Raw genomic sequence first — 113,913 nt, forward strand, 5'->3', positions numbered from 1 at the left:
GCTTCTCACGGGAGCGGAACAGCCAGGCGGAATAAGCCCGGCCGTTCACAGCGTCCTCGCTGTATTTTTCTTCAAAGGAACCTCAACCCGATCGGAACCGATCAGGTCGGGGTATCAACATATCTGGCGTTGACTTTTGGCACGCTGTTGAGTTCTCAAGGAACGGACGCTTCCTTTGTACTCACCCGAGAGACTCTCTCAGGCTTTCCTCCGGGCGCTTCCCTTCGGTCTTGCGTTTCCGACTCTATCAGATCCTTTTCCGATCCGATTTCCTCGGTGCTTTCCAGGTTCCCGCTTCCGCGTTTCCCTTTCCGGCGGTTCCGACTTTATCAGAGGTTCTCGGCCGGTCTGACCGGCGTCGTGTTTCCGATTCATCGGGGGCTTCTTCGTATTCTCAGGAATCGAGAAGCAGCTAGATACTCACCGTACCTGCGGGGCCGAGCCCATCTCCAGGCAACTGTTCGAATCTACCTCCCCGCGCCATCCGTGTCAACGGCTCTTGCGGGGCGAAGAGGAGATTAGCAGTTGACGGGGTGTGGATGCACATCAGGCGGCGGTCGGCACGGTGGCGCTGCGTTCGGCGGCCTCGACGTCGCCGGTCTCTCCCGCGCGGGCGGCGCGTCCGCCCAGGACGTAGACGTAGACGAGGAAGGCCAGTTCGGCGAGGACGCCGATGGTGATGCGGGCCCAGGTGGGCAGGCCGGAGGGGGTCACGAAGCCTTCGATGGCGCCGGAGACGAAGAGGACCAGGGCGAGGCCGATGGCCATGCCGATGGCCGCGCGGCCCTCCTCGGCCAGTGCCGTACGGCGGGTGCGCGGGCCGGGGTCGACGAGGGTCCAGCCGAGGCGCAGGCCCGTGCCGGCGGCGACGAAGACGGCGGTCAGTTCGAGCAGACCGTGCGGGAGGACCAGGCCGAGGAAGGTGTCCAGGCGGCCGGCGGAGGACATCAGACCGAAGCCGACGCCCAGGTTGAGCATGTTCTGGAAGAGGACCCAGATGACCGGCAGGCCCAGGAAGACGCCCAGGATGAGGCAGAGGGCGGCGGCCCAGGCGTTGTTCGTCCAGACCTGGGCGGCGAAGGAGGCCGCGGGGTGGGTGGAGTAGTAGGACTCGTACTGGCCGCCCGGACGGGTCAGTTCGCGCAGTTCGGCGGGGGCCGCGATGGTGGACTGCACCTCCGGGTGGGTGCCGATCCACCAGCCCAGGAGGGCGGCGACCGCCGCGGACAGGAGTGCGGTGGGGACCCACCAGTGGCGTGCCTTGTAGACGGCGGCGGGAAAGCCGTGGGCGAGGAAGCGCGTGACGTCCCGCCATGTGGCGCGCCGGGTGCCCGTCACCGCGCCACGAGCGCGTGCCACCAGTTGGCTGAGGCGGCCGGTCAACTGGGGGTCGGGGGCGCTGGACTGGATCAGGGAGAGATGGGTGGCCGTGCGCTGGTAGAGGGTGACGAGTTCGTCGGTCTCGGCGCCGGTGAGGTGGCGCTGGCGCCGGAGCAGGGCGTCGAGGCGGTCCCATTCCGCGCGGTGGGCGGAGACGAAGACGTCGAGGTCCATCGGTGTGCCTGCTCCTCAACTGTCGTCGGCGGCTCGTCGTGGATCAGCTTGTCGCACTGCGGCGCGATGCGTCCTCAGCTTGGCAGACTGGCCGTGTCGGGGGCAGGTCAGGGGAAGGGACGGCAGGCGTGAGTGAGCTGGTGACGGGCGAGGCGGTGGCGCTGGAGCTGCGCCCCGCGAGACTGCCCAGCAGGGCGCTGGCCGTGCTGCTGGACCTGGCGGTGGCCTTCGCCGTCTATGTGGCGGTGACCATCGGGCTGGTCGCCGCCACCGCGTCGCTGGACGAGGCGGCGCAGACGGCGCTGTCCATCGCCGCGTTCGTCCTGCTGCTGGTGGGCGGGCCGATCGGGGTCGAGACGCTGAGCCATGGGCGGTCGCTCGGCAAGATGGCGTGCGGGCTGCGGGTCGTCCGGGACGACGGCGGGCCGATCCGCTTCCGGCACGCGCTGGTGCGGGGTCTCATCGGGGTGATCGAGATCCTGCTGACGTTCGGCGTGGTCGCCTGTATCGCGTCGCTGGTGTCGGCGCGGGGGCGGCGGATCGGCGATGTGTTCGCGGGGACGCTGGTGGTGCGGGAGCGGGTGCCCGTGGCGCCCGGTGGGTACGTGCCGCCGCCTCCGCCGTGGCTGGCGGGGCGGTTCGCGGGGCTGGACCTGTCGGGCGTTCCGGATGGCCTGTGGCTTGCCGTCCGGCAGTACCTGACGCGGATGGGGCAGTTGGACCCGCAGGTCAACTGGGGCATGGCGGAGCGGCTCGCCGGTGATCTGGCGGCTCGGACGGGGGCGCCGGTGCCGCCGGGTGTGCCGCCGGCGATGTATCTGGCGGCGGTGGTGCAGGAGCGGCAGGCGCGGGAGGCCCGGCGGGCTTTCGCGGGCGGTGAGCCGCCCGCGGCCCGGTTGCCGGGCGGCGGGTACGCGGCGCCCGCTTCGTGGTCGCCGGTGGCGCCGGTGGCGCCGCCGCCCGCCCCGGCGGGGGCGGGGCCGGGAGCGCCGCCGCCTCCGTCGCCGCCCGCCTTCACACCGCCGGTGTCCTCGCCGCAGCCCTCGGCGCCGCGGGACGCACCGGCCGAGCGTCCGTCCGGTACGGGATTCGTGCCGCCGGCGTGAGGCGGCGGGCCGTGGCCGGGGGCGGTCGTCAGGGGAACGCGGACGGGGGTGAGTCGAGGTCTTCGAGTTCGACGCCGGGGGCCGCGAGGACCACGTCCCCGGTGATGTGCACGGCGTGCTGTTCGCCCGTGTCCAGGGCCGTGACCTGGTACTCCTCCACGGTGAGGGGGCCGTTGTCAGTGGGGTGTGCTTCTCTTTTCAGCAAGGCCCAGGACTGGTCCACGGTGCGGGGGGCGAGGACCGGGTCCGTGAGGGCGACGAGGCGTACGCGGGTCGCTGATCCGGAGGGGGTGAGGCGCAGGAGACGGGCGGTGGCGACGAGGAAGGCCGGGGAGGTGCCGGTGAAGGCGTGGGCGCGCACATTGCCTTCGGTGGCGTGGGCCCCGGTGGGGTCGGTGCGGACCCAGGTGACGCCGTCGAGGGCGGCGCCGCGTACCTGCCAGTCGCCGGCGTGGAGTTCGAGGCGGATGGGGCGGCCGAGTTCGTCGAGGGCGAGGTCGACGGAGCCGCTGTGGTCCCCGGTGGGCGTGACCCGGCGGGAGACGTAGCGCCAGCCGGAGGGGCCGGGGGCGCACTGGAAGTGTTCTTCGGCGAGGGGGGTGTGATCGTGCGGATCGTGGAGCGAATAGCGGCCGCGGGGCATGGGGGTCCTGGGTCGTGACGGGCTGGTCCGGCGCTGCCGGTCCACCAACGGGGCAGGCCCCCGGCACGGGGGTGCGGGGGCCTGCCTCGGAGGACCTGCCACCGTGGACCGCGTCCGTGCACGGACGCGGTCCCGGCGAGCTGCGGGCCGGACTCAGTAGCGGTAGTGGTCCGGCTTGAACGGGCCCTCGACCTTCACGCCGATGTACTCGGCCTGCTCCGGGCGCAGCGTCGTCAGCTTGACGCCGAGGGCGTCGAGGTGGAGACGGGCGACCCTCTCGTCGAGGTGCTTGGGCAGCACATAGACGCCGACCGGGTACTCGTCGGGCTTGGTGAACAGCTCGATCTGGGCCAGGGTCTGGTCCGCGAAGGAGTTGGACATCACGAACGACGGGTGACCGGTGGCGTTGCCCAGGTTCAGCAGGCGGCCCTCGGACAGCACGATGATCTTCTTGCCGTCGGGGAAGGTCCAGGTGTGGACCTGCGGCTTGACCTCGTCCTTGACGATGCCGGGGATCTTGGCCAGGCCGGCCATGTCGATCTCGTTGTCGAAGTGGCCGATGTTCCCGACGATGGCCTGGTGCTTCATCCTGGCCATGTCCGAGGCCATGATGATGTCCTTGTTGCCGGTCGTGGTGATGAAGATGTCGGCCGTCTCGACGACCTCGTCGAGGGTGGTGACCTGGTAGCCGTCCATCGCGGCCTGAAGGGCGCAGATCGGGTCGATCTCGGTGACGATGACGCGGGCGCCCTGTCCGCGCAGGGACTCCGCGCAGCCCTTGCCCACGTCGCCGTAGCCGCAGACGACCGCGGTCTTGCCGCCGATGAGGACGTCGGTGGCGCGGTTGATGCCGTCGATCAGGGAGTGGCGGCAGCCGTACTTGTTGTCGAACTTCGACTTGGTGACGGCGTCGTTGACGTTGATCGCCGGGAACAGGAGGGTGCCGTCGCGCTGCATCTCGTACAGGCGGTGGACGCCGGTCGTGGTCTCCTCGGTGACGCCGCGGATCTCGGACGCGAGCTGCGTCCACTTCTGCGAGCCCTCGGTGATGGTGCGGTTGAGGAGTTCGAGGATGACGCGGTGCTCGTCGGACTCGGCGGTGTCGGGCGAGGGGACCTTGCCGTCCTTCTCGTACTCGACGCCCTTGTGGACGAGGAGGGTGGCGTCACCGCCGTCGTCGAGGATCATGTTCGGGCCGCCGGTGGGGCTGTCCGGCCAGGTCAGGGCCTGCTCGGTGCACCACCAGTACTCCTGGAGCGTCTCGCCCTTCCAGGCGAAGACGGGGACGCCCTGGGGGTTGTCCGGGGTGCCGTTCGGGCCGACGGCGATGGCGGCCGCGGCGTGGTCCTGGGTGGAGAAGATGTTGCAGGAGGCCCAGCGGACCCGGGCGCCGAGGGCGACCAGGGTCTCGATGAGGACGGCGGTCTGCACGGTCATGTGCAGGGAGCCGGTGACGCGGGCGCCGGCGAGCGGCTGGGCCTCGGCGTACTCCTTGCGGATCGCCATGAGGCCGGGCATCTCGTGCTCGGCGAGGGTGATCTCCTTGCGGCCGAACTCGGCCAGGGAGAGGTCGGCGACCTTGAAGTCCTGCCGGTTGTCGACAGTCGTCATTACGAGCTGCTCCTCGGGTTGGGTCGAGGGTGGGTACGGCTGACCTGCGCGGCGGCGGACACAGGGGTGCCCAAGGAGGACACAGGCATGCCCGCGTACGCGCAGCGCAGTCCGTCGGAGGCCCTCTCTCCCTCGGCCGGCCCGTGTCGGGGCCGCCCGACCGCCATCAGCAGCGACGTCTGGCTCCGTCCCAAGCTACACCGGTGGGCGCCGCCGACCCCAGTCGGTCTCCGAACACTTCCGGCCGATCACGAACGGTGAGGGGCGGGCGCCGGGGTCAGTGGACGGCGGGGCCGCCGGGGGTGGCCTCGCGGTCGGGGCCCTTGGCGGCCTCGGTCTCGCTGTAGATGTCGGGCTCCAGGTAGATGACGCGGGCGATCGGGACGGCGTCGCGGATGCGGGCCTCGGCGGCGTCGATGGCGGAGGCGATCTCGGTGGCCGTGCCGTCGTGCCGGACGGCGATCTTGGCGGCGACGAGGAGTTCCTCGGGGCCGAGGTGGAGGGTGCGCATGTGGATGACGCCGGTGACGGTGTCGCCGGCGACGAGCGCCGCCTCGATCTTCTCGGCCGCCTCGGTGCCGGCGGACTCGCCCAGCAGCAGGGACTTGGTCTCGGCGGCCAGGACCAGGGCGATCAGGATGAGCAGGACGCCGATGCAGAGGGTGCCGATGCCGTCCCAGACGCCGTCGCCGGTGAGCAGGGCGAGGCCGACGCCGCCGAGGGCGAGGACCAGGCCGATCAGGGCGCCGAAGTCCTCCAGGAGGACGACGGGCAGTTCGGGGGCCTTGGCGTGGCGGATGAACTGCGTCCAGGACTTGCTGCCGCGCGAGGCGTTGGACTCCTTGATGGCGGTCCGGAAGGAGAAGCCCTCGGCGATGATCGCGAAGACCAGGACGCCGACGGGCCAGTACCAGTGCTCCAGTTCGTGCGGGTGCTTGATCTTCTCGTAGCCCTCGTACAGGGCGAACATGCCGCCGACGGAGAAGAGCACGATGGAGACGAGGAAGGCGTAGACGTAGCGCTCGCGGCCGTAGCCGAAGGGGTGCTGGGGGGTGGCGGCGCGCTGGGCGCGCTTGCCGCCGAGCAGCAGCAGGCCCTGGTTGCCGGAGTCGGCGAGCGAGTGGACGGACTCGGCGAGCATCGACGACGAACCGCTGAAGAGGAACGCCACGAATTTCGATGCCGCGATCGCCAGGTTGGCGGCCAGTGCCGCCACGATCGCCTTGGTACCGCCTGAGGCGCTCATGTGTCGCGTGGTCCCTTCGCCGTCGACTGCCTGCGTACGCGGGGACGGGACCGGCCGGTGACCGGCTTTGCCCGTCCTTTGCGGTGGGCCATTGTTGCAGTCCGGCCCGCGACGTGTGCGGGCCGGTCCGTCGTGTCCGCGTCAGACGCGGACGGTGGCCCGGAAGACCGTACCGGTTCCCGTTACTTCGGCTTTCTCACCGGCCGGTACGAAGACGGAGGCGCCCGGGGTGAGTTCCTCGGCGCTCGCGCGGACGGTGCCCGCCGTGCAGAGGAGGATCTGCGGGGTGGGGAGGGTGAGGTCGCGGGGGGCGGTGCCGGCGGGGAGGACGTACCGGGAGAGGCGGAACTCGTCGCTGGGGGTCTCGTAGACCTCTTCGCCGTCGGGGGACGCCTCCGGGCGCAGGACGCCGGGGTCGGCGGCCTCGAAGTGGACGATCCGCAGGAGTTCGGGGACGTCGACGTGCTTGGGGGTCAGGCCGCAGCGCAGGACGTTGTCGGAGTTGGCCATGATCTCGACGCCGAGGCCGCTGAGGTAGGCGTGCGGGATGCCGGCGCCGAGGTAGAGGGCCTCGCCGGGCTGGAGCCGGACGTGGTTGAGGAGCATCGCGGCGAGGACGCCGGGGTCGCCCGGGTAGTGGTGGGCGATGTCGGCGTACGGGGCGTGGACGCCGCCGAGGCGCCGGCAGGCGGCCGCGGCCTCGGTGACCGTGCGGGACATCTCCTCGGGGTCGGCGGTGAGGATCGCGGTGAGCACCTCGCGCAGGGCGGCGTCCTCGGGCCGGGCGTGCAGCAGGTCGACGTACGGCTTGAGGGAGGCGACGCCGAGGGCGTCCAGGAGGCCGGCCGCCTCGGCGGGGGCGCGGAAGCCGCACAGGCCGTCGAACTCGGTGAGGGCGCAGATCAGTTCGGGTTTGTGGTTGGCGTCCTTGTAGTTGCGGTGCGGGGCGTCGGCGGGGATGCCGCGGGCCTCCTCGTCGGCGTAGCCGCGGCGGGCCTGGTCCAGGTCGGGGTGGACCTGGAGGGAGAGCGGGGCGCCGGCGGCGAGGAGTTTGAGGAGGAAGGGCAGCCGGGGGCCGAACCTGGCGACCGTGGCCGCGCCGAGTTCGCGTTCGGGGCCGGCGTCGATGACCTCGGCGAGGGTGCCCCGGCGGGTGCGGGAGGGGGCGCCGGGGTGGGCGCCCATCCACATCTCCGCCTGGGGTTCGCCGGTTGGTTCGGTGCCGAGCAGCTCGGGGATCGCGGTGGTGGAACCCCAGGCGTAGGGGCGGACGGTGTTGTCGAGGCGGTCCATTGCTTCTCGTGGGCTCTCTCTGCCGGTTCTGCGGTGCGTTACGCGACTGCGGTGCGCGTGGTACGAGGTCAGGCGCCGGAAGCGAGCGCCAGGTAAACGGCGGCGAAATCCGTGATGGCGATCAGTTCGGCGAGGGTCTCCAGCTCGCCGCCCGACCCGGGTTCCAGTTCGCTGATCGGCGTGTCGTGGCTGAGGGCCAGGTCGCGGGCGGCGGGGGCGGCGGAGACGCCGCCGATCGGCCGGTCGCGCAGCAGCACCACGCGTGCGTGCAGGGCGGGCGGTTCCTCGACGCGGTCGCGGAAGAAGTCGTCGGGGTCGGCGCCGGCGGCCAGCGGGCCGGCCAGCAGGGCGCTGTGCGCGGCGAGCGCCTCGGGCAGTTCGGCGACGACCGCGGGGGTGCCGGAGAGTTCGGCGAGCGCGGCGGCGAAGCGGCGGCCGGCGGGGCCCGCGGAGGTGCCCTCGGTCCAGACGAGGGGGAGGGCGTCGGCCAGTTCGGCCGCGAGGGTCTTGGCCGGGTTGCTGTACGTCGCGATGGCGGGGCCGCAGCGCTCGGCGACCTGGTCGAGTCGGTCGGCGACCTTCTCCAGGGCGTCCGGCGGCGCGGAGAGCAGGCCGGTGCGGTCCAGGAGGGCGAGCAGCGGGGTGAGCAGGGCCCACAGGACGCCGGGGGCCGCGCCGGCGAGGGGTTCCTGGTGGTCGTAGGAGGTGGTCGCCATCGGGAGGAACAGGCCGACGGAGCCGTTCACCGTCTCGCTCAGCGGGGAGCGGGCGGGGGCGACGGCGACGACCGCGCAGCCGCGCCGGTAGGCGGTCTCGGCGAGCAGGGAGAGGCCGGGTTCGGTGCCGTCGGGGGTGGCGATGAGCAGCAGGTCGACGGAGCCGGTCCAGCCGGGCAGTTCCCAGCGCAGGGCGCCGGAGGCGGGGGCGACGCCGCTGGGGGCGAGGCGGGCGACGGGGCTGCCGGCGCCGGCGAGGGTGCCGAGCAGGTCGGCGGCGTGGGTGGCGGCGGCGCCGGGGCCGGCGATCAGAACGGCGCGGGGGCGGCCGTCCGGTTTCAGGGCGGCGACGCCTGCCTCGGCGGCCTGCCGGGCAGCGGTGCGTACGCGGGCGCCGGCTTCCGCGGCGCCGCGGAGCAGACCGCGGTGGTCGGCGTCGGCCAGCCTCTCCGGGCTGTCGAGCAGCGATTCGTCGAGCATGGCGGCAGTCTCCGATCGCCGGGGGCGTCAGGGTGCGGGGCCGGGGCGGCTACTCCGGGCGGCGGGCCTCGTCCACGAGGAGGACGGGGATGTCGTCGCGGACCGGGTAGGCGAGGCCGCAGTCCTGGCCGGTGCAGATCAGCTCGGCCTCCCGCTCCTGGAGGGGTGAGTGGCAGGCGGGGCAGGCGAGGATCTCCAGGAGGCCGGCTTCGAGCGGCATGGCGGGTCCCTTCGGGGTGCTGGGGCTTGTGCGGATGTGCTGGTCAGGGTACCGCTGGTGGGGGGCGGGGGGTCCGGGTGTCTCCTGTGGTTCCTCTCCGGGGCCTCTGCCCCGCGAAGTCCGGCGCCATGCCCGCGGATCGCTTGCGCGGTGAGCCGGGAGGGCGGGGGTCCGCCGACCGCCCGCGCGGTGGGCCGAGGAGTCCGCGGCACGCCACCGGCCGGGAAGGTCCTGGCCCGCCGACGACCCACGCGACGGACCGGATGGTCCCAGCCCGCCGACGACCACGCCACGGACCGGGAGGCCCTGACCCGCCAACGACCCACGCGACGGACCGGATGGTCCCAGCCCGCCGACGACCACACCGCGGACCGGAAAACCCTGACCCGCCGACGACCCACTCGACGGACCGGAAGACCCTGACCCACCGACGACCACGCCACGGACCGGAAGACCCTAGCCCGCCGACCGCTCACGCCACGGATCAGGGAGCCCCGCTCACCCCCGGATGATCGCCAGCGCCTCGTCCCGTACCCGGGTCATCGTCGCCTCGTCGCGGGCCTCCGTGTTCAGGCGGAGCAGCGGTTCGGTGTTGGACGGGCGGACGTTGAACCACCAGTCGGCGGCGGTCACGGTGAGACCGTCGAGGTCGTCGAGGGTGATGCCGTCGCGGCCCTCGTAGGCGGCCCTGATCGCGGCGAGGCGGGCGGTCTGGTCGTCGACCGTGGAGTTGATCTCGCCGGAGCCGGCGTAGCGGTCGTACTCGGCGACCAGCGCGGACAGGGGGCGCTCCTGGCCGCCGAGGGCGGCGAGGACGTGCAGGGCGGCGAGCATGCCCGTGTCGGCGTTCCAGAAGTCGCGGAAGTAGTAGTGGGCAGAGTGCTCGCCGCCGAAGATCGCGCCGGTGCGGGCCATCTCGGCCTTGATGAAGGAGTGGCCCACGCGGGTGCGGACCGGGGTGCCGCCGTGCTCGCGGACGACCTCGGGGACGGACCAGGAGGTGATCAGGTTGTGGATGACGGTGCCCTTGCCGCCGTGCCGGGCCAGTTCGCGGGCGGCGACCAGGGCGGTGATCGCCGACGGGGGCACCGGGTCGCCGTTCTCGTCGACGACGAAGCAGCGGTCGGCGTCGCCGTCGAAGGCGAGGCCGAGGTCGGCGTCCTCCTCGCGGACGCGCTTCTGGAGGTCGACGAGGTTGGCCGGGTCCAGGGGGTTGGCCTCGTGGTTGGGGAAGGTGCCGTCCAGTTCGAAGTACATCGGCACCAGGTCCAGGGGGAGGTCCGCGAGGACGGAGGGGACGGTGTGGCCGCCCATGCCGTTGCCCGCGTCGACGACGACCCGCAGCGGGCGGATGGCCGTGAGGTCGACCAGGCCGCGCAGGTGGGCCGCGTAGTCGGCGAGGGTGTCGCGGCGGGTGACGGTGCCCGCGCGTGCGGCCGGCGCGGGGGCGCCGGTGCGGCTCCAGCCCTCCACCAGCTCGCGGATCTCGGTGAGGCCGGTGTCCTGGCCGACCGGGGCGGCGCCCGCGCGGCACAGCTTGATGCCGTTGTACCGGGCCGGGTTGTGCGAGGCGGTGAACATGGCGCCCGGCAGGTCCAGCGCGCCCGAGGCGTAGTAGAGCTGGTCGGTGGAGCACAGGCCGATCTCGGTCACGTCGGCGCCCAGGGCCGCCGCCCCGCGTGCGAAGGCGCCGGAGAGTCCGGGGGACGAGGGGCGCATGTCGTGCCCGGTGACGATGGCGCTCGCGCCGGTCATCCGGACGAAGGCCGCGCCGAACAGCTCGGCGAGCGGCTCGTCCCACTGGTCCGGGACCACTCCGCGTACGTCGTACGCCTTGACGATCTGCGACAGATCAGCAGCCACGGGCCAACCTTCCTCAAAGTCCTGTCGGTGCCCACAAACTACCCGGACCCGCTGACAACCCGGTGGTCAAGGCCGCATCGGGTCGAGGACCGACGAGGACGGCGAGGACCGGCCGACCACGACGAGGCGCGTCGCCAGCGGCGGACCGGCGCTCCGGGGCGGCACCTGGCGCGGCAGGCCGCTCCCGGCGGCCCCCGCGCTCATGGACGTACCGGCGGAAGAACCCCGCTCCGGCGGACGTCAGTTGTCGGGCGACCGCAGGACCCGCAGATGGCCGCGGCGCGCGACCTCCATCGGGTCGGCGGACCGTGCCCCGCCGCCCGCCTCGGCGGCGCGTTCCTGGGGCCGGGCCGCCTCGCGCACCGCGTTGGCCAGCGCTTCCAGGTCGTCGCCGCTGGGGCGGGCCGGGGCGGAGCCGTCGAGGAGCCGGACGACCTCCCAGCCGCGCGGGGCGGTGAGGCGCTCGGAGTGCTCGGCGCACAGGTCGTAGCAGTGGGGTTCGGCGTAGGTGGCGAGCGGGCCGAGGACCGCGGTCGAGTCGGCGTAGACGTACGTCAGCGTCGCTACGGCGGGACGGCCGCAAGCGGTGCGCGAACAGCGACGTACAGGGCTCACGACGTTGGACGGTACCGCACTCTTGAGCGGGCCGCGACGACTCTCCCCCAGGTCACTCCGCCGTGTCGTGGTGTGAAACACCCCACAGACCCCTCTCGGCGCACCTCGCTGACCTGCGCGGACACCGGTTTCCGGGGTGCCGCGCGGTCCCTGAAGCGGTCATGATCCGGCATGAACCCCACCATTTGTCTGGAGACCGGCGGTCCGGGAGAGATACGGAATCGAGCCCAACCTTGGCTGGAATGGTCATCCTTCGACACCCGGCCGGGCTCGCGGCCGTGTCACCCGTTCTGTGCGGCGGAGCCCGCCGCGCGGTCCCGGCGGGGACTACCCTTCAGCAGTGATGGACAAGCCCGTGACGCCCCGTGCCGCCGACCCCGGCCCCCGCCGCCGTGACCGCCACGGCCGGGGCATGCGCGGCCCGATCGCACCCCCGCAGGTACCGCTCGCCGCCAGCCGTGCCGAGGTCTTCGCGGACCTGGTGCAGGACTCCGTGGAGCAACTGGAGCGGCGGTGGCCGCAGCTCGCCGACATCGATTTCCTCGTCCTGGAGGTGCCCCGCCTGGACGGCGCCGGCGACCCCTGGGACGACGAGGCGGTCCCGCTCGGCGGCACGGTGCCCTCGCGGGACGGCCGCCGGGCGCGCGTGGTGGTGTACCGGCGGCCGGTCGAGATCCGCACCAAGGGGCGCGACGAACGGGCCGCCCTGGTGCACGAGGTCGTGGTCGAGCAGGTCGCCGACCTGCTGGGGCTGACGCCGGAGACCGTCGACCCGCGCTACGGCGAGGACTGAACCGGCGCCTCACTCCTGGAGGACCGACAGGTCCTCCTCCGCCTTCGGCACCGCCACCGTGCCCCGGTCGTCGGGCAGGGTCTGCACGGTGAACGCCGGGACGCCGTCCTTGGCCGCCCGCAGCGTCCGGGCCGCGTAGACCGGGCCGCCGGAGACCGGCTCGACGGTCAGCGCGTACGTGCCCTTCAGGCCGTCGGGGACGGGGGCCTCGACGGCCTGGGTGGTGCCCGCCTTGACGGTGTACGTCTTCGAGGCCGCGGCGCCGCCCTCGCTGCCCGCCGACGCGGTGACCTTGACCTGGGCGGCGCCCTGGGGGGCGGTCAGGGACAGGGTGGTGTCCTTGGCGGTCCGGTTGCCGGCCGCCGTCGCACGCGTGCCGACCGGGGCGGTGGCGGGGATGAACGCCATCTCCTGGTCGGTGTCCTTGCCGCGCACCACGCGGAGCGCGGCGACGACCGGCACGGACCGGCCGGTCGGGGTCAGCAGCAGCGAACCGGCGGCGCCCCGGGTGATGTCGGCGAGGTCGACGGCCGTGGTCATGCCCGCCTTCACGTGCACCGTCTCGTGCCCGGCGGGGGTGATCGTCCCGGTCGGCGAGGTGAGCCGCACCTTCAGGTCGGCGTCCGTGTCACCGGGCGTGAACAGCACCAGCCGTACGGCCAGGGCGTCCTCGGGGATGCCCGGCAGGACCAGGCCGTCCGCCGGGTCGGCGGACGCGGCGAGCCAGTCGCCGCCGATCTTGTCGTCCAGGGCCTGTACGGCGGCGCCGACCCGGCCGCTGCGCACGGTGACGTGGACGGTGAGGTCGTCCTCCTCGGTGTCGCCGAGGGTGGACAGCAGGAGGGCCTCGCTGGTGTGCGGCTTGACGGTGACGCCCTCCCCCGCCGTCGACTTCCAGGCGCCGTCCTTGCCGTACAGCTCGACGTCGACCACGGCGGCGGAGTCGTCGGGGTTGGTCAGGTGCACGTAGTCGGTGCGGTCGGCGGCCGTGCTGGCGCCGGGGAACCAGAACTCCGTGTCGGGTGCCGTGCAGGTGACGCCCGCCAGTCCGCGTCCGGTGCCGGCGGCGACCTCGGTGGTCTCCTGCACGGTCCAGCCCGGTGCGAAGGCGCCCTCCGCCGTGCCGGCCAGCGCGGGCGCGTCCCCGCCGGAGCTGTCGCCGGTGGCGGGCCTGCCGGGCGCCTCGGGCTCCACCACCGGCTTGCCGGCCTTCTTCGCGGTCTGCTGCCCGGCCGGGACGAGCCGTGCCTGCCCGCCGCTTACGGCGCCCTTGGTGACGGGCGTGAACGAGGTGTACTCGGTCTCGGCGAGGTCGGAGGTGCTCGGCGCCGGGCAGAGCAGGCTGGTGCGCTCCACGGGCAGCTCGGCGGCACGTCCGCCGGTGCCGGCGCCGGTGGCGTCCGGTGAGGACACCACCGCGAACCCGGTGACGGCGGCGAGCGCGGCCACGCCGGCGAAGAGGGACAGGGTGGTGCGGTTCACTGCTGGCTCCCGTCGGGACGCTCGCTGCCGGTGCCGTGGGGGTGGTCCGGGTCGTACGGGGCGTCGTACGCCCCCTGGCCGTACGCCTGGTCATAGCCCTGGCCGTACGCCTGGCCGTAGCCCTGGCCGTACGCCTGGGCGCCGGTGTGGCCCTGGCCGTCGTAGGCGTACGGGTCGTACTGGCCGCCCTGGTACGGGTCGTCCGGGTACGGCCCGCCTTCGTAGCCGCCCGGCGTCGCGTACTGCCGCGGGTCGCCGTAGGCGTCGTAGGCGTCCTGCTGACGCTCGGCCGGGGCCCAGTCGTCGTAGGACTGCTGGCCCGGGAGGGCGACCGGGGTCTCCCCGGGCATCGGGATCTGCTCGGGCGCCGGGGGCCGCGACTCCTCGCCGGAGTCCGGGACTTCCGCCTCGGCCTCGGCCTGGGCGCGCAGCCGGCGGGCCCGGCGGCCCTCCCCGGCGACGGGCTCCGCCGGGACGGCGGGCTCCTCGGGAAGGTCGTCGTCGACGTCGCGGCGGCGGCCGGGCAGCGCCAGGACGACGAGGACGACGGCGAGCAGGCCCTGGGCCCACAGCCAGGCGGTGCGGGTGAACGGCTCGTCGTAGGTGACGTCGAGCCGCCCGCCGGCGGCGGGCAGTTCGAAGCCCTGGGCCCAGCCGTCCACCGTGGTGCGGGTGAGCGGCTCGCCGTCCAGGGTGGCGGTCCAGCCCGGGTCGGCGGTGTCGGCGAGGCGCAGCACCCGGCCGTCGGGTCCGGACGGGACGGTGGTGTGGATCTCGACGGGCCCGGCGGCGACCGGCCGGGGCGCGCCGGACCCGGCGACGACGCTCGCGCGGGCGACCTCCTGGTCGACCCGCCACAGGCCGCTGCCGTCCTGCTGGCTGAGGCGGCTCAGTCCGGGCGTGGCGTCCAGGACCCGGGTGATCTCCCGGGGGGCGCCCCGGTGCACCAGGACGTAGCGCACGGCGAAGGCGCCGAGCTGGTCGGCCTGGTCGGCGCCGGACCCGGCGACGAGGTTGGCGACGACCTTGTCCAGCTTGCCGTCGGCGCCGTCGGCGGCGGCCGTCTCCGCGTCGCCGAGGCGGCCGCCGGAGCCGCGGACCAGCAGGTAGCGGACGTGGGCGGCGGAGTCGCCGGCGAGGACGAGGGTGCGGGCCTGGTCACGGCCGCCGCTCTCCTCGGCGACGAAGGCGGGCACCTGCACCGGGTCGCGCCGCTCCAGCGGGCCGTCGGCGCCGCCGATCATCCAGCTCACGGCGGCCACCAGCGGCCCGACGGCGGCGGCGAGGGCGATCAGCGCGGCGACCGGCTGGCGCCAGCCGAAGCTCTGTTCGGCCACGCGCGCGCGTGCCCCGTCGGCGCCGAGCGCGGCGGCGGCCAGCAGGGCGATGCCGTAGACGAGGGTGGCGGGGCCGGCCCAGGCGGAGCGGTTGGACAGGACGGCGAAGACGAGGCCCAGCAGGGCGACCGTCCAGGCCGTCCGGATCGCCAGGTGGCGTTCCGAGCGCAGCAGGGCGGCGAGCGCGGCCAGGACGAGGCCGATGAGCAGCAGTCCGCCGGCCGCGCCGGGGCCGCCGGGGCTGGCGCCGAGCAGGTCCAGGGGGGAGGCGGCGGAGGCGCCGTAGTCCAGGCCGGCCTCCTGGAAGAAGCCGGACGGCAGCAGCGTCAGCGACCAGGGGGCGAGCAGCAGCATCGGAGTGCCGAGCTGGGCCAGGAAACGCAGGCCGTAGGCGGCCAGGTCCCCGCGGCGCACGGCCAGCACGCCGAGGCCGAGGAGCAGGGCGAGCGGCCAGACCACCGGCGTGAAGGCGGTGGCGACGGTCAGCAGCAGGGCGTACGCCCAGGTGGCCCGCCAACTGCCGCGGGCACCGGACGGGTGGGTCAGGCCGGCCGCGGCGGCGCCCGCGCGGGCGAGCAGCGGCAGCAGGACGGCGAGGACGGCGGTGCCGATCCGGCCGCCGGCCAGGGCGCCGGTCGCGGCGGGCAGGAAGGCGTAGGCGACGGCCGCCCAGGCGCGCAGCAGCCGGGACGGGACGAGCGGGCGGGAGGCGAAGTACGCGGTGAGGCCGGCCAGCGGTACGGAGCCGACCAGCAGGACGGTGACGGCGAGGCCGGACGAGCCGAGCAGCACGGAGGCGAGCACGGCGAGGATCGCCAGGTAGGGCGGGGCGGAGCCGGTGCCGCCGGCGCCGACCGCGTGCCAGGTGTCCGTGTACCGCGACCACAGCGCCCCGGCGCCGTCCGGGGCGGGCAGCAGCGCGCCGCCGGCCAGGGCGCCGGGGCCGAACAGGGCGCGGCAGGCGGTCAGCGAGACCAGCAGCAGCACCAGGAAGAGCACCGGGCCGGGCTTGCGGGCGATGCGCTTGAGGCGGGCGAACTGCTCGATCTCCAGGAACTCGGCGTCGTCGCCGCCGGGACCGGACTCCACGGCGCCGCCGTGCCGGCCGGCGCCCGAGGCGGTCTCGGCGTCGGAGCTGCCCAGCAGGCTGCCCGCGGCCTGCTCGACGGTGGCGCGCAGGGTGGCGCCGGGCGGTGGGAACAGGGCGCGCAGTTCGCCCTTGTCGATCTCCGGGCGGCCTCTGACGCGCCGTGCGGCGAGGATCTTCTCGGGGCGCAGCACCACGCCGAGCAGGCCGCGGATCTCGTCGACGGCCTGTCCGGGGACCTTGCCGACGAGGTAGGCGAGGGTGCGCAGCACGGTGCCGAGCAGGATGCGGAACAGCACCCAGGGCAGCGCGGCGGTGCGGGTGTTGGCCAGGAGGGTATGGACGGCGCCGGCCTTGTCGACGCGGTGCGGGGAGGCGGTGGTGCGGCCGGCGCAGTCGACGGCGCGGCGCTCGCGCGAGGCGGCCTCGGCGTGCCGGAGGACGGCCTCGGGGGCGACCAGGACGCGGTGTCCGGCCGCGTGGGCGCGCCAGCACAGGTCGATGTCGTCGCGCATCAGGGGCAGTCGGCGGTCGAAGCCGCCGAGCCGCTCGAAGACGTCGCGGCGGACGAGCATGCCGGCGGTGGACACCGCCAGCACGGAGCGGACGTGGTCGTGCTGGCCCTGGTCCTGTTCGCGGCGGTCCAGGCCGGTCCAGCGGCGGCCGGAGTGGGCGATGGAGACGCCGACCTCCAGCAGTTGCCGGCGGTCGTACCAGCCGCGGAGCTTGGGGCCGACGACGGCGACGTCCTCGCGGCCGAGTCCGTACTCGGTGTCGACGACGCGCAGCAACTGGGCGAGGGCGTCGGGCTCGGGGGCGCAGTCGTCGTGCAGCAGCCACAGCCACTGCACGGGTTCGCCGTGCGGCAGCTCGGGCAGGTCGTAGGCGTCGTCGCGCCAGGTGCGCGTGACGGGGTCCCAGCCGCTGGGCCGCCTCAGGTACGGCAGGTCGTCGGGGGTGAGGACGGGCGCGGTGCGGGCGGCCTCCTCGACGGCCTGGCCGAAGCCGGTGCGCCGGGCGAGGTGCAGCACCCGGTCGTCGCCGAGGGCCTCGGTGACCAGTCGGGCGGAGTCGTCGGCGCTGCCGGTGTCGGCGGCGACGGCGTACTGCACGGGGCGTTCCTGGCCGAGCAGTCCGGCGAGCGCTTCGGGGAGCCAGCGGGCGCCGTCGTGGGAGACGAGGACCGCGGTCACCACATGACGCGGGAACTCTGGTGCGGCAGCGCTGTCGTGATGGGCTGCCGGGTGGCTGTGCACGGACATCGAGGTACGGGCCCCGGTTCGGTGGACTGCGGTGGACGCCGGTGCCGGTGAGGGCGGCGGGGCGTCTCGGACGAGCGACCACACTATCGGCTGGGCACAGATGCGGCCCGCCGCCTGTGGACAACCCACCTGCGCCGGGCCGTTCGTGACCCCTTGCCCGTATGTACGCGCGGATGCGGCCGTCGTACGGGGGGAAGCCGGCGCCCCGTCAGACGGCGGCCTTCTTCAGGCGGCGGCGCTCCCGCTCGGACAGGCCGCCCCAGATGCCGAAGCGCTCGTCGTTGGCGAGGGCGTACTCGAGGCACTCGGAGCGGACCTCGCAGGCGAGGCAGACCTTCTTGGCCTCCCGGGTGGAGCCGCCCTTCTCGGGGAAGAAGGACTCGGGGTCGGTCTGGGCGCACAGTGCGCGCTCCTGCCAGCCGAGCTCCTCGTCCGCGTCGTCGACCAGCAGTTGCTGCACCGTCTCGGTCATGTGCGCCCCTCGTCTGTCTCGCGTCCCCGTGATGCGGCCGTTACCGATTCCGGCTGAACGACACGAGTGAAATTACAAGTGTGCGGCTCCGGGCGAGTCAAGCCGAGATCTGCTATTGGCCCCCTCATTCACCCTGCGGAACCAACCCCAAGCGGAAAGTGTTCAAATCGTCCTAAACGTTGACACACCGAAGAGGCCCGCGCGGAGTCCCCGCCGCGCACGAGGCTGCACACGGAAGGACGCCGCGAGGTTCGATCTCGTTCCGGCACACTCGCCGAAGCGGCCCTGATCACATTCGGATCACGGGATCGCAACGACGTTTGTGCACCCGGCTTGTGCCGCATGTGTCCCCGAACCCCACTGAGCAAACCTTTCACCTTTGAGGTGAACCGGAAGAGGTGAAGCATGTCCCACATTTCGGGCGTCGAGTTGACAGTGCAGGTGTGAACCGCTGTCCTAGTGGGCATGCTCGCGAACTCGGCACTCACCTCGACCCGCACCGCCGGGTCCCACGGTGCTGCCCGCGCTCGCTGTAGCTGTCGCTGTTCCGGCTGTTGAGCCACGCCCGCTCCGGCCGCCTCCCGGGTCCACCCGACCCGGCCGCTCCTTCCTCCCGCCCCACCAGGGCGCCGCCGTCCTCCCGCACTCTTCCGCCGAGGAACCACCGCACCCCATGAACAGCGACAGCGACCTGCAGATCGCCGGCGACATCCTCGAAGTCCCCCACCTCCTCCAGCCCCCGCGCGAGCACCCGGCCACCGTCGCCGAGTTCGCCGGGCTGGCCCGCTCCATCGCCGCCGACCGGACGCGCTGGGAGCCCCTCGTCCGCTACGACGCCGTCTCCCGCTGGTACCACAAGCTGCGCACCGGGCCCGGCTACGAGGTGTGGCTGCTGTCCTGGGTGCCCGGCCAGGGCAGCGGACGCCACGACCACGGCCCGTCCTCCGGGGTGCTGACCGTCCTGGACGGCACCCTGACCGAGCGCACCGCACGCGGCACGCACGCGTGGGGGCCCGGTTCCCAGCGGGTGTTCGCCCCGGGCTACGTGCACGAGGTGATCAACGACACGCTGGAGCCGGCGGTCAGCCTGCACGTGTACTACCCGGGCCTGACCGAGATGCCGATGCACACCGCCGCCCGGTGCACGGCCGTGACGACCGGCTGACGCACCGACGACGGGCCGGCGCACCGACGACCGGTTGACGCACCGACGACTGGCTGACGCACTGTCGGACCCGCCTGCAAGACTGGGGCCATGCGCATTGTGGTTCTGGCAGGCGGCATCGGCGGTGCCCGGTTCCTGCGCGGTCTGAAGCAGGCCGCGCCGGACGCGGAGATCACGGTCATCGGCAACACCGGGGACGACATCCACCTCTTCGGGCTGAAGGTCTGCCCGGACCTCGACACGGTGATGTACACCCTCGGCGGCGGCATCAACGAGGAGCAGGGCTGGGGACGGACCGACGAGACCTTCCACCTCAAGGAGGAACTCGCGGCGTACGGCGTCGGACCCGAGTGGTTCGGGCTCGGCGACCGGGACTTCGCCACCCACATCGTGCGGACGCAGATGATCGCGGCCGGTTATCCGCTCAGCGCGGTGACCGAGGCGCTCTGCGACCGCTGGCAGCCCGGGGTCCGGCTCGTCCCGATGACCGACGACCGCGTGGAGACGCACGTGGCCGTGGAGATCGACGGCGAGCGCAAGGCGATCCATTTCCAGGAGTACTGGGTGCGGCTGCGCGCCTCGGTGCCCGCCCAGGCCGTCGTGCCGGTCGGCGCCGAGCAGGCCAAGCCGGCGCCCGGCGTCCTGGAGGCCATCGCCGAGGCGGACGTCATCCTGTTCCCGCCGTCCAACCCGGTCGTCTCGGTCGGCACCATCCTGGCCGTGCCCGGCATCCGCGAGGCGATCGCCGACGCCGGGGTGCCGGTGGTCGGCCTCTCCCCCATCGTCGGGGACGCGCCGGTGCGCGGGATGGCCGACAAGGTGCTCGCCGCGGTCGGCGTGGAGTCCACCGCGGCGGCGGTCGCCGAGCACTACGGCTCGGGGCTGCTCGACGGCTGGCTGGTCGACACCGTCGACGCGGACTCCGTCACGCGCGTGAAGGCGGCCGGCATCCTCTGCAAGGCCGTCCCCCTGATGATGACCGACGTCGACGCCGCCGCGCGGATGGCCAGGGAGGCGCTGGCGCTGGCCGAGGAGGTGCGGAGCGCGTGAGCGGGGACGGATACCGCGTTTGGGCCGTGCCCGGACTGCCGGAGGTGCAGCACGGCGACGACCTCGCCAAGCTGATCGCCGCCGCCGAGCCGGGGCTGGCCGACGGGGACGTGCTCCTGGTCACCTCCAAGATCGTGTCCAAGGCCGAGGGCCGGGTGGTGCGGGCCGCCGACCGGGAGGCCGCGATCGACGCGGAGACGGTACGGGTGGTCGCCCGGCGCGGTGCGCTCCGCATCGTCGAGAACCGCCAGGGCCTGGTCATGGCCGCGGCGGGCGTCGACGCCTCCAACACGCCCGCCGGTACGGTCCTGCTCCTGCCCGAGGACCCGGACGCCTCCGCGCGGGGCATCCGGGACGGGCTGCGCGACGTGCTCGGCGTCCGGGTCGGCGTGGTCGTCACCGACACCTCCGGCCGGCCCTGGCGCTCCGGCCTCACCGACGTGGCGATCGGCGCGGCCGGCGTCCGTGTCCTGGACGACCTGCGCGGCGGCACGGACGCGTACGGCAATCCGCTCAGCGCCACCGTCGTCGCCACCGCGGACGAGCTGGCCGCCGCGGGCGACCTGGTCAAGGGCAAGGCCGCCGGGCTGCCGGTCGCCGTGGTGCGCGGACTGCCGCACGTGGTCGCCGAGGACGACGGCGAGGGTGCCCGGTCCCTGGTGCGCGGCGCCCGCGACGACATGTTCCGCCTCGGCACCTCCGAAGCGGTACGGCAGGCGGTGACCCAGCGGCGTACCGTACGGGCGTTCACGGACGAGCCGGTCGACCCGGGCGCGGTCCGCCGGGCGGTGGCCGCGGCGGTCACGGCGCCGGCCCCGCACCACACCACGCCGTGGCGGTTCGTACTGCTGGAGTCGCCCGAGGCGCGCACCCGGTTGCTGGACGCGATGCGGGACGCGTGGATCGCCGATCTGCGGCGGGACGGCAGGTCCGAGGAGGTTATCGCCAAGCGGGTCCGGCGCGGGGACGTACTGCGCGAGGCGCCGTATCTCGTGGTGCCCTGCCTGGTCATGGACGGCTCGCACACCTACGGCGACGCCCGGCGGGACGGGGCCGAGCGGGAGATGTTCGTGGTCGCCGCCGGGGCGGGCGTGCAGAACCTGCTCGTCGCGCTGGCCGGGGAGCGGCTGGGGTCGGCGTGGGTGTCCTCGACGATGTTCTGCCGGGACGTGGTCCGGGAGGTGCTGGGGCTGCCGGCCGGGTGGGACCCGATGGGAGCGGTCGCGGTCGGGCATCCGGCCGAGGAGCCCCGGCCACGGCCCGAGCGGGACGCGGAGGGCTTCATCGAGGTGCGGTGAGGGGCGCCGGGCCGCGGTGACGGGGGTCGGGTGACGGGTGCCGGCGAGGCTCTACCCTCGTAGAGACCTCTTCTCTCCCTACCGTCCCAGGGGCTTCTCTCGTGGCAGGACGTTTCGCACCGCGGCCCACGCGCCCGGCGGCGCTCCCGGGCGTGCCGCGGCCGCGCCGGGCCGCCGTGCCCGGGAAGGTCCGCACCTGGGTGCCGGACGGGCCGCTCGACCTGGGACTGGTGCTGGGGCCGCTGCGGCGGGGGCCCGGCGACCCCACGTTCCGGGCGCTGCCGGACGGGTCGGTGTGGCGGGCCAGCCTCACGCCGCTCGGGCCCGGGACGCTGCGGGTCGCCGCCCGCGGTGGCGAGGTGCGGGGCGAGGCGTGGGGGCCGGGGGCGGAGTGGCTGCTGGAGTGGCTGCCGCGGTTGCTCGGCGCCGACGACGATCCGTCCGCGTTCGTGCCGCGGCACCGGCTGCTGGCGGTGACGGCGCACCGGCGGCCGGGGCTGCGACTGGGGCGGACCGGGCTGGTGCTGGAGTCGTTGATCCCGTCGATCCTGGAGCAGAAGGTCACGACGGTCGAGGCGTACCAGGCGTGGCGGACGCTGGTGCGGAAGTTCGGGGAGCCGGCGCCGGGGCCGGTGCCGGGGTCGGTGTCCGGGGGGATGTGGGTGATGCCGTCGGCTCGGACGTGGGCGCTGATCCCGTCCTGGGAGTGGCATCGGGCCGGGGTCGACGACAAGCGGGCGTCCACGGTGCTGCGGGCCGTGCGGGTCGCCGCGCGGATGGAGGAGGCGGCCGCGATGGACCCCGTCGCCGCGCGGGCACGGCTGGAGGTCGTGCCGGGGGTGGGGCCGTGGACGTCGACGGAGGTCGTGCAGCGCAGTCACGGGGCGGCGGACGAGGTGACCGTGGGGGACCTGCATCTGCCGGGGATCGTGGGGTTCGCGCTGGCGGGGGACCGGGGGGCGGACGACGCGGAGATGCTGCGGCTGCTGGAGCCGTATGCGGGGCAGCGGCATCGGGCGGCGCGGTTGGTGCTGATCAGTGGGCGGGGGCCGGAGAGGCGGGGGCCTCGGATGACTCGGGGGGATATCGGGCGGTTGTGACGTCGGGGTACGTCGGTGTCTGACGTGGTCCGGCGTTGCGGCGCGGGGTCGGGTGCGCGGCCCGGTGTTTCACGTGGTCCGGCGTTGCGGCGCGGGGTCGGGTGCGCGGCCCGGCGTTGCGGGGTGCCGCCCGCGCCCACCCGTGCCGCCCCAGGCGGCACGACTGCCCGCGGGGTGGGCGGGTGCGGCGCCCGCGGGGTGGGCGGGTGCGGCGCCCGCGGGGTGGGCGGGTGCGACTCTGCCCTGCGGGCTGGGCGGGCGGGGGCTGCCCCGCGGGCTGGGCGAGTGTGGCTCCTGCCCCGCGGGCTGGGCGGGTGTGGCTGGCCCGTGGGACGGCGGGCTGGGTGGGGTGGTTTGGGTTGTTGTCGGGGCCGGCCGAACTGGGCTTCGGCCGGTCCGTGGGGGCGGGTGGGGTGGTTCAGCGGCCCTGGTAGCGGGCCGCGGTGGTGCGGGCCGTGCCGAGTTTGGCGTAGAGCTTCTTGCCCGGACAGTCCGTGGCGAAGCCGTCGCGGTGACCGGAGATGACGTTCAGTCGTACGTTCCTGCCCTTTCGGTAGAGGTTGCCGCCGCCGGACTTCAGGTACGTCTTGCCGCGCGGGTTCACGCCGTAGAGGCCGAGCTTCCAGGCGGTCAGCCGGGCGATGGCCTTCACCGCGGCGGAGGTCGGCTGCTTCGAGGTGTAGGTGCCGAGGACTGCGACGCCCATGCTGTTGGAGTTGAAGCCGAGGGTGTGGGCGCCGAGGACCGCCCGCTTCACGCCGCCGGCGCGGCCCTCGTAGATCTTTCCGCACTTGTCGATGAGGAAGTTGTAGCCGATGTCCCGCCAGCCCAGGCTCCGGACGTGGTAGCGGTAGATGCCGCGGATCACCGAAGGGGCCTGTGAGCAGCGGTAGTTGTTGCCGGTGGCGGAGTGGTGCACGAAGGCCGCCTTGACCTTCGTGGTGTACCGGAAACCCCTTTCGCGCAGGCTCTCGTCCGCGCCCCAGCCGCTGCGCGTGACGATGCCGGGCCGGGGCCCGGCGTACGGCTTGGCCCGCCGCTCGGCGGGGACCGACTCGGGGACCTCGGCGGCGCGGGTGGTGAGGCCGGGGTCGACGAGTTCGAGGCGCAGCCCGCCGGGGAGGGGGACGGACCTCGGGGCGGCGGTGGCGCCGGCGGACTCCGCGCGGACGCGGGCCTCCACGCCGTCGCAGTCGCCGACCCACAGGGGGGCGGTGGCGCCACGGACCCGGCCGGAGGCGCGTTCGGCGGTGCCCGGGTCGGCGCCGTGCTCGGCGTTGTGGGTCTCCAGGTCCTGCCAGGCGGACCAGGTGCCGGTCCCGGTGCTGCGGGTGCGGACCTGGACGCGGCCGTGGAGTTCGGTGTCCGGGTCGTCCCAGACGACGCCGACCAGGGAGAACCGGTGTACGTCGCGGCGGGTGACGCCCTGTTCGGCGGGGCCGGACGGGCCCGGGGTGGCGACCCGGTCGCGGGCGAGGGGGCGCAGGCGGAGGGACTGGGTGCTGCCGGGGGTGGACGCCTCGGAGGAGGCGGCCGGGTCGCGGGCGGCGAGTGTCGTGGGGGCGGCGGTCGCGGGGGCGGCGAGGGGGAGGGCGAGAGTGGCCGCACAGGTGATGCCGATCGAGGTCGCAAGGTATCCATGCATGCCCCTGATCCTGGACATGAACGTATAAGCCTGTCTATTTGGAACTTTGGTGCCCGCAGGGCAGGTTGGTCCGATCCGGTGGTGTCGCGGTGGCCGGGAAAGGGGTCGTCCGCTCGGTGCGCGGGGACTCGGCGGCGTACGCTTTCGCGGGTGAACGCGACCGATCGCACCCCTGCCGACCTGCTGAGTTCCGCGCTCGCCGCGGACCCGGGACGCCCCCTGGTGACCTTCTACGACGACGCCACGGGCGAACGGGTCGAACTGTCCGTGGCCACCTTCGCCAATTGGGTGGCCAAGACGGCGAACCTGCTCCAGGACGAGTTGTCCGTGGAACCCGGCGACCGGGTGGCGCTGCTGCTGCCCGCGCACTGGCAGACCGCGGTGTGGCTGCTGGCGTGCGCGTCGGTGGGCGCCGTCGCCGACATGGGCGGTGACGCGGCGGCGGCGAACGTGGCCGTGAGCGGACCGGCGGCCGAGTCGCTGGCGGCGGCGCGGGCGTGCTCCGGGGCGCGGGTGGCGCTGGCGCTGCGGCCGCTCGGGGGACGGTTCCCGCAGGTGCCGGAGGGGTTCGTCGACTACGCGGTGGAGGTGCCGGGGCAGGGCGACCGGTTCGTGCCGTACGCGCCGGTGGACCCGGAGGGGGTCGCGCTGATCGTGGCGGGGCGGGAGTTCAGCGGCGCGGAGGTGGTGGAGCGGGCCCGTGCGGAGGCGGCGGAGCTGGGGCTCACCGGGCCGGGGGCGCGGGTGCTGTCCGGGTTGCCGTACGACACGTGGGAGGGGCTGAGCGCGGGGCTGTACGGGCCGCTGGCCAGCGGGGGGTCGGTGGTGCTGTGCCGGAACCTGGAGCTGCTGGGGGCGGACGCGGTGGATCGGCGGATCGAGGCGGAACGGGTGTCGGTGGTGGCCGGGGGGCGGTGACCTTCCGCGCCACCCGCCTCCATCCGCGCCACCCACACCACCCGACTCCATCCGTGCCATCCGCCTCCACCCACACCACCCGCCTCCACCCGCGCCACCCACACCACCCGCCTCCACCCGCGCCACCCACACCGCCCACCTCCACCCGCGCCACCCGCCTCCACCTACACCCCCACCTCCACCCACACCTCCACCCACACCACCCCCGCCGCCCCCTCTGTCCCCGTCACGCTCCCGTCCGCACCCCCCGTTCGGCCCACCCCCGCTGCCCCCGCCCCCGCTTCGGGTCATGGTCGTAGGGAGGAGGAGGTGGGTGCCGCGGGTGGACGTCGGTGGGGAGAGGTGAGCGGTGCCGGGAAGGGTGTGCTCGGGCCCGGGGCGGGGGCGTCCGCGACCGGGCGCGGGACGGCCCGGCGCCGGCGTCGGCGGTGGGTGCGGGGGGCCGCGCTGGCGGTGGCCGTCGGCGTGGTGGGCGCCGCGGGCATCGGGTGGACGGTCTACACGAAGCTGAACGGCAACATCACGCCCGACGAGGCGGCGGCGGCCGAACTCGCCCGGTACGACAAGGAGCGCCCCACCGCGCTGGTCCGGGGCGCGCAGAACATCCTGGTGATCGGCTCGGACTCGCGGTCCGGCGCGGACAACGCCCGTTACGGCCGGGACCCGGGGACCGAGCGGTCGGACACCGCGATCCTGCTGCACCTGTCGGCGGGCCGGCACCGGGCCACCGCCGTGTCGCTGCCCCGGGACCTGATGGTGGACGTGCCCGGCTGCCGCCGGCCGGACGGGTCGCGGTCGGACCCGGCGTTCACCATGTTCAACTACGCCTTCGAGGTGGGCGGTTCGGCCTGTTCCATCCGTACCGTCGAGAAGCTGACCGGCATCCGGGTCGACCATCATGTGGTCGTCGACTTCCACGGGTTCAAGCGGGTCGTGGACGCCGTCGACGGCGTGGAGGTGTGCCTGCGCCGGCCGGTCGCCGACAAGGCGGCCAGGCTGCGGCTGCCCGCGGGCCGGGTGACCCTGCACGGGGAACAGGCGCTCGGTTATGTACGCGCCCGCAAGTCGCTCGGGGACGGCAGCGACACCGAGCGGATGGAACGGCAGCAGCAGTTCCTGGGGGCGCTCGTCAACAAGGTGCGGAGCAATGACGTCCTGCTGAATCCGGTGAAGCTGTATCCCGTTCTGAACGCGGCCACGTCCTCCCTCACCACCGATCCGGGCCTGGCGAGCCTGCGTGATCTGTACGCACTCGTACGCGGGCTGCGCGGCATTCCCACCGAACACGTGCAATTCCTGACCGTGCCCCGGGAAGCTTGGCCGGAGAACCCGAATCGGGACCAGCTCGTGGAACCGGCGGCCGAAAAACTGTTCACCGCGCTGCGGACGGACGAGCCGGTGACGGTCGCGCGGGCCCCGGGACGGCCCGGCGGCGTTTCCGGCGGCCACGCCGATGACCACACCGGCGGCACCGCGGGCGACCGCAACGGCGACTACACGGTGTACGGAAAGGGCAACGCATTGTCCGGGAAAAGGCATGCCGGAGATCCCGCGGACAGGCATTCCCCGGAGCCGACGTTCCCCGGGAAGACGGCAGCCGAGCGCACGTGCGAGTAAAGCGGGTTCCAAGGGCACGCACAGAAACCCACAGAAACAAGACCTTGTTCGGAAGAATGGGTGGATTGCCCGGTTGTAAGATTCGTGGAATACGTCACCGGCGTCGCCGGACGTCCGACTGGGCCGTTAGTGTGAGCGATCCGGTGTGCCAGGCCAATGAGTTCCGCTCGGGGGCCGCGCACCGAAGGACCGAGACCCGAGCGCCTTCGGAGGGGGAGGCGCCGCGTGGCCCCGACGGAGGATCTGGACAACCGTGGACGCGCAAGGCCGTGGGCGGGCGGACAACATCGACCCCGCAGACCAGTGGGTGCTGAATCCGCGCACCGGCGAATACGAACTGCGACTGCCCACCTCCGCACCGCAATCGGCGGTTCCCGGACCTCGCAGACCGGACCCGGACGACACCGGTGAGGGCGGCGGCCGGGCGGCGGCCCGCGGACGCGGCACCGCGCCCGCCCCCGAGCGCGAGGTCCCGGCGCCGCGCAGGCGCCGGTCGGCGCCGGAGGAACCGCCGCCGGGCAGGCGCCGCCGCGGCGGCCCGGCCCCCGAGGAGCCGGCGCCGGGCCGCCGCGGACGCCGGCCGAAGAAGAAGTCCAGGACCAAGAAGATCGTGGTGTGGACCGGCGGCTCGATGGCCTTCGTGGTGCTGGCCACCGCCGGTGCCGCGTACCTGTACCTGGAACACCTGAACGACAACATCACGTCCGTCTCCGACGACGGCGCGAGCACCGGTGGCTTCAGCAAGGACAAGGCCATCAACATCCTGCTGATCGGCACCGACAAGCGCACCGGCGCGGGCAACGAGGGCTACGGCGACCAGGGCAGCGAGGGCCACGCCGACACCACGATCCTGCTGCACGTCTCCAAGGACCGCACCAACGCCACCGCGCTGAGCATCCCCCGCGACCTCATCGTCGACGTCCCCGACTGCCCGACCACGCAGGAGGACGGCTCGCAGAAGGTCATCCCGGGCTCCACCGACGTACGGTTCAACACCAGCCTCGGGCAGGACGGCCGGACGCCGAGCTGCACCGTGCGGACCGTCACCGAGTTGACCGGCATCCAGCCGGACAACTTCATGGTCGCCGACTTCAACGCGGTCAAGACGCTGACCACGGCCGTCGACGGCGTCGACGTGTGCCTGGCCAAGGACATCGACGACCCGGACTCGCACCTGAAGCTGAGCAAGGGCATGCAGCACATCTCGGGCGAGACGGCGCTGGCGTTCGTCCGGACCCGGCACTCGGTGGGCACCGGCGGCGACCTGAGCCGGATCGAGCTGCAGCAGCAGTTCCTCAGCGCGCTGATGCGCAAGCTGAAGTCGAACGACACCCTGGCCAGCCCGTCGAAGATGCTGAAGCTGGCCGAGGCGGGCACCAAGGCGCTCACCGTCGACTCCCAGCTCGACAGCATCGGCAAGCTGAAGGACCTGGGTCTGGAGCTGGGCAAGCTCAACACCAAGAACCTGACGTTCACCAAGGTGCCGGTGAAGGACAACCCGGCCGAGACGGTGAAGGCGACGGTCGTGCTGGACGAGGCGTCGGCCCCCCAGGTCTTCGACATGATCAAGAACGATGTCTCGTTCACCGAGGTCAAGCAGCAGAAGAAGAAGGAGAAGGCCGCCGTCGCCGCCCGGCTGAAGGGCCCCAAGGCCGACGCCTCCGAGGTACGGGTCCGGGTGCTCAACGGCGGCGCCGCGAACGGCAGCGCCCAACGCGAGCTGAACTGGCTCCAGTTGGAGGCCGGTGTCACCAAGTCCGAGAACGGCGGCGACGCCCCGGAGGAGGTGAGCCGGACGACGCTGGAGTACGGCCCCGACCAGGCCGACCAGGCCCGCCGTCTCGCCGACCTGCTGGGCCTGTCCGGCTCGGCGATGAAACCCGGCGAGAGCGTCACCAACGCCCAGGGCCTGCCCACCATGACGCTGACCCTCGGCAAGGACTTCAAGGGCGCCGGCGTGAAGCTCAACGCCTCGTCCGGCAAGGCCCCGGACGGCGTGGAGACCTCCACCGCCGACAAGGTCAAGTGCGCCCAGTGACCGGCGCGGCGGGGGAATCGAGCGGGTAGGTGCCGTCGCCGGGCCGGGGATCGCCGCACTCCGGCCCGCGATGCCGGACCATGCGGATAGTGTGAGCGCTCGAGTGGGTCCCGGCCGCGTGGCCCTGACGGAGGATTCGGACAACCGTGGACACGCAGGGCCGTGGGCGGGCCGACGACGTCGATCCCGCAGACCAGTGGATGCTGAACCCGCGCACCGGCGCGTACGAACACCGGCCGCCGCCCCCGGCGGCCCGGCCGGCCGTGCCCTCCCCCCGGGCGCCCGCCCCCGGCCGTACGGTCCCGCCGCCGCGCGGCGACCGGCCGGCGCGGCGGGGTCGGAAGGGGACGCCCCGGGCGCGCGGGGTCCTGCTGTGGACCGGCGGCACCATGGCGCTGGTGCTGGCCGCCGCCGGCACGGCGGGCTACCTCTACATCGAGCACCTGGAGGGCAACGTCACCACGACGGACGTCGGTGACGCGGGCTCCGGCACCTTCGCCAAGGACGAGTCCTTCGACATCCTCCTCATCGGCACCGACAAGCGCACCGGCGCCGGCAACGAGGGCTACGGCGACCGGGGCAGCGCGGGCCACGCGGACACCAACATCCTGCTGCACGTCTCCGAGGACCGCACCAACGCCACCGCGCTGAGCATCCCCCGCGACCTGATCGTCGACATCCCCGACTGCCCGACGAAGCAGGCGGACGGCACCGTGAAGGTCGTCCCGGGCCTGCGGGGCGTCCGCTTCAACCGCAGTCTCGGAGAGGGCGGCCGGGACCCGGGCTGCGCGATGCGCACGGTGAAGGAGAACACCGGCATCTCCGTCGACCACTTCATGATGGCCGACTTCAACGCGGTGAAGACTTTGACCACGGCCGTCGACGGCGTGCGGGTGTGCGTGGCGCACGCGGTCGACGACAAGGAGTCCAAGCTGGTGCTGCCCGCCGGCGAGTCGTGGGTCGAGGGCGAGAAGGCGCTCGCCTTCCTCCGCACCCGGCACAGCTTCGGCAACAGGGGCGACCTGGACCGCATCGGGGCGCAGCAGCAGTTCCTGGGCTCGCTGATGCGCAAGATGGCCTCCGGCGACACCCTCACCAGCCCGGCCAAGCTGATGCGGCTCGCCGAGGCCGCCACACGGGCGCTCACCGTCGACTCGGCCATCGGCCGGGTGGGCACGCTCAAGGACATCGCCCTGGAGCTGAAGAAGGTCCCGACGAAGAACATCGCCTTCGCCACCGTCCCGGTCCGTGACAACCCGGCCGAGACCGTCAAGGCGACGGTGGTCCTCGACGAGGCCCAGGCACCCCGGGTCTTCGCCATGGTGCGCGACGACGTCTCCCTCACCGAGGTCGAGCGGGCCGAGAAGCGGGCGAAGGCCGCGGTCGCCGACCGGCTGAAGGGCCCCCGGGCCGACGCCTCCGAGGTGCGCGTCCGGGTGCTCAACGGCGGTGCCCCCGACGGCAGCGCGCGGGCCCAGGTCGACTGGCTGCGGGCCGGGGCGGGCGTGCCGGACGCCGAGAACGGGGGCGACGCCGCCGCCGTACAGGCCCGCACGACGCTGGAGTACGCGCCGGAGCAGGCCGCTCAGGCCCGCGCGCTGGCCGCCCTGCTGGGGCTGGCCGGGAGCGCGCTGACACCGGGCGGGAGCGTGACCGACGCGCGGGGGGCGCCGGCGATGACGCTGACCCTGGGCAAGGACTTCAGGGGCGCGGGCGTCGCACTCGACGCCGCGCCCGCCAGGACACCGGACGTGCGCAGGTCCACGGCCGACAAGGTTCAGTGCGCCAGTTGAGGCCGTGACGCAACCTCACGGGCCCGTCGCATGTCTCCAGGACGTACGGCGGGTCCGTGCCGTGGGGCGCGGGGGTCACAAAAGGGGCGGGGAAGGACAAGGCAGTTGACGCGGAACAGTGTGCGGGAGGCCGCGCCCGCGGGCGAGAGCGAGGCCGCGGACGACGGGAGCGGCGAGGGCCGGGACGACGTCCGCCGGGCGCCGCGCAGGCACCGGGTGCTGCGCTGGTCGGCGACGGTCCTGGCGGTGCTGATACTCGGCTCGGCGACCACCGGTTACCTCTATTACCGGCACCTCAACGACAACATCGAGCAGGACCATCTGAACCTCGGCGAGAAGAAGGTCGCCGAGCCCACGCCGAACGCGGCGGGCCAGACCCCGCTGAACATCCTGCTCATCGGCTCCGACGCGCGGGACACCAAGGAGAACCAGAAGCTGGGCGGCGCCCGCGAGACGTTCGGCGCGACACCGCTGGCCGATGTGCAGATGATGGTGCACCTGTCCGCCGACCGCACCAACATGTCCGTGGTCAGCATGCCCCGGGACACCCTGCTGAAGATCCCGAAGTGCACCGACCCGGACGACGGCGAGGTCTACCCGGCGAGCGACGGCCGGACGATGACCAACCAGAGCCTCGGACACGGCGGTCCGGGCTGCACGGTCGCCACCTGGGAGCAGCTCACCGGCATCCACATCGACCACTTCATGATGGTCGACTTCGCGGGGGTCGTGTCGATGGCGGACGCCGTCGGCGGCGTCCCGGTCTGCGTCGACGCCAACATCCACTCCCGGGACAGCCAGGGCCACGGCTCCGGTCTGAAGCTGAGGAAGGGCACTCACTCGATCAAGGGCGAGCAGGCGTTGCAGTGGCTGCGCACCCGGTACGGCTTCGAGGACGGCAGCGACCTCGCGCGGGCCAAGGCCCAGCACATGTACATGTCGTCCCTGATCCGGGTGCTGCGCGAGAACGCCACCCTGAGCAACCCGAACAAGCTGCGCAACCTCGCCGAGAAGGCCACCGCGGCGATCACCGTCGACCCGGGCCTGGACACGGTGAAGAAGCTGTACGACCTCAGCAACCAACTGCGCGACGTCAAGCCGGAGCGCATCACCATGACGACGATGCCCAACCGGTACGTGGGCGCGCGGGTGGAGCCCACCGAGGACGCCGAGCAGCTCTTCCGGCTGGTCCGCGAGGACATCGCCCTGGACGGCAAGGACGCCAAGAAGGTCCGGGCCGAGGCGCTGCTCTCCGACGACCCGGCGGCCGCCGACGCCGACATCGCGGTCCAGGTCCTGAACGGCACCCGTACCGACACGCGGGCGGCGGCGCGCGGCCGGGCCGGCACCGTCGCCGGGCTGCTGGCGGAGAAGGGCTTCGACCGGGCGGTCGCCGACCAGGGCCCGTCCCTGAGCGAGAAGACGACCGTCGTCCGCTTCCCGAGCGCCGACCTGGAGGGCGACGCGCAGGCCGTCGCCCAGGCGCTCGGCATCCCGCTGGGCGCGGTGCACAAGTCCACCGAGGTCTCCGGTGTCACGCTGGTCGTCGGCGCGGACTGGCGCGAGGGCACGGCGTACAAGGCGCCGGTGACGGACGACACCACCCCCGACAGCGCCGAGGCGCTCAACGGCGCGGACGAGAAGGCGTGCATGCACGTGAACCCCGGCTTCACCTGGTGAGGCGCGAGCGGGCCCGCTCCGCCGGGAGGGGGCCCGTGGGGCGGTCGCGGGTTCAGCCCACGCCGGGGTCGGCGGCCGCGGGCAGCACCGCCGGCCGGCGGCTGGCGATCACCTTGCGGGCCAGGGACTTCGGGCTGGTCAGAAAGCCCCAGCCCCAGGACATGTGCATGGTCGCCAGCGCCACCGGGACGCGCAGCCTGGCCCGCGGGCCCAGCCCCCGTCCGGCGGGCAGCGAGCCCAGCGTGATCGCCGCGAGGTAGCCGCCGGGCACGACGAAGCCCCACGGGGTGAGCAGCGCGCCGACGACGACGCCGGCGGCGATCGCGCAGAGAGCGACCGGCGGGGCGAGATAGCGCGGGTTGATCGAGCCGGCGTGGTAACGGGCGACGACGTGCCGCCAGCGGCCGTAGTCCTTGTACTGCCTGGCCAGCGCCCCGACGCTCGGCCGGGGCCGGTAGGACACCTTCAGCTCGGGCGAGAACCAGATCAGCCCGCCGGCCTCGCGGATGCGGAAGTTCAGCTCCCAGTCCTGGGCGCGGATGAACTCCTCGTTGTACCCGCCCTGCCGCTCCAGCGCCTCGCGGCGGAACACCCCGAGGTAGACGGTCTCGGCGGGGCCGGCCTGGCCGCCGGTGTGGAAGGCGGCGTTGCCGACGCCGATCTTCGAGGTCATGGCGGCGGCGACCGCGCGCTCCCAGTCGTTCTCGCCCTCGGCGTGCATGATGCCGCCGACGTTCTGCGCGCCGGTCTCCGCCAGCAGCCGTACCGCCGTGGCGATATAGCCGGGGGAGAGCATCCCGTGGCCGTCGACGCGGACCACCACCGGATGCCGGGACGCCTTGATCGCCGCGTTCAGCGCGGCGGGCGTGCGGCCGGTGGGGTTGGGCACGGTGTGCACCCGGGGGTCCTCGCGGACCAGTTCGGCGGCGATCTCGTCCGTGCGGTCCGTGGACGGACCCAGGGCGATCACGACCTCCAGCTCCCCGGGGTACTCCTGGGCGAGGATGGCGCGGACGGCGCCGCGCAGATGCCGCTCCTCGTTCAGAACGGGCATGATCACGGAAACGGCGGGGGGCCGCACGTCGGACTTGGCGTTCATCGGTGCTCACGTTACCGCGAACGGGGGACACCGATGCGCGCCGCGGGGTCCGCTGCGCCGGGCCGCAGATCGTATGGGCCTACGGTGCTCACGATCCCCCGTCCGTACGCCCCGGGCCAGTCCCCGCGGAGGTGTCCCCCTTGACCGTGCCGCCCCGCTCCCCCTCCCTCCGGGTCCCGGCCGCGCCCGCCCGGGGCGGGCCGCCCCCGCAGCGGCGGCGGCCCCGGCCCGCCCCCGGGCCGCCGAAGCGGCCGCGCTGGGCCCTGCGGGCGGTGACCGGGCTGTCGGTGGTGGTGCTCGCCTCCGCCGGGATCGGCCACGCGGTGCTCTCCGGCCTGGACGCGGACCTCACCCGCGTCGACGCCTTCAAGGACATGAAGAACCGTCCGCGGGGCGGCCACGGCATGAACGTCCTGCTGGTCGGCACCGACGGCCGGGACCGGATCTCCCCCGCCGAGCGGCGCCGGTTCAAGCTGGGCGGGGAGCCCTGCCACTGCACCGACACGATGATGATCGTGCACATCTCGGCGGACCGGGAGCGGGCCAGCGTGGTCAGCCTGCCCCGCGACTCCTACGCCGTGACCCCGGCGCACACCGACCGGACCACCGGCAAGCGGCACCACGGGCACCCGCTGAAGCTGAACGCGGCGTACGCCGAGGGCGGCCCGCAGCTCACCATCCGCACCGTGGAGAGCATGACCCGGGTGAAGATCGACCACTATCTGGAGGTCGACTTCACCAGCTTCATGCGCACGGTGGACGTCCTCGGCGGGGTGGAGATCTGCACCTCCCAGCGGCTCAAGGACCGCTACACCGGCCTCGACCTGCCGCCCGGCACCCACCGGCTGACCGGCGGCCGGGCCCTGCAGTACGTCCGCTCCCGCCATCTGGACGGCGCCTCCGACCTCAGCCGGATGCGACGGCAGCAGCGGTTCATGGCGGCCACCATCGACCGGGCGACCTCCTCCGGCATCCTGCTGAACCCGATGAAGTTCCGGGACGTCATCCGGGCGGTGCTGGGCTCGGTCCGCGCCGACAAGGGCTTCGGCACCGACGAACTGCTGGCGCTCGGCCGCGCGATGCGGAACTTCTCGCCCTCGTCCTCGGAGTTCACCACCGTCCCGATCGGCACGATGGGGTACGCCGTGAAGGACGTCGGCTCCACCCTGAAATGGGACCCGGTCGCCGCCCGCCGCCTGTTCACCGCCCTGCGCGAGGACAGGCCGCTGGCCGTGAACGGGCCCCGGCGGCCCGCTCCGGCCGCCCGCGTCCCGGTGGACCCGCGGGAGATCCGCGTCCAGGTCGAGAACGGCACCCGTACGCCCGGTCTGGGCAGGCGCGTCGACCGGGCGCTGGCGGCCGCCGGGTTCCGTACCACCGGTACGCCGGTCGACACGGCGGCCCCGGCCGCGCGGCGGACCGTCATCGCCTACGACCCGCGCTGGGACCGCTCCGCGAAGTCCCTGGCCGCCGCCCTGCCCGGCAGCGAACTGCGGGCGGTCAGGGGCCAGGGCGCCACCCTCAAGGTCGTCGTGGGCACCGGCTTCCGGGGCGTCCGGGCGGTGCGGCCCGAGGAGCCCGGCCGGGAGCCGGGCTCGGTGGTCCGCGGCGACGAGGTGGTGTGCGGCGAGCCCTGAGGGGTCACTTCGCGGAGACGGTGACCTTCTCGTCGTTCTTCAGCTCGTCCACCAGCGTCTTGACCTTGGCGCTGTCCCACTGGAGGTTGCCGTTGCCGGTGTTGCCGGCGATCGGCATGTTCATCGAGGTGCCGTCGCCGCCGCTGACGCCCTTCATCGCCCAGAACATGCTCGCCAGGTCGAACAGGCCCATGTCCTTGTCGACGATCAGCGAGTCCAGGCCGGCGCCCATGGTCGGGTACAGCCGGAACGGGTTGAGCACGGTGGACGGCGTGGCGACCTGGCCGGCCAGGGCCGACAGGAACTTCTGCTGGTTCTTGGTGCGGTCCAGGTCGGAGCCGGCCAGCGCGTACCGGGTGCGGACGAAGGCGAGGGCCTCCTCGCCGCTCAGGGTCTGCTTGCCCTTCTTGAAGTCGGCGCCCGACTTGGTGTCCTTGATGTCCTGCGGGATGTCCATCTCGACGCCGCCGACGGCGTCCACGATGCTGGCGAAGCCGGCGAAGCCGATCTCGACGTAGTGGTCGATGCGCAGCCCGGTGTTGTGCTCGACGGTGCGCACCAGCAGCTCGGGGCCGTCCTCCGCGTACGCGGCGTTGAGCTTCACGTGCCGGCCGGTGCCCTGGTAGGTCTTGCCGGACTCGGAGCCGACGAAGGTCGGGATCTCCACGTCCGAGTCACGCGGCAGGGAGACCAGCGTGGCGCCGTTGTCCCCGGTGTGCAGGATCATCATCGAGTCGGTGCGCTTGCCCTCGGCGGAGCCGGTGTGCAGGTCCTTCTTCTCCTCGTCGGACATGCCCTCGCGGCTGTCGGAGCCGACGATCAGGTAGTTGGTGCCCTCGCCCGCCTCCGGCCGTTCGATGACCTTGGAGAGGTCGACCTCGCGGTTCAGCTTGGAGTCGGCCCAGAAGTAGGTGCCGATCACCGTGACGACCAGCACGGACACCACGGTGATCGCGGTCCACTTGATCCGGCGGCCCCAGTTCGGCGCGGGCCGCGGGCCGCGGGGCCCCGCCGGGCCGCCGCCGCCGGGGGTGCCGTAGACCTGCCCGGTGTTGTAGCCGCTGTCGTAGCCGTCCTGGCCGCCGCCGTCCACGTACGACGGCTGCTGCGGGACCCCGCCGCCGTACGGCGGTGCCGCCTGTCCCGGGCCGGGCGGCGGCGTCGGGCCGCGCCGGACCTGACGCATCACGCGGGCGCTCTCGGGCCGCGCGCTCGCGCTGCCGTGTCCGTAACCGCCGGCGCGGCTGTCGCCGGACCTTGCCTCGGGCCAATCGCTCATGGGCTCCAGTGTGCAGGTCGCGGCTGTGCACCGTACAAGGGTCGTCGGAAAATCAGGGCACCGCTGTAGCGAAGCTGACACAAATCACACCGTTGTTCGCCGCCGCATAAGGTGGAGGTCATGACAGACCAGCCCGCTACCGATGAGTCGGGAACCCCGGAGATCCCGGGCAAGCCGACCTCGGCCTCCCGTACCACCCTCAGCCACATCATGACCCACAACGACACCAATCTGCTGGGCACGGTGCACGGCGGGGTGATCATGAAGCTGGTGGACGACGCGGCGGGAGCCGTCGCCGGACGGCACTCCGGAGGGCCCGCCGTGACCGCCTCCATGGACGAGATGGCGTTCCTCGAACCCGTCCGCGTCGGCGACCTCGTCCATGTGAAGGCCCAGGTCAACTGGACCGGCCGGACCTCCATGGAGGTCGGCGTCCGGGTCCTGGCCGAGCGCTGGAACGAGTCGGCGCCGCCCACCCAGGTCGGCTCGGCCTACCTGGTGTTCGCCGCGGTCGACGCCGACGGCAAGCCGCGCCGGGTGCCGCCGGTCCTGCCCGAGACCGAGCGGGACAAGCGGCGCTGGCAGGAGGCCCAGATCCGCCGCACCCACCGGCTGGCCCGCCGCCGCGCCATCATGGAACTGCGCGAACAGCGAGCGGCGGACGGCATCGAGGACTGACCCCCACCGGCCCAGGCCCCTGTCAGGGCCCAGGGGCCGGCCGCGGCCCCGTCAGGGCAGGTTCCTCGCCATCACGATCCGCTGGACCTGGTTCGTGCCCTCGTAGATCTGGGTGCTTTACCGGTCACACGGCTCTGACCTGTATAAACAGCCCTCTCAGAGGAGGGCTCCTCCGCATTTCCCATTGATCGTCAACAGTCCGCGCAGGTCACCCCAGCCGCCTCGAAGCCGAGCCTGAGAGGGCAACAGACGAGCAGGCTCGGAGGGCGTCACGCGGTTTCCCGTTCCGTCAACCGTGATCGCTTGACCCGCATGCCCGGCCCTCGGGAGCATCGACCCAGACGCGAGGCACCGGCAGCGGCATGGGAGGGGAACCCAGACCATGAAGGTCACCAAGCTGGTCAGCACGTGCGACATCACGGACTGTCCGACGATCTACGCGACGGATCGTGGCACGTTCCTGGTGCAGGGCGGGACGCCGACCGACCACGGACTTCAGATTCCCGCTCACGAAACCCTGGTCGAGATTCCGGTGGAACTGCTCCAGAAGGCCGTCCGTGACAACCTCATCTAAAACCCTCGGCGACCTCTTCGACTCGTTCGAGCGTGAGGCTTTCCGCCTGGAGACCCTGGACGACTACAGCAAGTCCGGGAACGTCGACGCCTATCACGCCTACCTGGCCGGAGAGCCGCAGCCGGAAGACTACAACGCCGGGTGGGTAGAGGAACTGCGCTCGCACACCGAAACCGGAAAACGGGTCTATAGGGTGCACATTCTGTCGCGCCCACTCACGGACTATCTTCGCTTCGAACTCGGGTGGGGTTACCGGAAGAACATGACCGGGGGCGAAGAGTTCTTCGTCCTCGACATCACCGACAAACCGAATCCCCTGCCCGGCGTTCCGGACTTCTGGTGCTTCGACTCGGAGTCCGTGGCCGTGATGGACTACGACGGGACGGGAAAGTATCTGGGGTCGGAGGTTCTGAAGTCGGAGCGGGTGGCCGAGTTCACCACTTACCGTGACACGGCGCTCGTCCACGCGGAGCCGTTCACCGAATGGTGGGCCAAGTACGGGGCGTGAACAGGGCACAGTTGGGGGCGGCGCTGCGGGCACTGCGCCAGGCATCCGGGAAGGAGGCCAAAGCAGTCGCCCGTGGCGCGCTCATGTCTCCGTCCAAGCTCTCCAAGATCGAGAACGCGAAGCTGGCACCCAGCGTCACGGACGTAGAGCGCATCCTGCTCGCCATCGGCGTATCCGCCGAGATCAAGGCCGAGTACACCGAAGCTGCTCGAACGGCCGGCACGGAGACGACTGAATGGCGGCTGTTGAAGCGGGTCGGAGTCCACAAGGGCCAGCAGGAGGTCAGGGCCCTTGAAGCCCAGATGTCAGTGCTGCGGATGTTCCAACCGGCTCTGATTCCAGGTCTGCTCCAGACTCCTGAGTACATTCGGGCCGTCCTGCAACGCCACAACCTCAACGAGGACACCCTCAACCGCACGATCAACGGCCGGTTGGACCGTCAAGCGATCCTCTACGACAGTACGAAATCCCTGCGGTTCATCATCACGGAACCCGTACTGCGGTGGCGACTCGTCCCGCCGTCCATGATGGCTGCCCAGCTCGACCGGATCGTTTCCATGTCGCGCCTGCCGCACATCGACATCCGAGTAGTGCCGTTGAGTATTCAGCAGCACGACATCGCGAATCACTCGTTCGCAATCCGCGACAACCGCATGGTTACCGTCGAAACGGTGCATGCCGAAGTGCTCGTCACCGACCCACGAGACGTAGAAATCTACGCAGAGAAATTCCACGGGTTCGAACGGGTCGCGCTATCCGGTGACACCATGAAGAGCCTGATCGAGGGTCTCCGCGACGACTTTTTGCGGGAACAAGAAACAGGCTAGAGACGCGCCCGTGGCCTCGCCGAAGATGACGCCGTGGAGAGCGAAGAGAGAACTTCCGGCCCAGAGTCGACCGCATCGGCAATCAGCCTGGGGGACCACAGCGGTGTTTCGGACGGCAACGTGAGGCTCCGCCGCCACCAAGCGCAGGCGCACGAGTGACGCGCAGGGGAGCGGCGCAGCGGCTGTTCACTGACCGACCGCTGATGACGATGCGCGTTTCCCGTGACTCGGGGCGAACGTGGGGGCCCGAGCGGGCAGTGTCGGCGAGCGACGATCTGGCACCTCTGATGACTTCAGCGTGGCCGCCGTGCAAGTGCGCGCGGTGCGCCGAGTCCGGCAAGCGTTCCGGCCGCTGAAGCGCGGCTCCCCCCCTTTGACTCCCGCCCGTTCGGGCGGCGACGGCCAGCCATGGCCGTGACCAGTTGGCAGGAAGGTGCAGTGATGCAGAACGGAACCGACCTGTACGCGCTCGACATCGGCGGGACCTCGTTCGCCCAGGCGTGCGGCGGCCCCTGCACAGAGGGGTGCGTGACCCTGGCCCGGATCGGCGACGGCCTCTGGGCCCTCGGTGACAGCAAGCGGCCGGAGGCGCAGCCGCTGCGGTTCACCACGGAGGAGCTGGACGCGGCCGGTATCGACCCGGCGCGCTTCGGCCTGAAGGTCTGAGCCTCCCCCTCCCGCCAGTCGGGCCGGGTCCATCCATCCCCCGTCCCTGGGTTCGGCCCGGCTGGCACCTCTCGAACGGGAGCGACTCGTGCACCACCACGGCTATGTCTGGTCCGGTCCGAAAGAGCGCTTCGATCAGGAAGCACTACGACGGCCCCCACATCCTGAGCCGCCCCCTGCCGGAAGCAGGCCGGAACTGATCCAGCGGTACCGCGAGGTAGCCGCAGAGTTCCCCACTTCCGATCTGCCGCCACTGCAAACGGCGTACTGGCTGATCAAGCCCCGTTCGTTGGTTCGTGGCACGTGGGAGGAGGCGAAGGCGGCCGCGTCATGGCTCGGTGAGCGGCTGGCCGAGCACGCTCCTCGGTTCGCGTCAAACAGCGACCGGGCCCCTGCGCGCCTGGCATGGCTGGTGAACGCTGCGGCCGAGCAACTGCACTCCGGTACTGATGTGTCGTACGGCTTCTACCTGGAGCGTCCCTCGTATCTGTCCCTGGCAGTGGTGACGTGCTCTCCGAATCGCGCGAACGCTGAACTGGCCTGCCCAGTCGCGTAGCCAAAGGAGCAAAGAAGCCCCGGCCACAGAAGGCCGGGGCTCACTCGGTGATCAGGGCAGTGATCGGAAGGGGCTGGAGTCTGCGAGCGGTTCCGACCGCTTCGGTTCCGGCGCACGCTCGGGGGCCTGGTCGGGTGGCGGGCGGTAAGCGCTTTGGCCGTTGGCCTTGCTTGTTGCCACGTACACCGCCCCCGGCGTCATGCCGGGGGCTGTGTTGTTTGTGCAGGTCAGTGGCGGTTTTCAGCCCGGCATCTGCCCAGGATTCCCCCAGTATGACGACGCCCAGGAACGGCCCTGCTAGGGCAGGTTCCTCGCCATCACGATCCGCTGGACCTGGTTCGTGCCCTCGTAGATCTGGGTGATCTTGGCGTCGCGCATCATGCGCTCCACCGGGTAGTCGCGGGTGTAGCCGTAGCCGCCGAGCAACTGGACGGCGTCCGTGGTGACCTCCATGGCGATGTCGGAGGCGAAGCACTTGGCGGCGGCGCCCTGGTAGGTGAGGTCGGCGTCGCCGCGTTCGGAGGCGGCGGCGGCCTGGTAGGTGAGGGCGCGGGCGGCGGAGACCTTCATCGCCATGTCGGCGAGCATGAACTGGATGCCCTGGAAGTCGGCGATCGCCTTGCCGAACTGCCGGCGCTCCCGGACGTAGCCCTTGGCGTAGTCCAGGGCGCCCTGGGCGATGCCGAGGGCCTGGGCGGCGATGGTGATGCGGGTGTGGTCCAGCGTCTTCATCGCGGTGGCGAAGCCGGTGCCCTCCTCGCCGATCATGCGGTCGGCGGGGATGCGGACGTCGTCGAGGTAGACCTCGCGGGTCGGGGAGCCCTTGATGCCGAGCTTCTTCTCCGGGGCGCCGAAGGAGACGCCCTCGTCGGACTTCTCGACGACGAAGGCGGAGATGCCCTTGGAGCGCTTGGCCGGGTCGGTGACGGCCATGACGGTGTAGTACTCCGAGACGCCCGCGTTGGTGATCCAGCGCTTGACGCCGTTGAGGACGTAGTGGTCGCCGTCGCGGACCGCCCTGGTCTTCATGCCGCCCGCGTCGGAGCCCGCGTCGGGCTCGGAGAGGCAGTACGAGAACATCGCGTCGCCCTTGGCGAGCGGGGCCAGGTACTTCTTCTTCAGCTCCGCCGAGCCGGAGAGGATCACCGGCAGGGAGCCCAGCTTGTTCACCGCCGGTATCAGGGAGGAGGACGCGCAGACGCGGGCCACCTCCTCTATGACGATCACCGTGGCGAGGGCGTCCGCGCCCGCGCCGCCGTAGGACTCGGGGACGTGCACCGCGTGCAGGTCGTTGGCGGTGAGGGCGTCCAGCGCCTCCTGCGGGAAGCGGGCCTCCTCGTCCACCGCGGCGGCGTGCGGCGCGATCTTCGCCTCGGCCAGCGAGCGGACGGCGTCACGGAGCATGTCGTGCTCCTCGGACGGGCGGTACAGGTCGAAGTCAGCCGATCCGGCCAAGGTCTCTCACGCTCCAAAACGCTGGGATGCGAATGCTAACTACTGTTAAGTAACCCAAATTTTAGGTGCGCTCCGGGCCGATGAACAGGTGAGCTTGACGACAGCTCGAACAAGGCCCCGGATATGCTCGGGCGGCACTACCGCCGTACACCTCTGGAGCACCCATGGCCCTCAAGATCACCGTGATCGGCACCGGCTATCTCGGCGCGACCCATGCGGCGGCCATGGCGGAGCTGGGGTTCGAGGTACTGGGCCTGGACGTGGCGCAGGAGAAGATCGACACGCTCCGGCGCGGCGAGGTCCCGATGTACGAACCGGGCCTGGCCGAGCTGCTGCGCCGGCACGTCGCCGGGATCGAGGGGTCCAGCGGGCGGTTGCGCTTCACCACCGACTTCGCGGAGGCCGGGGCCTTCGGCGACGTGCACTTCCTCTGTGTGAACACCCCGCAGAAGCACGGGGAGTACGCGTGCGACATGTCGTACGTGGACTCCGCGCTGGCCTCGCTCGCCCCGCACCTGACCGGGCCCGCCCTGGTGGTCGGCAAGTCGACCGTGCCCGTGGGGTCCGCCGACCGGCTGGCCGGTTACCTCGCGGCGCACGCCCCGGCCGGCCCGGACGTGGAGCTGGCGTGGAACCCGGAGTTCCTGCGGGAGGGCTTCGCCGTCGAGGACACGCTGCACCCGGACCGGATCGTGGTCGGGGTGCGCAGCGAGCGGGCGGAGAAGGTGCTGCGGGAGATCTACGCGACGCCGGTCTCGGAGGGCTCGCCGTTCGTGGTGACCGACTTCCCGACCGCCGAGCTGGTGAAGACGGCCGCGAACTCCTTCCTCGCCACGAAGATCTCCTTCATCAACGCGATGGCGGAGGTGTGCGAGGCCGCGGGCGGCGACGTGGCCAAGCTGGCGGAGGCGATCGGGTACGACGACCGGATCGGACGGAAGTTCCTGCGCGCGGGCATCGGCTTCGGCGGCGGCTGCCTGCCCAAGGACATCCGGGCGTTCATGGCGCGTGCGGGCGAGCTGGGCGCGGACCAGGCGCTGACCTTCCTGCGGGAGATCGACTCGATCAACATGCGCCAGCGCGGCCAGATGGTGGAGCTGGCGCGCGAGGCGCTGGGCGGCGGGCCGTTCCTCGGCAAGCGGGTCGCGGTGCTCGGCGCGACCTTCAAGCCCGACTCCGACGACGTACGGGACTCCCCCGCGCTGAACGTCGCCGGGCAGATCCACCTCCAGGGCGGCCAGGTCACGGTGTACGACCCCAAAGGCATGGAGAACGCGCGGCGGCTGTTCCCGACGCTCGGGTACGCCGGCTCGGCGCTGGAGGCGGTGCGGGGCGCGGACGTGGTGCTGCATCTGACGGAGTGGCGGGAGTTCCGCGAGGTGGACCCGGAGGAACTGGGCCGGGTGGCCACCGCCCGCACCATCCTCGACGGCCGCAACGCCCTGGACCCGGACCTGTGGCGCCGGGCCGGCTGGACGTACCGGGCGATGGGCCGGCCCACGGCCTGAGCGGGGGCGGACGGGTACGGCGGCTCGGGCCGGCACGGGTACGGGGGCGCCCCGGGCGCGGGCTTTACGGCGGCCGAGCCGGCGGCCTGGGCGTGCACCGGTACGGGGGCGCCCCGGGCGCGGGCTTCGGTGCGGCGGCCGGGCGCGGGCACGGGTACGGGGGCGCCCCGGGCGCGGGCTTCGGTGCGGCGGCCGGGCGCGGGCACGGGTGACGCCGGTTCGGCCGAGGCTCAGTCGGCCGAACCGGCGTCGGCCTGCATTCTGCCGCAACCCGGCCGTGCCCGGCGGGTGAACGGGCCCACGCGTCAGCTCTCCTTGGCCCGATAGCGGCGCATCTTGGCGCGCGCCCCGCAGACCTGCATCGAGCACCAGCGCCGGCGTCCGGCCGGGCTGCGGTCGTAGTACGCCCAGAGGCAGTCCCCGGCCTCGCACGCCTTCAGCCGCATCCAGGTGTCCGCGACCAGGGCTTCGGCGACGGCGGCGGCGATCCGGGCGGTGAGGGAACCGGCGCGGGCCGGGGCGAGCGCGGCGGAGCCGTCGGCCGGGTCGACCGTGACCACCAGGGGGGCGGGTGCGAGCAGCTCGCCGAGCGGGGTCACCGCGCGGTGCGGCGGGTGGCCGGCGTGGGCGAGCAGCACGGCGCGGAGCGACTCGCGCAGCTCGCGGGCGGCCGGGAGGCCGTCCTCGGTGAGCTGGAACCGGGCCCGGCCCTGCGGGGTGTCCAGCGCGTCGGCGCCGGACTCGACGTCGAGCGTGTTCACCAGGGCCTCCACCAGCGCCAGGCTCCCCGGTGCGGACGGTCGCTCACTCATGCTTGCGACGTTACCTCCCGTACGGGAGCATGGAGTAACCGTTACCGGTTACCCGGCAGATACAGGTAACCGCAAGGCTTCGAGGAGGAAGTCATGGCTGTCGCCGAACTGGGCGTCGTCGTCCTGGACTGTCCCGACCCCCGCGCGCTCGCCGGTTTCTACGCCGAGGTGCTCGGCGGTTCCGTGGAGGGCGAGGGCGACTGGGTCGACCTGAAGCTGCCGGACGGCCGGGCGCTGGCCTTCCAGGCCGCCCCCGGGTTCGTACCGCCGCGCTGGCCCTCGCCCGAGCACTCGCAGCAGTTCCACCTCGACCTCGACGTGCCCGACCTGGACGCGGCCGAGAAGTCCGTGCTGGCGCTGGGCGCCACGCCGCTTGACGCGGAGGACCGCACGCGGGGCTTCCGGGTTTACGCCGACCCGGCCGGGCACCCCTTCTGTCTCTGCGCCGCCTGATCCGGAGGTTTGCCCATGGCGACCGTCGCACGTTTCCGTTCCGTCGTCCTCGACTGCCCCGAACCCCTCGAACTGGCCCGCTTCTACGCGGGGATCGCGGGCGGCACACCCACCCAGGAGGACCCCGACTGGGTGGTGCTCCAGGTGCCCGGCGGGCCCCGGCTGGCCTTCCAGCGGGCGCCCGGCCTGACCCCGCCCGAGTGGCCGCGCTCGGACCGCAACGCCCAGCAGTTCCACCTGGACTTCGACGCCGGGTCGACCTGGGAGCAGCTCGACGCGGCCCAGGAGAAGGTGCTGGCGCTCGGGGCCCGGGTGCTGGACGCGGAGGACCGGGAGAAGAAGGACTTCGTGGTGTACGCCGACCCGGCCGGGCATCCGTTCTGCCTGTGCCGGATCGAGCAGGGCTAGCGGGCACCGCCCCGGCCGGTGCCTCGCCGCCCCGGCCGGTGACCGTGCCGTCCCGGCCGGTGCCGCGCTGCTCTGGCTGGCGCCTCGTCGCCCCGGCCGGTGCCGCGCTGCTCCGGGCGGTGGCCGCGCCGCTCAGCCGTCCAGGTCGGCGATGGTCGCCGTGGACGGCTGCCGGCGCAGCCGGGCGGCGCGTGCGGTGAACGCCGCGCCGCGCAGCACCCGCTGGACGTTGCCCCAGGTCAGCAGGGCGACATCGGCCTCTTCCCAACCGCGCCGGAGCAGCTCGGCGATGAGCCGGGGGTAGCCGGAGGCGTCGTTCAGCTCCGACGGGTGCGCGGCGCCGGAGTCGTAGGTGCCGGACAGGCCGACGGAGCGCGGGCCGGCCGCCTCCCGCACGTGGTCGAGGTGGTCGGCGACGTCCCGGACGGTCGGCCCGGTCTGCTCGGCGGTCAGCGGCACCATGCACACCCCGCCGGCCGCGCCCAGCTCGGCCAGCAGGTCGTCGGGCAGGTTGGCGGGGTGCGGGCGCAGGGCGCGGGCCGCGGAGCGGGTGCACAGCGCGGGCGCCTTGGAGACGGCGAAGGTGCGCCGGATGGTCCCCGGCGAGGCCCCGGAGAGGTCGGCGATCATCCCGAGCCGGTTCATCTCCCGGACGACCTCCTCGCCGAACCGGGTCAGTCCCGCCTCGCCCGCCCAGCTCACGCCGGTCAGCGTGAGCACCCGCAGGCCCAGGGCGTACAGGGAGCGCAGGATGCCGAGGCGGTCGCCGACGGCAGGGGCACCGGCGGGGCCGGGCAGCACGGCGGTACGGCCGCAGTTGCGGGCGTCGATGACCTCCCCGGCGTCGTACGCCAGGCGCAGGCCGTCGGGGTGGGCGCGGACCACCTGCCGGACCAGGTCGAGCTGGTCCAGGGTGGCGCCGACCGCCCGGTCGCCGTCGAAGCCCTCGGGCAGGTGCAGCGAGGAGAACAGCGCGCCGACCCGCCCCTCCCGCAGCCGGGGGATGTCGGTGTCCACCTCGGTCTCGCCCAGTTCCAGGTCGTACCAGGGCAGATGTTTCAGCACCCAGGGCAGTCCGCTGTAGCCGTCGGCGACCGGGTGCGCGTCCAGCACGGCGCGGGCCCGCTTCAGCGGGGCGTCGTCCGGGTCGGAGACGGGCGTGTAGGGCTCGGGCGGCAGCGGTTCGGCGGGGAACGGCATCGGCAGGTCGTCCAGCTCGCCGGCCTCGGTGTGCGGGTGCAGGTCGTCCTGGAGGTCTGCCATGGCGGGCTCCGTACGGTCGTCGTGCAGTACCGTCACCGTCGCACGGAGCGGGCACCGCTTCCTGGTGGGCGGTGCGTTCGGGGGTACGCCGTCAGCGGCCGCGGGCCGCGTCGATCACCTCGTCCAGGGTCTCCCGGGAACGCAGCAGGTCGGCGATGGTGCGGTCGATGCGCGCCCGTTCGGCGGCGAGGTCCTCGACCAGCCTGGGGGTGGCGACGGCGGAGGGGCCGCCGTCGGCGTCCCGCATGCAGGGCAGCAGCCGGGCGATCCTGCCGCTGCCCAGCCCGGCGGCGAACAGCTCCTGGATGCGGACCACCCGGTCGACGGCGGCCTCCGGGTACTCCCGGTGCCCGCCGGGCGTACGCTCGGCCGCGAGCAGCCCCTGCTTCTCGTAGTAGCGCAGCGACCGCTCGCTCACGCCGGTGCGCCGGGCCAGTTCACCGATCCGCACGATGCCCCCTCAGCTCGTCTGGACGGACTTGATTCTGACATTGGTGTCAGGTTTTAGCGTACCGGCATGACGCACACGACAGCCCTCTTCGAGTCCGCTTCCCTCGGTCCCCTCACCCTCCCCAACCGCCTGCTGATGGCGCCGCTGACCCGCAACCGCGCCGAGGCCGACGGCACCCCGACCCCGCTGATGGCCGAGTATTACGCCCAGCGCGCCTCGGCCGGGCTGATCATCGCCGAGGCGTCCACGCCCAACGCGACCGGGCAGACGTACCCGAACATCACCGCGATCCACCGCGACCGGCATGTGGCGGGCTGGCGGCGGGTGACCGAGGCGGTGCGGGCGGCCGGCGGCGGCGGGATGTTCCTCCAGCTCCAGCACGGCGGGCGGGTCGGGCATCCGGCGACCAGCGGGCTGACGCCGGTCGCGCCCTCGCCCGTGCCGCTCCCCGAGACGATCTTCACGCCGGACGGGCACCGGCCGTCCGTGGTGCCGCGCGGGATGACGGCCGAGGACATCGCCGCCACCGTCGCCGACTTCGCGCGGGCCGCCCGCAACGCGCGGGCCGCCGGATTCGAGGGCGTGGAGGTGCACTCGGCCAACGGCCATCTGCTCCACCAGTTCCTGGCCCGCAACACCAACCACCGCACCGACGGCTACGGCGGCTCCGTCGACCGGCGCATCCGCTTCACCGCGGAGGTCACCGAGGCGGTGGCCGCCGCGATCGGGCCGGAGCGGGTGGGGCTGCGGGTCTCCCCCGGCAACACCGTCAACGGCATCGCGGAGGGCGAGACGGAGGAGATCTACCCGGCGCTCGTCGAGCGGCTCGGCGGCCTGGGCCTGGCGTATCTGCACCTCGTCCACGCCGACCCCGCCGCACCGGTCTACCGGCGGGTCCGCGCGGGCTGGCCGGGGGCGCTGGTCGCCAATCCGGTGCTCACCGAGCTGACCACCGAGGAGGTGCACCGCGAGTCCGGGAGGCTGCTGGACGCCGGGGCCGACCTGATCGCGCTCGGCCGGCCGTTCCTCGCCAACCCGGATCTGGTCGCCCGGCTGCGCGCCGACGCGCCGCTGAACCCGGTGCGGGACCGGTACTTCATGTACGTGGGCGGGGCGGCCGGCTACACCGACTACCCCACCCTCGACGAGGCGGCGGCTCAGCCGTCCAGCGACTCGATCGTCGCGTTGGACGGTGCCCGCGTCGCCTGAAGGTCCCGAGCCACGTCCTCGGCCGCGCTCAGCACCCGTACCGCGTTCCGCCAGGTCAGCTTGGCCAGGTCGGTGCGGGACCAGCCCCGGTCGAGCAGCTCGGCGATCAGGTTCGGGTAGCCGGAGACGTCGCCCAGGCCGTCCGGGGTGAAGGCGGTGCCGTCGTAGTCGCCGCCGATGCCGAGGTGGTCGACGCCCGCGACCTCGCGCATGTGGTCGAGGTGGTCGGCGACCGTGGCCGCCGTGGCGACCGGACGCGGGAACCGCTCCTCGAAGGCGCGGTGCGCCTTCATCGCCTCGGGGCCGCTGTCCAGGTGGTGGAAGCCGAGCGACCGCAGGTTCTCGTCGGCGGCGGCCGTCCAGTCCACGGCCGCCTGGAGCACGAACTTCGGTACGAACGTCACCATCGCCACGCCGCCGTTGGCGGGCAGTCGCTCCAGCACGTCGTCGGGGATGTTGCGCGGGTGGTCGCAGACCGCGCGGGCGGAGGAGTGCGAGAAGATCACCGGCGCGGCGGAGGTGTCCAGCGCGTCCCGCATGGTCGTCGCCGCCACATGGCTGAGGTCGACCAGCATGCCCTCGCGGTTCATCTCCCGCACGACCTCCCGGCCGAACGCCGACAGCCCGCCGACGGCGGGCTCGTCGGTCGCCGAGTCCGCCCACGCCACGTTGTCGTTGTGGGTGAGCGTCAGGTAGCGCACGCCCAGCGCGTACAGCGCGCGGAGGGTGGCGAGGGAGTTGTCGATGGAGTGGCCGCCCTCGGCGCCCATCAGCGACGCGATCCGGCCCTCGGCCCGCGCGGCCTCCATGTCGGCGGCGCTCAGCGCGGCCCGCAGCTCCTCGGGGTGGCGGCCGATGAGCTGCCGTACGCAGTCGATCTGCTCCAGCGTCGCCGTGACCGCGCCGGGCAGGTCGGAGCGGACGTACACCGACCAGTACTGCGCTCCGACCCCGCCGGCCCGCAGCCGGGGCAGGTCGGTGTGCAGGTGGGCGCTCTGGTCGGCCGCGATGTCCCGGGCGTCGAGGTCGTAGCGGACCTGCTCGCGCAGGGCCCACGGCAGGTCGTTGTGCCCGTCCACGACGGGGAAGTCGGCCAGCAGCTCGCGGGCCAGGTCGAGTGAGGTCATGGCCTGCTACTTCCCGAAACCGAAGGACGCCGACCCCTCGACCTTGGCGCGCAGCCGCTTGCCCTTCTCGGTGGCCTGGTCGTTGAGGTCCTGCTGGAACTCGCGCATCCGGGCGAGCAGCTCCTCGTCGTGGGCGGCGAGGATGCGGGCGGCGAGGAGACCGGCGTTGCGGGCGCCGCCGACGGAGACGGTGGCCACGGGGACGCCGGCCGGCATCTGCACGATCGACAGCAGGGAGTCCATGCCGTCGAGGTACTTCAGCGGCACGGGCACGCCGATGACCGGCAGCGGGGTGACGGAGGCGAGCATGCCGGGCAGGTGGGCGGCGCCGCCGGCCCCGGCGATGATCGCCTTCAGCCCGCGGTCGGCGGCCTGCTCGCCGTACGTGACCATCTCGCGCGGCATCCGGTGCGCGGAGACGACGTCGACCTCGTAGGCGATCTCGAACTCGTCCAGCGCCTTGGCGGCGGCCTCCATCACGGGCCAGTCGGAGTCCGATCCCATGACGATGCCAACAACGGGGCTCATTCGGTGATGGTCCCTCTCAGATAGCCGGCAGCGTGACGGGCGCGCTCCAGCACGTCGTCGAGGTCGTCGCCGTAGGTGTTGACGTGACCCACCTTGCGGCCGGGCTTGACGTCCTTGCCATACATGTGGATCTTGAGCTGCGGGTCGCGGGCCATGCAGTGCAGGTACGCGGAGTACATGTCGGGGTAGTCGCCGCCGAGGACGTTGACCATCACCGTCCACTTCGCCCGCGGGCGGGGGTCGCCGAGGGGCAGGTCGAGGACCGCGCGGACGTGGTTGGCGAACTGCGAGGTGATCGCGCCGTCCATCGACCAGTGGCCGGAATTGTGCGGGCGCATCGCCAGCTCGTTGACGAGGACGCGTCCGTCGCGGGTCTGGAACAGCTCGACGGCGAGGTGGCCGACGACGCCCAGTTCCCTGGCGATGTTCAGCGCCATCTCCTCGGCCCGCAGGGCGAGGTCCTCCGCCAGGCCGGGGGCGGGCGCGATCACGGTGTCGCAGACCCCGTTCACCTGCCGCGACTCGACCACCGGGTAGGCGACGGCCTGGCCGTGCGGGGACCGTACGACGTTGGCGGCCAGCTCGCGGACGAAGTCGACCTTCTCCTCGGCGAGCACGGGCACCCCGGCGCGGAACGGCTCGGCGGCCTCCTCGGCGGAGCCGACCACCCACACGCCCTTGCCGTCGTACCCGCCCCGGACGGTCTTCAGGACGACGGGGAAGCCGTCGCCCTCCGCCGCGAACGCGGCCACGTCGGCCGGGTCGCGCACGATGCGGTGCCGCGGGCAGGGCACGCCGATCGCGGTGAGTCTCGCCCGCATCACGCCCTTGTCCTGGGCGTGCACCAGCGCGTCGGGGCCCGGCCGGACGGGGATGCCGTCCGCCTCCAGGGCCCTGAGGTGCTCGGTGGGCACGTGCTCGTGATCGAAGGTGATCACGTCACAGCCACGGGCGAACTCGCGCAGCGTGTCCAGGTCGCGGTAGTCGCCGACGACGACATCGCCGACGACCTGCGCCGCGGAATCCTGCGGAGTGTCACTGAGAAGCTTGAACCTGATGCCCAACGGGATGCCCGCCTCGTGCGTCATACGCGCGAGCTGGCCCCCGCCGACCATGCCGACTACCGGAAACGTCACGCCCCTAGCGTATCGGCCGGGCCGGGGCACCTCTGTTCCCGGCCGTTCCCCCGCCGTTTCCGGCACCGGGATCGTCCGTCCACAGGAAGATCGCGGGCCCGGGTGGTTAGCATGACTGGGTTGACCCAACCTACGGACGGGGGCCAGTACGACCATGGGACGTGGTTCCCCGGCGCACCGAAAGGCGCCCCCTTCCCTGCGCGAGGCGCTGCGGCAGCGATTCCAGGGGGTCGCCCGCGAGATCCTCAAGTTCGGCGCGGTCGGCGGAGCGGGGGTCCTGGTCAACCTGCTCGTCTTCAACCTGGTGCGGCACACCACCGACCTCCAGGTGGTGCGGGCCGGCATCGTCGCGACCATCGCCGCGATCGTCTTCAACTACATCGGCTTCCGCTACTTCACGTACCGGGACCGCGACAAGAGCGGCCGTACGAAGGAGATGACGCTCTTCCTGCTGTTCAGCGCGGTCGGGCTGGTCATCGAGAACGGGCTGCTGTACCTGGCGACGTACGGCTTCGGCTGGGACAGCCCGCTGCAGAGCAACATCTTCAAGTTCGTCGGCATCGGCGTCGCGACGCTGTTCCGCTTCTGGTCGTACCGGACCTGGGTCTTCCGCGCGCTGCCGGCCCGGGAGACGGTCGCCCGCGCCGAGTCCTTCCTGGAGCACGAGCTGCCCACGGCGGCCCCGGCACCGGGCGCCGGCCGGGTCGGCGCGGGCCGCCGGCACTGAGCCTTTCTCCGGGCGGTTACCGGACCGTCCGGTCCGGTTCCTCCGGGGTCTTCTTCGGCGGCTGGGTGCGGGAGAGGAACAGGCCGAAGACCGGCGGCTTGGACTGGAGCAGCTCCAGCCGCCCGCCGTCCGCCTCGGCGAGGTCACGGGCGACGGCCAGCCCGATGCCCGTGGAGTTGCGTCCGCTGATCGTCCGCTCGAAGATCCGCGCGCCGAGGTCGGCGGGGACGCCGGGCCCCTCGTCGGTCACCTCGACCACCGCCTGGTTGCCGGTGACCCGGGTGCGCAGCGCCACCGTGCCGCCGCCGTGCATCAGGGAGTTCTCGATCAGCGCCGCCAGCACCTGGGCGACCGCGCCGGGCGTGCCGACGGCCGTCAGGTGCCGCTTGCCCGAGGAGACGATCGCGCGGCCGACACCGCGGTAGGCGGGGCGCCACTCGGCGATCTGCTGCTGGATGACGTCGTCCAGCTCGAAGGTGACGGCGGAGCCGCTGCGCGGGTCGCGGGAGTTGGTCAGCAGCCGCTCCACGACGTCCGTCAGCCGCTCCACCTGGGCCAGCGCGATCGTCGCCTCCTCCTTCACCGTCTCCGGGTCGTCGGTGAGGGTGATCTCCTCCAGGCGCATCGACAGCGCGGTCAGCGGCGTACGCAACTGGTGGGAGGCGTCGGCGGCCAGCCTGCGTTCGGCGGTGAGCATCCGGGCGATGCGCTCGGCGGAGGCGTCCAGCACATCGGCGACCCGGTCCAGCTCGGGGACGCCGTACCGCTTGTGGCGGGGGCGCGGGTCGCCGGAGCCCAGGCGCTCGGCGGTCTCGGCGAGGTCGGTGAGCGGGGAGGCGAGGCGGCTGGCCTGGCGGACGGCGAGCAGCACGGCGGCGACCACCGCGAGCAGCGCGACCAGCCCGATGATCAGCAGGGTGCGGCCGACCTCGCGGGTCACCGAGGAGCGGGGCTCCTCGACGACGACCGTCTCGCCCTCCTCGCCGGTGGCCTCGCCCCGGGTGACCTCGCCGCCCGGCTCGGTGCCGACGTGGATGACCGGCTTGCCGGGGACGCGGATCTCGGCGTAGCGGTCGCCCTCGACCTGGCGGCGCAGCACCTCGGCGTCGACGCTGCCGGTGCCCAGCAGCCTGCTGTCCACGATGCTGGCCAGCCTGGCCGCCTCCAGGTCCACGCGCTCCTGGGCGGTGCTGCTGATGGTCCGGGTCTCCACGATGACGAGGGAGACGCCGAAGACGGCGATCACGACGAGCACCACGGCGAGCGTGGACTGGATCAGTCGGCGGCGCATGTCCTCTTACCCGGAGCCCTGGTGCGCGGGCTCAGTTCTTCTCGAAGCGGAAGCCCACGCCCCGCACGGTGGCGATGTAGCGCGGATTGGCCGCGTCGTCCCCCAGCTTCTTGCGCAGCCAGGAGATGTGCATGTCGAGGGTCTTGGTCGAGGACCACCAGGTGGTGTCCCAGACCTCGCGCATGAGCTGGTCGCGGGTGACCACCCGGCCGGCGTCGCGGACCAGCACCCGCAGCAGGTCGAACTCCTTCGCGGTGAGCTGCAGCTCCTCCTCGCCCATCCAGGCCCGGTGCGACTCGACGTCGATGCGCACGCCGTGCGTGGCGGGGGGCTGCTGGGGCTCGGCCGAACCGCGCCGCAGCAGGGCCCGGACCCGGGCGAGCAGCTCGGCCAGCCGGAACGGCTTGGTGACGTAGTCGTCGGCGCCCGCGTCCAGGCCGACGACGGTGTCCACCTCGTCGGCGCGGGCGGTCAGGATGAGGATCGGCACGGCGTGGCCCTCGGAGCGGAGCCGGCGCGCGACCTCCAGGCCGTCCATGCCGGGCAGGCCGAGGTCCAGCACGACCAGGTCCACGCCGCCCTGCATCCCGGCGTCGAGCGCCGTGGGTCCGTCCTCACGCACCTCGACCTCGTACCCTTCCCGGCGCAGTGCGCGGGCCAGCGGCTCCGAGATGGACGCGTCGTCCTCGGCGAGCAGTACACGGGTCATGGACCGATGGTAGTCCGCCCGGGGCAACGCCCGAGGTGGGATCGGTGCGGGATCGGTGCGAGCAGCTCTTACCTGCGGACATGCCGGACACTCCCCCCTCCCCGGAGGGCGGGGGGCGATCTCGCGGAAGACTTCGGAAGGTACGATTCCGGTTCCGCTACTCCCTGTGATCCGCGTCTCAAGTCCTTCCATACCGGACGGTGTCCTGCCGTATGGTGAATCAACGCCTGTAGCACCACGGGGACCTTTGGCGGCTGTTGACGCTGAAGGTCTCTTTTGTGTGCGGGCTGGCACGCTCGCCAGCCTTCAAAGGAATGACCTGTGGCCGGGCCTCGCAGCGCGAAGACGCGCACCGAGGCGTGGATCCCGGTGGTCACCGTCCTCCGTCCCGCGATCCGGGGCGGACTCCCCGTAGGCGTGGGGTGGACGGTGCGGACCGCCGGTGCCGGCCTGCCCCCCACCGGGCGCGCATCGCCTCCGTGAGCGCGTCCCGACCAGCAAGGAACGACCATGGCGTCCAGCCTGACGAAGGACTCGGTCACCCCGGGCATCCCCGGTTCCGAGAAGACCTTCTTCGGCCACCCCCGGGGTCTGGCCACCCTCTTCATGACCGAGATGTGGGAGCGTTTCTCCTACTACGGCATGAGGGCTCTGCTCCCGCTGTACCTCGTGGCCCCCGGCGGTCTCGGTCTGAGCGCCGGCACCGCCACCGCGATCTACTCGGTGTATCTCTCGCTGGTGTACCTGCTCACGATGCCGGGCGGCTGGTTCGGCGACCGCGTGTGGGGCCCCCGCAAGACCGTGGGCATCGCGGGCGGCGTCATCATGCTCGGCCACCTGACGCTGGCGCTGCCCTCCTCGGGCACGTTCTACGCCGGTCTCGGACTGGTCGCCATCGGCTCCGGCCTGCTGAAGGCCAACATATCCACGATGGTCGGCCAGCTCTACGACGGCCCGGACGACCCGCGCCGCGACGGCGGCTTCACCGTCTTCTACATGGGCATCAACCTCGGTGCCTTCGTCGCGCCGCTGACCATCGGCACCATCGGCGAGAACGTCAACTGGCACCTGGGCTTCGCGCTGGCCGCGGTCGGCATGGCGGTGGGCGTGGCGCAGTTCCTGATCGGCAGCCGCCACCTGGCCGCGCACTCCAGCGTCGTGCCCAAGCCGCTGTCGGCGGCCGAGAAGTCCTCGACGCTGCGCAAGGCCGCGTTCTGGGCCGTCGTCGCGGTCGTCTTCTACGCGATCGTCGGCTTCTCCGGCCACTACACGCTGAACTGGGTCCTGGTCCCGCTGACCCTGCTGGGCGTGATCATCCCGATCATGGTGCTGACCCGGATCAAGCGGGACCGGTCGCTGGACCGCGCCGAGCAGTCGAAGATGTCCGCGTACATCTGGTTCTTCGTCGCCGCGGCCGTGTTCTGGATGATCTACGACCAGGGCGGCTCGACCCTGTCGATCTTCGCCGACTCCTCGGCCGAGAACACCGTCGCGGGCTGGGAGTTCCCGGTCTCCTGGTACCAGTCGGTCAACCCGGTCATCATCATGGCGCTGGCCCCGGTCTTCGCCTCGCTGTGGCTGGCGCTCGCCCGGCGCGGCAAGGAGCCGAGCACGATCGTGAAGTTCTCGTTCGGCCTGGTGCTGGTCGGCGCGTCCTTCTTCCTCTTCCTCGCCCCGCTGTCCATCGCGGACGGCGGACACAAGGCGGCGGCGCTCTGGCTGGTGGCGATCTACTTCGTCCAGACCTGCGGTGAGCTGCTGCTCTCGCCGGTCGGCCTGTCGGTCACCACGAAGATGGCGCCGGTGAAGTACGCCTCCCAGATGATGGGCGTGTGGTTCCTCGCCGTCACCGCCGGCGACGCCACGACCGGCCTGCTCTCCATCGCGGGGGTCGACCTCAACAAGACGGGCATCGTCGCGCTGGAGGCCACGCTCGCCGTGATCGCGGGTGTCGCGGTGTGGATGTACCGCAAGCGCGTCAAGGCCCTGATGGGCGACGTCCGCTGACCCACCTCGTACGAAGGGCCACCACACCTGCCGGGTGCGGTGGCCCTTCGGGGTTTTCGGGGGGTGGAGGGCTGGGATTTTCGGGGGGTGGGGGTTGCGGGGGGTGGGGGTTTTCGGGCGCTTGGCGGGCTCGGGCTCTGGGGTCGCCTCGGGGTTGTGGAGGCGACTCGGGGTTCTCGGGCCGCCTCGGGGTTGTGGAGGCGGCTCGGGGTTCTCGGGATCTCGGGCTTCTGGAGGCGCTTCCGGGGGCCCTAGGGGGACCGGAGGGGTTGCCAGGTAGCCCTGAGGAGGTCCGAAGAGGCCAGGCAGCCCTTGAGGGGGCCCGGGAGGGTTCGCCGAGGCCCGGAAGGGCCGGGAGACCTGAGAGGCCCAGGAGGGGTCTCCGGCACCCGGAGGGGCCGGGAGACCGGGGGGCGCGGGGGGGGCTTAAGCGGTCCCAGGGGCCCTTGAGAGGGGGCCCGAGGGGGCCGAAAGGCCCGGCGGGCCTGAGGCGGTCCGACGGGTTCGAGGGGCCCGATGGGTCGGAAAGGGGCCCGGCGTGGGCCGAGCGGGCCCGGCGTGGGCCGAGCGGGCCCGGCGTGGGTCGAGCGGGCCCGGCGTGGGCCGAGCGGGCCCGACGGGCCCGGCAAGGGCCCGGCGGGCTGAGGGGACCCCATGTGCCCGGAGGGCAAGGGCACCGGTTACGCGGGCGCGCCCAGTTCCGCCCAGACCGTCTTGCCCGTGACCCCGGGAGCGCGTACGACGCCCCAGTCCAGGCAGAGGCGCTGGACGATGAACATGCCGTGGCCGCCGGGGCGCCCGGCACGGTGCGGGGTGCGGGGGGCCGGCTGGCCCGAGCCGCGGTCGGTGATCTCCAGGCGGATCACCTTCCGGTCGCAACTGATGTGCAGTTCCTCCGGGCCGTCCGCGTGCAGACAGGCGTTGGTGACCAGCTCGGAGACGACCAGCAGGACGTCCTCCGCGGCGGCCCGCTGGTCGGCCGACGCGGCGGGCAGCCAGCCCCACGCGTACAGCGCCTCGCGGGTGAAGTCACGGGCCAGCGGTACGACACCGCTGGCATCGTCGAAGCTCAGCGTGCGGACCTGGCGGCCGGTGGAGGCCGCCGGCGCGGCCACGCCCGTACCGGACTCCCCGGTCCCGCTTTCGCCCCCCGTGGGCTCTCCTCCGGTCACGGGCGCTCCCCCTTGTGACGCCCCGGAAGCGCCGCTGGGCTCCGGACCGCGGTCGCCCGGCGGATAGGGCCGGGTGGTGCTCATCAGCGCTTCACCTCACCGATTCACCAATTCACGTATCAATTCGTACAGGTCGGTCGAAAAACTCGGTCACGCCATACGGCGATGTGTCCGCCCCCGATGTCCCCGTCCGGGAGCCGACATGTTCAGGATGTCTCCTGCCCGACCCGACCGACGGAACACCCCTGTATTCGGCAAGAAACACAGGACGGGGGAAAACCACCGGTCACAGCGGGCACGGCGCGAGGGTGGTCGGGCCCCCGCGGCCGGCTCAGCCGGACTCGTCCGCCAGCGCGGCCGAGAGGGTGTCGTGCACGGTGAAGACGGCGTCCGCCCCCGTGATCTCGAACACCCGCGCGACAACAGGCTGCATCCCCACCAGATGGACGCCACCGCCCGCGGCCTCGGCCTTCAGCCGGGCCCCGAGCAGGACGTTCAACCCCGTGGAGTCACAGAACTCCAGGCGGGAGCAGTCGACGACCAGCCGGTTGTATCCCTTGGCGAGACAGTCCTCCAGTGGCTCGCGCAACAGCTCGGCGGTGTGGTGATCCAACTCACCCGCCGGGGTCACGACGGCACTGAGGCCCTCTTCCCGCACCTCCACCAGAAGCCGGCCAGACTGTGCGCTGCCGACCGTCCCGCGGTCCATGCCGTCTCTCTCTCCCGACGTCGAGGTGTTGCTGACGCCCTCGAACACTACGCCTTCCCTTCCGCCTTCGACACCCGACCATCCGCACACAAACGGACATAACCGCACATAACCCACTTGCGGTCGGCTCGGTAAAGCCGGTAGGGCTAGTAGGAACACGTAACCGACACGGCCGGCTTTGGAGGCGCCGCACACCGTAGTGCACGTAACTGGCTTCGGCAGCCGTATGCCGAGAACGATGGAGGACATCATGTCACCCCGGCTCGACGCATCGCCTACCCACCGAGCGACGTCGACACCCCCTCCGGAACATCTGGGTCCCATCGAGCTTCCCGACGCGGGCGCCGGACCCGGCACCGCACTCGCCGGGCTTCCCGACATCCCCGCCCATGACCAGGTCGCTCCGGCGGACGCCCGGGTTCTCTCCAAGACCCTCTTCAAGCGCCTGGAGTCGCTGGAGGAAGGCACCCACGACTACGCGTACGTCCGCAACACGCTCGTCGAACTCAACCTGGCGCTCGTCAAGTTCGCCGCCTCCCGCTTCCGCTCCCGCAGCGAGCCGATGGAGGACATCGTCCAGGTCGGCACGATCGGCCTGATCAAGGCGATCGACCGCTTCGAGCTCTCGCGCGGCGTGGAGTTCCCCACCTTCGCGATGCCGACCATCATCGGCGAGATCAAGCGCTTCTTCCGCGACACCTCCTGGTCCGTGCGGGTCCCGCGGCGCCTCCAGGAACTCCGCCTGGACCTGGCCAAGGCCGGCGACGAACTGGCCCAGCGGCTCGACCGCGCGCCGACGGTGGCCGAACTCGCCGAACGGCTGGGCATCTCCAACGAGGAGGTCGTCGAGGGCATGGCGGCGTCCAACGCGTACACCGCCGCCTCGCTGGACGCCCAGCCCGAGGAGGACGACGCGGAGGGCACCCTCGCGGACCGCATCGGCTACGAGGACCACGGGCTGGAGGGCATCGAGTACGTCGAGTCGCTCAAGCCGCTGATCGCCGGGCTGGCGCCGCGCGACCGCCGCATCCTCTCGCTGCGCTTCGTGGCCGGCCTGACCCAGTCGGAGATCGGCGAGGAACTGGGCATCTCCCAGATGCACGTCTCCCGTCTGCTCTCCCGCACCCTGGTCAAGCTGCGCAAGGGACTGACCGTCGAGGAGTGATCACACGGCGCGTACGCCCCGCCGCCACACCCCCGCGACCAGCGGCACGCCCGGCCGGTAGGCCAGGTGCACATGGCTCGGGGCGTCGAGGAGGGTCAGGTCGGCGTACGCGCCCGGCGTGAGACGCCCGATGTCGGCGCGGCGCAGTGCCGCCGCGCCGCCCGCCGTGGCCGCCCACACCGCCTCGTCCGGCGTCATCCCCATGTCCCGTACCGCCAGCGCGATACAGAACGGGACGGAGGAGGTGTACGACGAGCCGGGGTTGCAGTCCGTGGAGAGCGCGACCGTGACCCCGGCGTCGAGCAGCCTGCGCGCGTCGGGCCACTCGGCGCGCGTGGAGAACTCCGCGCCCGGCAGCAGGGTGGCGACCGTGCGGCTGCCCGCGAGGGCGTCCACGTCCGCGTCGGTGAGGTGGGTGCAGTGGTCGGCGCTGGCCGCGTCGACCTCGACGGCGAGCTGGACGCCGGGGCCGTAGGAGAGCTGGTTGGCGTGGACCCGCGGGTGCAGGCCCCTGGCCCGGCCCGCGGTGAGGATCGCGCGGGCCTGGTCGCCGTCGAAGGCGCCCCGCTCGCAGAACACGTCGATCCACCGGGCGTACGGGGCACAGGCGTCCAGCATCTCCCCGGTGACCAGGGCGACGTACCCGGCCGGGTCGTCGGCGTGCTCGGGGGCGACGATGTGCGCGCCGAGATAGGTGACCTCGTCGGTGTGCCGGGCGGCCAGGCGCAGGGCGCGGGCCTCGTCGGCGGTGGTCAGGCCGTAGCCGGACTTCGTCTCCAGGGTCGTGGTGCCCTGCCGCAGGGCCTCGGCGAGATGGCGGGCGAGGTTGGCCTCCAGTTCCGCGTCGGAGGCGGCGCGGGTGGCGGCGACCGTGGTGCGGATGCCGCCCGCGCCGTACGGGCGGCCGGACATCCGGGCGTTGAACTCCTCGGTGCGGTCGCCCGCGAAGACCAGGTGGGAGTGGGAGTCCACGAAGCCCGGGAGCGCCGCCCTGCCGCCGGCGTCGACCCGGTTGTCAGTGGCGGGTGCTTTGCTTGATTCACCGGTCCACGCGACACGGTCGCCGTCGATGACGACGGCCGCGTCGCGGATCAGTCCGAGTGGGGAGCCGTCGCCGAGGGAGGGGTCGTTGGTGATCAGCGTGGCGATGTCGGTGATGACGGTACTGCTGCTCATGGCGTCCTCGTGGATCGTCAGGCGCGAAGGGCTCCGACGGCCCTCGCGAGGGCCCCGGGCACGTCCGGCAGGAGGGTGTGGGCGCCGTCGCGGACCACGTGCCGCCCCGCGACGACCGTGTGCCGTACGTCCGCGGCCGTCGCCGCGAATACGGCCGTCTCGGCGCCCAGCCTGGGCAGCGGCCCGGCCGTCCTGACCGAGTCCAGGGCGACGGTCGTGAGGTCGGCGCGGGCCCCGGCCTCGATGGCGCCGGCGTCGTCCCAGCCGAGGGCCGCGTGGCCGTCGGCGGTGGCGGCGCGCAGCAGGGCGCCGGCCGTCCAGTGGCCGCGGGTGCGGGTGCGCAGCCGCTCGTCCAGTTCCATGGCACGGGCCTCTTCGAACAGGTCGATCACGGCGTGGCTGTCGCTGCCGAGGCTGAGCGGCGAGCCGGCCCGCTGGAGGGCCTTGGCGGGGCCGATGCCGTCCGCGAGGTCCCGTTCGGTCGTCGGGCACACGCAGGCGCCGGTGCCGCTGCCGCCGATCAGGGCGATGTCGGCGTCGGTGAGGTGGGTGCCGTGCACGGCGGTGGTGCGCGGCCCGAGGACGCCGTGGTCGGCGAGGAGCCGGGCCGGGGTGCGGCCGTGGGCCTCGCGGCAGGCGTCGTTCTCGGCGGTCTGCTCGGACAGGTGGACGTGCAGCGGCGCCCGCCGCCGCTCCGCCCACCGGGCGACGGTCGCCAACTGGTCGGCGGGCACGGCCCGCACCGAGTGCACGGCGGCCCCGATCCGCACGTGGTCCCGTTCCTTGAGAAGTGAACAGCGTTCGGCCCAGTTCTCCGCCGTCCCGTCCGAGAAGCGGAGCTGGTGGCCGTCGGGCCGCCGTCCGAAGCCGGCGGACAGGTAGCAGGTGTCCAGGAGGGTGATCCGGATGCCGGCGTCGGCGGCGGCCTCGATCAGGGCCTCGCCCATGGCGTTGGGGTCGGCGTAGGGGGTGCCGCCGGGGGCGTGGTGGACGTAGTGGAACTCGCCGACGGCGGTGATGCCGGCGAGGGCCATCTCGGCGTACACCGCGCGGGCCAGTTGGTGGTAGGTCTCCGGGGTGAGCCGGTCGGCGACGGAGTACATGACCTCGCGCCAGGTCCAGAAGGTGCCGGAGCCGACCTGGACGGTCGCGCGCAGGGCGCGGTGGAAGGCGTGGCTGTGGGCGTTGGCCAGGCCGGGCAGGGTCAGGCCGCGCAGGATCTCGGCGCCGGGCGGCGGGGCGGGGGTCTCCTGGTGGACGGCGGTGATCCGGCCGCCGGCCACGTCGACGGCGACGCCCGGTTCGGCATGGGTGCCGAGCCAGGCGTGCTCCAGCCAGTACGTCCGCGAAGTGGCAGTCACGGGCAGGCGAGTCCTTCCAGTACGTCGGCGAGGGCGAGCACCCCGGCCACGCAGTCGTCTTCGGTGGCGGACTCGGCCGGGGAGTGCGAGACGCCGGTGGGGTTGCGCACGAACAGCATGGCGGTCGGGACGCGTGCGGAGAGGATTCCGGCGTCGTGTCCGGCGCCGGTGCCGAGGACGGGCACGGTGAGCGCGGGGTCCTTCTCCTTGCCGAGGAGGCGGGCGAGTTCGTCGCGCAGGGCGTGGTCGAACTCGACGACGGGGGTGAAGGACTCGCGGGTCACGTCGAGGCCGACGCCGTGCGCCTGGGCACCGGCGCGGGCGGCCCGCTCGACGCCGGTGACCACGGCGTCCAGGCGGTGCTGGTCGGCGGCCCGGGAGTCGAGCCAGCCACGGACCAGGGAGGGCACGGCGTTGACGCCGTTCGGCTCCACGGTGATCTTGCCGAAGGTGGCCACGGCACCGGCGCGTTCCGCCTCCCGGCGGGCGGCCAGGACGGTCTCGGCGTACGGCAGCATCGGGTCGTGCCGGTCGGCCAGGCGGGTGGTGCCGGCGTGGTTGGCCTCGCCGCGGAAGTCGAACCGCCAGCGGCCGTGCGGCCAGATGGCGGAGGCGATGCCGACCGGGTCGCCGGTGCGGTCCAGGGCACGGCCCTGTTCGACGTGGAGTTCCACGAAGGCGCCGATGCGGTCGAGGCGCTCCGGGTCGGCTCCGATGGCCTCGGGGTCGTGTCCGGCGGCCGCCATGGCGCGCGGGAGGGTGACGCCGTCGCCGTCGGTGAGGCGGTGGGCCTGCTCGGCGGTGAGCTGTCCGGCGGTCAGCCGGGAGCCGACGCAGGCGAGGCCGAAGCGGGCGCCCTCCTCGTCGCCGAAGTTGACGATGCCGACCGGTCTGGCGAACCGCGCCCCCCTGCGGCGCAGTTCGTCCAGGGCGGCGAAGGCGGACACCACGCCGAGGGGGCCGTCGAAGGCGCCGCCGTCGGGTACGGAGTCCAGGTGGGAGCCGGTGACCACGGCGTCCCCGGCGGCCGGGTCGCCGAGCCAGGCCCACTGGTTGCCGTTGCGGTCCACCTCGTAGGCCAGGTCCCGGGCGCGGGCCTGCTGTTCGAACCAGGCCCGGCAGTCGGCGTCGGCGCCGGTCCAGGCGAAGCGCCGGTAGCCGCCGGAGGCGGCGTCGCGGCCGATCGGCAGCAGCTCCGCCCACATGCTGTGGAAACTCACCGCTCGTCACCTTCGCGCATCGGCACCCGCACGTTCCGTTCGTCCGCCACCGACTCCGCGATGTCGTACCCGGCGTCGACGTGCCGGATGACGCCCATGCCGGGGTCGTTGGTGAGCACCCGGCGGATCTTCTCCCCGGCGAGCGGGGTGCCGTCGGCGACCGTGACCTGCCCGGCGTGGATCGAGCGGCCCATGCCGACGCCGCCGCCGTGGTGCAGCGAGACCCAGGAGGCGCCGGAGGCGACGTTGACCATGGCGTTGAGCAGCGGCCAGTCGGCGATGGCGTCGGAGCCGTCGCGCATCGCCTCGGTCTCGCGGTACGGGGAGGCGACGGAGCCGCAGTCGAGGTGGTCGCGGCCGATGACGACCGGCGCGGCCAGCTCCCCGGCGGCGACCATGTCGTTGAACCGCTCGCCGGCCCGGTCCCGCTCGCCGTAGCCGAGCCAGCAGATGCGGGCGGGCAGGCCCTGGAAGTGCACGCGTTCGCCGGCCATTTTGATCCAGCGGGCGAGGGACTCGTTCTCGGGGAAGAGGTCGAGGACCGCCTTGTCGGTCCTGGCGATGTCGGCGGGGTCGCCGGACAGGGCGGCCCAGCGGAAGGGGCCCTTGCCCTCGCAGAACAGGGGGCGGATGTAGGCGGGGACGAAGCCGGGGAAGGCGAACGCCCGGTCGTATCCGGCGAGCTGGGCCTCGCCCCGGATGGAGTTGCCGTAGTCGAAGACCTCGGCGCCGGCGTCCTGGAAGCCGACCATGGCCTCGACGTGCCGGGCCATGGACTCGCGGGCGCGGGTGGTGAAGCCGGCCGGGTCCTCGGCGGCGGCGTCGGCCATGTCCTCGAAGGCGATGCCGGCGGGCAGGTAGGCCAGGGGGTCGTGGGCCGAGGTCTGGTCGGTGACGATGTCGACGGGGGCGCCCATGGCGAGCAGCTCCGGGACGACGTCGGCGGCGTTGCCGAGGACGCCGATGGAGAGCGGGCGGCGGGCGTCCCGGGCCTCGACGGCCAGCCGGAGGGCGTGGTCGAGGGAGTCGGCGCGCACGTCGAGGTAGCGGTGCTCGATACGGCGGTCGATGGCGCGGGGGTCGCAGTCGACGCAGATCGCGACGCCGTCGTTCATGGTGACGGCCAGGGGCTGGGCGCCGCCCATGCCGCCGAGGCCGGCGGTGAGGGTGATGGTCCCGGCCAGCGTGCCGCCGAACTTCTTCGCGGCGACGGCGGCGAAGGTCTCGTAGGTGCCCTGGAGGATGCCCTGGGTGCCGATGTAGATCCAGGAACCGGCGGTCATCTGCCCGTACATGGTCAGGCCGAGCGCCTCCAGGCGGCGGAACTCCTCCCAGTTCGCCCAGTCGCCGACGAGGTTGGAGTTGGCGATCAGGACGCGCGGGGCCCACTCGTGGGTCCGCATCACGCCGACCGGGCGGCCGGACTGCACGAGCATCGTCTCGTCCTGCTTGAGACCGCGCAGGGTGCGCACCATGGCGTCGAAGGAGCGCCAGTCGCGGGCGGCCTTGCCGGTGCCGCCGTAGACGACGAGCTTGTCGGGGTGTTCGGCGACCTCCGGGTCGAGGTTGTTCTGGAGCATCCGCAGGGCGGCCTCCTGCTGCCAGCCGAGGGCGGTTCGCTCCGTGCCGCGCGGCGCTCGGACGGGACGGGGTCCGGACACGGACATGGGGTGCCTCCTGGTGGCTCGCTCCAGTGCGCTGTTGATTCCGTTATTCACATCCTGGCCTCGTGAATAGTGCTAGTCAATACGGCCGGGTGCCGGCGGGGGCGCGGTACGGGTGTTTGGCTGGGCGGCATGGGTGCGGACATCGACGGAACGGGGGCGGGGATGAGCGGCGAGGACCTGGCCGGCGGCGACGCGGCGCGGGTGGCCCGGCGGGACGAGGCGGTGCGCGCCGCCGTACGGCAGGGCCTGCTCGGGCCCGGTACGCCGCTGGTGGGGCTGCTGGACGTGCGGGGGGTGCGGGAGTCGGCGGCGGCGCTGCGGGCGGCGTTCGAGGCGGCGGTGGCTCCGGGGACGCCGGTGCTGCACGCGTTCGCGGTGAAGGCGACGCCGCTGGTGCCGGTGCTGCGGCTGCTGTGCGCGGAGGGGCTGGGCGCGGAGGTGGCGAGCCCGGGGGAACTGGCGCTGGCGCGGGCGGCGGGCGTGCCGCCGGACCGGACGGTGCTGGACTCCCCCGCCAAGACGGTGGCCGAGCTGCGCGAGGCGCTGGCGCTGGGCATCGCCGTCAACGCGGACAACCCGCGGGAGCTGGCCCGCCTGGACGCGCTGCTGGCCGGGGGGCCGTCCGCCTCGCCGCTCGGGCTCCGGGTGAACCCGCAGATCGGGGGCGGTTCCATCGAGGCGCTGTCGACGGCGACGGCGACCTCGAAATTCGGGGTGGCGCTGCGGGACGAGGGGGCGCGGGAGTGGGTGGTGCGGGCGTATCTGGACCGGCCCTGGCTGACCCGGCTGCACGCCCACACCGGGTCGCAGGGCATCCCGCTGCCGCTGCTGGCCCGGGGCGTGGCGGAGACCTACGCGCTCGCCGAGGAGATCAACGGGCGGGCCGGGCGGCGGCAGATCGACACGCTCGACATCGGCGGCGGGCTGCCGGTGGACTTCGCCTCGGACGTGACGGCGCCGACGTACGGGGAGTATGTGCGGGTGCTGCGGGAGGCGGTGCCGGGGCTGTTCGGCGGGGGGTACGGGCTGGTGACCGAGTTCGGGCGGTCGCTGCTGGCCCGGCACGGGACGCTGGTGGCGCGCGTGGAGTACGCCAAGAGCGCGGGTGGGCGGCGGGTGGCGGTGACGCACGCGGGCGTGCAGGTCGCCACGCGGACGGTGTACGCGCCGCAGGCGTGGCCGCTGCGGGTGCTCGCGTACGACGGGGAGGGGCGGCCGAAGGAGGGGCCGGCGGTGGTGCAGGACGTGGCCGGGCCGGCGTGTTTCGCGGGGGATCTGCTGGCGGAGGGGCGGGAGCTGCCGCTGCTGGAGGAGGGGGATGTGGTGGCGGTGCCGGACACGGGCGCGTATTACTTCGCGCTCCATTACGGGTACAACTCGCTGGCGCGGCCCGGGGTGTACGGGTTCTTCACGGGGGCGGCGACGGGTGGGGCCGGTGGGGAGGGCGGGACAGGTGAGGCTGATGGGGTGCGGTTCGTGGTGGTGCGGGAGGGGCAGTCGGTGGAGGAGATCGTGCGGGAGGGGGGAGGGGCGTGGGGGGACGCGCTGACGGGTGGGGAGTGGGGGGAGCGGCGGTAGGGGTGCGGGATCGGGCGCGGGTGCGTCGTGGTTGGTCGCGCAGTTCCCCGCGCCCCTTTGGCCGCTCCGGTCGTCGTGTTCGTGCGGGTGCGTCGTGGCTGGTCGCGCAGTTCCCCGCGCCCCTGGGGAGTTGTCCGGCCGGTGGTCGAGTTGTGCCGTCGGCGGGGGGGAGTGTCCGGCCGGTGGTCGAGTTGTGCCGTCGGCCGGGGGAGTGTCCGGTGGGGGGTCAGACCAGGGCCGGGGTTTTGCGCCTTGTGCCGCCGGGGGCCGCGTCGCCCGCTGCTACGCCTGTGGTGCGGTAGCCCTTGACCTTCTTGCCGGTGGGGCGGCCGGCGGTGGGGGTGAGCCAGTCGACGCGGACCCACAGCAGGGCGTCCAGGGCGCGTTCGCGGCGGCCGATCCAGGCGGCCTTCACCCAGAGGCCGGCCCCGCAGCCCGCCAGCGCCATGCCCCCGGCGGCGGGGACCGCGAAGGCGCTGCCGACGGCGGCGAGGAAGGCGAGCAGCAGCCACCAGCGGTGGCCCCGGCGCCAGTTGCGGGTGGTGATCGCCCGGTCCTGGAGTACGTCGTGCTTGCCGGCGCGGGCCGCCGCGCGGGACAGCACGTCGTACCGGCGGCGCCGCGCGCACGCCACGACGGCCGCCGCGATCAGGAACAGCGCCGCACCGGCCAGGACGCCGATGCGCCGCCCGGCCGGTCCCGGCACCAGTACGCCGATGCCCGCCGCGATCACGCCCAGCCACCACAGGGGGGCCGCGCCCGCCCGTACGACGACGGCCACCCGAGCCAGCCCCAGTCCTCCGCGTGCCACGTCCAGCCTCCCGTCCAGTCAGTCCTGCGAAGCGTCCGAAGGGTGTGTCAGAGGCGGCAGACTAGCGGCAGAAAGTGAGACGAGAATGAGAACGGCCCCCGCCGTCCGGGCCCCGGCGCTCACTCCACGAAGAGGCCCCGCGCGGTGGCCCGCGCGTCGAACTCCTCCAGCCGTGCCTGGGCCTCCGGCAGGCCGTCGCACATCGCCTCCAGCAGCACCCGGCCGAGCAGCATCGGCGCGCACGCCGTGTCGAAGGCGAGGCCGGTGCCGACGGCGGCGGGCAGCAGCAGGTCGGACACCTTGGCGACCGGCGCGAAGGCGGAGTCGGCGACGGTGACCACGGTGAGCCCGGCCTCCTTGGCGTGGGCGAGGGCGTCGACGACCTCACGGGGGTGCCGGGGCAGCGCGAAGCAGAGCAGGGCGTTCGCGCCGGCCCGCGCGGCGGCGTCGACGCGGTCGTGGAGCATGGTGCCGCCCTCGTTCAGCAGCCGGACGTCCGGGTGGACCTTGGCGGCGAAGTAGGCGAACCCGTGGGCCTGGGCGGCGGCGGCCCGCAGCCCCAGGACGAGCAGCGGCCGGCTCCCGGCCAGGACCCGGCCCGCCTCCCGGACCGGCGCGGGATCGGCGAGCGCCTCGGCGAGGTGGCGCAGGTTCTCGATCTCGGCCTCGACCGCCTGCTGGTACTCGTTGGGCGCCCCGGCGTCCGCGGCCGGCCCCGCGGCGGGCGCGACCTCGCGCAGGTGGCGGCGGAGCGCCGGGTAGCCGTCGAAGCCGAGGGCGACGGCGAAGCGGGTCACGGAGGGCTGGCTGACCCCGGCCAGTTCGGCCAGTTCCACGCTGGACAGGAACGGCACGTCGGCGGCGCGCCGGACCATGCTGTGCGCGATCCGGCGCTGGGTGGGCGTCAGCCGGTGCCCCTCGAACAGCGCCTGAAGCCTCGCTGCCGGGCTCTCGGTCCCGCTCATGACGTGCTCCCCCTCGACCCGCTCCGCGACCTATTCACGGCCCCTGAATTCTGCATACCGTTATACAGCGCCGGGTTCTCCTCCGTCCCGATCCGGGGGCTGTCCCCAGTGCCGTAAACCGGTCCGCTTCCGTACGGTGGCTGACATGACGGGAATGGACGCACGGGACGCCGATCTGAGGAAAGAACTCGACGCCACCCTGCAGGCCCGCAAAGAACTGGGCGAGGAGTACGAGTCCGCGCTGGTCGACTCGTTCCTGGAGAAGGTCGATCAACGCCTCGACGGCGCGGTGGAGCGCCGGGTGCGCCGGCAGTTCGCGGAGCAGCAGATGACGGTGGCCCGGGACTCGCGGTCGCCACAGCCCACGGACACCTGGGGAGAGCGGTTCGGCTTCGGGATCGTCACGCTGGTGCTCGCGGTGCCACTGTCCGCGATCGGGGGCGGCGTCGCCGACCTGTCGGGACTGCTGGTGGCCTGGGCGGGCATCGTCGGGGTCAACGTCGTCCAGGCCGCTCGCACCTGGTCCGGCCCGTCGTCCAGGCGCCGTGGCGGCCGGGACGACGACTGGAAGGACTGAGCCCGCGCGGAGTCCGGCGTCCCCGCGTCCGGCACGGGAAGCGGTACGGAACGCAGTGATGCGCGGGGACCGCCGCACCCCCGTTGCCGGGGGGCGGGACGACGGCGGTCCCCGCGAGGGACACGGGGCCGGGTCCGGGACCGGGCCGCGCGTCCGTGGCGTCCATGGAGGTCCGGGAGCCGCTCCGGAAGGTCCTTGGCGCCGTTCGGTGCCGGCCGGGGCGGGGAGCCGCTCCCGCCCTGCCGACAACCCCTAATGTGCCGTACCCGTGTTAAGCGTGTGCTGCGTACACGTGACGCGCTCGTACCAGTTCGCGAAGACTCGACAACCCGTGGTCCACCGCACGTTCGCCGTGGTCACCGGCGGTTCACCCCGCGTTCGCCGCGGCGTGTCCGGCTCTCCCCCGGCCGCCCCGTCCGGTCGCTACTTCGCCGGGCCCGCGAGGAAGGCCAGCAGGTCCTGGCGGCTCACCACGCCGGTGGGCTTGCCCTCGACCAGGACGATCGCCGCGTCCGCCACGCCGAGCACGCTCATCAGGTCCGCCACCGGTTCGCCGGAGCCGACCTGCGGCAGCGGCGCCGACATGTGCTTCTCCAGCGGGTCGTCCAGCGAGGCGCGCTGGGTGAACAGGGCGTCCAGCAGCTCGCGTTCGACGACCGAGCCGACGACCTCGGCGGCCATCACGTCCGGGTGGCCCGCGCCGGGCTTGACGATCGGCATCTGGGAGACGCCGTACTCGCGCAGCACCTCGATGGCCTGGCCGACCGTCTCGTCGGGGTGCATGTGGACCAGCGAGGGGATGGAGCCGTGCTCCTTGTGGTTCAGCACGTCGGCGACGCGGGCGCTGGGGCCGGTGTCCTCCAGGAAGCCGTAGTCGGCCATCCACTCGTCGTTGAAGATCTTGCTGAGGTAGCCGCGCCCGCTGTCGGGGAGGAGGACGACCACCACGTCGTCCTCGCCGAGCCGCTCGGCGACCCGCAGCGCGCCGACGACGGCCATCCCGCAGGAGCCGCCCACCAGCAGGCCCTCCTCCTTGGCCAGGCGGCGGGTCATCTGGAAGGAGTCCTTGTCGGAGACGGCGACGATCTCGTCGGCGACCGTCCGGTCGTAGGCGGTGGGCCAGAAGTCCTCGCCGACGCCCTCGACGAGGTACGGGCGGCCGGAGCCGCCGGAGTAGACCGAGCCCTCGGGGTCGGCGCCGATCACCTTGACCCGGCCGTCGCTGACCTCCTTGAGGTAGCGGCCGGTGCCGGAGATGGTGCCGCCGGTGCCGACGCCCGTGACGAAGTGGGTGATCCTGCCCTCCGTCTGCTCCCACAGCTCGGGGCCGGTCGAGTGGTAGTGGGAGAGCGGGTTGTGCGGGTTGGAGTACTGGTCGGGCTTCCAGGCCCCCGGCGTCTCACGGACCAGCCGGTCGGAGACGTTGTAGTACGAGTCGGGGTGCTCGGGGGCGACCGCGGTGGGGCAGACGACGACCTCGGCGCCGTACGCGCGCAGCACGTTGATCTTGTCGGTGGACACCTTGTCGGGGCAGACGAAGATGCACTTGTAGCCCTTCTGCTGGGCCACGATAGCGAGTCCCACGCCGGTGTTGCCGCTGGTCGGCTCGACGATGGTGCCGCCGGGCCGCAGCTCGCCGCTCTGTTCGGCGGCCTCGATCATCCTGAGGGCGATGCGGTCCTTCACCGAGCCGCCCGGGTTGAAGTACTCGACCTTGGCCAGGACGGTGGCCCTGATCCCCTTGGTCACGTTGTTGAGCCGCACCAGCGGGGTGTTGCCGACGAGGCTGATCATCGAGTCGTGGAATTGCACCGTTGTCTCCGGATGCCGCGAAAGATGTGGTCGTGATGGTTGTGCCGGCCAGCCTATGGCCTGCCGCCCCCGGCGTGGTCCCGTGACGGTCGTTCACCGTCCGTGGAGATTGGGCGACGGTCCGTACGGGGCAAGCAGTGGGTGTACGGCTCGCAAGGAGGTGGCGGCGACGCATGACGAGCATGTCGAGGGCGAGGGTGGCCCGGCGGATCGCGGCCGGCGCGGCTTACGGCGGCGGCGGCATCGGCCTGGCCGGTGCGGCGGCGGTCGGAGTGCTGCTGGCGGAGGTGCGGCTGGCCCGGCGCCGGGTGGGCGCCGGCACACCCGGCAGGGTGCCGAACGCGGAGGGGCTGTACGGGGGCACCCTGCCGCCGTCCGGTGAGCCGCCGCTGAGGCTGGTGATGCTGGGCGACTCCACGGCGGCCGGGCAGGGGGTGCACCGGGCCGGGCAGACGCCGGGCGCGCTGCTGGCGTCCGGGCTGGCGGCGGTCGCCGAGCGGCCGGTGCACCTGCGGTCCGTCGCGCAGCCGGGGGCCCGGTCGGACGACCTGGACCGGCAGGTGGCGCTGGTGCTGGCCGACCCGGTGCGGGTGCCGGACATCTGCGTGATCATGATCGGGGCCAACGACGTCACCCACCGGATGCCGCCCACCCGTTCGGTACGGCATCTGGCGGGGGCGGTGAGGCGGCTGCGCACGGCCGGCGCGGAGGTGGTCGTCGGCACCTGTCCCGACCTGGGCACCATCGAGCCGGTGCGGCAGCCGCTGCGGTGGCTGGCCCGGCACGTCTCCCGGCAGTTGGCGGCGGCGCAGACGATCGGGGTGGTGGAGCAGGGCGGGCGCACGGTGTCGCTGGGCGACCTGCTGGGCCCGGAGTTCGCGGAGAACCCCCGCGAGCTGTTCGGCCCGGACAACTACCATCCGTCGGCCGAGGGGTACGCCACCGCCGCGATGGCGCTGCTGCCGTCGGTGTGCGCGGCGCTCGGCCTGTGGCCGGCGGACGAGGAGCGTCCGGACGTCTCCCGCCGCGAGGGCTTCCTGCCGGTGGCGCGGGCGGCGGCGGAGGCCGCCTCGGAGGCGGGCACCGAGGTCGCGGCCGCGATGCCGTCGGGCCCGCGCGGCCCCTGGGCCCTCCTCAAGCGCCGCAGGCGCCGCCGGGTCCCGGAGGCGGTACTGAACACCGCGGTGCCCGACTGAACCGGCTCCGGCCTGTCCCGGCCCTCGGCGCGCTCGTCGCCGGGCCCCGTTCCGCCGTGGCCGACAGCGCGATCCTCCCGCGCACGGGCACCACCGGCCGCCCCCGCGCACGGCCGCGCCGCGCCAGGGCCTGCCGTACACGCGACGTTCACCGAACGGGCCGCCCCCCGTAACCCCCGGCTTCCCCGGGGTGGGGAGGGTGGGCGGCTCTCATTCTGTGATCAAACTGTCAGGAGCCTGTGCCCGCGATGCCGAACCCGCTGCCGAGACCCGCCGACCGCCCAGGGGGCACCGACCCCGACCGGGACCCCTGGTGGGACAACACCCGGTTCGTCTCGGCCGCGCTGATCGTGGTCCTGCACACCACCGGCAGCATCATGAGCCGCCATGAGTCGCTGGGCGTCTTCCACGTCGCGACCTGGGCGTTCCGGGTGCCGGTCTTCGTCGTGCTGGCCGGCGTCTTCAGCAGCGCGGCCCCGCTCGGCCCGCGCCGGACCCGCACCCTGCTGCGCAGCATCGTGCTGCCCGCGCTCGTCTTCAGCCTGCTGTTCTCGCTGGAGCAGTACGCGCTCGGCGGCCCCTGGAAGCTTTACGTGGCCCAGTTGCCGTGGACGCTGTGGTTCCTGATGTCGCTGTTCTTCTGGCGGCTGCTGCTGCCGCTGGTCGTCCAGTTGCGGCACCCCCTGCTGATCACCACGGCGGTCGCCCTCGCGGTCGGGTACGTGAACGAGTTCGGGCTGACCTTCTCGGCCAGCCGCACCCTGGTCTACCTGCCCCTGTTCTACTTCGGCTGGCGACTGGGCCAGGGCCTGCTGCGGGACTGGTTCACGGCCCGCTGGAGCCTGCCGGTCGCGGTGGCGGGCCTCATCGGCTCGGGCGCCGTGGGGCTGCTGTGGCACGCGCGGGTCAAGGGCACCTGGCTGTCGATGCGGCACGCGTACGTCGCCGACACCCCGCTGGGCATGGGGGGCGCCTGGCTGGTACGGCTGCTGGTGCTGGCCTCGGCGGCGGGACTGGTCGTGTGCCTGCTGCGGGTGATGCCGAAGCGGCGGCTGCCGCTGATCTCGGTCCTGGGCTCGGGCGGCTTCACCGTCTATCTGCTGCATCCGCTGGTGATCCTGCCGCTGCGGGAGAAGGGCCTGATCGAGCGGGCCGACACCCGCTGGGAGCTGGCCGGGCTGCTGCTGTTCGCGGTGGCGCTGACGGTGGTGCTGGCCTCGCCGCCGGTGCGGCGACTGGTCCGGCCGCTGACCCGGCCGCCGGTGGACCGGCTGCTGTTCGCCCCGCTGCCCGCCCCCGCCGGTCCGTCCGCCGGTCCGTCTGCCGGTCCGTCCGCCGGCCCCTCCGTGGAGCGGCCCGCCGTTCCGCCGGCCCGGTCCGCCTCCGACGCGCTAAGCAAGCGCTTGGAAAAGAGGTCCGCATCACATCACAATGACAGTGACCGGGAGCCTACCTACGGGTAATTTCGCCGGTACGCCCCTACCGTCCGTCGTCTGGAGCCGTGATGCCCGAAGCCGTGATCGTCTCAGCCGCCCGCTCCCCCATCGGCCGCGCCTTCAAGGGCTCGCTCAAGGAACTGCGCCCGGACGACCTGGCCGCCACCATCGTGCAGGCCGCCCTCGCCAGGGTCCCGGAGCTGGACCCGAGGGACATCGACGACCTGATGCTCGGCTGCGGCCTGCCCGGCGGCGAGCAGGGCAACAACCTCGGCCGGATCGTCGCCGTACAGATGGGCATGGACCACCTGCCCGGCTGCACGGTCACCCGGTACTGCTCCTCCTCCCTGCAGACCAGCCGCATGGCGCTGCACGCCATCAAGGCCGGCGAGGGCGACGTCTTCATCTCGGCCGGCGTCGAGCTGGTCTCCCGCTTCACCAAGGGCAACTCCGACAGCCTCCCGGACACGCACAACCCGCTGTTCGCGGAGGCCGAGGCCCGCACCGCCGAGGTCGCCCAGCAGGAGGGCACCACCTGGCACGACCCGCGCGAGGACGGCCTGCTGCCCGACCCGTACATCGCGATGGGCCAGACCGCCGAGAACCTGGCCCGCGTCAAGGGCGTCACCCGCCAGGAGATGGACGAGTTCGGCGTCCGCTCGCAGAATCTCGCCGAGGAGGCCATCAAGAACGGCTTCTGGGAGCGCGAGATCACCCCGGTGACCCTCCCCGACGGCACGGTGGTCAGCAAGGACGACGGCCCGCGTCCCGGCGTCACCATGGAGGGCGTCCAGGGCCTCAAGCCCGTCTTCCGCCCCGACGGCATGGTCACGGCCGGCAACTGCTGCCCGCTCAACGACGGCGCCGCCGCCCTGGTGATCATGAGCGACACCAAGGCCCGCGAGCTGGGCCTGACCCCGCTGGCCCGGATCGTCTCCACCGGCGTCTCCGGCCTCTCCCCCGAGATCATGGGCCTCGGCCCGGTCGAGGCGAGCAAGCAGGCGCTGGCCCGCGCCGGACTGACCATCGACGACATCGACCTGGTCGAGATCAACGAGGCGTTCGCCGCCCAGGTGATCCCCTCCTACCGCGAGCTGGGCATCCCGCTGGAGAAGCTGAACGTCAACGGCGGCGCCATCGCGGTCGGCCACCCCTTCGGCATGACCGGCGCCCGTATCACCGGCACGCTGATCAACTCCCTCCAGTGGCACGACAAGCAGTTCGGCCTGGAGACCATGTGCGTCGGCGGCGGCCAGGGCATGGCCATGGTCATCGAGCGCCTGAGCTGACCGCACGACCTTCGGCAGCGCGTCCGCACGACCTTCGGTAGCGCGCCCGCGACCGAGCGTCACATACGGCCCGGAACCCCGGAACGCCAGGGTTCTGGGCCGTTTTGTGACCCAATCGCCCCCAGGATGTGACCTATCTCCCTCGCCGTCGAAATTTTCGCAGGTCAGATGGGCCGTACCGGTGAGGTGCGGGCCCAAAGTCCTGTCCGGTTCGTGACGTTACGCACTGACAGCGGGTCAGTCCGCCCGTCAAGCTGAGGTAGGAAGTCGGGGGTCGACTTTGAACCGGGAGTACGTCAGTGAGCGCCACATCGATCGCCCTGCTGCTCACCACGGCAGCCACCGGCGCCGTGGGCGTCGCCGTCCTGCGCGGCGTGCGGGTGCTGCGCCGCCAGGTGGCGGCCCTGCACACCGAGCTGGCCGAGAGCCGCGCCGCGGCCCCGCGCGGCCGGGTGCCCGCCGCCCGGACCACGGCCGACGCCGATGAGATACGGTCCGCCGTGGCCCAGGCGCTGGCCGAGGAGCGGGAGCGGGAACTGGCCGAGGCGCGGGCGTTCTGGGCCGCGCAGGAGGCCCGCGACGCCTCCGACACCCCGCTGCTGCTGGGGCTGTCCGACAGCGAGCCGTATCTGCCCCGGCAGGCCGACTTCGTGGGCCTGGAGCCGGTGACGGACACCGAGGAGCCGCTGGGCGACTCCGCCGAGCTGGCCGCCGCCCGCCGCCGGCACCCCTCGCACCCGGACTTCGTGCCCAACCCCTCGCCGGTGATCAGCGACCACGAGCGCACCCTCGCCGTGCTGGAGGAGCTGGCCGCCGGGCAGGTGGAGCTGACGGACGTCCGTCCGGGGCCGCTGGGCACGCTGGACGTGTACGTCTTCGTGGACGGGACGACGCTGTGCATGACGCCGGGCCACCGGGAGACCGCGGAGCGCCTGGCCGCGGCGCTGCGCGCGGGCGACGTCCCGGTGCTGCTGGGCGGCTCGGGGGTCTCGGGCGCCTACGCGCTGACCTTCGCCTGCGGCGCGGAGAGCGTGTACGTCCTGGCGGACCGGGTCATCGCCTCGCTCTAGCCGCACCGGACCGACGGCCGCGCCGGGTCACACCCCGGCGCGTTCCTGTGCCCGGAGCACCAGCCGTACGGCCTCCGCCACCTCCGCCCCGTCGCGCAGGACGACCGCGAGGTCGTTGCCGGCGACGGTGATCTGGTCGGCGGCGGCGAACATCCCGGCGTCCGGCATCTCGCGGGGCTCGGCTTCGGGGTCCTCGGCCCGTTGGGCGCGGCGGGACATCTCCCGGGCCAGTTCCAGTGCCTCGGCGGCGGCGCCGCGCTGCAGACGGCTCTGCGGGGCGGCCCGGAGCCGGTCGGCGAAGTGCTCGACCGCGCGGGTCAGGGGCGTCGTATCAACCACGGCGTGAGCGTACGCGGCGGTGCGGGACTGTTGCCAACGGACCGGCGCTCAGGCACGGTGACCTGAAGGACCGGCTTACATCCCATACGTCCGGAGGCGCCGATGTCCCATGTCCTCTCCGAGGAGACCCATCGGAATCTGCTCGCCCGCATCCCCCATTGCACCGGTCGTGAGATCGCCGACTGGCTGCGCACCGTCGAGGAAGGTCCCGCTCTCTTCCGCTTCGAGGAGAAGGTGAGCTGGCTCCGGCACGAGCACAACCTCGCCTACGGCCACGCCAAGGCGATCGTGCACGAGTACGACCTGAGGAGGGCCGCGCGCCGGCTGGCCTAGGAGCGCGGCAGGCGGCGTCCCGTGCACGCCGAAGGGCCCCCGGCGGGATCGCCGGGGGCCCTTGTGCCGGGCGGGCGGGGTCAGTCGTTGCTGTTCAGGATCGCGATCAGGCGCAGGAACTCCAGGTAGAGCCAGACCAGCGTCAGGGTGAGGCCGAAGGCGGCGAGCCAGGCCTCCTTGCGCGGGGCGCCGTAGGCGATGCCGTCCTCGACCTGCTTGAAGTCCATGGCGAGGAAGAGGGCGCCGAGGATGACGCCGACGACACCGAAGACGACGCCGAGGGCGCCGCTGCGGAAGCCGAGGCCGTCACCGCCGCCGAAGACGGCGAACAGCAGGTTCACCATCATCAGCAGGACGAAGCCGAGCGAGGCGGCCAGCACGAAGCCGACGAAGCGCCGGTTGACCCTGATCCAGCCCGCCTTGTAGGCGACCAGCACACCGGCGAAGACCGCCATGGTGCCGATCACGGCCTGCATGGCGGCGCCGTCCGCGATGCGGTTGTCGACGACGCTGGAGACCACGCCGAGGAAGACGCCCTCGAGCGCGGCGTAGGCCAGGATCAGCGCGGGCACGGCCGTGCGCTTGAAGGACTGGACGAGCGCCAGCACCATGCCGACCAGGGCGGCGCCGACGGCGATGCCGTAGGACCGCGAGATGTTGGCGTCGTCGACGGGCAGCAGGGCCCAGGACAGCGCCGCGGTGACGATGAGCACGCCGAGCGTGGTGCCGGTGCGCAGCACTACGTCGTCGATCGTCATCCGGTCGGTGGTGGCGGGCGCCTGCGGCGGCGCACCGTACTGGAGGTCCTGCTGGGCGTACGGGTTCTGCGCGTACGGGTTGCCGGTCGGCTGGGCGTACGGGTTGCCCTGCGTGGCGACGGCGGGTCCCCCGGCCTGCGGCGCGGTGTTGAAGCCCGCGTAGCCGTTGTCGCGGCTGAACCCCCGTCGCGAGAAGACCGGGTTTCTGCTCCTCATTTCACTCCTCCATGGCCACACTGCGTGGCCTTGGCTCAAGAGTAATAGAACGGCAAAGGGATGACCCTAGTGCTTGGGGAGGATCTTTCCCTCTCACCGGGCGGAACACGCCGCGCGGGCCGGTGATTCCCCTCAGCCGAGGGGGAAGCCGGTGTACGCCTCGGCGAGGTCGGTCTCGGCGGCCCGGGAGGAGGCGATCCGCTCCAGGCGGGCGGTCTGCAGGCGGTCCTCGAAGGCGGTGGCGTCGGGGGCGCGGTGCAGCAGCGTGGTCATGTCGTAGGAGAAGCGCTCGGCCTGCCAGACCCGGCGCAGGCAGGTGGCGGAGTAGGCGTCGAGCAGGGCCTCGGAGCCGGTCTCGCGCCGGTGGACCAGCGCCCGCGCGAAGGTGACGACGTCGCCGACGGCGAGGTTGAGGCCCTTGGCGCCGGTGGGCGGCACGATGTGGGCCGCGTCGCCGGCGAGGTAGAGCCGGCCGTGCCGCATGGGTTCGTGGACGTAGGACCGCATGGGGGTGACCGACTTCTGGGTGATCGGGCCGCGCTCCAGGCGCCAGTCGTCGCCGGTCTCGAAGCGGCGTTCCAGCTCGGCCCAGATCTCCTCGTCGCTCCACTGCCCGGCGTCGGTGCCGGCCGGGACCTGGAGGTAGAGGCGGGAGACGGACGGGGAGCGCATGGAGAGCAGGGCGAAGCCGCGGTCGTGCCGGGCGTAGACCAGCTCGTCGTGCGAGGGCGCGACGTCGGCGAGGATGCCGAGCCAGCCGAACGGGTACGTCCGTTCGAAAGTGCGGGTGAGTTCGGCGGGGACCGCCTTGCGGGCCACACCCCAGAAGCCGTCGCAGCCGACGACGTACTCGCACTCCAGTACGTCCTCGACGCCCGCGCGGCGGAAGCGGACCCGGGGGCGGTCGGTGTCGGCGCCCTCGACGGCCAGCGCCTCCGTCTCGAACAGCAGCGGGCCGCCCTCCTTGAGCTGGAGGGCGATCAGGTCCTTGCAGACCTCGGTCTGCGCGTACACCATCACCGACCGGCCGCCGGTGAGCGCGGGGAAGTCGACGCGGTGCCGTTTCCTGTCGAACCTCAGCTCGATGCCGTCGTGGCGCAGGCCCTCGCGGTCCATGCGCTCCCCGGCGCCGGCCTCGCGCAGCACGTCCACCGTGCCCTGCTCCAGGATTCCGGCGCGCTGCCGGTGCTCCACGTACTCCCGGTCGCGGCTCTCCAGGACGACCGAGTCGATCCCGGCGTTGTGGAGCAGCCGGGCGAGGAGGAGTCCGGCGGGGCCTGCTCCGATGATGCCGACGGTGGTGCGCATCGGTCGTCCCTTCGATTGGCGTCGTTGCCCGTGGGGTGGTGTCCGCTGGTGCGGGGTCCCTTGTTCATCTTGTTCGCCTGGTGAAATTTCCTTCACCAAACGCTGACGTGAGTTTCCGACCGCACGCGCCCGGTGTCAACGGGTGCGGGAATGCCATTTCGGTGCGTGGTGCGCCATCGGTGCGCCGGCGAGGCGGTCGGGGGGCGTCGTCGCGGCCTTCTCACAGGCCGACGCATGCGGCGGTATGTGCCCGGAGCCGGACTCGAACCGGCACGCCCGCGAAGGGGCAGCGAGGTTTAAGCTCGCCGTGTCTGCATTCCACCATCCGGGCAGGCCGTGGGCCCCGCGTCGAGGTTCGAGCCTATCGGGACACCCCACCCGAACAGCGGTCGGGTGGACCGATGTTGTCTTATTTTATTGGCGTCTGAGGGAGCATCAGACCGACTAACAGGTCGTCGGCACCTGCCAATAGCGTTACGCGCGCTCCTCCGCCGTGTGCGCGGAATGACGGAATTTCACCGCCCGAACGAGGGTGCTCCACCGGTTCTCGACCTGATGCGCACGTCGGGGCCGGCCGTCATCCCCAGGTATGACACGAGGCCCAGCCGTCCGACCGGAGTCGCCCCCGGGAACCGGAACTGCGGCTGACTCCACGGCGCCGCGCGGCCGGGACGATGGTTCACGTCCCCCCGACACACCGCCGTACCGACAGGAGTGCCTCTTCCGTGACGACTGCACCCATCGCCGACCGCTCGACCGACGTGGCCGCACGCGCCACGGACCTGTCGAAGATCTACGGACAGGGCGAGACCCAGGTGGTCGCCCTGGACCGGGTCACCGTCGACTTCCCGCGCGGCCGCTTCACCGCGATCATGGGGCCGTCCGGCTCCGGCAAGTCCACGCTGATGCACTGCGTGGCCGGGCTGGACACCTTCTCGTCCGGTTCGGTGCGCGTCGGGGACACCGAGCTGGGCTCTCTGAAGGACCGCCAGTTGACCAGGCTGCGCCGGGACAAGATCGGTTTCATCTTCCAGGCGTTCAACCTGCTGCCGACGCTGTCGGCGCTGGAGAACATCACCCTCCCGATGGACATCGCCGGCCGCAAGCCGGACCGGCAGTGGCTGGACACCGTGATCGCGATGGTGGGGCTGTCCGGGCGGCTCGGGCACCGGCCCTCCCAGCTCTCCGGCGGCCAGCAGCAGCGCGTCGCCGTGGCCCGCGCGCTGGCCTCCCGGCCGGAGATCGTCTTCGGCGACGAGCCGACCGGCAACCTCGACTCCCGCTCCGGTGCCGAGGTCCTGGGCTTCCTGCGCAACTCGGTGCGGGAGCTGGGGCAGACGGTGGTGATGGTGACCCACGACCCGGTGGCGGCGGCGTACGCGGACCGGGTGGTCTTCCTCGCGGACGGCCGGATCGTCGACGAGCTGCACGGGCCGACGGCCGACTCGGTGCTGGACCGGATGAAGCGGTTCGACGCCAAGGGCCGCACGAGCTGAAGCGGTTCGACGCCAAGGGCCGCACGAGCTGAAGCGGTTCGACGCCGGGGGCCGCGCGAGCTGAAGCGGTTCGACGCCGGGGGCCGCGCGAGCCGACGCCCGGCCCCGCCCCGCCTCGCCTCGCCCCGCCTCGTCCCATCCCGCCCCGCCTCGCCCCGTCCCGTCCCGCCCCACCCGGATCTCCCGACAGAGAAGACCCCATGTTCCGTACCGCCTTGCGCAATGTCCTCGCGCACAAGACCAGGCTGCTGATGACCGTGCTCGCCGTGCTGCTCGGCGTCGCGTTCGTCTCCGGCACCCTGGTCTTCACCAACTCCCTCACCGACGCCTACCAGAACAGTTCCGCCAAGGGCTTCGACCACGTCGACGTCGCCGTCTCCGCCGAGTACAAGGAGGCGGAGGGCGACCGGGTCGGCGAGGTCCCCGAGCTGACCGGCGCGCTGCTCGACAAGGCCGCGAAGGTGCCGGGCGCCGCCTCCGCCGTGGGCGTCGTCCGCGGTTTCACCGCCGTCGCCGACCGGGACGGCAAGCTGATCGGCGGCGGCTTCAGCACCCAGGGCGGGAACTACTGGGGCACCGACGACCCCCGGTACCCGCTGACCGACGGGCGCGCGCCCAAGGGCGAGGGCGAGGTCCTCATCGACTCGGCGACCGCCGGCCGTACCGGCTACCGGGTCGGCGACACCGTGCGCCTGTCGGTGGACGGCCCGGTGCTCACCCCGCGGATCACCGGCGTCTTCGACACCGACGACGGAGCGGTCGCGGCGGGCGGCAGCCTGGCCCTGTTCGACACGGCGACCGCGCAGAAGCTGTTCGGCAAGGCGGGCACCTACGCCGAGATCGACGTGACGGCGAAGCCGGGGGTCACCCAGGCCGCGCTCAAGGCGGAGCTGGACAAGGCGCTGCCCCGGAACCTGGTCGAGACCACGACCGGCGCCCGACTGGCCGAGGACCAGGCGGAGGCGATCTCCGCCCAGATGGGCGGCATGAAGCAGGGGCTGCTGGTCTTCGCCGGGATCGCGCTGTTCGTCGGCACGTTCATCATCGCCAACACCTTCACCATGCTGGTCGCCCAGCGCACCAAGGAGCTGGCGCTGCTGCGCGCGGTCGGCGCCTCCCGCCGGCAGGTCACCCGGTCGGTGCTGATCGAGGCGTTCGTGGTCGGCGTGGCCGCCGCCGTCGTCGGTCTGGCCGCCGGCATCGGCATCGGCGCCGGGCTGCGCGCCCTGATGGGCACCTTCGACACGCCGGTGCCGGACGGGCCGCTGGTGGTCACCCCCGGCACGGTGGCCACCGCGCTCGCGGTCGGCGTCCTGGTGACCATGCTCGCGGCGTGGCTGCCCAGCCGCCGCGCGGCGAAGATCCCGCCGGTCGCGGCGATGAGCAGCCTGCACGCGAAGGCGACCACCAAGTCGCTGGTGCTGCGGAACACGATCGGCGCGCTGTTCTGCGCCGCCGGCGTCGCGGTGGTCCTTACGGCGACGACGATGAGCGGCTCGGACGGGCAGGCCCCGATGGGGCTGGGCGCGGTGCTGCTGATCATCGGCGTGTTCGTGCTGACGCCGCTGCTGTCCCGCCCGCTGATCGCGGCGGCGGCCCCGGTGCTGCGCCTGTTCGGCGTCGCCGGCGGGCTCGCCCGGCGGAACTCGGTGCGCAACCCGCGCCGCACCGCCGCCACCGCCTCGGCGCTGATGATCGGCCTGACCCTGATCACCGGCATGACGGTGGTGGCCGGCAGCCTGCAGAAGTCGATCGACAAGATGGCGGCGGCGGCCATCGAGGCGGACTACGTGGTCTCCATGGCCAACGGCAACCCGCTCTCCCCCGACGTCGCCCGCAAGCTCGCGCACGCCGACGGCGTCACCGCCACCAGCCCGATGCGCAACGCGGCCTCCCGCGTCGACGGCGACACCGAGTACCTCACCGGCGTCTCCGGCGCCTCCATCGGCAAGCTCACCGACCTGAGGGTGCGGGACGGGGCCTTCCGGGTGAGCGGCAGCGAGGTGGTGGTGGACGACGGCACCGCCAAGTCGCACAAGTGGACGGCCGGTTCGACGTTCACGGTCGCCTACGAGGACGGCGTCAAGCAGCGGCTGACGGTCGCCGGGGTCTACGAGGGCAACGAGCTGTTCCGCGGCATCCTGCTCGACACCGCGGCCCTCGCCCCGCACCAGAGCGACCCCGTCGACATGCAGGTGCTGGTGAAGACGTCCGGTGGCGCCTCCGAAGGGGCCGAGGACGGGCTGGAGAAGGCCCTCGGCAGCAACCCGGCGATCAAGGTGCAGGACAAGAAGGACCTCTCCAACGAGATCGCGCAGATGTTCACGCTGATGCTGAACATGCTCTACGGCCTGCTGGCCATGGCCGTGATCGTGGCCGTCCTCGGCGTCGTCAACACCCTCGCGATGTCGGTGTTCGAACGCCAGCAGGAGATCGGCATGCTGCGGGCGATCGGCCTGGACCGCCGGGGGGTCAAGCGGATGGTCCGCCTGGAGTCCCTGGTGATCTCCCTGTTCGGCGGGGTGCTGGGCATCGCCCTGGGCGTCTTCTTCGGCTGGGCGGCCGGTGAGCTGCTGGGCTCCCGGATGGCGACGTACGAACTGGTGCTGCCGTGGGCCCGGATGGCGGTGTTCCTGCTGCTGGCCGCGGTCGTGGGGGTGCTGGCGGCGCTGTGGCCGGCCCGTCGGGCGGGCCGGTTGAACATGCTCCGGGCGATCAACGCGGAGTGAGCCGTCCGCCCGCGAGGGGCCCCGTTCCCGTCCGGGAGCGGGGCCCCTCGCCGTTCAGTTCCAGGTGCGGGTGCGCAGCGGCAGGCCCGAGGCGCCGGACTCCGGGGTCCGCACGGCCAGGACCTGGTTGACGCCGATGCGGTTGTGCTCGAAGGCGAGCGCGGAGGCGGCCATGTACAGGCGCCAGACCCGGGCCCGGCCGGGGCTGACCAGCCGGGTCGCCCGGCGCCAGTCGGCCTCCAGGTTGGCGACCCAGCGGCGCAGGGTGAGCGCGTAGTGCTCGCGGATCGACTCCACGTCGCGGACCTCGAACCCGGCCCGCTCCAGTTGGGTGACGGTGGTGCCGACCGGGGCGAGTTCGCCGTCGGGGAAGACGTAGGCGTCGATGAACTCGTCCACGTCGTACGCCGACTCGTCGCGCCGGGGGCGGCGGGCGATCTGGTGGTTGAGCAGCCGTCCGCCCGGCTTGAGCAGGGCGAACAGGCTCCGCGCGTACTCGAAGTACTTCTCGGTGCCGACGTGTTCGGCCATGCCGATGGAGGAGATCGCGTCGTAGGGGCCGTCGGTGACGTCCCGGTAGTCCTGGACGCGGATCTCGATCCGGTCGGTGAGGCCCTCGTCGGCGACGCGCTTGCGGGCGTACGCCGCCTGCTCCTGGGAGAGGGTGACGCCGACGACCTCGACGCCGTGCTCGCGGGCGGCGTGGATGGCCATGGAACCCCAGCCGCAGCCGACGTCGAGCAGGCGCATCCCGGGCTTCAGGCCGAGCTTGACGCCGACCAGTTCGAGCTTGTCGCGCTGGGCCCGCTCCAGGGTGCCGCCCGCGGACTCGGGGGCGGGCCAGTAGGCGCAGGAGTACACCATGGAGGGGCCGAGGACGAGTTCGTAGAAGTCGTTGCCGACGTCGTAGTGGTGGCTGATGGCGCGCTTGTCGGTCCGGCGGGTGTGCAGGTGGCCGCGGCGGCGCATCTCCTCGGCGGGCGGGGCGGGCGGCAGCGGCGGCCCGGCGAGCCGGACCAGACCGCGGACGGCGGCGCGGAACTCGGGGTCACGCAGCGCCTGGCCGAGGGTCCGGGCGTCCTCGCCGCGCTCCCAGATCAGCCCGGCGAGGACGTCCAGGGCGGCGTACAGGTCTCCGTCGATGTCGAGGTCACCGGCCACCCAGGCGCGGGCCAGGCCCAGTTCGCCGGGCTTGAACAGCAGACGGCGCAGTGCGCGGCGGTTGCGGACGACGAGCACGGGCCCGCCCGGCGGATTGGCCTCGGACCCGTCCCAGACGCGGACGCGGACGGGGAGCGGGGCCCCCAGCAACTGTTCGACGAGGCCCTTCAGCCGCGACGCGGCGTCTGCCATGGCGCACACCTCCGTGAGACCGGATGCTGACTCCTTACGTAAACACCGGCCGGGCCGATCCGCAGTCCCGCATTGGAGTTATGAGTACGCAAAATAGCTGTACGGCGCATGCACTTGGGGCGCGGGCACGGCGAAGGGGCCGCCCGCACCACGGATGGCGGACGGCCCCTTCGGGGAACTGCGGGGGGGGCGGAGGTCAGGAGGCCTTGGCCTTCTCCTCGGTCTTCGCGGCGGCGGGGACCGGGGCCGGCTTGGCGGCCTCGTAGAACTCCTCGCGCGGCGTCTCGACGGCGCCGAGCGAGACGACCTCGCGCTTGAGGAACATGCCGAGCGTCCAGTCGGCGAAGACGCGGATCTTGCGGTTGAACGTCGGCATCGCCATGCCGTGGTAGGCGCGGTGCATGTACCAGGCGAGCCGGCCCTTGAGCTTGATCTTCATCTTGCCCATGACGATCATCGCGACGCCCTTGTGCAGGCCGAGACCCGCGACCGCGCCCTTGTTGGCGTGGCTGTACTCCTTCTGCGGGAAGCCCCGCATGCCGGAGACCACGTTGTCGCCGAGGACCTTGGCCTGGCGCAGCGCGTGCTGGGCGTTGGGCGGGCACCAGGCGTTCGGGTTGCCGTTCTTGCGGCCGACCAGGTCCGGGACCTGGGCGTTGTCGCCCGCGGCCCAGATGTAGTCGGTGCCCTGCACCTGGAGCGTGGCGGCGGTGTCGACGTGGCCGCGCGGGCCGAGCGGCAGGCCGAAGCGGGACAGGACCGGGTTGGGCTTGACGCCCGCGGTCCACACGATGGTGCCCGCGTCGACCTCCAGCCCGTTCTTCAGCACCACGTGGCCGTCGACGCAGGAGTCCATGGAGGTGGAGAGGTAGATCTCGACCCCGCGGCCCTCCAGGTGCTCCTTGCCGTACGTGCCGAGCTTCGGACCCACCTCGGGGAGGATCTTGTCGGCGGCGTCGACCAGGATGAAGCGCATGTCCTCGCGGGACACGTTCTTGTAGTACTTGGCCGCGTCCCGGGCCATGTCCTCGACCTCACCGATGGTCTCCGCGCCGGCGAAGCCGCCGCCGATGAAGACGAAGGTGAGCGCCTTGCGGCGGATCTCCTCGTCGGTGGTGGAGTCGGCCTTGTCGAGCTGTTCGAGGACGTGGTTGCGCAGGCCGATGGCCTCCTCGATGCCCTTCATGCCGATGCCCTGCTCGGCGAGGCCGGGGATCGGGAAGGTGCGGGAGACCGCGCCCATGGCGATGACCAGGTAGTCGAAGGGCAGCTCGTACGCCTCGCCGGTCAGCGGGGCGATCGTGGCGACCTTGCGGTCCTGGTCGATGGTGGTGACCCGGCCGGTGAGCACCTCCGCCTTCGGCAGCACGCGTCGCAGGGGTACGACGACGTGGCGGGGGGAGATGTTGCCGGCGGCGGTTTCGGGGAGGAAGGGCTGGTAGGTCATGTACGACCGGGGGTCGACGACGGTGACGGTCGCCTCTCCGTAACGCATCTTCTTCAGAATGCGTCGAGCCGCGTACAGGCCTACGTACCCACCGCCTACTACGAGGATCCTGGGACGCTCCGTGGTGCTCATGCCATCGAGTATCCACCCGTCTCAGGGGGGTCATTCGTGCGCCCCTTCACAAGGACTTACGGGGTATGTGTTACACTCCCCCGCTCACTTGGCCGGGGTCATGCCGGACGAGGGTCCCGACCGCCCCCGGAGACCCCCCGTCAAGACCGCGTGAGCTGCCGCTCCGGGCCTCCGGACCGGCCGCGCCACCCCGTCTCGGCGCTCTTCCCCGACCCCCTTCACAACCCCCTCCTGAACACGTTCAAACGGCAGTTGAGCCCCCAAAAGGGTCAACGGAACGGCTTTCGTCGTCCGGGAGGGGACAATCTCTTGTGAAGAACTTCACGAACTTTCCCGGCGGGCCCCGCCGACCGGCCCCCGGGGCACCCCCCGAACGCGCTCACACGTTCGCCGACCTGCTCATACGTCCTTAAGGTGCTGGGAGAGAGGAAGGGGCCGTATGAGTCCGCACCGCCGCGCGACAGGGCTGCTCTCCCACGCGCCCCCGGAGTTCCGGGAACCGGTGGTGCCCCCCTGGGCGCGGTGGCTGCCGCTGGCGCTGATCGGCCTGGCGCTCGCGGTGGACCTGCCCACGCCGGGGGCGTTCAGCGGCGACCTGCTGCTGGCACTCGGGGCGATGATGGCGGCCTGCGTGTACTCGCTGCGCATGGTCGTCCTGGTCGCGGTCCTGACCAGCGTGGCCGGGCTGCTCGTGCTCTACTTCGGCCGGCATCTGGCGGTCGACGGCAGCCACGCCGTCGTCGACTACATCTCGCTGTTCGTGCTCGCCTGGGCCACCGTGCCGCTGTGCCGCCTGCGGCTGTCCCTGTACGACCAGCTCCAGGGCGCCCGCCTGGCCGCCGAGTACGCGCAGCGGGCGGTGCTGCCGCCGGTGCGGGCCTGGCTGGGGCGGACCTGGATCGCGGTGCGCTACGAGGCGGCCTCGCACGCGGCGGCCGTGGGCGGCGACCTGTACGCCGCCGAGCGCACCCGGTACGGGGTGCGGCTGCTGATCGGCGACGTGCGCGGCAAGGGCCTCGACGCGATCCCCAGCGTGGCCGCGCTGGTGGGCTGCTTCCGGGAGGCCGCCCACCACACCGAGACGCTGCCGCTGCTCGCCCGCCATCTGGACGAGGCGGTCACCCGCTTCACCCGCGAACTGGCCGCCGTGCGCGGGGCCGACGGCGAGGTCACGGAGGTCGCGGACGTGGTCGGCGTCGCCGACGAGCAGTTCGTCACCGCGGCGATCGCCGAGATCCCGGCCGGCGGCGGCGAGGTGCGGCTGCTGACCCGCGGCCACTGCCAGGCGTTCCTCGCGGGCCCCGAGGGCGTACGGACCTGGGAGGCGGCCGACCCCGGCCTCCCGCTCGGCATGGGCGAACTGGACCCGGGCCCCTGGGAGTACGAGACCCGGCCCTTCCCCCCGGGCGACGTCCTGCTGATGTGCACCGACGGCCTGCTGGAGGCACGCGACCGGGACGGCGTCTTCTTCTCCCCCGAGGAAGGGCTCCGCGCCTCCTGGCGACAGGGCCCGCCGACCGTCGCCGACACCCTCACCCGCCTGGTCCACCACCACGCGGGCGGCGTCCTCACCGACGACCTCGCCCTGATCACGGTCACGGTGACGTCGACGGGGCCGCCCTCGGGCGACTGACGGGACCGGGCCGGCACGGGAGGGCTCAGCCGCAGCAGGGTCCCTCGCCCAGCCGGTCGGCGTCGGCCTTGACCACGTAGACCTCCCACGGCTCCTTGCCGGGACCGTGGACCCACACCTTGTCCTGGAGGGCGTAGCAGCAGGAGGTGTCGTTCTCCTCGAAGGTCGCGAGCCCCGCGTCCTGGAGGCGGGCGGTGGCGGCGGTGACCTCGTCGGTGGTCTCCACCTCGACACCGAGGTGGTCCAGGCGGGTCTCCTGCCCCGGCTCGCCCTCGATGAGGACGAGCTTGAGCGGCGGGGTGGTGATCGCGAAGTTGGCGTAACCGGGGCGCCGCTTGGCGGGTGCGACACCGAACAGCTTGGAGTAGAAGGTGACCGACGCTTCGAGGTCGGCGACGTTGAGCGCGAGCTGGGCACGGGACATGGCGGTCTCTCCGGATCGGCTGTATTGATGTCTGTCGATGCAACCTTGCGCGTTGGATCGAAGAACGTCAACATAGAAGTGTGTCGAAACAAGAACTCGTGGTCCTCGGCCAGGACGGCGCCGAAGAGTGCTGTCCCGCCCTGCTGACCGCCCCTCTGAGCGAGGACGAGGCCGAGAAGCTGGCGACGGTGTTCAAGGCGCTGGGTGATCCCGTCCGGCTGCGACTGCTGTCGATGATCGCTTCGCGGGAGGGAGGCGAGGTCTGCGTCTGCGACCTCACCCCCGCCTTCGACCTGTCGCAGCCGACCGTGTCCCACCACCTCAAGCTGCTCAAGCAGGCCGGGCTCATCGGCTCGGAGCGGCGCGGGACGTGGGTGTTCTACCGGCTGCTGCCCGAGGCGACCGACCGGTTGGCGGCGGTCCTCACCCGTCCGGCCGGGGCCGCCCCGTGAGCGCCCCCGCCGGTCCGGTCACCGCCCGGCTGTCGTTCCTGGACCGCTTCCTGGCCGTGTGGATCGTGCTGGCGATGGCCGTCGGCCTGGGGCTGGGCCGCCTCGTGCCCGGCCTGGGGGACGCGCTGGCGGAGGTCACCGTCACCGGCGTCTCGCTGCCGATCGCGCTCGGCCTGCTGGTGATGATGTATCCGGTCCTGGCGAAGGTCCGCTACGACCGCCTGGGTGCCGTCACCCGCGACCGGCGCCTGCTCATTCCGTCCCTGGTGCTGAACTGGGCCGTCGGCCCGGCCCTGATGTTCGCGCTGGCCTGGCTCTTCCTGCCGGACCTGCCCGAGTACCGCACCGGCCTGGTCGTCGTCGGCCTCGCCCGCTGCATCGCCATGGTCGTCATCTGGAACGACCTCGCCTGCGGCGACCGTGAGGCCGCCGCCGTCCTGGTCGCGCTGAACTCCGTCTTCCAGGTCCTGGCGTTCAGTCTCCTCGGGTGGTTCTACCTCTCCGTCCTCCCCGGCCGGCTCGGTCTTCAGCAGACCGCTCTCGACGTGTCGGTGTGGGAGATCGCCCGAAGCGTGCTGATCTTTTTGGGCGTCCCCCTGCTGGCCGGGTTCCTCACCCGCCGTCTGGGCGAGCGGGCCAAAGGACGCGCCTGGTACGAGTCCGAACTGATCCCGCGGATCGGGCCGTTCGCCCTGTACGGACTGCTGTTCACGATCGTGGTGCTGTTCGCCCTCCAAGGCGACGCCATCACCTCGCGGCCCCTCGACGTCGCCCGGATCGCGCTGCCCCTGCTGGTGTACTTCGCCGTGATGTGGGCCGGGTCCATGGCCGTCGGCCGCGCGGTCGGACTGGACCACCCGAGGGCCACCACGCTGGCGTTCACCGCGGCGGGCAACAACTTCGAGCTGGCCATCGCGGTCGCCATCGCCACCTTCGGTGCCGCCTCCGGCCAGGCTCTCGCCGGAGTCGTCGGCCCCCTCATCGAGGTGCCCGTCCTCATCGGACTGGTCCGCGTGGCCCTGGCCGCCCGCCGTTTCTTCCCCGGGTCCGCCCCGGCGGCCGTCCGGGAAGGTGCCGCCCGTGTCTGACACCGCCAAGCCGTCCGTGCTGTTCGTCTGCGTGCACAACGCGGGCCGTTCGCAGATGGCCGCCGCTTTCCTCACCCGTCTCGCGGGCGGCGCCGTGGAGGTCCGCTCGGCCGGGTCCGCGCCGGCCGCCGCGGTGAACCCGGCCGCCGTGCAGGCCATGGCCGAGGCCGGGATCGACCTGTCGGCCGAGACGCCGAAGGTGCTGACCTCCGAGGCGGTGCGGGCGTCCGACGTGGTGATCACCATGGGCTGCGGCGACACCTGCCCCGTCTTCCCCGGCAAGACCTACCTCGACTGGGCACTCGACGACCCGGCCGGGCAGGGCGTCGCCGCCGTCCGGCCGATCCGGGACGAGATCGAGCGGCGGGTACGCGGCCTGCTCCACGACCTCGGCGTCGAGCCGGCCTGACTGCCGCCGGAGGCCGACCGGTCTCCGGATCTCGGCGATACGGCTCAAGGACGTCATCCCCCGGACGGCCCCGCTCACTTCGATGACCGTCGAGGTCGGGGCTGTGCGGCCACCGGTTCGCGAGCCTGTGCGTCGAAGCCGGCGACGAGCCGGTGCCGGCCGAAGGGCCGCATGCGCCTGCGCGGCCGAGGTGAACCCGACGGCCGGCCGGGAGGAACAGCTCGCCGGCATCCGCGCCATCTGTCCGCCCGAGAAGGAACCGCTCGGCGCGCTGGCGATCAGGATCGAACCGCTCACCCGCAGGCGTCCGACGGGGCGCCCGCCGCGGCCTCCTCCGCCGCCTTGAACGCGATGCCGTCCAGGATGTCGTGTTCGCTGACCACGACCTCCTGGGCTCCGGTGCGTTCCATGATGGTCAGCAGGACCAGGGCGCCGGCGCCGATGACGTCGACGCGGCCCGGGTGCATGGCGGGGATCGCGGCGCGCTCGGCGTGGGTGGAGCGCAGCAGGCGGGCGGTGATCTCGCGGACGCGGTCGCGGGAGACGCGGGAGTGGTGGATGACGGTGGAGTCGTACTCCGGGAGGTCCTGGGCGATCGCGGAGACCGTGGTGACCGACCCGGCCAGGCCGACCAGGGTGCGGGCCTCGCCGAGCGGCACCGCCTCGGCGGCCAGGTCGAGGGCGGCCTCGATGTCGGCCCGCATCGCCGCGATCTGCTCCTCGGCGGGCGGGTCGGTGACCGCGCCGCCGCGGACCAGGTGACGCTCGGTCATCCGGACGCAGCCGACGTCGACCGAGCGGGCGGCCCGCACCCGGTCGTCGCCGACGACGAACTCGGTGGAGCCGCCGCCGATGTCCACCACCAGGAAGGGCCGCTCCAGGTCGGGGCGGCCGGCCAGTTCGGCGGTGGCGCCGCGGAAGGAGAACTCGGCCTCCTGGTCGCCGGTGACGACCTCGGGCTCGACGCCGAGGATGTCCAGGACGCCGCGGACGAACTCGTCGCGGTTCTCGGCGTCGCGGGAGGCGGAGGTGGCCACGAACCGCACCTTCTCGGCGCCGTGCTCCTTGATGACCGCGGCGTACTCGCGGCAGGCCGCGAAGGTGCGCTCCAGGGCCTCGGGGGCGAGCCGGCCGGTGCGGTCGACGCCCTGGCCGAGGCGGACGATGGTCATCCGCCGGTCCAGGTCGGTGAGCGTGCCGGTGGCCGGGTCGATGTCCGCGACCAGCAGCCGGATGGAGTTCGTACCGCAGTCGACGGCGGCGACCCGGGTCACTCGGCGTCCTCCTCGTCCGTGACCGTCACGCACGGCCCCTTGCGCCACCACTCGGGCAGCATGGCGATCGCCTCGTCGCCCAGCGGGTTGACCCCGGGGCCGGCCGCCAGCGAGTGGGCGACCAGGACGTGCAGGCACTTGACCCGGTCGGGCATCCCGCCCGCGCTGGGGAAGCCGGTCAGCTCCTCGATCTCGTCGCGGCGCCGGATGTAGTCCTCGTGCGCGGCCCGGTAGGCGGCGGCCAGTTCGGGGTCGGCGGCCAGCCGCTCGGTCATCTCCTTCATCACCCCGTCGGCCTCCAGGGTGCCGATCGCGGAGGCGGCCCTGGGGCACGTCAGGTAGTACAGCGTGGGGAACGGCGTGCCGTCGGGCAGCCTCGGGGCGGTCTCCACGACGTCCGGCTGCCCGCACGGGCACCGGTGCGCGATGGCGCGCAGTCCGCGGGGCGGTCGCCCGAGCTGCTGCTGGAACGCCGCGACGTCCGCGTCGGTGGGCTCGGTGCGCCCGGTGGGCGGCGGAGGGGTCTGCATGGCTGTCTTCTGCTGGTCTTCCTGTGGGTTCACTGACGGGCGGCGTCGGCCTTGTCGACCGCTTCCCAGACGTTGCGGTACCAGGGGCGGTCGGCGGCCCCGAGACCGGCGCGGGTCTGCCGGGCCGCGGCCGGGTCGATGACGATGTAACCCGTCTCGCCCGGCATCACGTAGTGCAGCCGCAGCCGGATCTGCTGTTCGGCGTACGCGTCGTCCTGCCAGCGTGCCTTGAGGTCGCGCAGTTGCTCGACGCGCTGGCGGGCCTGCTGCTTCTCCCGCTGGAGGTCGGCGATCTCGGCGCGCTGGGCGACGTACTGCCGTATCGGGTAGGCGAGCGCCACCACCAGGGAGCAGACCACCATCGCCAGCAGCGCCGCCCGGCCGGTCAGCCGGGAGCGGCGGGCCTGGCGGCGGGTCTGCGAGCGGTAGACCCGGGCCGCGGTCTGCTCGCCGAGCAGCCGGAGCCTGGTCGTGGTGGAGAAACGGTCCCGGTCCTTCACGGCCATCCGCCTTCCGCCTCCCGTCCACGCGCGTACGTCCCCGCACACGGTACGGGACCGGGTGCGGGGACGTACGGACGACTCTGCCTCCGAGGGGCAGGTCAGCCCTTGCTGTGCCTACTGGTTCGCAGAGCGGAACCGGGGGAAGGCGCTACGGCCGGCGTACACCGCGGCGTCGTCCAGGATCTCCTCGATGCGCAGGAGCTGGTTGTACTTGGCGACGCGCTCGGAGCGGGCCGGGGCGCCGGTCTTGATCTGGCCGCAGTTGGTGGCGACGGCCAGGTCGGCGATGGTGACGTCCTCGGTCTCGCCGGAGCGGTGGGACATCATGCACTTGAAGCCGCTGCGCTGGGCCAGCTCCACGGCGTCCAGGGTCTCGGTCAGCGAACCGATCTGGTTGACCTTGACCAGCAGGGCGTTGGCCGCGCCCTCCTCGATGCCGCGGGCCAGGCGCTCGGGGTTGGTGACGAACAGGTCGTCACCGACGAGCTGGACCTTGTCGCCGAGCTTGTCGGTGATGGTCTTCCAGCCCTCCCAGTCGTCCTCGAACAGCGGGTCCTCGATGGAGACCAGCGGGTAGGCGTCGACCAGCTCGGCGTAGTACTCGGTCATCTCGGCCGCCGAGCGCTCCTTGCCCTCGAAGGTGTAGACGCCGTCCTTGTAGAACTCGGAGGCGGCCACGTCGAGGGCGAGGGCGATCTGCTCGCCGGGGGTGTAGCCGGCTTCCTTGATCGCTTCGAGGATGAGGTCGAGGGCCTCGCGGTTGGAGCCGAGGTTCGGGGCGAAGCCGCCCTCGTCGCCGAGGCCGGTGGCCAGGCCCTTGTTCTTCAGGACCTTCTTGAGGGTGTGGTAGACCTCGGCGCCCCAGCGCAGCGCCTCGGAGAAGGACTCCGCGCCGATCGGGGCGATCATGAACTCCTGGATGTCCACGTTGGAGTCGGCGTGCGAGCCGCCGTTCAGGATGTTCATCATCGGCACCGGCAGCAGGTGCGCGTTGGGACCGCCCAGGTAGCGGAAGAGCGGGAGGTCGCTGGCCTCGGAGGCGGCGTGGGCGACGGCGAGGGAGACGCCGAGGATGGCGTTGGCGCCGAGGGAGCCCTTGTTGTCGGTGGCGTCCAGGTCGAACATGGCCTGGTCGATCAGCCGCTGCTCGGTGGCGTCGTAGCCGACCAGCTCCGGGCCGATCTGCTCGATGACGGCGAGGACGGCCTTCTCGACACCCTTGCCGAGGTAGCGGCTCGCGTCGCCGTCGCGCAGCTCGATGGCCTCGAAGGCGCCGGTGGAGGCGCCGGACGGGACGGCGGCACGACCCGTGCTGCCGTCGTCGAGGCCGACCTCGACCTCGACCGTGGGGTTGCCTCGGGAGTCCAGGATTTCCCGGGCTACGACGACGTCGATGGACGGCACGAGCATCTCCTTCTTGGGATGTGACGCGGGGCGGCCGGTCCGCGGTTGGCTGTCGCGGGCGCGGCCGTGTGGCTCTGCGGGATGAGCCTAACCGGCTCCGGCCGATCGGCCAGCCGGTCACCCACCCCTGTGGCAGAACCGAGCGTAGATTGTTTCCGAACGGAACAAAAGAGGGGCGGGTCCCCGGACATGACCCCGCCCCGGTGCGTACGGGGGAACACGCACCGGGGCGGGGAGTCCTGCCGGACCCGCGGGTCCTACTTCAGGTGGAGCTGCTGACCGGGGTAGATCAGGTCGGCGTCGTCGACGATGTCGTCGTTCAGCTCGAACAGCTTCGCCCAGCCGCCCGCGACGTCGTGCGCCTTGGCGATGGTGCTCAGGGTGTCGCCCTTGACCACCTTGTACTCGCCGTCACCCTTCTCGACCTTCTTGCCGGTCGGGGTGGTGACCGTCTTCCCGGTCTGCTTTTGCTGGGTCTGGGCGGGGCGCTCCTGGGAGCGGGAGGCGGGCTGCTCCTGGGTCTCCCGGGTGGTCGCGGTGGACCCGCCGCCCTGGCTGCCGCCGTCCTGGCCGCCGGTGCTCTGGCCGCCGCCCTGGTTCTGGCTCTCGGTGGCGCCGCCGCCGGTGTACCCGGCGCCCGACAGGCCGGTGCCGCAGTTCGGCCAGGCGCCCTTGCCCTGGGCCGCGAGGACCTTCTCGGCGACCTGGATCTGCTGGGCCTTGCCGGCCTGGTCGGCGGTGGCGGCGTACTGGGTGCCGCCGTACGCGGCCCAGGTGGAGGCGGAGAACTGCAGACCGCCGTAGTAGCCGTTGCCGGTGTTGATGGACCAGTTGCCGCCCGACTCGCACTGGGCGACGGCGTCCCACTCGGACTCGGTGGCGGCGGAGGCGTTGCCGGCCGCCATCAGCGGAGCGGCGACGGCGGCACCGGTGACACCGGCGATGGCGATGGCCCGGGTGGCCTTGGACGGGCGACGGTGCTTGCCCTTGCTGGAGAACAGCATGGTGGAGATCCCCTCACCGACGCCTGCGAGGTGAGCTGTCGGGTTCGGGCCGGTTGAGTTGCCCGGCCGGGTCCCTCACGGGAGCCGGCTTCACCCCTAGCCGCTCCGGTTCAACTGCCCGGTGCGGCGCCTACCTTGGGTCCCCCGCTCCTGCCTACGGCGCTTGACGCGACGACTGTTCCCGGACTGCCGCTGGCAGGATTCGGCGTTGCGGCGGCCGGGGCCCGCGGTGGCGAGCGATCACGACCGTAGTCACGCCCGCGGCGGATTTTCAAAGACGATCACGACTTCTGAGACCTATCTCTCACCGCGTTTATACCGGACATCAAGTGTCAATCGCGGCGCGAACTCCCGTTACTTTTCGCCCGATTCGACATCCACTGCAAGCTTCTGACCGGGCAGGATGTGGTCCGGATCGGCGCCGACGGTCTCCTTGTTCCCGGCGTAGAGGGAGTGCCATCCCCCGCTCAGCTCAAGGGAGTCGGCGATGCCCCAGAGGCTGTCGCCGGTACGCACGGTGTACGACCCGTCCTGGACCTCTCGCGTCACACCGTCCCCGCGCGAAGCGTGCCGCCCGGTGGTACGGCCGTCGGCGGCGTCCTCGTCGGCGGTGCCGCCGCGATGGCGTCCGGTGCCGGAGTCGGTGGTGCCGGTGAGCTGTGAAGCACCGGTATCGAGGCCCGAGTTGTCCGAGTCGTCGGGCCTTGTGGTGATGGAGTCGTTCGGGTCGATGGTGGGCTTTTCGGACTCCGAGGACGTGTCGGACTTGGCCGTTTTCTCACTCGTGCCGCTCTTGCGGCTCTTGCTCTTCCCGGCCGGCGTCTCGTCCGACGGGGTGGCCGAGGGCGAGGAGTCGGGGGTCGCCGTCGCCTCGGGGCTCGCGCCGGTCGTCCGGCCGGAGCCGGAGGTGTCCGCCGAGTCCGTTGTGGGCGTTTCGTCCGACGCGCCGTCATCCGTCGTACCGTTCCCGGTGCCGGTGTCCGCCGAGGGCGAGCCGCCGAGCAGTCCGGCGAGCGGGCCGCAGGTCGGCCACGCGGCGATGCCCCGGTCGGCGAGCAGGCTCTCGGCGACCCGTATCTGCTGGGAGCGGCTGGCCTCGTCGGGGCTGGGCGCGTAGGCCAGCCCGCCGTACGCCTCCCAGTCCTTCTGGGACAACTGGAGGCCGCCGTAGTACCCGTTGCCGCTGTTCTGGCTCCAGGCGCCGCCGGTCTCGCACTCGGCGACGCGGTCCCAGGCCGTGCCGTCGGCCGCGTGCGCGCCGGTGGCTCCCAGCAGGGGGATCGCGATGGCGGAGCCGGTGACTCCGGCGGCGACGACCAGGGCCGGGGCCTGGCGGGGGCGACGGTGACGGCCGTTCCCGGAGAGCATGCGGGGACCTTTCGCGAGACAACAGGGGCCCGCGCGGCGGCGGATGGGGCTCGGCGCCGCGCTGATCCGTGAACGTATCGGCACACGATCACTTGTCACAAGTTCATGCCGTGCAGATCACATGGAGATCACAGAAGTGAACGTTCGTCACTTCCGCTCCACCGTCCCGGGTGCGAACGACACCGGCAGGGTGCGCAGCCCGCGCATGATGAGGCCGCCGCGCCAGCGCAGTCCGGCCGGGTCGGCGGCCAGGCGCAGGTCGGGCAGCCGGGTCAGGAGGGTGGCCAGCGCGGTCCGGCCCTCCAGCCGGGCCAGCGGGGCGCCGAGGCAGTAGTGGATGCCGTGGCCGTAGCCGAGGTGCTGGTTGTCGCGGCGGGCCAGGTCCAGGGTGTCCGGGTCGGCGAACCGCTCCGGGTCCCGGTCGGCGGCGGCGAGCACGACGAGGACCGGGTCGCCGGGGGCGATGTCCTGTCCGCCGAGGGCGACCGGCCGGGTGGCGTACCGCCAGGTGGCCAGCTCCACCGGGCCGTCGAAGCGCAGCAGCTCCTCGACGCCGGTCGCCAGCAGGCCATGGTCCCCGGCCGCGAGGGCGTCCTGGAGGCGGGCGCGCTGCTCCGGGTGGGTGAGGAGGGCGAACGTGCCGTTGCCGATGAGGTTGACGGTCGTCTCGAAACCGGCGAACAGCAGGATGAACGCCATCGCGGCGGCCTCGTTCTCGGTGAGGTGCTCGCCGTGGTCGGAGGCGCGGATCAGGCCCGAGATGAGGTCCTCGCCGGGGTCCGGCTCGGGCGGCAGCGCGGCGCGTTTGCGATGGATCAGGTCGGCGAGGTAGCCGCGCATCTTCTTCACCGACCGCGCGACCCCGCCCCGGGGGCCCCCGCCGTGCCGGATCATCATGCCCGCCCAGTCCCGGAAGTCGTCCTGGTCCTCGCGCGGGACGCCGAGCAGGTCGCAGATGGCGTAGATGGGGAGCGGGAACGCGAACTCGTGGATCAGGTCGGCCTCGCCGCGGCCGGCGAACCCGTCGATGAGGCGGTCGGCCAGCTCCTGCACGCGGGGCGCGAACTCGGCGACGCGGCGGGGCGTGAACGCCTTGCTGACCAGGCGGCGCAGCCGGGTGTGGTCCGGCGGGTCGATGTTCAGCAGGTGCGTCATCAGGTCGGCGCCGCGTTCGCCGGGGATGCCGGTCTTGCCCTTGGCGTCGGCGGGTCCGTCGTGGTGCGCGGGGTTCTTCGACAGGCGGGGGTCGGCGAGGGCCTGGCGGGCGTCGGCGTACCGGGTGACCAGCCAGGCCGACACGCCGCTGGGGAGGGTGGTGCGGTGGACGGGCGAGTTCTCCCTCAGCCAGGCGTACGTGGGGTAGGGGTCGGCGGCGAACTCCCAGGTGAAGAGGGCGGGGGCGGGCTGGGCGTGGGGTCGGTCGGTCACGTCCTGACCGTATCCGGAGGGCGGGGCGGGGGTGGACGGGCGGGGGTGGTCGGGCGGGTGCGGTGCGCGGCGCGGGTGCCGGGGGGCGGGTGCGGTGCCCGGCGTGACGGGAGGCGGGGCGGGGGCGGGTGCGGTGTCCGGCGTGACGCGGGGTGCCCGGGTCAGGTCCGTTCCGCCGCCAGGATCGCGTCCCGGTAGGCGCGGGCCGCCGCCCTCAGGGCCGCTTCCGGGTCGACGCCCTCCGCCTCGGCCCGTACCGCGAGCCGCAGCAGGTCGTAGCCGATGCCGCCGGTGTGCGGGAGGGGGACGTCCAGGGCGGCGGTGCGGGCCCGGGAGGCCAGCTTGGCCGCGAGGGCGAGACCGGGCTGGCCGAGCGGGACGCCCTCGGTGACCGAGGTGCGCTGCTTCTCCACGGCCTTGGTGCGCAGCCAGTGCTCCTTGACCTCCTCGGGGGTGGTCGCACTCGCGTCGCCGAAGACGTGCGGGTGGCGGTGGATCAGCTTGGTGACGATCGTGCCGGCGACGTCGTCGACGGAGAACGGCGCGTCCGGGTCCTCCTCGGCGATCCGCGCGTGGAAGACGACCTGGAGCAGGACGTCGCCGAGTTCCTCGCGCAGTCCGTCGCGGTCGCCGTCCTCGATCGCCTCGACGAGTTCGTACGCCTCCTCGATGCCGTATTTGGCGAGCCCTTCGTGGGTCTGCCGGGAGGACCAGGGGCACTCGGCGCGGATGCGGTCCATGACCTGGACGAGGTCCAGCAGGCGGGCGCCCGGGAGGTCGTAGGAGGCGGGGAGGAGTTCCAGTTCGGGCATGCGCACGCGGCCGGAGCCGGCCAGCCTGGCGAGGCCGTCGGTGAGGGCGGGCTCGCCCTCACCGGTCGCCACGACGACGACCGTACGGCCGCCTGCGCAGGCGTCGAGGAGTTCCTCGGCGGCCGGGGCGGCCTCGTCGACCGCGACGCCCGCCTCACGGAGATACGGCACCTGCGGGTGGGCGCCGTCCGCGCACAGCACGCGGTCGGCGGAGCGCAGGACCTGCCAGGCGGGCCAGGACAGCAGGCCGGGGGCGACCCGGTGGCTGGTGGTGAGCAGGACCACGCGGCCGGGGTCCGGGGCGGCTTCGGGGCTCGTCGCGTTCACGTCTCGAACGTAACGCACCCCGCTGAACCGTTACGCCGTGCCCCGGGGCGCCGTGACGTCCCGCACCCACGGGGTGTCGGCGTCCACCCGGCTGCTCTTCTCCACGTCCCAGGTGCCGTAGCGCGGGTTGAGGTCGATGTCGAGTTCCTCGGAGGACTTCGACAGGGCCTGCCAGAAGGCGGGCTGTCCGGTGTCGGTGCCGAGGCGCTCGGCGAGTTTCTGGGCCTCAAGTTGCAGGCGGAGGTTGTCCTCCAGGCGCTCGGGGGCGATGCCGTACTGCTGGAGCCAGACCGTCTCCAGCTCCGCGGGGCCGCCGGCCTGCTGCTCCAGGCCGGTGCGCATGCGCTGGATCTCCTTGCGGGTGACGGTGATGCCCGCCTCCCGCGCGGCGTGGTGCAGCACCTGGTCGAGGACCATGCTGTGCAGGGTGTCGCGGGTGAGGCTGCCGCTGCGGTTGATGGCCTGCGCGTACTGCGCCTCGTCCCGTACGGCCGCGCGCTGGGCGGCGCGGATCTCGTCGACCCGGTCCTCCAGTTGCGCGACGGTGATCCGCCGGCCGTCGACCACGGCCGCGGCGCCCGGACGCGCGTCGTTGCCGCAGGCGGTCAGCAGGGGTGCCGCGGCGATCGCGGCGGTGAGGAGGAGCGCGGTGCGACGGCGGCGGTGCAAGGAGACCTCCCGGTGGAGTTTGTGCGACGGTGCACAAGGTCTTGCGGTGATCGATGGTAGGCAGTGGCCGGGCTCCGGCCAACCCATTCGACCAACGATTCACCGGGACATCGGGCACCGCCGCCGCCTCCCGGAGCCCTAGGGCCTGTCGTTTGGATCAGCCCGCAGACGCGGGGCCTGGCACGCACATCTGCGGCGTTGTCGTCGGTTGTCAACGCTCCGCGTTGCCGCCCTCCTCCGCCTTGCATCTGCACGCGCCAGGCCCCGCTCACCGGCATGACCAGGCGCAGCAGATTCCCTGCGACCTGATCCAAACGACAGGCCCTAACCGCCCATCCGCCCCAGCCACTGGAGCGTGCGGTGCAGCTCCGCCGCGAGGGGGTGTCCCGGGCCCCGGGTGCGGTCGACGTCGTGCAGGAGGCGGGCCAGTGTGGCGTGGGCGGCGGCCCGGTCGCCGAGGGCGAGCAGCAGCAGGCCGATGCGGCGGCGCAGGTCGAGGGCGAGGTCGGGGTCGTCGGCGGCGACGTACTGGTTCTCGTAGTACGGCAGCAGCGCGCGGTACTCGGCGAGGGCGGCGGCCGGTTCGCCGAGCTGTTCGAGGCACTGGGCGGCCTCGTAGCGGTACCGCAGGGACTGCGGGTCGGCCCGGCCGGCCTCGGCGGCGCGCTCGTCGGCGAGGCGGCGCAGCTCCGGCAGGGCGCGCCGGTACTGGCCGTCGTCCAGGAGGGTGGCGGCGTACTGCTTGCGCAGGGTGCGCACCACCGGGGAGTGCTCGCCGTGCCGCTCGGCGGCGACGGGCAGGATCGCGCCGAGGATGTCGACGGCCTGGGTGATCCGGCCCTCGCCGAGCAGGCGCTTGACCTCGTCGACGGCGCCGGCCACGTCCGGCTTCTCCTCGGCCGGCGCGGCGGGGGCGGGCTGCGGGGCCGGGGTGCGGGCGTGGTCCGGCCAGGGGGCGTGCGGGCCCCGGAAGGGGCGCGTGGGGTCGAGGGGCAGCCCGGTGGGGCAGCCACGCGCGGGCAGCAGGGGAGCGACGCACTCGTAGACCTCCTGGGCGGAGGCGGGGCGGTGCTGCGGGTCCTTGGCGAGCAGCCGCAGGACCAGCGTCTCCAGTTCCTCGGGGACCTCCGGGCGGACGCGGCGCAGCGGCAGCGGCGGCTCGTACAGGTGCCGGTGCAGCACGCCGAGGGCGGTGGAGCCGGCGAACGGCACGTCTCCGCCGATCAGTTCGTGCAGCAGCACACCGAGGGCGTACAGATCGGTGTACGGGCCGACAGCGCCGCCCATCGCCTGCTCCGGGGCCATGTAGGCGGGGGTGCCGATGGGCGAGCCGGTGTGGGTGAGGCGGGTGGTGTCGTTGTCCATGACGGAGGCGACACCGAGGTCGAGGACGGTGACGGTGCCGTCCTGCTTCACCATCACGTTGCGCGGTTTCAGGTCGCGGTGGACGATCGGCACGGCGTGCACGGCGCTCAGTACGGCGCACAGTTGGGCCGCGACCGCGACCGCCCACTCCACCGGGTACGGGGCGTGCTCGGCGAGGTGGTCGGAGAGGTCGGCGCCGTCGACGTACTGCATGACGAGGAACAGGTCGTCGCCCTCGCTGCCCGCGTCGTGCACCGTGACCAGGCCGGGGTGGTCGACCTGTGCGGTCACCCGGCACTCGCGCAGGAACCGGCGGCGCAGTTCGTCCGCCTCCTGTCCGGCCACCTTGTCGGGGCGCAGCAGCTTCACCGCCACGCGCCGGTCGAGCCGCCGGTCGTACGCCGTCCAGACCTGGCCCATGCCGCCCTGGCCGATGAGCGTGGACAGCTCGTAGCGGCCGGTGACCACCCGCCCCGCCGCCACGGTCACCGTCGGCCCTCGTGACCGCCGGGGCCGTCCTGGCCCTCCTGGCGGCGCAAGTAGTCGCTCAGCTCGTCGAGTTCGGCCCGCACCTGGTCGATCCGGGCGGGGGCGGGGCGCTGGGGGGCCGGCGTGTGGGGCGTGTGGGGGACGGGCGTGTGGGGCGTGCGGTGTGTCTGGGGGGTCGGGGACGGGTGCGGCATGTGGGGTGTGGCGGTCCGGGGGTCCGGTATCCCGGGGTGCGGGGTCGTGGGGTGCGGGGTCGTGGGGTGCGGGGGCCCGGGTATGGGTGTGGGGGCGTACGGTCCCGCGGGCGCCCCCGGCGGCACGGTGTGCGCCTGGCCGTAGTACGCCCCGGCGGGCGGTACGGGCGGCGGCGGGTAGCCGGGGAACGGGGTCCGCAGAGCGGCGTGCGTCCGGATGTCGACCACCAGGAAGTGCGCGGTGGCCGCCGCGCCCAGCAGCAGGCAGGCGGCGAGCGCGATGTCCGACCGGTAGTCGGTCTCCGGCAGCGAGCCGACCACGGCCAGGCAGGTGATGGACACCGGCAGGCTCACCCAGGCCGCCGTCCAGTCGTACCAGCGGCCGCGCAGCACGGCGATCCGGAACAGCGGTACGCACGCCAGGAGTCCGCAGGTGAGGAAGCCGGCGACGGCGAACAGCACCCGCAGGGTGATGACGGTGGCCGCGCTGCGGGAGGGCGGCACCACGCTGTTGCCGTACATGGCTGCTCCTGGACGGGCGGGACTGGGTCGGCGCACTTCGGAGGTCCGAGCGTATCGGCCGGTACCGACATACGGTCCCGTGGTCTACCGAACCGTTGTCGTACCGGTGGTCGTGCCGGTTGTCGTGCCGGTTGTCGTGCCGGTCAGGGACCGGGCGTCACCGTGCCGTCCGTCAGCCCGTCGTACATCCCCCGCACGAGCTGCTCGCCGAGCCGGCTCGCCTGCCTGAGGACTCGTTCGAACTCGTCGAGGGCGCGGAACCGGGCGCCGTAGCGCCGCTGTTCGTCCAGCGGCAGCCGGGGCACTTGGAGGCGGCGCACGTCGAGCCGGGTGGCGGTGGAGGCGTAGCTGCTGGCCTGGCGGTTGTTGGCGGTGCCGCGCAGGAAACCGGCGAGGAACCACGGGTCGACGGCGGCCGGGTCCGGGCGCAGCAGCACCAGGTTGCGGCCGAGGACGGCCCCGGCGAACGCGTCGTCCACCACGCGTGCGACGCCACCGCCACCGAGCACCGGCACGACGACGTCCCCGCGTTCGGTCTCCACGGCCTCCTCGGCGCTCTCCGGGAGGGTGCCGGAGGGACCGGTCCCGGCGAGCACGTCGTGGTCGGTGAGGACGGGCACCCGAGCGTGGCCGCCGTTCCCGCCGGTACGCAGCACCAGGGCGCCGCCCCGGGCGAGTTCGCCGACGGTGGTCAGCGGCCAGCGCGGCGCGGTCTGCCCCTCGGCGGGCGGCGGGGTGAGGCCGCCGGTCAGCCGCAGGGTCTCGCCGAGGCGCTCGCGGACCTCGGCGAGGTGCCCGACGCCGTCGGCCGCCGCGGCGGGCGGGAGGTGCCGGGCCGGGGCGAGGTCCACGTCGTCGTCGAGCAGCTCGATGACGGGCACCGAGCGGGCCAGGCCCGGCCGGTCGTCGAGCCGGCCCGCGCGGTCGAACGCCCGCCAGGCGTCGAGCACCGCGTCCCGCACCGCCGCCCAGTCGGGGCCGCCGCGCCCCTCCCCCGCGAACCTGCCCGTGTCGGCGAGCAGCAGCTCAAGCTGCGCGGGGGCCTTCTCGGGCCGGCGCAGCACCCACAGGTGCAGCGGCAGGTTGTACGGCGGTGCCGCGCCGGCCGGCAGCGCGACCACGGCCCGCAGCGCGCCCCGCCGCAGCAGGTCGGCACGGATGCGGCGGCCGGAACGGCGGGACGCGGCGGCGGGCGGCATGAGCAGCACGGCGGTGCCGCCGTCGGCGAGCCGGGCCAGCGCGTGCTGCACCCAGGCCAGCTCGGACTCCGTGCGCGCCGGGAAGCCGTACTCCCAGCGGGCGTCGTAGGCGAGTTCGTCGTGCCCCCAGTTCCGCTCGTTGAACGGCGGATGGCACAGCACGGCGTCGGCGCGCAGCGCGGGGTGGGCGTCGGCGCGCAGGGTGTCACCGGCGGCGGCGCGTACGCCGGCGCGGGTGTTCAGCGCGAGCCGGAGCGCGGCGAGCGCGGCGAGGTCGGGCGCGCTGTCCTGCGCGTACAGCTCCTGGTCGGGGTGGGGTGCGGCGGCGCGGAGCAGCGCGCCGGTGCCGCAGGCCGGGTCGAGGACGGTACGGACGGGGCCGACCAGGTCGGCCATGAGCCCGGCCAGTTCGGCGGGGGTCAGCGGGTACTGGCGCGGGTTGGCGTCCAGATGCCGCCGCAGCAGGAATTCGAACGCCTGCCGCGCCCCCGTCTCCGCGGCCAGCTCCGCGACGCCGCGGAGGAGGGGGGCGGAGGGGAGGAGGGCGGGGGCGGTGGGGGGGTGGAGGGCGGAGGCGGAGGTGGAGGTGGAGGTGGAGGGCGGCGGGGCGGGAGTGGCCCCGGGGGTGGCAGTGGCGGACGGGGCGGGGGAGGTGCCCGACGGGGCGGACGCGGCGCCGGACGGGGCGGGGGAGGTGCCCGACGGGGCGGACGCGGCGCCGGACGGGGCGGGGGCACCCACCAAGCCTGGGGCGCCCACCGAGGCTGGGGCGCCCACCGAGGCAGAGCCCCCCCGCGTGGCCCGCGGAGCTCCCGCGGCCCGCGCGGCCGTCGCCGGTCCCAGCCTCGGGGTGAGCACCTGCTCCAGCGCCTCCGGCAGCATCGCGGCGAGGCGTTCGTCGGAGCCGGCGCCGATCTCCAGCCAGACCGTGGGCCGGTCGTGGATCAGCAGCAGGACGCAGCCGGCGTGGGTGAGCGCGGTGACGGGCCCCTCGGGGTGGCCGACGAGCTGCTGCCAGACCCGCTCCCGCAGCGGCACCTCCGCGAGCTTGCCGTGCCGGCGCAGCCAGCCCTCGATCTCGGCGAGCGCGAAGGAGGGGCTGGTCTCGGTGCCCCCGACCGGCTTGGGGAAGTCGCCGTGCCGGCGCCGCCAGTTGCTCACGGCCGCGCGGCCGACCCCGGCGAGCCGGGCGATCCCCGCGGCGGTCACCTCTGTCGCGTTGTCCTGCACCGCCCCCACTCCCCTCGTCACCCCGCGTCGTGCGTGACGCCCGAGCATACCGGTGAACGCAGGTTCGAGCGGTTCACGCCGTGAACGGCCCAACACGTGTGTACGTGGTTGACTCGGTTCACAAGCTCTGTTCTTATTGACCTCGTCAACGAGCAGCCGTCGGCAAGGCGGCGGCCACCGTGTCGGGAGGGGACACAGTCATGGGCATGAAGGGCAAGATCGCGCTGGGGGCCGTGGTGGGGATCGTGGTCATCGGGGCCGTGTCGGCCAACGCGGGCGGTGACTCGGACGGCGGTTCGGGCAACGGTTCGGGCGGCGACAAGGGGACCTCGGCCGCCGCGCGGAAGGACTCCGGCGGCAAGGACTCCGGCGACGACAAGGGCGACAAGGGCGACAAGGGCGGCAAGACGGACGAGAAGAAGAAGGCCGCCTTCGCGGGGGACGGTGACTTCCAGGTCGGCTCGGACGTCGAGCCCGGCACCTACCGCACCACCGGCAACACCGACGGCATGTGCTACTGGGAGCGCGCCAAGGACGCCTCGGGCGAACTCGACTCCCTGCTGGCCAACGACAATGTGACGGGCACCGGTTACGTCACCGTCGGCGCCGCCGACAAGATCTTCAAGTCGAGCGGCTGCCACGACTGGGAGGCCGTCGACCCGAAGGCCAAGGGGGCGGCGGGCGGTTCACCGGCCACGAAGATGGCGGGCGACGGCGGCATGTTCGCGGTCGGCGCCGACATCGCCCCGGGCACCTACAGGTCGACGGGCAACGCCGACGACATGTGCTACTGGGAACGCGCCAAGGACGCCGAGCACTCGCTCGACTCGATCATCGCGAACGACAACGTGTCCGGCACGGCGGTCGTGAAGATCAACGCCTCGGACGGCTACTTCAAGACCACCGGCTGCGCGGACTGGAAGAAGACGAGCTGACTGTCAGGCCGCCGATCGGGCCGGCCCCGAAGCCCCGTCACACTCGTCCCCGCCTCACCCCCCGCACTGCTCCAGCATCGCCTCCCGGTCCGCGCCGGTCACCGGGAGGTCGTACTTGGTGGCGACCTGGGCGAAGCGGACGGCGTAGGCGCAGCGGACGCGTTTGCTGGGCGGGAGCCAGGCGGCGGGGCCCGAGTCGCGTTTGGCGGAGTTGGCGCGGCCCTGGACCGGCATGAGGTTGAGGACGTCGTTGGCCAGTTGCTCCCGTTTGCTCTCGGGCCAGCGGGAGGAGCCCATCTGCCAACTGTAGGAGAGCGGTACGACGTGGTCGATCTGCACCTCGGCGGCGTCCTGCTTGCGCCAGTCGATGGTGGTGCCGGTGTACGGGTCGTGCAGGGTCATGGCGATGACGACGCAGTCGGAGCCGGAGCGCAGGCGCAGGTCCTCGCCGTCACGCTGGAGGACGTCGTTGCGGGTGTCGCAGCCGTTGCGGGCGAGGGGGACGCCGTCGGCGGTGTCCATCCAGGCGTAGCCGAACTCGTCGCGGTCGTAGCCGGTCTTGGGGCCGCGGCCCTTGGTGCGCAGGTCGCCGATGAGGTCGCGGGCGGTGGCCCGGTCGGCGTCCCCGGTGACCGGCGCGAGGCCGGGTGCGGTGCCGTCGGGGTTGCGCAGCGGGCTCGTGGCCTTCCCGGCGGCCGGTGCCCCGGCGCCGGTGCCGTCGCCGCCCGCCGACGCGGTGCCGCCGTCGTCCAGTTGCTCGCACCCGGTGACCAGGGCCAGAGCCAGGGCCGCGCAGACGGCTCCTGCGGTACGGATCATCCTGTGGTGCCGCCTCACGGGCGCCCCTCCCTCGCTGTACGTCACCCCCCACGGTAGCGACCGAGAGGTCCAGACCACATGGGGCCGTAGCGGGCATTCGCCGCGAAAGGGGCGTACGGTCGGGAGTGAGTCACGTCTCGGAAGGAGCTCTGCATGGGCATCTTCGACAAGGTCAAGAGCATGGCCGGCAAGGACAAGGAGAAGTCCAGGAAGCTGTCCGACACCGCCGAGCGCCAGGTCAACCAGCGGACCGGCGGCAAGTACGAGAAGCAGGTCGACGCCGCGCAGCAGCAGGCCGAGGGCCGGCTCGGCATGGGGCACCGCCAGGGCGGCGACCGCCCGGACCGGCCCTAGGACACGCTCCCTCGAAGGCCGAAGCCGTCCACGGGACCTGCGGGTTCCCGTGGACGGCTCCTTGCCGCGAGGGCCGTGAGGGCCGCGAGGGCCGCGAGCGGCCGGCCGGCTACGACCCCGGGATCGTGGTCAGGAACTCCCCGACCCAGGCCAGCAGTTCCCGCCCGACCAGCGGCCGGCCGCCGACCTTGGCGGTCTTGGGACGCGGTACGAGCACCTGGTGGGCCGTCGTCTTGATCACGCTGCCCGGGTAGAGCCGCTTGAGGCGCAGCTCCTGCGACTCGCGCAACTCCACCGGCGCGAACCGGATGTTGTTGCCCTGGAGCACGATCTCGCCGACGGCGCACGCCCGCGCGAGCATCCGCAGGCCCGCGACCAGCAGCAGGTTCTCCACCGGTTCGGGCAGTTTGCCGTACCGGTCGGCGAGTTCCTCGCGGACGGCGGCGATGTCCTCCTCGGTGTTGGCGGAGGCGATCGCGCGGTACGCCTGCAGGCGCAGCCGCTCGCCGGGGGCGTAGTCGTGCGGGACGTGCGCGTCGACCGGCAGCTCGATCTTGACCTCCAGCGGCGGCTCCTCCTGCGCGCCGCCTTCGAGGGCGGCCCGGTAGTCGGCCACCGCCTCGCCGACCATCCGGACGTACAGGTCGAAGCCGACGCCCGCGATGTGCCCGGACTGCTCGCCGCCGAGCAGGTTGCCGGCGCCGCGGATCTCCAGGTCCTTCATCGCCACGTACATGCCGGCGCCCATCTCGGTGTGCTGGGCGATGGTGGCGAGCCGCTCGTGGGCGGTCTCGGTCAGCGGCTTCTCGGGCGGGTAGAGGAAGTACGCGTATCCGCGCTCGCGGCCGCGGCCGACCCGGCCGCGCAACTGGTGGAGCTGGCTGAGGCCGAAGTTGTCGCCGCGTTCGACGATGAGGGTGTTGGCGTTGGAGATGTCGATGCCGGACTCCACGATCGTGGTGGAGACCAGCACGTCGAACTTCTTCTCCCAGAAGTCCACCACGACCTGTTCCAGGGCCTGTTCGGACATCTGGCCGTGGGCGGTGGCGATCCGGGCCTCGGGGACGATGTCGCGGAGCCGGGCGGCGGCGCGGTCGATGGACTCGACCCGGTTGTGGATGTAGAAGACCTGGCCCTCACGGAGCAGTTCGCGGCGGATGGCGGCGCCGATCTGCTTCTCCTCGTAGGGGCCGACGAAGGTCAGCACCGGGTGGCGTTCCTCCGGCGGGGTGGTGATGGTGGACATCTCGCGGATGCCGGTGACCGCCATCTCCAGGGTGCGCGGGATGGGGGTGGCGGACATGGTCAGCACGTCGACGTTGGCGCGGAGCTTCTTGAGCTGCTCCTTGTGCTCGACGCCGAAGCGCTGCTCCTCGTCCACGATGACCAGGCCGAGGTCCTTGAACTTGGTCTCGGAGGAGAACAGCCGGTGGGTGCCGATGACGACGTCGACCGAGCCCTCGCGCAGGCCCTCCAGGGTGGCCTTGGCCTCGGTGTCGGTCTGGAACCGGGACAGCGCCCGCACGTTCACCGGGAACTGGGCGTAGCGCTCGCTGAACGTCCCGAAGTGCTGCTGCACCAGCAGGGTGGTCGGCACCAGCACGGCGACCTGCTTGCCGTCCTGGACGGCCTTGAAGGCGGCCCGCACGGCGATCTCCGTCTTGCCGTAGCCGACGTCGCCGCAGATCAGGCGGTCCATCGGGACCGACTTCTGCATGTCCTCCTTGACCTCGGCGATGGTAGTGAGCTGGTCGGGGGTCTCCGCGTACGGGAAGGCGTCCTCCAGCTCGCGCTGCCAGGGCGTGTCCGGGCCGAAGGCGTGGCCGGGCGCGGCCATCCGCGCGCTGTAGAGCTTGATCAGGTCGGCGGCGATCTCCTTGACGGCCTTCTTGGCGCGGGCCTTGGTCTTGGTCCAGTCGGCGCCGCCCAGGCGGTGCAGGGTGGGTGCCTCGCCACCGACGTACTTGGTGATCTGTTCGAGCTGGTCGGTGGGGATGTAGAGGCGGTCGCCGGGCTGGCCGCGCTTGGCGGGGGCGTACTCCACGACGAGGTACTCGCGGGTGGCGCCCTGCACGGTGCGCTGGACCATCTCGATGTAGCGGCCGACGCCGTGCTGCTCGTGGACGATGTAGTCGCCCGCCTCCAGGGTGAGCGGGTCGATGGTCTTGCGGCGCCGGGCGGGCATCCGGGCGCCCTCGCGGCCGGCCGCCTTCTGCCCGGACAGGTCGGTCTCGGTGAGCACCGCCAGCCTCAGCGCCGGGTCGACGAAGCCGTGGTCCAGGGAGCCGCAGGCGACGTGCACGACGGAGGGGCTCAGCTCGCCGAGCCCGGCCGACTTCGCGTCGGGCACGGTCAGCCGGGCGGCGATGCCCTCGCCGCCGAGCACCTCCACCGTGCGGGCGGCGGTGCCGTGGCCCTCGGTGACGTAGGCGACGCGCCAGCCCTCGGCGAGCCAGCCCTTGGTGTCGGCGAGCGCCTTGGCGGTGTCGCCGCGGTAGGTCTCGGGGGCGTGCATGCCGAGCTTGAGGGTGTCGGCGTCCTCGACCGCGTCGTCGGCGGCGAACGGCGACACCGACCACCACATCATGCCCAGCTCGCGGGCCCGGTCCCGGACGTCGGCGAGGGACCACAGGGAGGCCGCGCCGACGTCGATGGGCGCCTCGCCGCCGCCGGCGGTCGCCGCCCAGGACGCCTGGAGGAACTCCTGCGAGGTGGCCACCAGGTCCGCGGCCCGGGTGCGCACCCGCTCGGGGTCGCAGACGACGGCCATGGCGCCCGCGGGCAGCACGTCGAGCAGCAGCTCCATGTCGTCGACGAGGACCGGCGCGAGGGACTCCATGCCCTCCACCGCGATGCCCTCGGCGATCTTGCCGAGGAGTTCGCCCAGCTCGGGGTGTTCCTCGGCGAGGGCGGCGGCGCGGCGGCGGACCTCGTCGGTGAGCAGCAGCTCACGGCAGGGCGGCGCCCACAGACCGTGCTCGGCGACCTCCAGGGACCGCTGGTCGGCGACCTTGAAGTAACGGATCTCCTCTACGTCGTCGCCCCAGAACTCGATGCGCAGGGGGTGTTCCTCGGTGGGCGGGAACACGTCGAGGATGCCGCCGCGCACGGCGAACTCCCCGCGCTTCTCCACCAGCTCCACCCGGGCGTACGCGGCGGCGGCCAGCGCCTCGGTCACCTGGCCCAGATCGGCTTGCTGACCGCTCCTGAGCGCCACCGGCTCCAGGTCGCCCAGCCCCTTGACCTGCGGCTGGAGCACGGACCGTACGGGTGCGACGACGACGGAGACGGGACCGGTCTCGGGGTCGTCGGGGCGGGGGTGGGCCAGGCGCCGCAGCACGGCGAGACGGCGGCCGACGGTGTCGCTGCGCGGGCTGAGCCGCTCGTGCGGGAGCGTCTCCCACGAGGGGTACTCCACCACGCCCTCGGTGGGCAGCAGCGACCGCAGGGCCGCGGCCAGGTCCTCCGCCTCCCGGCCGGTGGCCGTGACGGCGAGCACGGGGCGGCCCGAGCCGCGGGCGAGCGCGGCGACCGAGAACGGCCGGGCCGCGGGGGGACCGACCAGGTCGACGTGCATGCGGTTGCCGTCGCCGGCCGCGGCGATCGCTTCCGCGAGGGCGGCGTCCTTGACGACGGCGTCGAGCAGACCGTGCAGGCTCATGGGGGGAGCGCTTTCCGTCCGGTGGTGTGCAACACGAAAGGCCCGGCGCGGGCACGAGCCGGGGGTGTCCAGCGTACGACGCCCCGGGCCCGCCCGCCCGAGCCTGTGGACGGCGTCCTGATCACGGACCGCCGCCGCCCGCGGCCGGACGGGCCGGGCCGCGGGGCGGTGCGTCCGCCCGCGTGCGGCGCGAAGGGGCCCGGTGCCGGTGTCCGTCAGGACGGCCGACGCCGGGCCCTTCCCCCGCGTCCCCCGTGCGCGGTGGTCGTTTCCCCCGTGTCCGGTTACTCCGTCGCGATCGCGTTCAGGACGTTCATGCGGCCCGCCCGGAACGCCGGGACCAGCGCGGCGAACAGGCCGACGAAGGCGGAGCCGGCGAAGACGCCGAGGATGGTGGGCCAGGGGATGTCCAGGACGTTCAGGCCCTCCAGGGCGAGCAGCTTCTGGGCGGTGGTGCCCCAGCCCATGCCGAGGCCGAGGCCGAGCAGGGCGCCGAAGAGGGCGATGACCACGGACTCCAGGCGGATCATGCGGCGCAACTGGCGGCGGGAGAGGCCGATGGCCCGCATCAGGCCGATCTCCCGGGTCCGTTCGACCACCGAGAGGGCCAGGGTGTTCACCACGCCCAGCACCGCGACGATGATCGCCAGGGCGAGCAGGCCGTAGACCATGTTGAGCAACTGGCCGATCTGGTCCTTCAGCTCCTGCTTGTAGTCGGTCTGGTCCCGCACCTGGTACTGCGGGTAGGGGTCCAGGGACTTCTTCAGGGCCGCGTACGCCTGGTCCTGCTGCCCCTCCTTCGCCTTGGCGAACATGATCGTGTCCGGTGGGATCTGCCCGGCCGGGAGGTACTTGCGCAGGGTGTCGAGGCCGATGTAGCGGGCGCCCTGGTCGATGGCGGTGTCGTCGTCGGTGATGGCGGCGACCTTCAGCTTCGCGGTCCGGCCGCCCTCGAAGGCGACGGTGAGGGTGTCGCCGACCCCGACGCCGTGCGCGGTGGCGTAGTCCGAGCCGACCGCCATGGCGTCCGTGCCGTACGCGTCGGCCAGGTCGCCGGCGGTGGTCGGGCGGCGCAGGTCCTCGGCGTAGGTGGGGTCGGCGGCGGTGACGCCGTCGGTGTCCTTCGCGCCGTCGGGCGAGGTGAGGGTGGCGTCGATCTGCTTGTAGCTGGTGACGTGCTCCAGGCCCGGGGTGGCGCGCATCGCCTTCTCGGCTCCCGGGACGATCCGCTGGTTGCCCTCGACGATGAAGTCGGCGCCGACCGACTTGTCCAGCTCGCTGGTGGCGGAGGCGACCATCGAGGAGCCGACCACCGACAGACAGGCCACCAGGGCCAGGCCGATCATGAGGGCCGCGCCGGTGGCGCCGGTGCGGCGGGGGTTGCGCAGGGCGTTGCGCTCGGCCATCCGGCCGACCGGACCGAAGGCCCGCAGCAGGACCGCGCTGATCACCCGGACCACCGCCCCGGCCAGCAGCGGACCGATGACGACGAAGCCGATCAGGGTCAGCACCACGCCGGCGCCGAGCATCAGCGACCCGTCGCTCGCCTTGTCCGCCGTGCCCGCCGCGTACAGGGCGGCGCCGCCCGCCGCGGTGAGGAGCAGGCCGATCAGGGCGCGGACCCGGCCGGCCTTGCCGTCGGCCGGGGTGCCGGCGTCGCGCAGGGCGGCCATCGGGGAGACCTTGCCGGCCCGGCGCGCCGGGAGGTAGGCGGCCAGGACGGTGACGACCACGCCGAGGACCAGGCCGACGACCGGGGTGGCCGTCTTCACGGTCAGGTCGTCGGTGGACAGGTTCATGCCCGCCGCCGACATCAACTGCATCAGGCCGATGGCGATCCCGACCCCGGCGGCCACGCCGAGGACGGAGCCGACGATGCCGAGGAGCAGCGCTTCGAGCAGGACCGAGCGGTTGACCTGCTTGCGGGAGGAGCCGATGGCCCGCATCAGGCCGATCTCGCGGGTGCGCTGGGCGACCAGCATGGAGAAGGTGTTGATGATCAGGAAGATGCCGACCAGGAAGGCGATCCCGGCGAAGCCGAGCATGGCGTACTTGATGACGTCCATGAACTCGCCGACGTCCTGGCGGCCCTCGTCCGACGCCTCCTTCGCGGTCTGGATCTTGTAGGCGCCGCCCAGCGCCTCGGTGACGTTCCGCTTGAGCCGGGCGTCGGAGACGCCGTCCGCGGCGGTGACGTTGACCTGGCTGAACCGGTCGGCGGCGCCGAGCAGTTCGCGCTGGGCGGTCGGGGTGTCGAAGTAGACGACGGCCGCGCCGGGGTTGGTGACGGTGAACGTGGCGATGCCGACGATCCGGGTGCGGAAGTCACCGGTCTGGGAGATCGTGCGCAGCTCGTCGCCGATCTTCAGGTCGTGCTTGTCGGCGGTGTCGGCGTCGACCATCGCCTCGGTGGGCCCGCGCGGGGCATGCCCGGAGGTGATCTCCATCGACCGCAGGTCGTTCTCGGTCCAGTTGCCGGCGAGGGTCGGGGCGCCGCTGGTGGCGCCCACGTTGTCGTTGTCGGCGTCGACGACGGTGACGTTCATCGACACGACGGCGCCCTCCGCCGCCTCGACGCCCTCGGCGGCGCGGACCTTGTCCAGGGTGGCCGCCGGCAGCGACGCGGGCACCCCGTTCTGCGGGTCCTCCTCGCCGTCGGCGGCCTTCGGGGCGACGGTGACGTCGGAGGAGGAGACGGCGAACAGCTTGTCGAACGTCGTGTTCATCGTGTCGGTGAACACCAGCGTGCCGCAGACGAACGCCACCGACAGCAGCACCGCCACCGCCGAGAGCGCCATCCGGCCCTTGTGCGCGTAGAAGTTGCGCATCGAGGTCTTCCACACGGTCATGACGTACGCCCCCGGGCGTCGAAGTCCTTCATACGGTCCAGGACGGCGTCCGCGGTGGGCTTCAGCATCTCGTCGACGATCCGGCCGTCGGCGAGGAAGAGCACCCGGTCCGCGTAGCCGGCGGCGACCGGGTCGTGGGTGACCATCACGATGGTCTGGCCGAGTTCGTCCACCGACCGGCGCAGGAAGCCCAGGACCTCGGCGCCCGCCCGGGAGTCGAGGTTGCCGGTCGGCTCGTCACCGAAGATGATCTCGGGCCGGGCGGCCAGTGCCCGCGCCACCGCCACCCGCTGCTGCTGGCCGCCGGACAACTGGGTCGGCCGGTGCTTGAGCCGCCCGGCGAGCCCGACGGTGTCCACGACCCGGTCCAGCCACGCCTTGTCGGGTTTGCGGCCGGCGATGTCCATGGGCAGCGTGATGTTCTCCAGCGCGTTCAGCGTCGGCAGCAGGTTGAACGCCTGGAAGATGAAGCCGATCCGGTCCCGGCGCAACTGGGTGAGCCGCTTGTCCTTCAGGCCGGTGATCTCGGTCTCGTCCAGGTGGATCTGGCCCGAGGTCACGGTGTCCAGCCCGGCCAGGCAGTGCATCAGCGTGGACTTCCCCGACCCCGAGGGCCCCATGATCGCGGTGAACTGGCCGCGGGCTATGTCCACGTCGACGTGGTCCAAGGCGACGACCCGGGTCTCCCCCGCCCCGTACGCCTTCACGACCTGCCGCGCCCGCGCGGCGACGGCCGTACGCCCGGCGCTTCCTTGCCTGGGAATGGATACGGCCGATGTCATGGCACAACTCCTATGTCGGTCATGGAACGAGCCGTCGGTGCGACGGCGGAATCCCCGGTGGCACCGGGCGGTGCGATGGGTCGAGTCTGGTCGAACCGGCCGCCGGGCGCGCTGGTGCTCAGCGCACTCTTCAGCGGGGGAAAACCCCACCTCCGGCACTCCGGTACGCCGCCCCCCGACGGCGTGCAGCCAGACTAAGGAGCCCGCCGGGCCCCGCTCGTCCTCCGCCGGTACGAACCCTCCCCGAGCCGTAGTACGGAGGTACCCCTAGGGGCGCTCCACCCCTCGGTGGAGATTCCCTAGGGGTCGGCCTCCGCCCTCCGGCCCACCCGGGGTGCGCCCTCCCGCATCTCCCGGCTCAAGTGGGAAGCTGATCCCGGCACTTGCGTGCAAGGGGAAACGACCGCAGGACTCAGGGAAGGAACCCGGGGTGGGCAGCACCAGACCCGCGATACCCGACACCGCCCGGCCGGCCGGCACCGCACGGCGGGGCCCCGTCGTCGCCGCGCTGATGCTGGCCATGGCGCTGGCCGCCCTGGACTCCACCATCGTCTCCACCGCCGTACCGCAGATCGTCGGCGACCTGGGCGGATTCTCCGTCTTCTCCTGGCTGTTCTCCGGCTATCTGCTCGCCGTCACCGTCACCCTCCCCGTGTACGGCAAGCTCTCCGACACCTTCGGCCGCAAACCCGTCCTGGTCGCGGGCGCCGTCCTGTTCCTGCTCGGCTCCCTGCTGTGCGCGCTCGCCTGGAACATGGCCGCGCTCATCGCCTTCCGCATCGTGCAGGGCCTGGGCGGCGGCGCCCTGCAGGGCACCGTGCAGACCCTCGCCGCCGACCTGTACCCGCTGAAGGAACGGCCGAAGATCCAGGCCCGGCTCTCCACCGTGTGGGCCCTGTCCGCGGTCGCGGGCCCCGGCCTCGGCGGGGTGCTGGCCGCGTACACCGACTGGCGGTGGATCTTCCTGGTCAACCTGCCGGTCGGCGCGGTCGCCCTCTGGCTGATCGTCCGTCACCTGCACGAACCCGGGAGGGCGGCGGGCGGTCCGCGCGCCCGGATCGACTGGGCGGGCGCGCTGGCCGTGTTCGGCTGCGGCGGCGTGCTGCTGACCGCGCTGGTGCAGGGCGGGGTCGCCTGGCCTTGGCTGTCCGCGCCCTCGCTGACGCTGTTCGGGACCGGACTGCTGCTGCTGGCGGCCGTGGTGGTGATCGAACGCCGGGCGGCCGACCCGATCATGCCGGGCTGGGTGTGGCGGCGCCGGACGATCGCCGCGGTCAATCTCGCGCTGGGCGCGCTGGGGTTGCTGATGGTGGCACCGGCGGTGTTCCTGCCGACGTACGCGCAGTCCGTGCTGGGGCTGGCGCCGGTGGCGGCCGGGTTCGTGCTGTCGGTGTGGACGCTGAGCTGGCCGGTGTCGGCGGCGCTCAGCCAGCACGTCTACCGCCGGATCGGCTTCCGCAACACCGCCCTGCTGGGCATCGGCGCGGCCACCCTCATCCTGCTGGCGTTCCCCTTCCTGCCGTACCCGGGCCACGCCTGGCAGCCGGCCGCGCTGATGCTGCTGCTCGGTGCGGCGCTCGGGCTGTTCCAACTGCCGCTCATCGTGGGCGTGCAGTCGACGGTCGGCTGGTCGGAGCGGGGTACGGCCACGGCGTCGGTGCTGTTCTGCCGGCAGACCGGGCAGACGGCGGGCGCGGCCGTCTTCGGCGCGGTCGCCAACGGGGTGCTGGCCGCGCGGCTCGGCGGCGCGGGCGACCTGGACGCGGTCACCCGCGCGCTGGACTCCGGCACGGCCGGCGAGCCCTTCCGCCGCGCGATCGCCGACGCGGTGCACGCCGTCTACCTGGGCGCGGCGGGCGCGGCAGCCCTCGCCTTCCTGGTG

96 protein-coding genes, 1 tRNA gene and 1 riboswitch (1 of these 98 only partly in view) are annotated in these 113,913 nt (G+C 72.8%); of the genes, 41 read left to right on the forward strand and 56 right to left on the reverse strand.

What is annotated here, in order from left to right:
- Positions 1–546: 546 nt before the first annotated feature.
- Positions 547–1,554: a stage II sporulation protein M gene (locus ACFY32_RS02460; protein ID WP_390673234.1), complete on the reverse strand. Its 1,008-nt coding sequence runs from the start codon at positions 1,552–1,554 to the stop codon at positions 547–549.
- Positions 1,555–1,682: 128 nt separating this feature from the next.
- Here ACFY32_RS02460 and ACFY32_RS02465 point away from each other — a divergent pair, with 128 nt between their 5' ends.
- Entirely contained in the window at positions 1,683–2,660 is a 978-nt protein-coding gene (locus ACFY32_RS02465; RefSeq protein WP_390673235.1) for an RDD family protein, read from the forward strand.
- 28 nt (positions 2,661–2,688) lie between these two features.
- Here ACFY32_RS02465 and ACFY32_RS02470 read toward each other — a convergent pair whose 3' ends face one another.
- The 8 genes from ACFY32_RS02470 to ACFY32_RS02505 form a co-directional block, all read right to left on the reverse strand.
- Positions 2,689–3,303, reverse strand: coding sequence for a hypothetical protein (locus tag ACFY32_RS02470; RefSeq protein ID WP_359201826.1), 615 nt, complete (start codon positions 3,301–3,303; stop codon positions 2,689–2,691).
- A 153-nt stretch (positions 3,304–3,456) separates the two neighbouring features.
- Complete coding sequence (ahcY, locus tag ACFY32_RS02475) at positions 3,457–4,914, reverse strand: adenosylhomocysteinase (protein ID WP_359201828.1); 1,458 nt, start codon at positions 4,912–4,914, stop codon at positions 3,457–3,459.
- Positions 4,915–5,191: 277 nt separating this feature from the next.
- Complete coding sequence (locus tag ACFY32_RS02480) at positions 5,192–6,160, reverse strand: cation diffusion facilitator family transporter (RefSeq protein ID WP_359201830.1); 969 nt, start codon at positions 6,158–6,160, stop codon at positions 5,192–5,194.
- A gap of 141 nt (positions 6,161–6,301) precedes the next feature.
- Positions 6,302–7,453 carry a mannose-6-phosphate isomerase, class I gene (manA, locus tag ACFY32_RS02485; protein WP_359201832.1) on the reverse strand — a complete coding sequence of 384 codons (1,152 nt, stop codon included), beginning with the start codon at positions 7,451–7,453 and terminating at the stop codon, positions 6,302–6,304.
- 68 nt (positions 7,454–7,521) lie between these two features.
- Positions 7,522–8,649 carry an SIS domain-containing protein gene (locus ACFY32_RS02490; protein WP_359201834.1) on the reverse strand — a complete coding sequence of 376 codons (1,128 nt, stop codon included), beginning with the start codon at positions 8,647–8,649 and terminating at the stop codon, positions 7,522–7,524.
- Positions 8,650–8,698: 49 nt separating this feature from the next.
- Positions 8,699–8,869, reverse strand: a complete 171-nt coding sequence (locus ACFY32_RS02495) for a Trm112 family protein (protein ID WP_359201836.1) — start codon at positions 8,867–8,869, stop codon at positions 8,699–8,701.
- A gap of 498 nt (positions 8,870–9,367) precedes the next feature.
- Positions 9,368–10,732 carry a phosphomannomutase/phosphoglucomutase gene (locus ACFY32_RS02500; protein ID WP_390673236.1) on the reverse strand — a complete coding sequence of 455 codons (1,365 nt, stop codon included), beginning with the start codon at positions 10,730–10,732 and terminating at the stop codon, positions 9,368–9,370.
- 240 nt (positions 10,733–10,972) lie between these two features.
- Positions 10,973–11,347 carry a DUF3499 domain-containing protein gene (locus ACFY32_RS02505; RefSeq protein WP_030979046.1) on the reverse strand — a complete coding sequence of 125 codons (375 nt, stop codon included), beginning with the start codon at positions 11,345–11,347 and terminating at the stop codon, positions 10,973–10,975.
- A gap of 343 nt (positions 11,348–11,690) precedes the next feature.
- Here ACFY32_RS02505 and ACFY32_RS02510 point away from each other — a divergent pair, with 343 nt between their 5' ends.
- The gene (locus ACFY32_RS02510; protein WP_359201973.1) at positions 11,691–12,140 is read left to right on the forward strand and encodes a metallopeptidase family protein; all 450 of its coding nucleotides are present in this window, start codon (positions 11,691–11,693) and stop codon (positions 12,138–12,140) included.
- Positions 12,141–12,149: 9 nt separating this feature from the next.
- Here ACFY32_RS02510 and ACFY32_RS02515 read toward each other — a convergent pair whose 3' ends face one another.
- The 3 genes from ACFY32_RS02515 to ACFY32_RS02525 form a co-directional block, all read right to left on the reverse strand.
- Entirely contained in the window at positions 12,150–13,622 is a 1,473-nt protein-coding gene (locus tag ACFY32_RS02515) for a DUF5719 family protein (RefSeq protein WP_390673237.1), read from the reverse strand.
- Positions 13,619–17,308 (reverse strand): glycosyltransferase, encoded by a 3,690-nt coding sequence (locus ACFY32_RS02520; protein WP_390673238.1) that lies wholly within the window; start codon positions 17,306–17,308, stop codon positions 13,619–13,621. The genes ACFY32_RS02515 and ACFY32_RS02520 overlap by 4 nt, the downstream gene beginning before the upstream one ends.
- Positions 17,309–17,516: 208 nt before the next feature.
- On the reverse strand, positions 17,517–17,780 hold the full coding sequence (locus tag ACFY32_RS02525) for a WhiB family transcriptional regulator (RefSeq protein WP_010034659.1): 264 nt from the start codon (positions 17,778–17,780) through the stop codon (positions 17,517–17,519).
- Positions 17,781–18,453: 673 nt separating this feature from the next.
- On the opposite strand from ACFY32_RS02525, the gene ACFY32_RS02530 reads away from it, so the two are divergent.
- From ACFY32_RS02530 to ACFY32_RS02545, 4 genes are all read left to right on the forward strand, one after another.
- On the forward strand, positions 18,454–18,945 hold the full coding sequence (locus ACFY32_RS02530; protein ID WP_359201845.1) for a cysteine dioxygenase family protein: 492 nt from the start codon (positions 18,454–18,456) through the stop codon (positions 18,943–18,945).
- Positions 18,946–19,035: 90 nt separating this feature from the next.
- Positions 19,036–19,995 (forward strand): 2-phospho-L-lactate transferase, encoded by a 960-nt coding sequence (gene cofD, locus ACFY32_RS02535; protein ID WP_359201847.1) that lies wholly within the window; start codon positions 19,036–19,038, stop codon positions 19,993–19,995.
- Positions 19,992–21,293: a coenzyme F420-0:L-glutamate ligase gene (locus ACFY32_RS02540; RefSeq protein ID WP_390673239.1), complete on the forward strand. Its 1,302-nt coding sequence runs from the start codon at positions 19,992–19,994 to the stop codon at positions 21,291–21,293. Before cofD ends, ACFY32_RS02540 begins: the two co-directional genes overlap by 4 nt.
- 101 nt (positions 21,294–21,394) lie before the next feature.
- On the forward strand, positions 21,395–22,393 hold the full coding sequence (locus ACFY32_RS02545) for a DNA-3-methyladenine glycosylase family protein (protein WP_390673240.1): 999 nt from the start codon (positions 21,395–21,397) through the stop codon (positions 22,391–22,393).
- Between the two features lie 418 nt (positions 22,394–22,811).
- On the opposite strand, the gene ACFY32_RS02550 is transcribed toward ACFY32_RS02545, so the two are convergent.
- Entirely contained in the window at positions 22,812–24,038 is a 1,227-nt protein-coding gene (locus ACFY32_RS02550) for a peptidoglycan recognition protein (RefSeq protein ID WP_390673241.1), read from the reverse strand.
- 150 nt (positions 24,039–24,188) lie between these two features.
- Here ACFY32_RS02550 and ACFY32_RS02555 point away from each other — a divergent pair, with 150 nt between their 5' ends.
- The 5 genes from ACFY32_RS02555 (at position 24,189) to ACFY32_RS02575 (ending at position 32,084) form a co-directional block, all read left to right on the forward strand.
- Positions 24,189–24,956, forward strand: a complete 768-nt coding sequence (locus ACFY32_RS02555; protein WP_359201855.1) for a TIGR03089 family protein — start codon at positions 24,189–24,191, stop codon at positions 24,954–24,956.
- A gap of 342 nt (positions 24,957–25,298) precedes the next feature.
- Positions 25,299–26,573, forward strand: coding sequence for an LCP family protein (locus tag ACFY32_RS02560; RefSeq protein ID WP_390673242.1), 1,275 nt, complete (start codon positions 25,299–25,301; stop codon positions 26,571–26,573).
- Positions 26,574–26,826: 253 nt separating this feature from the next.
- The gene (locus tag ACFY32_RS02565; RefSeq protein WP_390673243.1) at positions 26,827–28,611 is read left to right on the forward strand and encodes an LCP family protein; all 1,785 of its coding nucleotides are present in this window, start codon (positions 26,827–26,829) and stop codon (positions 28,609–28,611) included.
- A gap of 146 nt (positions 28,612–28,757) precedes the next feature.
- On the forward strand, positions 28,758–30,404 hold the full coding sequence (locus tag ACFY32_RS02570) for an LCP family protein (protein ID WP_390673244.1): 1,647 nt from the start codon (positions 28,758–28,760) through the stop codon (positions 30,402–30,404).
- A gap of 105 nt (positions 30,405–30,509) precedes the next feature.
- A complete protein-coding gene (locus ACFY32_RS02575) occupies positions 30,510–32,084 on the forward strand; it encodes an LCP family protein (RefSeq protein ID WP_390673245.1) in 1,575 nt (524 codons plus the stop codon).
- 52 nt (positions 32,085–32,136) lie between these two features.
- Here the strand turns inward: ACFY32_RS02575 and ACFY32_RS02580 are convergent, their stop codons facing one another.
- Complete coding sequence (locus ACFY32_RS02580) at positions 32,137–33,183, reverse strand: glycosyltransferase family 2 protein (RefSeq protein WP_359201865.1); 1,047 nt, start codon at positions 33,181–33,183, stop codon at positions 32,137–32,139.
- Between the two features lie 131 nt (positions 33,184–33,314).
- Here ACFY32_RS02580 and ACFY32_RS02585 point away from each other — a divergent pair, with 131 nt between their 5' ends.
- A complete protein-coding gene (locus ACFY32_RS02585; protein ID WP_390673246.1) occupies positions 33,315–34,820 on the forward strand; it encodes an LCP family protein in 1,506 nt (501 codons plus the stop codon).
- A gap of 4 nt (positions 34,821–34,824) precedes the next feature.
- Here ACFY32_RS02585 and ACFY32_RS02590 read toward each other — a convergent pair whose 3' ends face one another.
- On the reverse strand, positions 34,825–36,099 hold the full coding sequence (locus ACFY32_RS02590; RefSeq protein ID WP_390673247.1) for an LCP family protein: 1,275 nt from the start codon (positions 36,097–36,099) through the stop codon (positions 34,825–34,827).
- A 120-nt stretch (positions 36,100–36,219) separates the two neighbouring features.
- Here ACFY32_RS02590 and ACFY32_RS02595 point away from each other — a divergent pair, with 120 nt between their 5' ends.
- The 6 genes from ACFY32_RS02595 (at position 36,220) to ACFY32_RS02620 (ending at position 39,908) form a co-directional block, all read left to right on the forward strand.
- Positions 36,220–36,777 carry an acyl-CoA thioesterase gene (locus ACFY32_RS02595; protein WP_359201869.1) on the forward strand — a complete coding sequence of 186 codons (558 nt, stop codon included), beginning with the start codon at positions 36,220–36,222 and terminating at the stop codon, positions 36,775–36,777.
- Positions 36,778–37,159: 382 nt separating this feature from the next.
- Complete coding sequence (locus ACFY32_RS02600; RefSeq protein ID WP_359201871.1) at positions 37,160–37,351, forward strand: hypothetical protein; 192 nt, start codon at positions 37,160–37,162, stop codon at positions 37,349–37,351.
- Positions 37,335–37,859, forward strand: coding sequence for a DUF6879 family protein (locus ACFY32_RS02605; protein WP_390673248.1), 525 nt, complete (start codon positions 37,335–37,337; stop codon positions 37,857–37,859). The genes ACFY32_RS02600 and ACFY32_RS02605 overlap by 17 nt, the downstream gene beginning before the upstream one ends.
- Complete coding sequence (locus ACFY32_RS02610) at positions 37,856–38,686, forward strand: helix-turn-helix domain-containing protein (protein ID WP_390673249.1); 831 nt, start codon at positions 37,856–37,858, stop codon at positions 38,684–38,686. The genes ACFY32_RS02605 and ACFY32_RS02610 overlap by 4 nt, the downstream gene beginning before the upstream one ends.
- A gap of 441 nt (positions 38,687–39,127) precedes the next feature.
- Positions 39,128–39,352: a DUF397 domain-containing protein gene (locus ACFY32_RS02615; protein ID WP_359201877.1), complete on the forward strand. Its 225-nt coding sequence runs from the start codon at positions 39,128–39,130 to the stop codon at positions 39,350–39,352.
- An 88-nt stretch (positions 39,353–39,440) separates the two neighbouring features.
- Positions 39,441–39,908 (forward strand): hypothetical protein, encoded by a 468-nt coding sequence (locus ACFY32_RS02620; protein WP_390673250.1) that lies wholly within the window; start codon positions 39,441–39,443, stop codon positions 39,906–39,908.
- A 297-nt stretch (positions 39,909–40,205) separates the two neighbouring features.
- On the opposite strand, the gene ACFY32_RS02625 is transcribed toward ACFY32_RS02620, so the two are convergent.
- Positions 40,206–41,363 carry an acyl-CoA dehydrogenase family protein gene (locus tag ACFY32_RS02625; protein WP_359201881.1) on the reverse strand — a complete coding sequence of 386 codons (1,158 nt, stop codon included), beginning with the start codon at positions 41,361–41,363 and terminating at the stop codon, positions 40,206–40,208.
- Positions 41,364–41,527: 164 nt separating this feature from the next.
- Between ACFY32_RS02625 and ACFY32_RS02630 the strand changes: the two genes are divergently transcribed.
- Entirely contained in the window at positions 41,528–42,871 is a 1,344-nt protein-coding gene (locus ACFY32_RS02630; RefSeq protein ID WP_359201883.1) for a UDP-glucose/GDP-mannose dehydrogenase family protein, read from the forward strand.
- Positions 42,872–43,176: 305 nt separating this feature from the next.
- On the opposite strand, the gene ACFY32_RS02635 is transcribed toward ACFY32_RS02630, so the two are convergent.
- The gene (locus ACFY32_RS02635; protein ID WP_390673251.1) at positions 43,177–43,683 is read right to left on the reverse strand and encodes a CGNR zinc finger domain-containing protein; all 507 of its coding nucleotides are present in this window, start codon (positions 43,681–43,683) and stop codon (positions 43,177–43,179) included.
- Positions 43,684–43,776: 93 nt separating this feature from the next.
- Between ACFY32_RS02635 and ACFY32_RS02640 the strand changes: the two genes are divergently transcribed.
- Together ACFY32_RS02640 and ACFY32_RS02645 are read left to right on the forward strand one after the other, a co-directional pair.
- Complete coding sequence (locus tag ACFY32_RS02640; RefSeq protein WP_359201887.1) at positions 43,777–44,136, forward strand: VOC family protein; 360 nt, start codon at positions 43,777–43,779, stop codon at positions 44,134–44,136.
- 15 nt (positions 44,137–44,151) lie between these two features.
- Positions 44,152–44,544 (forward strand): VOC family protein, encoded by a 393-nt coding sequence (locus tag ACFY32_RS02645; RefSeq protein ID WP_359201889.1) that lies wholly within the window; start codon positions 44,152–44,154, stop codon positions 44,542–44,544.
- Between the two features lie 132 nt (positions 44,545–44,676).
- Here ACFY32_RS02645 and ACFY32_RS02650 read toward each other — a convergent pair whose 3' ends face one another.
- Together ACFY32_RS02650 and ACFY32_RS02655 are read right to left on the reverse strand one after the other, a co-directional pair.
- Positions 44,677–45,807, reverse strand: a complete 1,131-nt coding sequence (locus ACFY32_RS02650) for a dipeptidase (protein WP_390673252.1) — start codon at positions 45,805–45,807, stop codon at positions 44,677–44,679.
- Positions 45,808–45,898: 91 nt separating this feature from the next.
- Positions 45,899–46,258 (reverse strand): MerR family transcriptional regulator, encoded by a 360-nt coding sequence (locus ACFY32_RS02655; protein ID WP_390673253.1) that lies wholly within the window; start codon positions 46,256–46,258, stop codon positions 45,899–45,901.
- Positions 46,259–46,324: 66 nt separating this feature from the next.
- Here ACFY32_RS02655 and ACFY32_RS02660 point away from each other — a divergent pair, with 66 nt between their 5' ends.
- Positions 46,325–47,467 carry an alkene reductase gene (locus ACFY32_RS02660; protein WP_390673254.1) on the forward strand — a complete coding sequence of 381 codons (1,143 nt, stop codon included), beginning with the start codon at positions 46,325–46,327 and terminating at the stop codon, positions 47,465–47,467.
- Here ACFY32_RS02660 and ACFY32_RS02665 read toward each other — a convergent pair.
- From ACFY32_RS02665 to ACFY32_RS02675, 3 genes are read right to left on the reverse strand one after another with little or no spacing between them, the layout of a single operon-like run.
- Positions 47,416–48,594, reverse strand: a complete 1,179-nt coding sequence (locus ACFY32_RS02665; RefSeq protein ID WP_359201896.1) for a dipeptidase — start codon at positions 48,592–48,594, stop codon at positions 47,416–47,418. The two genes, ACFY32_RS02660 and ACFY32_RS02665, sit on opposite strands and share 52 nt — an antisense overlap.
- A gap of 6 nt (positions 48,595–48,600) precedes the next feature.
- A complete protein-coding gene (gene purE, locus ACFY32_RS02670; protein ID WP_359201897.1) occupies positions 48,601–49,122 on the reverse strand; it encodes a 5-(carboxyamino)imidazole ribonucleotide mutase in 522 nt (173 codons plus the stop codon).
- The gene (locus tag ACFY32_RS02675; protein ID WP_359201899.1) at positions 49,119–50,258 is read right to left on the reverse strand and encodes a 5-(carboxyamino)imidazole ribonucleotide synthase; all 1,140 of its coding nucleotides are present in this window, start codon (positions 50,256–50,258) and stop codon (positions 49,119–49,121) included. The genes purE and ACFY32_RS02675 overlap by 4 nt, the downstream gene beginning before the upstream one ends.
- Before the next feature lie 154 nt (positions 50,259–50,412).
- Here ACFY32_RS02675 and ACFY32_RS02680 point away from each other — a divergent pair, with 154 nt between their 5' ends.
- A complete protein-coding gene (locus ACFY32_RS02680) occupies positions 50,413–50,985 on the forward strand; it encodes a GtrA family protein (protein ID WP_359201901.1) in 573 nt (190 codons plus the stop codon).
- Between the two features lie 16 nt (positions 50,986–51,001).
- Here ACFY32_RS02680 and ACFY32_RS02685 read toward each other — a convergent pair whose 3' ends face one another.
- Together ACFY32_RS02685 and ACFY32_RS02690 are read right to left on the reverse strand one after the other, a co-directional pair.
- Positions 51,002–52,276, reverse strand: coding sequence for an ATP-binding protein (locus tag ACFY32_RS02685; protein WP_359201903.1), 1,275 nt, complete (start codon positions 52,274–52,276; stop codon positions 51,002–51,004).
- A 31-nt stretch (positions 52,277–52,307) separates the two neighbouring features.
- On the reverse strand, positions 52,308–52,985 hold the full coding sequence (locus tag ACFY32_RS02690) for a response regulator transcription factor (protein WP_359201904.1): 678 nt from the start codon (positions 52,983–52,985) through the stop codon (positions 52,308–52,310).
- A gap of 510 nt (positions 52,986–53,495) precedes the next feature.
- Here ACFY32_RS02690 and ACFY32_RS02695 point away from each other — a divergent pair.
- A complete protein-coding gene (locus ACFY32_RS02695) occupies positions 53,496–54,992 on the forward strand; it encodes an oligopeptide:H+ symporter (RefSeq protein ID WP_390673255.1) in 1,497 nt (498 codons plus the stop codon).
- A 680-nt stretch (positions 54,993–55,672) separates the two neighbouring features.
- Here the strand turns inward: ACFY32_RS02695 and ACFY32_RS02700 are convergent.
- Positions 55,673–56,248 carry an ATP-binding protein gene (locus ACFY32_RS02700; protein ID WP_359201908.1) on the reverse strand — a complete coding sequence of 192 codons (576 nt, stop codon included), beginning with the start codon at positions 56,246–56,248 and terminating at the stop codon, positions 55,673–55,675.
- 247 nt (positions 56,249–56,495) lie between these two features.
- A complete protein-coding gene (locus ACFY32_RS02705) occupies positions 56,496–56,873 on the reverse strand; it encodes an STAS domain-containing protein (protein ID WP_359201977.1) in 378 nt (125 codons plus the stop codon).
- Positions 56,874–57,111: 238 nt separating this feature from the next.
- On the opposite strand from ACFY32_RS02705, the gene ACFY32_RS02710 reads away from it, so the two are divergent.
- Positions 57,112–58,038, forward strand: coding sequence for an RNA polymerase sigma factor SigF (locus ACFY32_RS02710; RefSeq protein WP_359201910.1), 927 nt, complete (start codon positions 57,112–57,114; stop codon positions 58,036–58,038).
- Here the strand turns inward: ACFY32_RS02710 and hutI are convergent, their stop codons facing one another.
- The 4 genes from hutI to hutU are packed head-to-tail and all read right to left on the reverse strand — an operon-like array spanning position 58,039 to position 63,456.
- The gene (hutI, locus tag ACFY32_RS02715; protein WP_390673256.1) at positions 58,039–59,214 is read right to left on the reverse strand and encodes an imidazolonepropionase; all 1,176 of its coding nucleotides are present in this window, start codon (positions 59,212–59,214) and stop codon (positions 58,039–58,041) included.
- Positions 59,215–59,231: 17 nt separating this feature from the next.
- Complete coding sequence (locus tag ACFY32_RS02720) at positions 59,232–60,575, reverse strand: formimidoylglutamate deiminase (RefSeq protein ID WP_390673257.1); 1,344 nt, start codon at positions 60,573–60,575, stop codon at positions 59,232–59,234.
- Positions 60,572–61,795, reverse strand: a complete 1,224-nt coding sequence (locus ACFY32_RS02725) for an allantoate amidohydrolase (protein WP_359201916.1) — start codon at positions 61,793–61,795, stop codon at positions 60,572–60,574. Before ACFY32_RS02725 ends, ACFY32_RS02720 begins: the two co-directional genes overlap by 4 nt.
- Positions 61,792–63,456, reverse strand: a complete 1,665-nt coding sequence (gene hutU / locus ACFY32_RS02730) for a urocanate hydratase (RefSeq protein WP_390673417.1) — start codon at positions 63,454–63,456, stop codon at positions 61,792–61,794. Before hutU ends, ACFY32_RS02725 begins: the two co-directional genes overlap by 4 nt.
- A gap of 135 nt (positions 63,457–63,591) precedes the next feature.
- Between hutU and ACFY32_RS02735 the strand changes: the two genes are divergently transcribed.
- Positions 63,592–65,040 carry a diaminopimelate decarboxylase gene (locus ACFY32_RS02735; protein WP_390673258.1) on the forward strand — a complete coding sequence of 483 codons (1,449 nt, stop codon included), beginning with the start codon at positions 63,592–63,594 and terminating at the stop codon, positions 65,038–65,040.
- A 226-nt stretch (positions 65,041–65,266) separates the two neighbouring features.
- Here ACFY32_RS02735 and ACFY32_RS02740 read toward each other — a convergent pair whose 3' ends face one another.
- Both ACFY32_RS02740 and ACFY32_RS02745 read right to left on the reverse strand, forming a co-directional pair.
- A complete protein-coding gene (locus tag ACFY32_RS02740; protein ID WP_359201918.1) occupies positions 65,267–65,851 on the reverse strand; it encodes a hypothetical protein in 585 nt (194 codons plus the stop codon).
- A 119-nt stretch (positions 65,852–65,970) separates the two neighbouring features.
- A complete protein-coding gene (locus ACFY32_RS02745) occupies positions 65,971–66,816 on the reverse strand; it encodes a MurR/RpiR family transcriptional regulator (RefSeq protein ID WP_359201920.1) in 846 nt (281 codons plus the stop codon).
- Positions 66,817–66,970: 154 nt separating this feature from the next.
- Here ACFY32_RS02745 and ACFY32_RS02750 point away from each other — a divergent pair, with 154 nt between their 5' ends.
- A complete protein-coding gene (locus ACFY32_RS02750) occupies positions 66,971–67,393 on the forward strand; it encodes a hypothetical protein (protein ID WP_359201983.1) in 423 nt (140 codons plus the stop codon).
- A 423-nt stretch (positions 67,394–67,816) separates the two neighbouring features.
- Here ACFY32_RS02750 and ACFY32_RS02755 read toward each other — a convergent pair whose 3' ends face one another.
- Positions 67,817–69,205, reverse strand: a complete 1,389-nt coding sequence (locus tag ACFY32_RS02755; protein WP_359201922.1) for a cystathionine beta-synthase — start codon at positions 69,203–69,205, stop codon at positions 67,817–67,819.
- 173 nt (positions 69,206–69,378) lie between these two features.
- On the opposite strand from ACFY32_RS02755, the gene ACFY32_RS02760 reads away from it, so the two are divergent.
- From ACFY32_RS02760 to ACFY32_RS02775, 4 genes are all read left to right on the forward strand, one after another.
- Entirely contained in the window at positions 69,379–70,401 is a 1,023-nt protein-coding gene (locus tag ACFY32_RS02760; RefSeq protein WP_390673259.1) for an SGNH/GDSL hydrolase family protein, read from the forward strand.
- Between the two features lie 248 nt (positions 70,402–70,649).
- On the forward strand, positions 70,650–71,864 hold the full coding sequence (locus ACFY32_RS02765) for an acyltransferase family protein (RefSeq protein ID WP_390673260.1): 1,215 nt from the start codon (positions 70,650–70,652) through the stop codon (positions 71,862–71,864).
- A gap of 41 nt (positions 71,865–71,905) precedes the next feature.
- On the forward strand, positions 71,906–73,126 hold the full coding sequence (locus ACFY32_RS02770; RefSeq protein ID WP_390673261.1) for an acetyl-CoA C-acetyltransferase: 1,221 nt from the start codon (positions 71,906–71,908) through the stop codon (positions 73,124–73,126).
- Between the two features lie 299 nt (positions 73,127–73,425).
- The gene (locus tag ACFY32_RS02775) at positions 73,426–74,196 is read left to right on the forward strand and encodes a hypothetical protein (RefSeq protein ID WP_390673262.1); all 771 of its coding nucleotides are present in this window, start codon (positions 73,426–73,428) and stop codon (positions 74,194–74,196) included.
- 27 nt (positions 74,197–74,223) lie between these two features.
- Here the strand turns inward: ACFY32_RS02775 and ACFY32_RS02780 are convergent, their stop codons facing one another.
- On the reverse strand, positions 74,224–74,535 hold the full coding sequence (locus ACFY32_RS02780) for a hypothetical protein (protein WP_359201931.1): 312 nt from the start codon (positions 74,533–74,535) through the stop codon (positions 74,224–74,226).
- 102 nt (positions 74,536–74,637) lie between these two features.
- On the opposite strand from ACFY32_RS02780, the gene ACFY32_RS02785 reads away from it, so the two are divergent.
- On the forward strand, positions 74,638–74,868 hold the full coding sequence (locus ACFY32_RS02785) for a DUF4287 domain-containing protein (RefSeq protein ID WP_190205009.1): 231 nt from the start codon (positions 74,638–74,640) through the stop codon (positions 74,866–74,868).
- Positions 74,869–74,948: 80 nt separating this feature from the next.
- On the opposite strand, the gene ACFY32_RS02790 is transcribed toward ACFY32_RS02785, so the two are convergent.
- The 3 genes from ACFY32_RS02790 to ACFY32_RS02800 all read right to left on the reverse strand — a co-directional run bounded on the left by ACFY32_RS02790 (position 74,949) and on the right by ACFY32_RS02800 (position 77,481).
- Entirely contained in the window at positions 74,949–75,842 is an 894-nt protein-coding gene (locus ACFY32_RS02790; RefSeq protein WP_390673263.1) for a Bax inhibitor-1/YccA family protein, read from the reverse strand.
- Positions 75,843–75,974: 132 nt separating this feature from the next.
- Entirely contained in the window at positions 75,975–77,150 is a 1,176-nt protein-coding gene (locus ACFY32_RS02795; RefSeq protein ID WP_390673264.1) for a 4-hydroxybenzoate 3-monooxygenase, read from the reverse strand.
- A gap of 247 nt (positions 77,151–77,397) precedes the next feature.
- Positions 77,398–77,481, reverse strand: a tRNA-Leu gene (locus ACFY32_RS02800).
- 394 nt (positions 77,482–77,875) lie between these two features.
- Between ACFY32_RS02800 and ACFY32_RS02805 the strand changes: the two genes are divergently transcribed.
- Positions 77,876–78,646, forward strand: a complete 771-nt coding sequence (locus tag ACFY32_RS02805; protein WP_359201938.1) for an ABC transporter ATP-binding protein — start codon at positions 77,876–77,878, stop codon at positions 78,644–78,646.
- A gap of 200 nt (positions 78,647–78,846) precedes the next feature.
- Positions 78,847–81,375 (forward strand): ABC transporter permease, encoded by a 2,529-nt coding sequence (locus ACFY32_RS02810; protein ID WP_359201940.1) that lies wholly within the window; start codon positions 78,847–78,849, stop codon positions 81,373–81,375.
- A 54-nt stretch (positions 81,376–81,429) separates the two neighbouring features.
- On the opposite strand, the gene ACFY32_RS02815 is transcribed toward ACFY32_RS02810, so the two are convergent.
- The gene (locus ACFY32_RS02815; protein ID WP_390673265.1) at positions 81,430–82,728 is read right to left on the reverse strand and encodes a class I SAM-dependent methyltransferase; all 1,299 of its coding nucleotides are present in this window, start codon (positions 82,726–82,728) and stop codon (positions 81,430–81,432) included.
- A gap of 196 nt (positions 82,729–82,924) precedes the next feature.
- A complete protein-coding gene (locus tag ACFY32_RS02820) occupies positions 82,925–84,307 on the reverse strand; it encodes an NAD(P)/FAD-dependent oxidoreductase (protein WP_359201944.1) in 1,383 nt (460 codons plus the stop codon).
- A 439-nt stretch (positions 84,308–84,746) separates the two neighbouring features.
- Between ACFY32_RS02820 and ACFY32_RS02825 the strand changes: the two genes are divergently transcribed.
- Entirely contained in the window at positions 84,747–85,940 is a 1,194-nt protein-coding gene (locus tag ACFY32_RS02825; protein WP_390673266.1) for a PP2C family protein-serine/threonine phosphatase, read from the forward strand.
- Between the two features lie 25 nt (positions 85,941–85,965).
- Here ACFY32_RS02825 and ACFY32_RS02830 read toward each other — a convergent pair whose 3' ends face one another.
- Positions 85,966–86,364: an ArsI/CadI family heavy metal resistance metalloenzyme gene (locus tag ACFY32_RS02830; RefSeq protein WP_390673267.1), complete on the reverse strand. Its 399-nt coding sequence runs from the start codon at positions 86,362–86,364 to the stop codon at positions 85,966–85,968.
- Between the two features lie 80 nt (positions 86,365–86,444).
- On the opposite strand from ACFY32_RS02830, the gene ACFY32_RS02835 reads away from it, so the two are divergent.
- The 3 genes from ACFY32_RS02835 to ACFY32_RS02845 are packed head-to-tail and all read left to right on the forward strand — an operon-like array spanning position 86,445 to position 88,313.
- Positions 86,445–86,816, forward strand: coding sequence for a metalloregulator ArsR/SmtB family transcription factor (locus ACFY32_RS02835; protein WP_359201949.1), 372 nt, complete (start codon positions 86,445–86,447; stop codon positions 86,814–86,816).
- Positions 86,813–87,904: an ACR3 family arsenite efflux transporter gene (gene arsB / locus ACFY32_RS02840; protein ID WP_390673268.1), complete on the forward strand. Its 1,092-nt coding sequence runs from the start codon at positions 86,813–86,815 to the stop codon at positions 87,902–87,904. The genes ACFY32_RS02835 and arsB overlap by 4 nt, the downstream gene beginning before the upstream one ends.
- Positions 87,897–88,313 (forward strand): arsenate reductase ArsC, encoded by a 417-nt coding sequence (locus ACFY32_RS02845; protein ID WP_390673269.1) that lies wholly within the window; start codon positions 87,897–87,899, stop codon positions 88,311–88,313. The genes arsB and ACFY32_RS02845 overlap by 8 nt, the downstream gene beginning before the upstream one ends.
- A gap of 293 nt (positions 88,314–88,606) precedes the next feature.
- Here ACFY32_RS02845 and ACFY32_RS02850 read toward each other — a convergent pair whose 3' ends face one another.
- The 12 genes from ACFY32_RS02850 to ACFY32_RS02905 form a co-directional block, all read right to left on the reverse strand.
- Positions 88,607–89,587, reverse strand: a complete 981-nt coding sequence (locus ACFY32_RS02850) for an exopolyphosphatase (protein WP_390673270.1) — start codon at positions 89,585–89,587, stop codon at positions 88,607–88,609.
- Complete coding sequence (locus tag ACFY32_RS02855; protein ID WP_359201957.1) at positions 89,584–90,117, reverse strand: DUF501 domain-containing protein; 534 nt, start codon at positions 90,115–90,117, stop codon at positions 89,584–89,586. The genes ACFY32_RS02850 and ACFY32_RS02855 overlap by 4 nt, the downstream gene beginning before the upstream one ends.
- Before the next feature lie 29 nt (positions 90,118–90,146).
- Complete coding sequence (locus ACFY32_RS02860) at positions 90,147–90,623, reverse strand: septum formation initiator family protein (RefSeq protein ID WP_359201959.1); 477 nt, start codon at positions 90,621–90,623, stop codon at positions 90,147–90,149.
- 111 nt (positions 90,624–90,734) lie between these two features.
- Entirely contained in the window at positions 90,735–92,024 is a 1,290-nt protein-coding gene (eno, locus tag ACFY32_RS02865; protein ID WP_359201961.1) for a phosphopyruvate hydratase, read from the reverse strand.
- Positions 92,025–92,281: 257 nt separating this feature from the next.
- Positions 92,282–93,028, reverse strand: coding sequence for a transglycosylase family protein (locus tag ACFY32_RS02870; protein ID WP_390673271.1), 747 nt, complete (start codon positions 93,026–93,028; stop codon positions 92,282–92,284).
- A gap of 5 nt (positions 93,029–93,033) precedes the next feature.
- Positions 93,034–93,200: riboswitch (cyclic di-AMP (ydaO/yuaA leader) on the reverse strand.
- Between the two features lie 182 nt (positions 93,201–93,382).
- Positions 93,383–94,396: a transglycosylase family protein gene (locus ACFY32_RS02875; protein ID WP_359201965.1), complete on the reverse strand. Its 1,014-nt coding sequence runs from the start codon at positions 94,394–94,396 to the stop codon at positions 93,383–93,385.
- A 147-nt stretch (positions 94,397–94,543) separates the two neighbouring features.
- Positions 94,544–95,824: a cytochrome P450 gene (locus ACFY32_RS02880; protein ID WP_359201967.1), complete on the reverse strand. Its 1,281-nt coding sequence runs from the start codon at positions 95,822–95,824 to the stop codon at positions 94,544–94,546.
- A 161-nt stretch (positions 95,825–95,985) separates the two neighbouring features.
- Positions 95,986–96,963 carry a nucleoside triphosphate pyrophosphohydrolase gene (locus tag ACFY32_RS02885; RefSeq protein WP_390673272.1) on the reverse strand — a complete coding sequence of 326 codons (978 nt, stop codon included), beginning with the start codon at positions 96,961–96,963 and terminating at the stop codon, positions 95,986–95,988.
- Positions 96,964–96,993: 30 nt separating this feature from the next.
- Positions 96,994–97,632, reverse strand: a complete 639-nt coding sequence (locus tag ACFY32_RS02890; RefSeq protein WP_359201971.1) for a SurA N-terminal domain-containing protein — start codon at positions 97,630–97,632, stop codon at positions 96,994–96,996.
- A gap of 324 nt (positions 97,633–97,956) precedes the next feature.
- Positions 97,957–99,444 (reverse strand): serine/threonine-protein kinase, encoded by a 1,488-nt coding sequence (locus ACFY32_RS02895; RefSeq protein ID WP_390673418.1) that lies wholly within the window; start codon positions 99,442–99,444, stop codon positions 97,957–97,959.
- A 38-nt stretch (positions 99,445–99,482) separates the two neighbouring features.
- Positions 99,483–100,202 carry a hypothetical protein gene (locus tag ACFY32_RS02900; protein ID WP_390673273.1) on the reverse strand — a complete coding sequence of 240 codons (720 nt, stop codon included), beginning with the start codon at positions 100,200–100,202 and terminating at the stop codon, positions 99,483–99,485.
- Between the two features lie 143 nt (positions 100,203–100,345).
- Positions 100,346–102,631 (reverse strand): N-6 DNA methylase, encoded by a 2,286-nt coding sequence (locus ACFY32_RS02905; RefSeq protein WP_390673274.1) that lies wholly within the window; start codon positions 102,629–102,631, stop codon positions 100,346–100,348.
- 200 nt (positions 102,632–102,831) lie between these two features.
- Between ACFY32_RS02905 and ACFY32_RS02910 the strand changes: the two genes are divergently transcribed.
- Positions 102,832–103,566 carry a hypothetical protein gene (locus tag ACFY32_RS02910; protein WP_390673275.1) on the forward strand — a complete coding sequence of 245 codons (735 nt, stop codon included), beginning with the start codon at positions 102,832–102,834 and terminating at the stop codon, positions 103,564–103,566.
- Positions 103,567–103,620: 54 nt separating this feature from the next.
- On the opposite strand, the gene ACFY32_RS02915 is transcribed toward ACFY32_RS02910, so the two are convergent.
- Positions 103,621–104,385, reverse strand: coding sequence for an HNH endonuclease family protein (locus tag ACFY32_RS02915; protein WP_359195502.1), 765 nt, complete (start codon positions 104,383–104,385; stop codon positions 103,621–103,623).
- A gap of 153 nt (positions 104,386–104,538) precedes the next feature.
- Here ACFY32_RS02915 and ACFY32_RS02920 point away from each other — a divergent pair, with 153 nt between their 5' ends.
- Entirely contained in the window at positions 104,539–104,739 is a 201-nt protein-coding gene (locus tag ACFY32_RS02920) for an antitoxin (protein ID WP_359195505.1), read from the forward strand.
- Positions 104,740–104,848: 109 nt separating this feature from the next.
- On the opposite strand, the gene mfd is transcribed toward ACFY32_RS02920, so the two are convergent.
- The 3 genes from mfd to ACFY32_RS02935 form a co-directional block, all read right to left on the reverse strand.
- Complete coding sequence (gene mfd / locus ACFY32_RS02925; protein ID WP_359195508.1) at positions 104,849–108,400, reverse strand: transcription-repair coupling factor; 3,552 nt, start codon at positions 108,398–108,400, stop codon at positions 104,849–104,851.
- Positions 108,401–108,684: 284 nt separating this feature from the next.
- Positions 108,685–111,249 (reverse strand): ABC transporter permease, encoded by a 2,565-nt coding sequence (locus tag ACFY32_RS02930; RefSeq protein ID WP_390673276.1) that lies wholly within the window; start codon positions 111,247–111,249, stop codon positions 108,685–108,687.
- Positions 111,246–112,031: an ABC transporter ATP-binding protein gene (locus ACFY32_RS02935; RefSeq protein WP_359195514.1), complete on the reverse strand. Its 786-nt coding sequence runs from the start codon at positions 112,029–112,031 to the stop codon at positions 111,246–111,248. Before ACFY32_RS02935 ends, ACFY32_RS02930 begins: the two co-directional genes overlap by 4 nt.
- A gap of 430 nt (positions 112,032–112,461) precedes the next feature.
- On the opposite strand from ACFY32_RS02935, the gene ACFY32_RS02940 reads away from it, so the two are divergent.
- A protein-coding gene (locus ACFY32_RS02940) for an MFS transporter (protein WP_390673277.1) crosses the window boundary here: on the forward strand, positions 112,462–113,913 show its 5' portion. It continues 48 nt past the right edge of the window; the window shows 1,452 of its 1,500 coding nt (coding positions 1–1,452); the start codon lies at positions 112,462–112,464; the stop codon falls past the right edge of the window.

Source organism: Streptomyces sp. NPDC000134 (assembly GCF_042899225.1).
Lineage (GTDB): Bacteria > Actinomycetota > Actinomycetes > Streptomycetales > Streptomycetaceae > Streptomyces.

Coding starts and splice junctions, on each gene's coding strand:
- ACFY32_RS02460 (WP_390673234.1), bottom strand. CDS start 1,554: ATGGACCTCGACGTCTTCGTCTCCGCCCACCGCGCGGAATGGGACCGC.
- ACFY32_RS02470 (WP_359201826.1), bottom strand. CDS start 3,303: ATGCCCCGCGGCCGCTATTCGCTCCACGATCCGCACGATCACACCCCC.
- ahcY (WP_359201828.1), bottom strand. CDS start 4,914: ATGACGACTGTCGACAACCGGCAGGACTTCAAGGTCGCCGACCTCTCC.
- ACFY32_RS02480 (WP_359201830.1), bottom strand. CDS start 6,160: ATGAGCGCCTCAGGCGGTACCAAGGCGATCGTGGCGGCACTGGCCGCC.
- manA (WP_359201832.1), bottom strand. CDS start 7,453: ATGGACCGCCTCGACAACACCGTCCGCCCCTACGCCTGGGGTTCCACC.
- ACFY32_RS02490 (WP_359201834.1), bottom strand. CDS start 8,649: ATGCTCGACGAATCGCTGCTCGACAGCCCGGAGAGGCTGGCCGACGCC.
- ACFY32_RS02495 (WP_359201836.1), bottom strand. CDS start 8,869: ATGCCGCTCGAAGCCGGCCTCCTGGAGATCCTCGCCTGCCCCGCCTGC.
- ACFY32_RS02510 (WP_359201973.1), top strand. CDS start 11,691: ATGGACAAGCCCGTGACGCCCCGTGCCGCCGACCCCGGCCCCCGCCGC.
- ACFY32_RS02520 (WP_390673238.1), bottom strand. CDS start 17,308: ATGTCCGTGCACAGCCACCCGGCAGCCCATCACGACAGCGCTGCCGCA.
- ACFY32_RS02525 (WP_010034659.1), bottom strand. CDS start 17,780: ATGACCGAGACGGTGCAGCAACTGCTGGTCGACGACGCGGACGAGGAG.
- ACFY32_RS02530 (WP_359201845.1), top strand. CDS start 18,454: ATGAACAGCGACAGCGACCTGCAGATCGCCGGCGACATCCTCGAAGTC.
- cofD (WP_359201847.1), top strand. CDS start 19,036: ATGCGCATTGTGGTTCTGGCAGGCGGCATCGGCGGTGCCCGGTTCCTG.
- ACFY32_RS02550 (WP_390673241.1), bottom strand. CDS start 24,038: ATGCATGGATACCTTGCGACCTCGATCGGCATCACCTGTGCGGCCACT.
- ACFY32_RS02580 (WP_359201865.1), bottom strand. CDS start 33,183: ATGAACGCCAAGTCCGACGTGCGGCCCCCCGCCGTTTCCGTGATCATG.
- ACFY32_RS02590 (WP_390673247.1), bottom strand. CDS start 36,099: ATGAGCGATTGGCCCGAGGCAAGGTCCGGCGACAGCCGCGCCGGCGGT.
- ACFY32_RS02595 (WP_359201869.1), top strand. CDS start 36,220: ATGACAGACCAGCCCGCTACCGATGAGTCGGGAACCCCGGAGATCCCG.
- ACFY32_RS02600 (WP_359201871.1), top strand. CDS start 37,160: ATGAAGGTCACCAAGCTGGTCAGCACGTGCGACATCACGGACTGTCCG.
- ACFY32_RS02615 (WP_359201877.1), top strand. CDS start 39,128: ATGCAGAACGGAACCGACCTGTACGCGCTCGACATCGGCGGGACCTCG.
- ACFY32_RS02630 (WP_359201883.1), top strand. CDS start 41,528: ATGGCCCTCAAGATCACCGTGATCGGCACCGGCTATCTCGGCGCGACC.
- ACFY32_RS02635 (WP_390673251.1), bottom strand. CDS start 43,683: ATGAGTGAGCGACCGTCCGCACCGGGGAGCCTGGCGCTGGTGGAGGCC.
- ACFY32_RS02640 (WP_359201887.1), top strand. CDS start 43,777: ATGGCTGTCGCCGAACTGGGCGTCGTCGTCCTGGACTGTCCCGACCCC.
- ACFY32_RS02645 (WP_359201889.1), top strand. CDS start 44,152: ATGGCGACCGTCGCACGTTTCCGTTCCGTCGTCCTCGACTGCCCCGAA.
- ACFY32_RS02650 (WP_390673252.1), bottom strand. CDS start 45,807: ATGGCAGACCTCCAGGACGACCTGCACCCGCACACCGAGGCCGGCGAG.
- ACFY32_RS02660 (WP_390673254.1), top strand. CDS start 46,325: ATGACGCACACGACAGCCCTCTTCGAGTCCGCTTCCCTCGGTCCCCTC.
- ACFY32_RS02665 (WP_359201896.1), bottom strand. CDS start 48,594: ATGACCTCACTCGACCTGGCCCGCGAGCTGCTGGCCGACTTCCCCGTC.
- purE (WP_359201897.1), bottom strand. CDS start 49,122: ATGAGCCCCGTTGTTGGCATCGTCATGGGATCGGACTCCGACTGGCCC.
- ACFY32_RS02680 (WP_359201901.1), top strand. CDS start 50,413: ATGGGACGTGGTTCCCCGGCGCACCGAAAGGCGCCCCCTTCCCTGCGC.
- ACFY32_RS02685 (WP_359201903.1), bottom strand. CDS start 52,276: ATGCGCCGCCGACTGATCCAGTCCACGCTCGCCGTGGTGCTCGTCGTG.
- ACFY32_RS02690 (WP_359201904.1), bottom strand. CDS start 52,985: ATGACCCGTGTACTGCTCGCCGAGGACGACGCGTCCATCTCGGAGCCG.
- ACFY32_RS02695 (WP_390673255.1), top strand. CDS start 53,496: ATGGCGTCCAGCCTGACGAAGGACTCGGTCACCCCGGGCATCCCCGGT.
- ACFY32_RS02700 (WP_359201908.1), bottom strand. CDS start 56,248: ATGAGCACCACCCGGCCCTATCCGCCGGGCGACCGCGGTCCGGAGCCC.
- ACFY32_RS02705 (WP_359201977.1), bottom strand. CDS start 56,873: ATGGACCGCGGGACGGTCGGCAGCGCACAGTCTGGCCGGCTTCTGGTG.
- ACFY32_RS02710 (WP_359201910.1), top strand. CDS start 57,112: ATGGAGGACATCATGTCACCCCGGCTCGACGCATCGCCTACCCACCGA.
- hutI (WP_390673256.1), bottom strand. CDS start 59,214: ATGAGCAGCAGTACCGTCATCACCGACATCGCCACGCTGATCACCAAC.
- ACFY32_RS02735 (WP_390673258.1), top strand. CDS start 63,592: ATGGGTGCGGACATCGACGGAACGGGGGCGGGGATGAGCGGCGAGGAC.
- ACFY32_RS02745 (WP_359201920.1), bottom strand. CDS start 66,816: ATGAGCGGGACCGAGAGCCCGGCAGCGAGGCTTCAGGCGCTGTTCGAG.
- ACFY32_RS02750 (WP_359201983.1), top strand. CDS start 66,971: ATGGACGCACGGGACGCCGATCTGAGGAAAGAACTCGACGCCACCCTG.
- ACFY32_RS02760 (WP_390673259.1), top strand. CDS start 69,379: ATGACGAGCATGTCGAGGGCGAGGGTGGCCCGGCGGATCGCGGCCGGC.
- ACFY32_RS02765 (WP_390673260.1), top strand. CDS start 70,650: ATGCCGAACCCGCTGCCGAGACCCGCCGACCGCCCAGGGGGCACCGAC.
- ACFY32_RS02770 (WP_390673261.1), top strand. CDS start 71,906: ATGCCCGAAGCCGTGATCGTCTCAGCCGCCCGCTCCCCCATCGGCCGC.
- ACFY32_RS02785 (WP_190205009.1), top strand. CDS start 74,638: ATGTCCCATGTCCTCTCCGAGGAGACCCATCGGAATCTGCTCGCCCGC.
- ACFY32_RS02790 (WP_390673263.1), bottom strand. CDS start 75,842: ATGAGGAGCAGAAACCCGGTCTTCTCGCGACGGGGGTTCAGCCGCGAC.
- ACFY32_RS02795 (WP_390673264.1), bottom strand. CDS start 77,150: ATGCGCACCACCGTCGGCATCATCGGAGCAGGCCCCGCCGGACTCCTC.
- ACFY32_RS02810 (WP_359201940.1), top strand. CDS start 78,847: ATGTTCCGTACCGCCTTGCGCAATGTCCTCGCGCACAAGACCAGGCTG.
- ACFY32_RS02815 (WP_390673265.1), bottom strand. CDS start 82,728: ATGGCAGACGCCGCGTCGCGGCTGAAGGGCCTCGTCGAACAGTTGCTG.
- ACFY32_RS02820 (WP_359201944.1), bottom strand. CDS start 84,307: ATGAGCACCACGGAGCGTCCCAGGATCCTCGTAGTAGGCGGTGGGTAC.
- ACFY32_RS02825 (WP_390673266.1), top strand. CDS start 84,747: ATGAGTCCGCACCGCCGCGCGACAGGGCTGCTCTCCCACGCGCCCCCG.
- ACFY32_RS02830 (WP_390673267.1), bottom strand. CDS start 86,364: ATGTCCCGTGCCCAGCTCGCGCTCAACGTCGCCGACCTCGAAGCGTCG.
- ACFY32_RS02855 (WP_359201957.1), bottom strand. CDS start 90,117: ATGCAGACCCCTCCGCCGCCCACCGGGCGCACCGAGCCCACCGACGCG.
- ACFY32_RS02860 (WP_359201959.1), bottom strand. CDS start 90,623: ATGGCCGTGAAGGACCGGGACCGTTTCTCCACCACGACCAGGCTCCGG.
- ACFY32_RS02870 (WP_390673271.1), bottom strand. CDS start 93,028: ATGCTGTTCTCCAGCAAGGGCAAGCACCGTCGCCCGTCCAAGGCCACC.
- ACFY32_RS02875 (WP_359201965.1), bottom strand. CDS start 94,396: ATGCTCTCCGGGAACGGCCGTCACCGTCGCCCCCGCCAGGCCCCGGCC.
- ACFY32_RS02900 (WP_390673273.1), bottom strand. CDS start 100,202: ATGTACGGCAACAGCGTGGTGCCGCCCTCCCGCAGCGCGGCCACCGTC.
- ACFY32_RS02910 (WP_390673275.1), top strand. CDS start 102,832: ATGGGCATGAAGGGCAAGATCGCGCTGGGGGCCGTGGTGGGGATCGTG.
- ACFY32_RS02915 (WP_359195502.1), bottom strand. CDS start 104,385: ATGATCCGTACCGCAGGAGCCGTCTGCGCGGCCCTGGCTCTGGCCCTG.
- ACFY32_RS02920 (WP_359195505.1), top strand. CDS start 104,539: ATGGGCATCTTCGACAAGGTCAAGAGCATGGCCGGCAAGGACAAGGAG.
- mfd (WP_359195508.1), bottom strand. CDS start 108,400: ATGAGCCTGCACGGTCTGCTCGACGCCGTCGTCAAGGACGCCGCCCTC.
- ACFY32_RS02930 (WP_390673276.1), bottom strand. CDS start 111,249: ATGACCGTGTGGAAGACCTCGATGCGCAACTTCTACGCGCACAAGGGC.
- ACFY32_RS02935 (WP_359195514.1), bottom strand. CDS start 112,031: ATGACATCGGCCGTATCCATTCCCAGGCAAGGAAGCGCCGGGCGTACG.